Raw genomic sequence first — 100,880 nt, forward strand, 5'->3', positions numbered from 1 at the left:
TTGGGGATCGGGGTTTTGATGGTTGGCGCGTTGTTGCTGGCCGGGTTGAGCCGCCTGGTGTCGACACCTCGGCAGGCTCTGCAACGGAGCGTAGATTAGAAGGACACAACCGCCGGCTGCGACAACCGCAACACCGACAAATCCCCCGTAATCCGCTTATAAGCCAAACGAATCGCCTCAATGTCACTCTCACGTTTCGCGCTGCTTTCGTGCAGGATCACAATCACCTTGGTCGCCAGTCGCTCGGGCACTTTCGCGTCGTGGTCCTTCCACTGCCCATACGCATCGAACACGCTGAACCCGTCCGGGAACCGCGTCGTTACTTCCTGATCGAGAAACTCGCGCCAGCGCGCCGGGCTCACCACGCCTTCCTTGCCTTCCAGCGGCCCCACCGAGAAGTACAACTCGGTGCGCACCCACTGCGCCTGCGCCGGTCGCGTGGCATCGCCTTGCAGTGTGGAACTTGCGGGATCCTTGGTATGCACGGAAACCGGAGGAGGGCTGGCACACCCGGCGACCGCCAGGAACAGTGCTGCCAGTAGTAAACGTTGCGGCATGGAACTTCCTTATTGTTAAGAACTGTCCCGAATTATAGAGGGGACGGTTAATAGCCATAAAAGATTAAAAAGTGGATCGTCGGTGAACTAATGGAATAAGCAAGCAAAGTGAAAATAATGCCCTCCGGTTAGAACGATTATTTCTTTAAGTTATTTGCTTGGTGTTAGATCGCATATCCATGACATTTAAAAACCTGCTCCCGCATTTGCCGGATCTGTCATGGCGTCTACTCTGCTGCTGCAACGGTTCAAGTCGCACGGAACGCTGCACTTGAAGCGTTTGAACAGCAGTTTTTGCTGCTCGATGGACAGCTTGTTGCGGACTTCCCAATCCTTAGAATCCGCTCCATCAACTTCTCATCCAGTTCTTAATCCTCAGGGAGCTACACCATGATGAACGCCATGCAGATGCAAATGCCGATGAACGCCAACATGCCGATGATGCCGATGACGGGCATGCCGATGATGATGGCGACCATGAGCTGCGACATGATGGACGACGGCATGATGTGCAAGATGATGCCGGCCGCTGGCATGGACATGGCCATGTTCAAGAACAGCGCTGAAATGATGCAGATGATGATGGACTGCGGCATGCCGATGATGATGCATTGCGGCAACATGAGCATGATGTGCATGTCCCCGGCGGCCATGGCCATGCCGATGATGAACATGATGATGCCGATGCCGATGATGGGCATGCCGATGCCATCGATGAAGTGCGTGATGGAATGCACCATGATGGCCGACTGCATGATGTGCAAAATCATGCCGATGCCGGGCATGAACATGGACATGATGAAGAACTGCTGCGCCCTGATGATGAAAATGATGAACGACTGCAGCATGCCGATGATGATGAGCTGCAACGGCATGCCGATGATGTGCTGCACCTGCTAAGTCTTCAGGCATGAAAAAGCCCGACCGGGAAATTCCCGGTCGGGCTTTTTGTTGTCTGTCTGTCAGTCCAGGCGTTCGGGGTAGGTCACCACCAGATACGCCACCGCTTCACTGTCGGCGGGGTTGCGGTATCGATGGGGCTGGTCGGCGTAAAACAGAATCGAGTCGCCCGTCGACAGCAGATAGCGCTCGTCGTTGACGCTGATCTCCAGCACGCCCTGAGCCACCACCAGGTTTTCCTGCACGCCCGGGCCATGGCCCTCGGATTGATCTTCGCCCAGCGGGCTCAGGCGCAGTTCATAGAATTCCGACTGGCGCGCCACATCAAAGGGAAACAGCGCGCGGCTGACAAAGGCACCGCTGGCACTGACCAGCCGCTTGCTCTGGCTCGCCGACAACACGGCTACGCCTTCAAACGCGCGGTGCTCCAGAAATGCCGCCACCGACACCTTCAAACCCTTGGCGATTTTGCACAGCACCTTGATCGACGGCACGCTGCGCCCGGACTCGATCTGCGCCAGCATCGCCCGACTCACGCCACACTGGCGGGCAAGGGCATCGAGCGACAGGTGCCGCTTGCCGCGCAGGCGTTGCAGGTTCTGCGCGACGCGTTCACAGATCGGGTCTTCTTCCAGGGATTCGAGGTTGTTCAGATCCAGCACAGGTTCATCGGCGCTCGCCAGAAAGCGCGAGGGTTCACGCGCGTTCACGCTTGACGCGTCTCGCTGGAACGAGCGGCCTGCACCCACTGGTAAGCCTGATAACCGGCATTGCGCGCATACATCTCCCACATCAGCCGGGCCTGTTGCTGGGCGTGGCGGCGTTTGCGGTAGACGGCGAAGTCGATCAGGTTGTCAGTCGGTTTCATGGCGCACTTCACTGTGTTCAATGACGGGATGAGGTGAGAGTACGCCGAGATTTTTATAACGATAAATAATGATTGTTTATTTATTAATTCAATTGAGTTCTATATGAAATGATTGGCGCGCCGATGGCAACCGGCGCGCCGATCCTTCATTTGCTGGCGTTCAGCACAATCCTGTACCGCGCCTTGCCGCTGCGCAGATGGTCGACTGCTTCATTGACCTTGCTCATCGGAAATTCCTCCACCTGCGGCAGGATCTGATGCCGCGCGCAGAACTCCAGCATGGTCGCTGCCGTGGCGGGCGAGCCGACTGGGGAGGCTGACAGGGACTTTTGTTGAGGGATGAGATTGAACACATGCACCGGAATCGCGTCGGGCACGATGCCGACGAAGTGCAGCCGGCCCTTGCCGCGAAGGGTGGCGAGCATGGCCGTCCAGTCGAGGTTGGCGTTGGCGGTGATCAGCAAAAAGTCGAGGGTGCCGGCAATCGCTTTCAGCGCCTCGCTGTCGGTCGAGGCGACGACCTTGTGGGCACCGAGGCGTTTGGCTTCGTCCTGTTTGCTCAGGGAAGAGGTGAAGGCTGTGACGTCGCAACCCCAGGCATTGAGAAACCGCAGCGCCAGGTGACCGAGGCCGCCGATGCCCACCACGCCGACCCGATCGGTCGGCTTGATGTCGAATTCCACCAGCGGATTGAAGACCGTGGAGCCGGCGCAGAACAACGGGCCGGCGAGGGCCGGGTCGAGGTTGTCCGGAAGTTTCAGCGCCCAGGCCCAATGGGTGCGCAGCCGATCGGCGAACCCGCCATGGCTGCCGATGATCGTCGGTTTGGCGGTGGCGCAAAGGTGATGGGAACCACCGATGCAGGACGAGCAATGCATGCAGCTGCCCTTGTACCAGCCGATCCCCACACGCTGGCCGACTTCCAGGCCGCGCACCTGCGGGCCTGTGCGCACGATGCGGCCGACCACTTCATGGCCGGGAATGAACGGGTATTGGCTGATGCCCCAGTCGTTGTCGATCAGCGACTGGTCGGAGTGACAGACGCCGCAATATTCCACGGCGACTTCGACTTCTTCATATCCCAGCGGGCCGGGGTCGTAACTGAAGCGCTCCAGCGGCGCGCCGGCCGAGGTGGCGGCCCAGCCGGTGAATGTCGTGGGTTCGGTGTTATTGCTCATGGCACACCTCCAGGTCTGGCGCTGCGGGCGCAGCCTGAAGAGTCTAGCGTGTCATCGAGCGGGCGCTAGCCAAGTGTTCAGCACGCGCCGGTCGAGTTCTTCCCAGTCCGCCATACCCAGCACTCGGGTGGTATTGAGGCCGCGCAAATAGCCGCGCAGTTGATTGGCCGCGGCCCGCACCGACTCCGAATTGTCCGCTGACTGGCCCAGCACGGTTTCGTATTCGACCAGGTATTCGGCCACCCGGTCGCGGAATTCGGGCAGGACGGCATCGCGGATCAGATCAAAGGTTCGCACGGGTAATCCTCATCTGTTTTCGTTGTGATTGAGTGTGCAGCAGTCTGCACGCCGCGCAACTATTGGTTCAAGTAATAGTGACCATCAAGAAACGCAAGTTCTGCTTTGGCGCCGATGGGCGGAAAATCGCCTCCATCGAACACACCGCTGAAGGAATTGCGCGATGAAGACTTTGACCCGACTGGCTGTAGTCGCCCTGCTGATGGGCGGGGTGGCCGCTTCCGTAGCCCCAGCCTACGCAGACGACGCCCGGTCGTGCCATTTTCTGCCCGTCGCCGGCAGCAGCGCCGCGCTGCAGCACTCGCAAACCGTCGGTGTGCTGTACAGCGAAAACACCCTGGACAACCTGCAATACCTCGAGCGTTACCACGATGTAGCGGTGAACGGTGCCAAGGATGCGCTCGATGCGCGAATCCGTGACGCCTTCGTCGACAGCTCCGATCCGGAACTGGCCATCGACTGGCTGATGAGTTCGCTGCAACAACAGTTTCTCTCGGTGACCGTCTACGACAGCCTCGATGCGCTGGTGCAGGCCCATCCGGACGTGGTGGTGATGCTCGACACCCACAACCGGCTGCTGACCCAGCGCAACAGTCAGGTCGAAGCGCGGTTTGCCGCACGCTTCTACGACGCCAACCTGCAATACATCGGCAAGGCCGAAGGCGCGGTGGAGAAGCAACTGCCTTCGGTGTGGGTACACAACAAGGCAGCGCCCGAAATCGCTGCCGGGATTGAACAGCAGCGCGACCTGCAACTGAGTGCCTTGAAGCAGTTCGATGACTCGCTCAAAGCCCTGGTGAGTGCAGGCTGAGCACCTAAAGCAGAAACGGCAACGGCAGTGCCCGTGACACTGAACGTTGCCGAAGAACCGAACCTTTTATTTTCAGGATTTTATCCATGCGTGCCTTTTTTATCCCTGCCATGGCTTCTGCCAGTTTGTTGCTGACCGCTTGCGCCTCTGCGCCGAACGATCCGACGCTGACCCTGCAGACGCACAAGACGCCTGCCCAGTACGCCGAATGCGTGGTGCCGAAACTGCAGGGCAGCGCGCTGAACCCGACGGTTTCGCAGACCCAGCGCAGCTACCGGATCGTGGTGCCGAGCAAGGTGGCGGCGGACAACGTCCTGGAAGCCTACAAGGCACAGGACGGCGGCAAGGTCTTTTTATATGAGCGCCACTTGCTGGCGTCGAGTTTCATGCCGTCGAGTTTTGAACGGGCTGCCCAGGAGTGCCTGTAACGCCTGACGATTAACGCTTTTTGACGATGCTCCTTTGGTTGGCCGCAACCAACCAATTCCTTTGCCCCGCACCTTGCGGGGCTTTTTTTGCCCGGCGTTTGGCGCAGTCGGCGCTACGCTGGATAGCGGAAAAGGTTTTCGGGAGAACAAGGATATGAAGAAGGACAGCAGCGGTGCGGCGACCGAGAATCCCTCTGTGCTGATCGACGCAAGAATCAAGGAACTGAACGACTGGCGCGGCCAGAAGCTGGCCGAGATCCGCGCGATCATTCATGAGGCGGATCCGGAGGTCGTCGAGGAGTGGAAGTGGCGGGGTGTTCCGGTCTGGTCACACAACGGCATCATCTGCACCGGGGAAACCTACAAGGCTGTGGTGAAAATGACTTTTGCCAAAGGCGCGGCGCTGGAGGATCCATCAGGACTGTTCAACGCCAGTCTGGAGGGCAACACCCGGCGGGCGATTGATGTTCACGAAGACGACAAGATCGATGCCAAGGCTCTGAAAGCGCTGGTGCGTTCGGCGATTACGTTGAATACAAAGAAATGATTTGCCGTTGAGGCAGAGGTGAAGCGGAGGAGGGTGAAACGAGGGAGAAAATGGCAGGGGCGGCTGGATTCGAACCAACGCATGGCAGGATCAAAACCTGCTGCCTTACCGCTTGGCGACGCCCCTGTAGCTATTGGTTTCAGTCCCGGGAGGACCTCTGCAACAGTGGGCGGCACTTTACCAGCGCTCTTGCGTTCTGTGAACCCCTGAAGCCAATAAATTTCAGGGAAAACAGCTACTTATTTCCCGGACGGTATCGCCGGTCAGGTTTTTCGGGCTTTTCAGCGAACGCCATGCAAGCCGGCGCGACCGCTGTAGCCCGAAAACCTGGCAAAGACCTGCCTCGACGAACCGATCAGTTGCCGTCCGCAACCTTGCGTTCGATTTCGTCGACCTTGCGTTGCAACGCTTCAGCGTCCTGCTCCTTGGTGCGGTTCGACGAGGGCGTGATGACCTCATCCACGCCGCGGGTGTCGTCGTCCGGGTCCTCAAGATCGCGTTTCACCACATTGACCGGTTTGCCGGACGTATCGGTGGGTGGAGCTTTACTGTCGTTGTTCATGGCGCTGACCTCCGTTGGCTTAATCGTTGGATGCAGCGCCACTGAGCGAGTTCGAGATTTTTCGTGGCGAGCGGGCAAACGGCAGCCGTCACCGTCTCAGCTCAACGAACCCGGCACTCCCGCCAGCAAACCGGTCAGCGTCTTCATGATCGCCTGCTGCCGCGCCCGGTCGGTCAGGTGCCGGGCCTCGGCGGCGGCGACATCGGCGTGGCAGTGCGGGCAGATCGATTCGTGCGGCTGGATGTATTGCAGGCAGTCGCGGCAAAGGGCCAGTTGCGTCGGCAGGCGTCCTTCCTCGGGCGAGGACTGGCCCTGATTGATCCAGGCCAGTTTGATCACTTGGCCGCTGTCGCTGACGCTGCTGACTTTTTCGCCGGTGTCGATGCGTTCGGTGATCAGGTCAAAACGTCCGACGGCAAACGAGCGTTGGGCGGCGTCTTCGACTTTGACGATGCGCTCGCGCAGACCCTGTTTTTGTAATTCCAGGGTTCGGTAATGGCAGTAAGGATTGTTGCCGGGTTTGCCCAGCAGCGAATGCGACGTCCAGGTGCAGCCGCCCCGGCAGACGTCGTTGTAATAGCAGCTTCGGCAGTAGCCCCACAGGTCATCGACCGAGCGCAGGCGGCCGAAGTGCATGCCTTCGCTGTAATGCCAGATGTCGTGCAGGCTCATGTTGCGCACGTTGCCGCCGGAGAAACCGACGGTCGCCAGTGACGGGCAACCTTTCACCGTGCCGTCTGCTTCCAGCGCCAGCACGGTCTGGCCGGCCGCGCAGCCGCTCCAGTGCACGCGCTCGTCACCGAAGCCGCGCCACAGATGTTCGTAAGGGCCGTAATAACCGATGTTGTTGCCGACGTTCATCAGCAGGCCGCGATCCAGTCCTTCGCGATACAACCGGGCGAGCAGCGGCATCACTTCCAGCAGCTTATACGGCTGGAGCAACAGCTCCGGATGGTCGACGGCGTTGCCCATGGCCACCGTGATCTGGATCTGCCAATGGGTGGCGCCGAGTTCGATGATGGTGTCCATCAGCTCCGGCAAGTCGGGCAGCGTGGCCGCGCCGATCTGGGTGTTGACGCTCACCGCCAGCCCCGACGCCTTGGCCCGGCGCAGGGTGTCGACGGCCTTGTCGAACGAGCCGGGCACGTTGCGCACCTTGTCGTGCAGCGGCGCGAGTCCGTCCAGGGAAATGCCGACCCCGTTGAGCCCGGCATCGACCGCTGCCTGCATCTTCGCCGGCGTCAGATTGCGTCCGCCGGTCTGGATCGCGCAGTACATGCCGTGGTCGTGGATGGCGCGGATCAGTTGCGTCCAGTCCTTGCGCAAATAGGCTTCGCCGCCAATCAGGGTGATCTCGCGGGTGCCGAGGGCGGCGAGGGAATCGATCACGTCGAGGCATTCGCGGGTGTTGAGTTCATCGGGGCGTCGATGCCCCGCGCGGGAACCGCAATGCAGACACTTGAGGTCGCAGGCGAGGGTGATTTCCCAGACCACGTGCACCGGCACGTAGCGTTTGAGATCGGTGTCGCTGAGGTAGCGGGCAGGGCGGTTGTCTGTCATGGGAGATCCTTGCGCACGGGCCTGTGCGCGGCACGAGTGGACTGACCTCGATTGGCTGGAAGACCGGGCGCGGTCACCCATGACCGCGCCCGGGCCGTATCGCTTAGCGCGCTTCCAGTCGCGCGATTTCCGCATTCAGCTGCGCAAGGGCACCGCGCAAGGCGTCCTCGTGAGCCAGCTGTTGTTCGCCCTGCTGCACGGCGACTTTCAACTGCGCCAGATCACCGCTGGCCTGAGCCGTTTGCATGGCCACCGCATACAGCGGCTGGACATGATGCTCGGGCGGCAGTGGCTCGAGGCTCGGCGCCTGATGCACGGCGACGTGCCGCACGTCCTGCCACTGGCCGCCTTCGTTGTAGCGGTAATCGACAAAACCGCTGGTCCAGTCGTTCAGAATGCCCTTGAGGTGGAAGGTCTGGGCGATCTGGCTCAGCGGGCCGCTCGGGCTGCCGTCGAGGGTGAGAATGAGGTAGGTCTCGGTCGATGGCGTGAGCCTGGCCTCGGAATAGTCGCCCCAGACCCGGGCATGGAAATTCACCGGTGGCCAGGTGCTTTGAAACACGCTCGCGGTTCCGCTGACTTTTTTGCGGACGGTATCGACCACGATATCGAGGGTCAGAACCGGTGCGCCCAACAGTGAGTTACTGGCGATGAGGCGGGTGTGAAAAAGTCCGATCGACATGATGCTGCTCCCTTGTGAAAGTGATGGTTCCAATTGCCGATCAGCGACTTTGCACGCGGCTGATTTCTTTGTTGGCGTCGTCCACGGCTTTGCGCAGCAGCGGTAATTGCTCCAGCTGCTGTCTGGCCTGTGCGGACAGGCTTTTCATCTGGGCCAGATCACCGCTGGCGATGGCGCCCTGAATCGGCGCGGCATACAGCGGCAGAACCGGTTTGTGCGGCTCGATCACCGGGCCGGGATTGAACGGCTGAAGGACGTTCGACGGCACCTCCACCAGATGCGCCGGCACGTTGTTCAGTTCGTGCCAGCGCTGGCCGTCGAAGTACTCATAGTTGGCCACGCCTTCGCGCCAGTCGGTGCCGACCACCAGATGAATCTTGAAGTTGATGATCGAGTTGGAACCGGGGCCGCCGTGGTTGCCCTGAGCGGTGATCAGGATCTTGCTGACACCGGGCTTCATCACCGTCATGTAGGTGTATTCGCCCCAGACGTCCGAGTCGATGTCGAGCGGCGGATTGGTTGCCTGAGTCACGGCGGCGTTGCCGGTGACATGCTGCTGTGGTGTGGACACCAGCAGGTTCAGCGCAAGATTCTGCGCCCCTGGCTGGCCCGTACCGATCCGGTAGCTCACCGGGAACAAGCCGACATTTTGCTGAGTTGCTGACATGTTGATTGCCTCCATTGCAATGTGGGAAATGGCCTTAAGGTTTTTCCAGTCGAGAAACTTCTTTGGCCAGTTTTTCGTACGCGGTTTGTAGCTCCTTCGCTTCCGGCTTCGTTGAATCGCGCTGCTTCAACAAAGTCTTCATCTGCTGCAGATCGCCGCCAGTGATCGCGCTCTGGATGGCGACGCCGTAGGGCGGGATGTTGTGGTTTGAACCGGTCATATCGAGGCCTTCCTCGTGGGTGTGTGCCGCTCGACCCCTTGCGCAGAAGGGGCGCCTTTCCTGACAGGCAGGCGAACGACATCGGCCAGAATTCCGGCAACCGGGATTCTCGGTGACGTGACAGCCTGATCCGTCGGGATCTGATCAATCCGTAAATCGGGTTCGCGCAGGGGCGACGCCGCAGCGCCGGCTCACGCGCAAGCGTCGTCAGCCAAAACCGTCGGGCCTGGCCTCGGGCGTCAATGAAGGGGTTTGCCGAAAGGGCAACCGGGGGAATCTCACCTGTACGTTGTTCATCTTTCTGTCCTTGATAGAAAGCAACGAAACACAGGGATAGGTCGTTCACTCTTCAAGAGTGCAATACCCGCGCAAGCACAAAAACCATCCCTGATTTTTCTTCCAGTGCCGCTGATGGCGCTCGTCGAGCGACGTTTGCCAAGTGGCCAGCATTTTGCCAGCCACGCAACCCTAGACCCGTTTGTGCGGGGCTGCCAGAAAAAGCGCCGAACGGTCATGTCTGTCCAATGCAGGGATTTTGGCGCACGCACAACCGACCTTTCGGCAGCGTTTTCAAGCGATTGAATCGAGATCGCCATGGGTGCTGAGGAGCGTTCGAAAATGAAAAATGTACGCCGATGTACATTGCGTGTACGCCCCGTGTAAAGTCCGGTCAAAGTCTCAAAGACAGGTGCATTGCAATGACGCAGGCAGGACGGACAAAAAACAAGGCTCAGGATTCAGGATGGCGCGGTTCTGTGGACGTCTGGCTGGACGCCGCGTATGAGGCTTTGAAGGAATCCGGAGTCGATGCGGTCAGGGTAATGCCGCTGGCCAAGCGCCTTAACCTGTCGCGCACCAGCTTCTACTGGTTCTACGAAGATCGGGAGCAACTGCTCGCGGCGCTGCTGGCCCGCTGGCGGGACAAGAACACCGGTGGGCTGGTGGGGCAGTGCGAGCGTTATGCCGAAAGCGTGTCCGAGGCGATCCTCAATGTTTTCGAATGCTGGCTGAACCCTGCGTTGTTCGATTCGCAGTTTGAATTCGCCGTGCGCAGCTGGGCGTTGCAATCGGATGAAGTCGCCGGGCAAATCGCGCTGGCCGACGATGCGCGGATCAATGCGCTGGCCGCTATGTTTCGCCGTTTCGGTTACGAGCCGGGGGCGGCCGATGCCCGTGCCCGGACGATCTATCTCACGCAGATCGGCTACATCTCGATGAAAACCACCGAAGACGTGATCGTGCGGTTCCGGCGAATCCCGCAGTACGTCACCGTGTTCACCGGAAAGTCACCCAAGCGGCGCGAGCTGGACCGGTTTTTCGGTCAGTTCGGTTATGCCGAGACGGAGCCGGGGGTGTTTGTTCCACTGGTGGAAACCTTCGAAGAGGCGCTGCCCGATGACCAATAGAACGCTGGGGATTATCGGCGGCACGGGCTGGCTGGGAAAGGCGATTGCCGAATCGTTGCTGGACCTGGGATTTATCAGGCCGAGTGATCTGCTGATCTCGAACCGCTCGGGCAGTGCTGATGTTGCGCCGGGAGTGCGCGTGTTGAAGGACAACCAGTCGCTGGTCGACAGCAGCGATATTGTAATGCTCTCGGTCCGGCCCGAGCAGTTTCGGGCGTTGCAGATCGATGCCCGAGGCAAAACGCTGGTATCGCTGATGGCCGGCATTTCAGCGTCCACCCTCGGTGCCGCGACAGGCGCGCGAGTGGTGGTGCGGGCCATGCCGAACGCGGCGGTGGAGATCCGCCAATCCTATACGCCGTGGTTCGTGGCCGGCTCCTTGACCGATGAAGAGCGCGACTGGCTGCAGCGATTGTTCGAATGCGTGGGCACGGCGGACGAGGTGCCCGATGAAGACTGCATCGATTATCTGAGCGCGTTGTCCGGTACCGGGCCGGCGTTTCCGGCGCTGTTGTGCGCTGCGCTCGCCAGTCAGGCCGAAGCGGCCGGCATCCCCGCGCGGATTGCGCAGCGGGCGGCACGGGCGGTGGTGGTGGGCGGCGGTCAACTGCTGGCGGGGCGGGAACCGCAAGCTCTGCTGGATGCCTTGATGGCTTATCGCGGGGTCACGGCGGCTGCGTTGCAGTCGATGACCGGGCAGAACCTCGAAGACATCGTGGGTCGGGCCGTACAGGCCGGCGCCCAGGTTGCCCGGCGCGGCCTGTAGTGGGCAGATACGGCGACTTCCCTCCCGACACAGAAGGGAGGGCCACGTTCAGAGGTCTTTCATCAGCCGTAACGCATCGTAAATGGCCGCATGGGTGTTGCGTGCGGCCACGGCGTCACCAATCCTGAACAGCTGAAAACGTCCGTGCGGGTCGGTGACGATGTCCTGCGTCTTGCCGGCAATCAGGTTGTGTTGTTCCACCGCGCCGCCGTTGCTCGAATGCGCGCGCAGGTCGAAATACAAGTCATCCAGCGGGATCGTGCCGTGATTGACCACCACCTGATCCACCACCCGCTGCTTGTGCACCGTACCGTAGTCACTGCCGAGCGTTGCCACCAGTCGCCCGTCGCGGCGCTCGACCGAATCGACGCGATAGGTGACGGTAAAGGTGACATCCAGATCCTGCAGGCTGCGCATGTAGGGCACCAGATTCATCGCCATGACCTCCGGAGCAAAACTGCGGTCGGGGGTGACGATTTCGACACTCGCGCCGCTGGCGGCGATGACCTCGGCAGCCTGTAGCGCGGCGTGGTCGCCGGCATCGTCATAGATCAGGACATGCCGGCCTGGCTTGATGTCACCGGCAATGATGTCCCAGGTCGAAACCACCAGCTCGTTGCCTGCACTGAGCACGTCCGTGTGGGGCAGGCCGCCGGTGGCGACAATCACCACATCCGGTTCATGCTGCAGCACCGTGTCGGTTTCGGCCCAGGTGTTGAAATGAAACTTCACGCCCAGACGTTCGCACTGCGCCATGCGCCAGTCGATGATGCTGATCATCTCGCGCCGACGTTCGCTGAGGGCGGTCAGACGGATCTGCCCGCCGGGGCGATCCGCCGCTTCCAGCACGGTAACGTCATGACCGCGTTCGCCCGCTACCCGCGCAGCCTCGAGCCCCGCAGGACCGGTGCCGATCACCAGCACTTTGCGTTTGCGTGCTGCCTTGGGAATGTCGTGGGGCATGGTGGTTTCCCGGCCGGTTGCCGGGTTGTGGATGCAGTAAGCGGCGCCGCCCTGGTAGATACGGTCCAGACAATAGTTGGCGCCGACGCAGGGACGGATATCTTCCTCACGTTTTTCGATGATCTTGCGCACGATATGCGGATCGGTCATGTGCGCCCGGGTCATGCCGACCATATCGACCTTGCCTGAGGCGATGGCATGGCGAGCAGTGGCGACGTCAGGGATTTTGGCCGCATGGAACGTCGGAAAACCGGTGGCTGCACGGATTTCTCCGGCGAAATCCAGATGCGGCGAATTGCGCATGCCCTGGATCGGAATGACATCGGTCAGACCCGCATCGGTGTCGATGTGGCCGCGTACGACATTGAGAAAATCCACCAGCCCGCTGTCTTTCAGCAGGTGGGAAATCTGTAAGCCTTCGCTGGCATCGAAGCCACCGGGCAAGCCTTCATCGCCGGTGTAGCGCACGCCCAGCAGGAAGTCCTCGCCGACCCGCTGACGGATCCCGCGCAGAATGTCGAAGGTGAAGCGCATGCGGTTTTCCAGCGAGCCGCCGTATGGCCCGTCGAGTTCGTTGGTCAACGGTGACCAGAACTGGTCCATCAAGTGCCCGTAGGCTTGCAACTCCAGACCGTCCATGCCGGCGGCGTGCATCCGTTCGGCGGCGTCCACATAGTCCTTGATGATGCGCTGGATATCCCAGTCTTCCATTTTTTTCGGGAAGGAGCGGTGCGCCGCTTCGCGATGGTGCGACGGCGAGACCACCGGCAACCAGTCGGCCTTGTCCCAGCGGGTGCGGCGACCCAGATGCGTCAACTGGATCATCACTGCCGCGCCATGCTCGTGACATTCGTCGGTCAGGTCCTTCAGCCACTTCACCACCTCATCCTGGTAGGCGAGCACATTGTTGAACACCGGCGGGCTGTCTCTGGAAACGGCGGCGGAACCGGCCGTCATGGTCAGCGCGACGCCGGCTTTGGCGCGTTCGACGTGGTAGGCGCGATACAAATCCTTGGGCATGCCGTCAACCGGGTAGGCCGGTTCGTGAGCGGTGGTCATGATCCGGTTTCTGAGCGTCAGGTTCTTGATTTTGTAAGGCTGCAACAGGGGATCGCTGGACATGGTGGTGCGCTCCGGGGTGGGCTTCATCAGGCTCGGCGACTTGAAATTAGGTCAACTGTACAGGCGTGTCAATCATCGCTGACACAGGTGTACATTTTGCTTGCGCGGTGCTTCGCCCAGGCATAGGATTGCGCCAGACGCCTCAACCGCAAGGCCGTCCAGATTGAGACATACCTGCCGATCCCACCTCCCCAGGAAGACGCTTGATGAACGCTCATTCGCCTTATCGAAATACGCTTTTCGCCCTGATTCTGGCCACGCTCGCTGCACAGGCCCAGGCCGCCGAACCTGCACCCGTGCGCATTGGCTGGGTCAACTGGTCGGACACCGAAATCACCGTCAAACTCGCCAGCGCGGCGCTCCAGGATCACCTCAAACAACCGGTGAAACTGGTGATGGCCGATATCGGCATTCAGTTCCAGGCCCTGGCCAACGGCAACATCGACCTGATCCCGATGGTCTGGCTGCCGAGTACCCACAAAGCGTTCTACGACAAATACAAGGATCGCCTCGAAGACCTCGGCGTGCTGTACGAAGGGCGGATCGGCATGGCCGTCCCGACATCGGTGCCGATCAGCGAAGTGGCCAGTGTCGAGGATCTGAACAAGCCGCAAGTGAAGGAAAAACTCGAAGGCAAGATCCTCACCTCGGAGGTGGGCAACGGCCAGTACAAACTCACGGTCAAGGCGATCGAGGAATACAGGCTTGATGGCTACAAACTGGTGGCGTCTTCGGAAAGCGGCATGCTCAATGAACTGGATCGCAACCTGAAACGGGACAAATGGTCACTGGTCAATGCCTGGAGCCCGCACTGGATGTTCTCCAAATGGTCGCTGCGTTACCTGGATGATCCGAAGCAGATTTTCGGTGGCGCCGAGCAGATCCATGCGATGGCGCGCAAGGGGTTCAGTCAGGAGTATCCGCAGGTGGCGTACTTTTTCGCCCACTACTCGATCCCGCAGGCAGATCTGGAAAGCTTGATGATGCAGGCGCGCCAGACCTCATCGGACCAGGCGGTCGCGGCCTATTACGCGGCCAACAAATCGCGGTTCGAGGCGATGTTCGAACCGGGCACGCAAACCGCCAGCAATCGACAACCCTGATCACGGCGCCGGGGTTCCAGCAAGCACCGGGCCCCGGCTGGCGAGGTGTTGATTCGATGTTATCCTTCGCAGAATGTGTGACAAATAGCGAAGGCGCGCGGCCTATGAACACGAATCGTGACCAATTTCCCTTGCCTGAAGACCTCAAGGTTTTCCTCACCGTCATCCGCAAGAACAGCTTTGCCAGCGCCGCTGACGAGCTGGGCTTCTCACCGGCCTACGTCAGCAAACGCATCTCGGTACTGGAAACCACGCTGGCGACCAAGCTGCTGCACCGCACCACCCGGCGCATCGCGCTGACCGACGATGGAGAGCGGGTGCGGATCTGGGCGGAGAAACTGCTGGGGGATTTCGATCAGTTTCTCGGCGAGATTTCCCAGGCCCGGCACCAGCCGGCGGGCTCGCTGCACATTTGCAGCAGCTTCGGTTTCGGCCGCAATCATGTGGCGCCGGCGATCAGCCAGCTGTCCCGGGCGTGCCCGAAACTCGACATCCGGCTGGACGTGTTCGACCGGGTGGTCGATCTGGTGGGCGAGGGCTTCGATCTGGAAATCCTCGTCGGCGATGACCTGCCGGGCCAGCATCTCGCGCGCAAACTGGTGAGCAACCGGCGCGTGCTGTGCGCCACGCCGGAATACCTCGAACGCCGGGGCACGCCGCAATCTCTCGAAGACCTGAAAGACCACGATTGTCTGGTGCTCAAGGAGCGCAACAACGCATTCGGCATCTGGACCCTGAGCAAGGACGGACAAGAGGAAACGGTGCGAGTGAATGGCCCGTTGTCCTCCAACAGCGGCGAGATCGTGCTGGAGTGGGCCTTGAGCGGTGGCGGAATTCTGTTGCGCTCGATGTGGGACGTCAAACCGATGCTCGAGCAGGGCAGGCTGGTGCAGGTGCTGGACGGCTACACCCAGAGCGCCAACGTCTGGGCGGTCTATCCGACCCGGCTCAGCGAGTCGGCGAAATTGCGGGTGTGCGTGGAGTTTCTGGAAGAGTACTTCCGCGATTTGTCTGTGGAATGAAAACGGGCGGTTCAATGAACCGCCCGTTTTTTTGCCATCAACCCAGCCAAGGATTGTCCGCCAGATGCCGTGCCTCGAAGGCGCGGATCTGCTCGGTGCGTTGCAGCGTGGTGCCGATGGCGTCCAGTCCCAGCAGCAACGACTGTTTGCGCAGCTGATCGATCTCGAATCCGATCTGCGTGCTGTCCCCCAGCTCGATGGTTTGCTGCGCCAGGTTCACGCTGATCCGCGCGGTCTTCGGGACGCTGATCGCCTCGGCCACGCGCTTGAACTGCGCGTCGTCCAGTTGAATCGCCAACACGCCATTACGCTGGCAGTTGTCGTAGAAAATCCCCGCGAACGTGGTGCCGATCAAGGCCCGGATCCCCACTTGCTTCAAGCCCCACACCGCGTGTTCACGGCTGGAGCCGCAGCCGAAATTGGGGCCGGTCACCAGAAACGCCGCGTCCTGCCAGGCCGGCTGGTTGAGCACGAATTCAGGGTTGGGTTCGCCGGAGGGAAGAAAGCGCAGATCGAAGAACAGCCCGCGATCCAGCCCCTGACGATCGATGCCCTTGAGAAACTGTTTGGGCATGATCACGTCGGTGTCGATGTTGGACGCGAGAAACGGCGCGGCGCTGCCGCTGACAGTGTCGAAAGGTTGCATGGTTCAAGCCTCCAGCGCGACGGTGCGCACGTCAGTCAAATGGCCGCTGATGGCGGCGGCGGCGACCATCGCCGGGCTCATCAGGTGGGTGCGCGCACCGGCGCCCTGACGGCCTTCGAAGTTTCGATTGGTGCTGGACGCACAGCGATCACCCGGCGCGAGCACGTCATCGTTCATCGCCAGGCACATCGAACAACCCGATTGACGCCACTCGAAACCCGCGTCGAGAAAAATCTGCGCCAGGCCTTCGTCCTCGGCCTGATTGCGCACCAACGTCGAGCCGGGAACGATCATCGCCCGCACATGGGCCGCCACACGCTTGCCGCGCACCACGCGGGCGACATCACGCAAATCTTCGATCCGCGCATTGGTGCAGGAACCGATGAAGGCATGGCTGATCGTCACTTCGTTCAGCGGCATGCCGGGTGTCAGGCCCATGTAGTCGAGGGCGCGCTGCAGGCCCTGACGCAGGATCGGATCGGGCTGGGCGGCCGGGTCCGGCACGTGCCCTTTGATCGGTGCGGCCTGATCGGGACTGGTGCCCCAGGTCACCATCGGCTCCAGCGCGGCGACATCGAGGATGACTTCGCGATCGAACACCGCGCCCTCGTCGCTGTGCAGGGTTTTCCAGCGCTCTATTGCCTGCTCCCAGACCTTGCCCTTGGGCGCACGCGGCTTGCGTTGCAGATAGGCGAAAACCTTGTCGTCCGGCGCCATGAACGCACCCCGGGCACCGGCCTCGACGGCCATGTTGCAGATGGTCATGCGCGCCTCGACGCTGAGGGCGCTGATGGCCGGGCCGGTGAATTCGATGGCGTAACCGGTGGCGCCGGACGCACCGATTTTTTCGATCAGCGCCATGATGATGTCCTTGGAGGTGACGCCTGCGCCGAGCTCACCGTTGACCGTCACCCTCAGGGTTTTCAGGCGTTTGTAGACCAGCGTCTGGGTTGCCAGCAGGTGCTCGATTTCCGAAGTGCCGATGCCGAAACCGAAGGCGCCCAGTGCGCCGTAAGTGGTGGTGTGGCTATCACCGGCCGCCACCACCATGCCCGGCAGAATGAAACCCTGTTCCGGCGCCACGACGTGTTCGATGCCCTGGCGTTTGTCCAGCACATCGAACAGCTCGATGCCGAAGTCGCGGCAGTTTTCTTCGAAGTACGACACCTGACGCGCACCCCCGGCGTCGGGCATGGTCGCGATGCGTTTCGGTGCGGTGGGGTTCACATGATCGACCACCGCCAGCGTCGCCGCAGGCCGCCACACCGTGCGCCCGGCATCACGCAGGCCGCTGAAGGCTTGTGGACTGGTGTATTCGTTGGCGACCTGGCGGTCGATGTAAAGCAGCATGTGGCCCTGATCGTCGAGGGTGCAGACGGTGTGACTATCGATGTGCTTCTGATACAGCGTTCTCGGGCTGGGCATGGCTTGCGCTCTTTTCTGTCCGGGGCAAAAACAACATGAGGACAGAATATTGATCGCAGAAATGGCATCAAGAGCGCATTGGTGATGCCATAGGACACGAAGTGTGAATAGTTGCCCGCGTGTTACCTGAAGCTTTTCATCGATGGTTTTTCTCCTGCGCATTCTCTAAGGGGAATGAATGCTCGGGCCCCGGAAACTTCGACATTTGCACGTCGTCAATGAAGTTGCGAGCTGCTCCGAGCAATACGCCACGAAGGTCGGCGTATTGTTTGACGAATCTGGGCAGATGCCCGGTTCGCAACCCCGCCATGTCCTGCCAGACCAACACCTGTGCATCGCAACCCACGCCGGCGCCGATGCCAACCGTGGGGATGGAAACGGCGGCGCTGATTTGCGTCGCGACTTCGTCAGGCACCATTTCGATCAATAAAGCAAAGGCACCCGCTGCTTCGAAGGCGCGGGCGCTTTCGATCAGCCGTTGGGCATCATGCCCCCGTCCCTGAACACGATAGCCGCCGAGTTGATGTTCAGCCTGCGGTGTAAAACCGATGTGGGCCATCACGGGAATGCCTGATCCTGCGAGTTTTTCAACCTGCGGCAGCATTTCAACGCCGCCTTCGATCTTGACCGCGTGTGCACCTGCTTCTTTCATGAAACGCACGGCGGTATGGAAGCACTGCTCTGGCGACGCCTGATACGAGCCGAACGGGAGATCCGCAATCACCAGTGGTCTGCGGGTTGTCCGGCTGACGGCACGCACCAGTGGAATCAGCTCGTCAACTGTCACTGGCAACGTTGATTCGTGGCCGAAAACGTTGTTTGAAGCCGAGTCGCCCACCAGCAAAACGGGAATCCCGGCCTCTTCAAAAATACTTGCGGCGTACATGTCGTAGGCTGTGAGCATTGCCCATTTCTGCCCAAGCGCCTTCAATCGCTGAAGATGGGGAATACGGATACGGGGCTGCTTTTCCGGGCTTTGGTTACTGCCGTACAGCGAAGTTGTGTCACTCATGGTGGTTCCTTTGGCGAGCGCCAGGTTTCAGTTCGGGAGCTGTTCAGCCAACAGAATCGCGGCGATAAGAATCATGATTGCGCCCGACAGGCGACTGACGAATCGCGCCGCCACCGGCCGTGCCTGTAAAACAGAACGCGAGCCGAACCCCACCAGCAGATAAATCACCCCACAGCTGAGCGCATGCAACAGACCCAGCGCCATGATCTGCATCGGCACCGGCCATGCCGCTGTCGGGTCAGTGAATTGCGGCAGCAGTGCCAGGAACAACAGAAAAACCTTGGGATTGAGGCCGCTGACGCAGGCGCCTTTGAGCGTCCAGCGCGACCAGGATCCGGATGCCTGGGTCTCTGCCGCTTCGGGCGTGGAGGGGTTTCGCAACATGTTGATGCCCAGCCACAGCAGATAAAGGCTGCCACCAATCGTCAGCACCGAGAGGGCAAGGGGATTGCTCGCCACCAGACCGCCGACGCCGGCGGCAACCACCAGCGTTGCGAGCAAATGGCCGATCAGCAAACCGGCCACGGCGGGCAGCACCACGCGACCAAACAGCCCTGCCGAGATGGCATAGGCCCAATCCGCGCCGGGGGTGATGACGAACAAAAACGAAACCGCCCAGAAGGCGGCAAAAACACTCAGGGACATTTTGATCTCGCAAACAATCGGCTCAAGGCGTGCAACGTTCACGAAAAAGAATAGAGATATCGGGCTAGAATCTTTTCTCAAATATTCCAGTCGAGAGAGCCTGAAGTGGGAGAAAAATGCTGATGGACAGGATTGACCAGAAGATTCTTGCGGAGCTGCAAGCCGACGGTCGTCTTTCGATCACCGAGCTCGCCGATCGGGTCGGGCTCAGCCTGTCTCCCTGCCATCGTCGAGTTCGGGCGCTTGAAGAGAGCGGGGTGATCGTCGGCTATCGCGCGCAACTGGCCCCGGCAGCGCTGGGGCTGAATTTTTCGGCGATGGTGTTTGTGACGCTGCGCGAGGGCAATCGCCAGGCGGTGGAGGCTTTCGAAGACTCGGTGACGCAGATTCCGCAAGTCGTCGAGGCGCAGCGACTGTTCGGCGAACCCGATTATCTGCTGCACGTCGTTGCGCGGGATCTGCCGGCGTTTCAGCAGCTTTACGACGAGCGCCTGTCCAGCCTGCCCAACGTCCAGCGACTGACGTCCACGCTGGTGATGAAACGGGTGATTCAGGATCGTTCGCTGCCGCTTTGAATGGCAGCGAACGGTTACGCGGTGGCGTCAAACGCCTCGTGGTAGCTGACGACGCCGACCGGCAGCTCACCTTCAAACGCCAACGCCTGAAAATACTCCGCCGGAATCCCCGGTAACTCCAGACCCGCATGGGCCTTGAAGCCAAAACGCCCGTAGTAGCCCGGATCGCCAAGCACCACGCAACCAACCCCGCCAATGCGCTGCAATTGCGCCAGCGAGGCTTTCATCAGCGCCGAGCCGATGCCTTGCTGCTGGCGGGTCGGGCACACGGAGATCGGGCCGAGGCCGTACCAGCCTTGGGCGCCGGAGGAAATCGTCACGGGGGAAATGGCGACATGGCCGACCACCGTGTCGTTCTCCACTGCAACCAGCGAAATGCTGAGCTGGCCGGCGCGGCGCAGGGCGTTGACGATGAATTGTTCGGTGTGGCTTGAGTGTTCTTCGTGCTGGAACGCGGCCTCGGTGATTCGGGTGATGGCGTCGATGTCTTCGGGGCGTTCGTTGCGGATTGTGAGGGTCATGTGCATTCGTTCTCGGGAGTACCCGCCAAAGTCTGGCGGATTGCGCTCCCGAGTGTGTTGCAAAAGTGTGAGCGCTCCCTGCGCACCGCCTTACGCCTCTGGCAATCTGGCAATCACCTTGATCTCGAACTGAAAGCCATACAGCCACGTCACGCCGACCGCCGTAATCGTCGGATGCGGCGCCTCGCCCCAGAACTCCGGCACCACTTCCCAGATGGTTTCGAAGGTCGATTGCGGATCGACCATGAACACCGTCACGTCCACCACGTCATCGAAGCTGCCGCCAGCCGCGCCGAGGATCGCATTGAGGTTGGTGAAGGCCAGTCGCACCTGTTGCTTGAGATCCGGTTCCGGCGAGCCGTCCTCAAGGCTGCCGACCTGGCCTGAGACAAACAGAAAACCATTGGAACGAACTGCCGGGGAATAACGATTGCGCTCGTAGAGGGCATGGCGTCCGGGCGGGAAAACCACGTCGCGTTTTGGCTGGGCACGGGTCATGGGGTGTCTCCTTCAATGGGTTGAAAACCGGTGATGGAGCAACTTTATGGGCTTGCCTCGGCGCGATAAACGCGCAACCTTGGCGATCACTGTTTGCAAATCCCAAACAATCGAGCCGCTATCAGAGGTGGGATATGGACCGTTTTGACGCGATGCAAGCCTTCGCCCGAGTGGTGGAGGCCGGCAGTTTCACCAAGGCCGCCGAAACCCTGCACATGAGCAAGACCACCGTGACCCAGCTCGTCCAGCAACTGGAGGCGCGGCTGCGAGTGAAGTTGCTCAACCGCACCACGCGCAAGGTCAACGCCACGGCGGACGGCGCGGCCTATTACGAGCGGGTGATCAAGTTGCTGGCAGACATGGACGATGCCGAAACCAGCCTGCCTGGCGCGGCAGCGCAGCCCAAGGGACGCTTGCGGGTCGACGTGCCCAGTCCACTGGCCAATCTGATTCTGGTGCCGGCGCTGCCCGAGTTTTACGCGCGCTACCCGGAGATCCAGATCGACATGGGCGTCAGTGACCGGATCGTCGACATCATCGATGAAAACGTTGACTGCGTGGTGCGTGGCGGCGAGCTGCGGGATCAGTCGCTGATGGCCCGGAAGGTGGCGGATCTTCAACTTGGCGTGTACGCCGCGCCAAGTTATCTGGCCCGCGCCGGGACCCCGATGCATCCCCGGGAGCTCGAAGACAGCCATCATCGGGTAGTCGGTTTCCTTTGGGCGCGCACCGGCAAACCGGTGCCGTACGCCCTGCACAATGAACACGAAGATTTGCAGATCAAGGGCCGCCATATGCTGGCGGTCGATGACGGCAATGCCTATTTGTCGGCGGGCCTCGCGGGGTTGGGCGTGTTGTGGCTGCCCAGGTACATGTCCAAAGCACACGAGGCGAGCGGTGATCTGGTGCCGCTGTTTGAAGACTGGCGCCTCGATCCCATGCCGCTCTACGTCGCCTACCCGCCGAACCGCCACATCAGTCGCAAGTTGCGAGTGTTCATCGACTGGATCGCCGAAGTGATGGCCCGCCACGCACCGGTCATGGATCGCTCAGGTTCGCCAGCAACCACTCGGTAAAACTGCGGGCCATCGGATCGTTTTCACTGTCGCGGTGGGTCAGCAGCGCCCAGTTCGGGCCGCGAATGGTCTCGTCCACCAAGGGCTGCAACAGCCCGTCGGCCCGAGCCTTGCGGCTGAGCAACTGGCTGACCAGCGCGATGCCGAGCCCGCCGCAGGCTGCGTCCAGCAACAGGCCCGGATCGGAAAAGTTCAGGCCCTGATCCTGCTGGCCGACGTCGATTCCCGATTCCACCGCCCAATGGCTCCAGTCCATTTCCCGCTCGCCGTGCAGCGTTGTCCGCTGCGCGCTCGGCACATTTAACAAGCTCGGATGACACGCCGGATAGAGCCGATCTGCGTGCAGTACTTTGAAGCTGCATTCAGCCTGCGAACTGATGTCGTCGCGCACCGCCAGATCGATGGTCTGGGTCGCCATGTCCGGCACTTCATCGGTGCTGAAAATCCACAGATCCACATTCGGATGCTGACGGCGGAAATCCCCCAGACGCGGCAGCAACCAGTGCCGGGCAAACGCCGGCGTGGTGTTGAGCACCAGTTGATTGGGTTTCTGGTATTGCCCCAGCCGCCGAATTCCCACCGACAGTTGCTGCAGCATCGCCTGGGTGGTGCTGAGCAAATCGTGGCCGGCGTCGGTCAGGCTGACGCTGCGCCCGCTGCGGAAAAACAGAGGCTGTTCCAGATACGCCTCAAGGCTGCGGATCTGCTGGCTGATGGCCGACTGCGTGAGGCTCAGCTCCTCCGCGGCCTTGTGAAAACTGCCCAGCCTTGCGGCGGCTTCGAAGCCGCGCAACGAGCTGAGGGGTGGCCAGTGTTTCAGCATGATCGATAAGTTCCTCTAATCAGTTTTCCGCTAAATCCATCGTTTGTTTGCCCTGAAGGCCGCCATTAGCATGCACGTCAACGCCGCCAAGGCTGTTTTCATTGAACACAATGGCTTAACTCAAAGGGCTTTTTACCATGCAGCAGAACAAAAACAACAACAGCGGTTGGATGATGCCGGCAGAGTGGGTGACGCACGCGGCGACCTGGATGGTCTGGCCACACAATCAGGCCCTGTGGGAATCGGGTTGGGGCGTCACCTTGCCGTTGGTGCAGGAAGATTTCGCCCGCGTCGCCAATGCCATCGCCCGTTTCGAACCGGTGAAAATGGTTGTCGATCCGTCGGCCATCGCCCGTGCCAAAGCCTTGTGCGGACCGAACATCGAACTGATTCCACTGGCCGTCAACGACAGCTGGTGCCGCGACTCGGGCCCAAGCTTCGTCGTGCATCCGGAGCAAGGCCTGGCTGGCGTGAGCTGGCGCTTCAACGCCTGGGGCGGCAAGTCCGCGCATGATCTGGACGAAAGCCTGGCCCGTCGCGTGCTCAATCACCTGGGCGGCGAGTGCTTCGGCACGGCGCTGAGCAACGAGGGCGGCGCGATCCACGTGGACGGCGAGGGCACGTTGATCACCACCGAATCGGTGCTGCTCAATCCCAACCGCAACTCCGGCGTGAGCAAGGCCGAGATGGAAGAAATCTTCAGCCGCCTGCTCGGCGTGAAGAAAACCATCTGGCTGCCGGGCGATCCGGATTACGTCACCGGCGACATGACCGACGGCCACGTCGATGGCGTCTGCGCCTTCGCCCGCCCTGGCGTGTTGCTGGTGGACGCGACTCATGATCGCAGTTCGGTGTATGCCGAAGTCGTGCGGGAAAACCGTCGTGCGCTGGAACTGGCCACCGATGCTCAGGGCCGCAAATTCGAGCTGATCGAGCTGTACGAAGCCACCGATGCGGTGGATACCGAAGCCGAAGTGTTCTGCGCCTCGTACACCAATTTCTACATCGCCAACGGCGCGATCATCATGCCGGCGTACGGCATCGAGGCCGACCATGTCGCGGCAGAAACCCTGGCCAAGGCGTTCCCGGGCCGCGAAGTAGTGCCGGTGCAGATCAATCACCTGGCCCATGGGGGCGGCGGTGTGCACTGCATCACCCAGCAACAGCCAGCCTGGCCGGTGGAGGGTTGATCGATGACGTTGCTGACAGTCGCCACCACCCAGATGCCGTGCACCTGGGACCTGAAAAGCAACCTCGACCGCGCCGAGCAGTTGGTGCGTGAAGCGGCCGCGCAGGGCGCGCAAGTGATCCTGTTGCAGGAGCTGTTCGCCACGCCGTATTTCTGCATCGAGCAGAGCCACCAGCACATGGCGCTGGCCGAGGAGTACCGCGACAGTCAGGTGCTGTCGCGCTTCGCCGCGCTGGCCCGTGAACTGGGCGTTGTGTTGCCGTTGAGCTGGTACGAGAAGGCCGGCAACGCCTACTTCAACTCCCTGAGCGTGGCCGATGCCGACGGGCGCCTGTTGGGCGTGTACCGCAAGACCCACATCCCCAACGCCATCGGTTATCAGGAGAAGGAATACTTCAGCCCCGGCGATACCGGTTTCAAAGTCTGGGACACCGCGTTCGGCCGCCTCGGCGTGGGCATCTGCTGGGATCAGTGGTTTCCGGAAACCGCCCGTTGCCTGGCCTTGATGGGCGCTGAGGTGCTGCTGTTCCCGACGGCCATCGGCTCGGAACCGGGCTGCGCGGATCTGGATTCGCGCGACCACTGGCAGATGACCATGCGTGGCCACGCGGCTGCCAACCTGCTGCCGGTGATCGCGTCCAACCGCGTTGGCCGTGAAGTGGCGGGCAGCGATGCGGCGCTGCAAATGAATTTCTACGGCTCGTCGTTCATCTGCAACCACAAGGGAAAAATGCTCGCCGAAGCCGACCGCGCCAGCACCGGCGTGTTGGTGCAAAGCCTGGATCTGGCAGCCATGCGTGAAGATCGCCTGAGCTGGGGCATCTACCGCGACCGTCGCCCGGAAATGTATGGCGCATTGTTGAGCCAGGACGGCCGTCACCTTAACGCCCGCTGGAATCCTCAAGGAGTCTGATATGCCTACTTCACACAAGTGGTTGCTGGGCGCTCTGGGCCTGGCGCTGGCCGGTTTGATGCCCGCCGTACACGCCGAAGACAAGACCCTGCGGCTGTACAACTGGGCGGATTATTTCGCTGAAGACACGTTGAGCAAATTCACCGCCGAAACCGGGATCAAGGTGATCTACGACGTGATGGATGGCAGCGAAACCCTGGAAGCCAAGATGCTTTCCGGCGGCAGCGGCTACGACCTGATCTTCCCCGGCGACACCGTGGCCGAACGCCTGATGCGCGCCGGCAGCCTGTTGCCGCTGGATCCTTCGAAAGTCACGGCGATGAACGACATTGAGCCGGGCCTGCAAAAACTGCGCAGCCATTACGAGCATTCGAACAAGGCCACCGTGCCGTACACCTGGGGCACCATCGGTCTGACCTACAACGCCGAGCAGATCAAACAGCGTATGGCCGATGCGCCGGTCAATAGTCTCGACATGCTGTTCAAACCGGAACTGGCCGCGAAGTTTGCCGATTGCGGGATTTCGATGATCGATTCGCCGGACGAAGTGCTGGCCGTGGTGCTCAACTATCTGGGCCGCGACCCGCGCAGCGCCAAGCCCGCGGATCTGGCAGCGGCCAGTGATCTGCTGATGAAGTTGCGGCCGTATATCCGCAAGTTCCAGTCGCAACCGGTGACCGATCTGGTCAACGGCAACCTGTGCCTGTCCCTCGGCTACAGCGGCGACATGACCCAGGCCCAGCGCACTTCGGACAGCGCCGGCAAGCAGACCCGCTTCCAGTACCGCGTGCCGCGCGAAGGCACCACGGTGTGGATGGACACCATGGCCATTCCGGTCGATGCCAAACATCCAGAATACGCCTACGAATTCATCAACTTCGTGATGCGCCCGGAGAACATGGCCGCGATCAGCAATTTCACCGGTTACCCGACCTCCAACGCCAAGGCCCGGCCAAACGTGGATGAGGCGATGCGCAACAACCCGGACATCTACCTCGACGAAGCGACCTATGCTCGTTTGATACCGGGCAAGGATATTCCCCAGGCCGACATGCGCGCCCGCATGCGCACCTGGACCAAGTTCAAGACCGCCACTGCAAAGTGATTTTTCCGGGCTGCTTCGGCTACCCCTTACACATCAGGAAGTTACACATGCCAACTCGTCGCGAGTTCATCAAACAGGTTTCAGTTGCCGCCGGCGTAGGCGCTGCCGTCATGGGCCTCGGCCTGTCACCGGCGCGGGTACTGGCGGCCAGCGAAGGTCGCTGGTTCATGCCCGACGAGGGCGACAAGCACGAGCGCGCCTACATGGCCTTCGGCGCGCAGGACGCGATCTGGGAAGACTTCACCGAAGACGTTCAGGAAGCGCTGGGCCGGATCGCCCGCGCCATCGCCCGCTACGAACCGCTGACCATCTATTGCCGCAGCGGCGAACGTAGCCTGGCCGAAGAGATTTGTGGCACCTCCAACATCACCTACCAGATCGCCAACCTCGACGACATCTGGATGCGTGACATCAGCGCCAACTTCGTCATCGACGACAAAAACGGACTCGGCGCCGTGGACTTCAATTTCAGCGGCTGGGGCAACAAGCAACAGCACTCGAAAGACGCGAAAATCGCCAAACGCGTGGCGGCCGATGCGCAGGCGACCTACCAGCGCAGCGAACTGGTGGGCGAGGGCGGCGGCATCGAAGTCGACGGCCACGGCACCGCGATCATGACCGAAAGCTGCTGGATCAACGAAAACCGCAACCCTGGCTGGAGCAAGGCCGATGTTGAGGCCGAGTTGAAAGCACGTTTGGGCCTGCGCAAGATCATCTGGCTGCCGGGCATCAAGGGCAAGGACATCACCGATGCCCACGTCGATTTCTACGCGCGCTTCGTCACGCCCGGCGTGGTCATCGCCAACCTCGACACCGACCCGCGCTCCTACGACAACAAGGTCACCCTGGCGCACCTGGAAATCCTGAAAAAGGCCACCGACGCCGACGGTCGCCCGTTGCAGATCCACACCGTGTCGCCACCGCTGAAACCGCGCAAGACCAAGTTCAACAGGGATAACGACGATTTCGCGGCCGGTTACATCAACTATTTCGTGATCAACGGCGCGGTGATCGCTCCGGAGTTTGGCGACAAGGACGCCGACAAGAAGGCCTTCGACCTGCTGAAAAAGCTCTACCCGAACCGCGACGTGGTGCAGATAAACATCGACGCCATCGCGGCCGGTGGTGGCGGGATTCACTGCGTGACCAGTCACCAGCCGGCGTGAGCCTGAGCCTCAGCGGAAACGTTGGGGCAGGGCCTCGGCAAAGGGATAGAAGTCGAACCACGGTTTGGCTTCTTCGATCACCCGACTGAACGACGGGCGCTGCACCAGCCGTTCGAAATAGGCGCTCAGGCGCGGTTGTTCGGCGGCAAACGGCACCAGCGTGCTGGCGTAGAACAGGGCCGGCGCGGCGGAGCAATCGGCCAGGCTGAAATCCGCGCTGGCGATCCATTCGCGGTCCGCCAGTTGTTGTTCAAGCATGCCGTACGCCGTGGCCAGCAGCGCCCGCTGACTGCTCAGGTCGCCATTGGCGGACTGGATGCGGTCGGCGACGATCTGCTGCATCGGCGTCATCACGTAATGGTCGAAAAACCGGTCCCAAAGACGCACGTCCAGCGCGGTCTCCCAGTCTTCGGGAATCAGTCGCTGCGACTGCCCCGGTTGATGATCCAGGTACTCGATGATCACGCTCGATTCCGGCACCGTGCGCTGGCGCACGTGATCGCGCAACACCGGGAATTTGACCAGCGGCCACAGCGCCTGAAGCTCGGCCCGCTCGGCTTCGCTGGACAGATCGATCAGGCGTTTCTCGAAGGCGACGCCGTGTTCGTAGAGGGCGATCAGCGCTTTGTGGCAGTAGGACGACAACGGGTGGTAATAGAGGGTCAAGTCCATCGTTCAACACCTCGATGAGGGGGAATGGCGTTACTCAGGTATAGCGCGCCTGCGCACCGCCACGCATTTGATTTCCACCAGCAACCCCGGGTGAGCCAGTTCGCTGACGCCGATGCAGGTCCAGGCACAGAAGCCTTTGGGGAATACGCGGTTTTTCACTTCGCGAAACACCGGCATGTGTTGGCTCATGTCGACGTGATAGGTGGTCATCTCCACCACATCGTCGAAGGTGCAGCCACCGGCCTTCAGCACTTCGGCGAGGTTTTCCCAGGCACGGATGAACTGTTGCTCGGGGTCTTCGATGACTTTCAAATCAACCGTCCGGCCTACCTGACCGGCGCAGTAAAGCGTATCGCCGACCATAACCGCCGGCGCGTAACCGGCGCGTTCGACGATGGGTTTCATGGAGTCGGGGATGATGATTTTGCGATCGGGCATCGTGTTTACCTTCAATGACGGATTTCAACGACCGTGCGCGGCCGCTGCCAACTGCTCGGTATCCACTCGCACAAATACTGAATCGCCCACCGCCGTCAGCACACCCCCGGCGTAGACCTCGCAGATCACCCGGGTCTTGCGCCCGACTTCGCCGTCGACTCGGGCCTTCAGCGTCAACGGCAGACCCATTGGCGTCGGTTTGATGAACTTGATGCCGAGGTTGCCGGTGACGCAGTTGATGCGCGGCAGGCTTTCGGCTTCACGTTGCTCGGCCCGGTAGTGATAAGCCATCGCGGTCCAGTTGGAGTGGCAGTCCACCAGCATCGCGATCAGGCCGCCGTAGACCAGCTCCGGCCAGCCGCAGTATTTGGCTTCGGGCACGTGCTCGGCCATGACGTGCACGCCGTCCTCGTGCCAGAAACTCTTGATGTGCAAACCGTGCGGGTTGCTGCTGCCGCAGCCAAAGCAGACGCCCTCGGGGGCGGCGGTATCTTGCAGGGAGGTGTCGTGGGACATGCCGGGGTCATCCTTAAACTGTTAGCCGAACCGGGCGGATTCTAACCCTGAATAAAGGACGCAGCTCGAGCAATGCGATTGTTCGCTCAGGCGGTACGGGTCTGGGCGAGCCGTCAGATCAACAACCCCAGCGTATCGCGGCGCACTAGGTGCGCTGCGCCAGGTTGCGTTGAAACTCTTCGAAGCTACAGGGCAGCGTCGTGGCTTTGCGTTTTTTCGACTTGTCGCGCTCGTCCGGCAGTTGATCGCTCAGTTCCCAGACCTCGAGCATCTTGGCGTATTCGAAGGCGTGGCGCGGGTCGATCTGAATCCACTGCTGGAACGCCTGGCGTTCGTCGGGCGTGCAGGTTTCGTCTTGCAGGCGCAGGCACCAGTGCGCCGCTTGCGTCAGGATTTCATCATCTGCGTCGTTCATTGACGGGTTCCAGAAGGGGCGAAGACTGCAGTTTACGTGGGTGCTTGCAAAAAAAACGTCAAAGCACCGAAAGGATTTAGTCGGCAGTCACGGACAGAACGCGCGCGTGCCGGACAGATCGCGCCGCCATTTACGCTTTTCGAAGAATTGCCATATTCAGTCACATTTCATTGTAGATAGTGGGCAGCCCAACCGGTTTCCAATGAGGCTGCATCGTGTTTCCACGTCTTCTGTGTTCGCTGTCCGTATTGAGTCTGTCCATCGCCGCCGCCCACGCGGCCGACCTTGATACCCCGCGCCTGAAAGGCATCGACAACTTCCGCGATATCGCCGGTATCACCACCGCTTATTCCACGGCCCATGACGGAACGATGCGCGCTGGTGTGTTCTACCGCTCCAACGCGCTGACGCCGACAGCGTCGGACCTGGCGACCCTCAACGGTCTGGGGATCAAGGCCGTATACGACCTGCGCACCCCCAGCGAAATCGCCGGCACGCCGGACACGATGATCAGCGGGGCGACCTATCAGAACATCGACATCATCGGCGCCACCACGTCGGGCGCGAACATCACCACGGTCTCGTTCAAAAGCGCGGCCGATGCGATTGCGATGATGCAGGAAACCAACCGCGCGTTTGTCAGCGACGCCGGCATGCGCGGGCAGCTGGGTGTGCTGTTCAACGAATTGGCCGGTGTCGACGGCGCCGCGCTGTTCCATTGCACCGCCGGCAAGGACCGCACCGGCTGGACGGCCGCCGTGCTGCAAAGCATCGCCGGGGTCGACAACGCGACGATCATGAGCAACTACCTGGCGACCAACGACTACACCGCCGAACGGGTCGCCAAGACCCTGGCGATGATGCCGCCGAGCATGGCCGCGATCTATGCGCCGCTGCTGGGCGTCGAGGCGAGTTATCTGCAAGCGGGCCTGGATCAGGTGACCGCGCAATACGGCAGCATGGACAACTACCTCAAGCAGGGGCTGGGTCTGTCCCAGGAAACCATCTATGTGCTGCGCGGCAAAATGGTCGAGTACAACAGCCTGCCCGGTCAGACAGGGCTGATCGGCAACGCCGCCGCTGGCGCGCAACTGTTGCAGGAATTGCAGAACAGCAAACTCTCGGGCACTTACAGCGCCTACAACTACTACCTGCAATCGGCCATCGACGCCGGCACTCTGGGCGGTGTCGAGTCCACGGTCGGCGGTCAGGTGCACGCCGATGCTGCGAGTTACCTGCTGCGTCAGAACTCGATGATCGAGCAGGCCGCCGCGCCATTCGCCAGCGGTACTGACCTCAAGGTCGGCCAATATCGTTTGTGGAGCACCGCGCTCGCCGGTTACCTCGGCACCGACGGCTCGGCCCATATGCAAAGCAGCAACGAACACAGTCAGGGCCTGATGATTGGCGTCACTCAGCGCTTCTCCGAACAACTCAGTGCGCGCGGCGGCATCGGTTACAGCAAAGGCTCGGTGGGTGGCGCGGGTGGCGAGGTCGATACCGATTTCACGTTCTTTAACCTTGGCGCCCGTTATGGTTTCACCAGCCTGGAACGTGGCCTGTTTGTCGACGCCAACCTCAGCGCCGGTTATGTCGACTACGACAGCAAACGCGACCTCGGCGGCGGCCTCGGTTCGGCGAAGGGCGACACCCACGGCAACCTCAGCGGCGCCACGTTGGCACTCGGTTATCGGATGCCGCTGAACACTGTGATTCTGGAACCGAGCCTCGGCGTGCGGGTCAGCCGTCTGGACCTGTCGGGATTCCAGGAGAAGGGCAGCGAATTGGCCCTTAATGTCGATGACATTCAAGAAACCCGCCGCAGCGCGGTGGCCAATCTCGACGTCTCGTTCGCCCCGATGCCGATGGGCGCGTGGCAACTGGTGCCGGGCGTGCGGGTCGGTTATGAGCATGTGCTGGGCGATCATCAGGTCGACAGCGAAGGGCACCTGCTGGGGCTGGATATCGAACAACGCGCGGCGTTCGACAACCGCGACCAGTTCAGCGGCGGCGTCAACCTCATGGCCAACCTGGGCGCCCTCAGTCTGGGCGCTGAAGCCGGTGCCAGCGGTGGCGGTGACAGCCACGGTTTCAGCGGCGGGCTCAAGGCCAGTTATCAGTTCTGACCAACCTGAAGGTGAAGAAAAAGGACTGCCTCAGCGCAGTCCTTTTCGCATTTCTGCAGGGCTCACGCCGTAGGCATCCTGAAAGTACTGGCAGAACCGGCCGACGTTGCTGAACCCGAATTGCAGGGCCACGTCGGTCACCGATGATGATGGGCCTTGCTTCAATGCATCACAGGCACGCTCCAGCCTGACCTGTCGCTGGTACGCGACAATCGAGGTGCCGACGAACCGCCGGAAGCCTTCCTGCAACGCCCGCAGGCTGACGTTTACCAGCCCCGCCAGATCCGTTCCGCTGACCATCTGCTCGGGATGCGCCTGAATGTATTCGATGGCCTGTTTCACATGCCGTGGCGTGATCTGCGCCTCGGGGCGGCGCAAGGCCTCGCTGAAGTTGTGCGGCCAGGCTTCCAGTACCGCGTCCACCAGCATCTCCCGCAGCCGCGACGGCATCAGCGAACCAGCGTTCAACAACAGATCGAATTCAGTGCCGGTGGCCAGATCGATCAGCGCACGAATGCCCTGAAACGCCGGGCTGTTCAGATCCACCCTCGGCTCGAAATGCAGCTTGTGCACGATCGGTCGGCCCAGCAGTGACGAAAGCCGTTCGGTGAACGCCGCACGGCTGATCGACATGCCGTGCTGGGCGTGATTGTCGACGAAACGCATCGAACGCAGATCCGCCTTGTCGATGGCCAGCCCGATGTGCGGCAGACCCAGGGATTCGGCCGAGTCGTTGAAGATGATCCGGCCGGCGGTGGGAATCACGAAGGTAATTTCGTCGTAGGGCTCGGGGAACGCCACGGTGAAATCGCCCCGGTAATGCATGCGCCGGAAACTCACCCCATCGTGCCGCCCGTAGACGCCGCCGATGATGATGTCCTTGGGCGGCGGCGGGGTGTCGCCATAACGATTGCCGAACATGCGGGAGAACAGCGCGCCGAAGTCGTCGCAGGACATATCGGCGGATCTGAGGATGATGGTCTGGCGCGTCGGGCTTGAGTACACCGGGAAGGTCACCTTGGCAGTCGGGGCAAAGAGGCGCGAAGACGTTAGCAACCAAGAGTGACAGCGACATGACACAAACGGATTACGTGGCTTGCCAGTGAGCCTTCAAGAAGTCGATGAACACCTTCACCTTGCGCGTATTGCGCCGATGCGCCTGATACAGCACGTAGATCCACGGGCCGAAGGCGCTGGGTTCGCGCCAGTATTCGGGCATCAACTCCACCAGTTCGCCCCGGGCGAGATACGGCGCGGCGCTCCACTGCGGGAGAAATTGCAGGCCTTGCCCGTCCAGCAGGCAGGCCAGCAGGAAATCGTAATTGTCACTGGCAATGCGCGGGATTGGTTGGGTCATGCGCAGGCGTCGTTCGCCTTGCTTGACCCACCAGAAGTGCCGGTTGAGCAGCGGGTGGCGGAAGATCAGCCAGTCGTGCTGGTGATAGTTGTCCAGTGACACATCGCTGCCCTTGCGCGCCAGATAGGCCGGGCTGGCGCAGAGCTGCACGCGGTTCTCCACCAGCGGCTGAGCGATCACCCCCGGCAGATCGATCGGCCCGTCACGCAGCGCCAGGTCGTAGCTGCCATCGACCGGGTCGTCGTAGTTGTCGCTCAGATCCACTTCCAGATTGACCTGCGGGTGTTCGTTCAGAAAGCGGCAGCACACCTGATTGAGAAAGGCCGGGGCAAAGGAGGGCGGGGCGATGATGCGCAACTCGCCGCGCAATTCGTGTTTGAGCTGTTCGACGCCTTCGCTGGCCAGTTGCAGTTGCAACAGCGCCTGACGCGCGCCTTCCAGATAGATCCGCCCGGCTTCGGTCAGTGCCATGCGTCGAGTGGTGCGGTCGAACAGGCGGCTGCCGAGTTCCTCTTCCAGTTGCGCCACGGCTTTGGTCAGGGCAGACGGCGTGTTGCCGAGCACCTCGGCGGCACGGCTGAAGTTACCGTGCTCGGCGGTGGCGACGAACATGGTCAGGGCGCTCATTTTGTCCATTGATCTATTCCTGATGGGCACAGAAGTTGTGCGTGAGACGGCATTCAGTTATCCGGCGGGCTTGGCTAATCTGGCCTCAGCCTAACAAAAATAACGAGAACGCTCATGAAGCAGCTTCTGACCCTGATGGTGTCGTCCGCACTGGCCTGTGCCTCGCTGGAAAGTCTGGCGGCAACCGATCTGATCCTGCACAACGCAAAGATCTACACCGCCGAACCCGGGCAGCCGTTGCAGCAGGCCGTCGCCATCGACGGTGACAAGATGGTGGCGGTCGGCTCGGATGCGCAGGTGCTGCGCCTCAAGACTTCTGGCACTCGATTGATCGATCTGGGCGGCAAAGTGGTGATGCCCGGTTTCATCGACTCCCATTCCCACACCATCAAGGGCGGCCTGCAGATGCTTCAGGCCAATCTCGACGGGCAGATGCTGCCGCTCGATAAACTGGAATCGCGCTTGCGCCAATGGCGTGAGGACGGCAAGGCCTGGCGCGGCGAATTCCTCAGCGTCGGCGGATTACCCTCGACCTACTGGAGCCAGACTGGCGCACTGGAGCAGCGTTTCAATCAGGGCGAGTGGGCTGATCAGCCGCTGTTGCTGCTGGGCTGGGACCTGCACACCGGGTGGGCCAATCGGGCGATGCTTAAACGCGCCGGCATCGACGCGGCGCGCATCCAGGCGCTCAAACCCGAAGAGAAAGACACCCTCGGTCATCATCCCAACGGACAGCCGAACGGTTTTATGGTGGATGCCGGGCTCTACCCGGTGCAGGCCCTGTTGCCACCGCCGACCGATGAAGCGCTGCTGGCGGGTGGGCGCGCCGCGCTGAATTACTACAAAAGCCTCGGAATTACCGGGTGGATGGATCCGCTGGCCAACGAACTGCCCGGCGCCGACGTGAAAAACGACTCGCTCGGCGTGCTGCCGACGTACAAGAAGCTTTCGGAAAACGGCGAACTCACCGCTCACGTCGCCGCATTGCTGATGGCCGATTCGAAGGCTACACCCGCCGATCTCGATGAACTGGACAAGGTCCGCCAACAGTTCCTCGGCGTGCACAACCTGACGTTGCCGGGCATCAAGGTGTTCGCCGACGGCGTGGCCGAATCGCCTGCGCAAAGCGCAGCGATGCTTGAACCTTACAAGAACTCGAAAAAATCCGGCGAGCTGCTGATCGACCCGGCGCACTTTGGTGAACTGGTCAGCGCCGCCGACGCCCGTGGCTGGCTCGTCCACATCCACGCCATCGGCGACCGCGCGGTGCGCGAATCACTCAATGGCATCGAGCAGGCGCGCAAGGATCGCCAGAGCGGCATTGCCCATTCGATCACCCACCTGCAGATGGTCAACCCGAAAGAATTCGCCCGGTTCAAGGCGCTGAACGTCATCGCGTCGATGCAGATGTATTGGGCCAGCGCTGATGAATCGAGCATGGATCTGGTCAAACCGTACGTCAGCGCCATGGCCTTCATGTACACCTATCCGGCGCGTTCGCTGCTCAAGCAGGGCGCGACCATCGCCGGCGCCAGCGACTGGCCGATCACCACGCCCGAACCGTGGAAAGCGATTTACCAGGCCGTCAGCCGCAAGGGCCCGAAAGGCGTGCTCAACGCCGCCGAAGACATCGATCGTCAGGTCATGTTCCAGGCCTACACCCTGAACGCGGCAAAGGTTCTGCGTCTGGAAGACAGCATCGGCTCGCTCAAACCCGGCAAACAGGCCGACCTGATCGTCCTCGACCGGGACGTGTTCACGGTCGCCCCCGAAGCCTTGCGCGACACCCAGGTCCTCAGCACCTGGTTCGCCGGCCGTGAAATCTATCGCCGCCAGCCGTAAGCCGCACTCCGATTACAACGCCAAAAAAAGGAAGACTTTTCGTGAACCTTCATTGCTTCGTCACCGACACCCGCAACCCGCAAACTCGTGGGCACCAGATCGGTGACGCCTTCAGCGCACAGATTCGCCAGACCGTTGCGCTGTATCTCGACTTCTTCAACCAGCTCGACATCCCGCCACAGCAAGTGCGCGCCATCGGCGACGCCAGCCTCAAAGCTCTGGAAGACTGGAGCCCGGCGCTGGCCGAGGAGATCATCGCCACGGCCGAAGGCGCGGATTTGCCGCTGTGGCAACTCGCGGCCCTGAATGCCCGCACCGAAATCCTCGCCGTAATGCCGTCCACTGAAGGCGAATGCTCGACCGCCGTCTTCGCCCCTCATGGCCCGCAAGCACCGAAAACCATCCAGACCTGGGACTGGCACGACACGCTGGTGCCTAACGGCCTGATCCTGCAACTGACCACCGACGCCGGGATGACCGTCAAGCTGTTCACCGAGTTCGGCATGCTCGGCAAGATCGGCGTGAACAGCGCCGGCCTCGGGCTGCACTTCAACATTCTTCACCACGCCAGTGACAACGGCACCGTCGGTGTGCCGGTGCATGCAATTGCGCGGCGGATTCTGGAGCAGGCGCACAGTGTGGAAGAGGCCATCGAGTTGGCGCGTTCGGCGCGGGTCAGTGCGTCTACGGTGCTGACCGTGTTCTCTCGCGAAGACTCGAAAATCCGCGCCTGCAGCATCGAAATGTCGCCTGCCGCCACTGCCGTGGTGCTGCCGAACGCCGAAGGCTGGATCACCCACACCAACCATTTCCTCGACCCGGACCTGAGCGCTGGCGAACGCACGCCGGACGCCTCGACCACCTACGCCCGTATCGACCACGTGAACGCTTTGCTGAGCGGTATGACCGAGGGCGACCTGATTCGCCGGGCCGATGCCATGTGCGGCGCCGCCGGCGAAGAGGCACCGATCTGCTTCCACCCCGACCTGAGCATGCCGGCCACCGAGCGCTGGGAAACCTTGCTGACCATCGGCATCGACACCGAGCAGTGCGTGCTCGAATACGCCGCCGGCAACCCGAAACAGCTGGCCCGCAACGGTTACCAGCGTTTCTGAAACCCTGAAGCAACGCCCCGAAAAACAACAACAAGAGGAGCACCCCACATGGCCAGTCACCCAGCACGCACGGCGGGTTCACCGTCGGCGCTGAGAACCTTCTTCGTCTCCGGCATGGGCACCGCCCTGGAGTTTTATGACTTCGTGATTTACGGGATCGCCGCCGCGCTGGTGTTCCCGAAGGTGTTTTTTCCGCAGATGGACCCGCTCACCGCCACCCTCGTAGCCTTCGGTGCGTTCGGCGCAGGGTTCTTCGCCCGGCCGTTGGGTGGCGTGGTGTTCGGGCATTACGGCGACAAACTCGGGCGCCAGAAAATGCTGGTCATCACCTTGTTGTTGATGGGGCTCAGCACCTTTCTGATCGGCTGCTTGCCGGGTTACGCCACCCTCGGCGCGGGTGCGCCAGCGTTGCTGGTGCTATTGCGACTGGTGCAGGGTTTTGCCGCCGGGGGCGAGTGGGGCGGGGCCGCGTTGTTCGGCATCGAATCCGCGCCCGTGGGTCGTCGAGGGTTGTGGGGCAGTTTCACCAGCATGGGCATCGGCATCGGCGGGATTCTCGGCTCGGCGGTGTTTGCGGTGGTCAGCGTGGCGGCCAACGATGACCTCGCCGGTTTTGCCTGGCGGATTCCGTTCTGGCTGGGCGGCGTGCTGGTGCTGATCGGGCTCTATGCGCGGTTGCAGAAACCGCCGCAGTTGCTCAAAGAACCAAACGTCCACGGGCGCATGCCGTTGATTGAAGCGTTGCGTGCGCGACCTCGGGCCATGCTGCTGTGCACCGGCATTGCGTTTGGCTACGTGACCATCGCCTACATCGGCAGCACGTTCTTTCTGTCCTACGCCACACAACTGGGCTATGGCAGCACCGATGCATTGATTTTCGACATCGCGCTGTCCGTCGCCATCGTCATCACCGCGCCGCTGTTTGCCTTGCTTTCCGACCGGATTGGTCGGCGCAAAGTGATGATCCTCGGGGCGTTCATCATGGCGGTCGGATTCTTTGTTTTCTTCCCGCTGGTGGGTTTGAAAAGTTTGCTGGTGTCCACATTCGCTTACATCGTGATCGGTGCTTTCATGGGCGCGACACAAGGGCCGATTCCGGCGTTTCTCGCCGAGCAGTTCCCACGGGACATGCGTTATTCAGGGATGTCGGCGGCGTACCAGATCGGTGCTGCGCTGGGTGGCGGGACGGCGTCGAGTGCGGCCACGGCCATTCTGATCGCCAACAACCACGATGCGTTTGGCGTTGCCGTTTACGGGGCGGTGGCACTGGGGATCGTGGCGGTCTGCTCGTTCTTCCTCAAGGAGACCGCGCATTTGAGCCTGGAGGAAATCGACGCGCCGGTGACGGTTGCTCCAACCATCCCGCCTGCGGTGCAACGCTGGGAAACGCGGTGAGGCGTGCGCCGCCCGCTTCCTTGCAGAAGCGGGCGACGCTCAATCCTCAGGTGTGATGGATGTCCCGATCCTTGGTTTCAGGCATGAAGAAGATCCCGAGAATCGCCGTCATCACCGCGATGACAATCGGGTACCACAAGCCGTAGTAGATATCCCCGGTCGCCGCGACCATCGCGAACGCCACGGTCGGCAGGAACCCGCCGAACCAGCCGTTGCCGATGTGGTACGGCAGCGACATCGAGGTGTAGCGGATGCGCGCCGGGAACAGCTCGACCAGCCATGCCGCAATCGGGCCGTAGACCATGGTCACGTAGATCACGAGGATGGTCAGCAGCAGCAAGACCATCGGGTAATTGGTCTTGGCCGGGTCGGCTTTTTCCGGGTAACCGGCTTCTTTCAGCGCGGTCGTGAGGCTGGCGGTGAAGGCGTCGTTGCGGGTCTTGAAGTCAGCGGCCGGCAGGGTCGTGCCTTCAAAACTTTCGATGACCTTGTCGCCGATGCGCACCTGCGCGACGGTGCCCGGTTCCGCCACCACGTTTTCGTACGGGATCGCCCGTTTGGCCAGGATGGTTTTCGCCAGGTCGCAGGAACTGGTGAATTTGGCCTTGCCCACCGGATCGAACTGGAACGAGCACTGGTCGGGGTTGGCGATCACCTTGACCGGGTTCTTCTCCTGGGCAATGAACACGTCGGGGTTACCGTACTGCGTCAGCGCGTGGAAGATCGGGAAGTAGGTCACCGCCGCCAGAATGCACCCGGCCATGATGATGCCCTTGCGCCCGATGCGGTCGGACAGGCTGCCGAAAATCACGAAGAACGGCGTACCGATCAGCAGTGAACCTGCGATCAGCAGGTTGGCGGTCTGCGGGTCGATCTTCAGGGTTTGCAGCAGGAAAAACAGCGCGTAGAACTGCCCGGTGTACCAGACCACCGCTTGCCCTGCGGTGCCGCCGAGCAGGGCCATGATCACGATTTTCAGGTTGTCCCAACGGGCGAAGGACTCGGTCAGCGGCGCTTTCGACGCTTTGCCTTCAGCCTTCATTTTCATGAACACCGGCGACTCGCTTAGTTGCAGGCGGATGTACACCGACACGATCAGCAGCAGGATCGACAGCAGAAACGGAATCCGCCAGCCCCAGGCCTCGAACGCCTCGGTGCCCAGCGCCGTGCGGCAGGCCAGAATCACCAGCAGCGAGAGAAACAGCCCCAGCGTCGCGGTGGTCTGAATCCACGAAGTGAAGAACCCGCGTTTGCCCTTCGGCGCATGCTCGGCCACATACGTCGCCGCGCCGCCGTACTCACCACCCAGCGCCAGACCTTGCAGCAGCCGCAGGGTAATCAGAATGATCGGCGCCGCGACCCCGATGGTCGCGTAACCCGGAAGGAACCCCACAATCGCCGTCGACACACCCATGATCACGATCGTGATCAGAAACGTGTGCTTGCGCCCGATCATGTCGCCCAATCGCCCGAACACAATCGCCCCGAACGGCCGCACCGCAAAGCCTGCGGCGAAGGCGAGCAGGGCGAAGATGAACGCCGTGGTCTCGTTCACCCCGGCAAAGAAGTGCTTGGCGATGATCGCGGCGAGTGAGCCGTACAGGTAAAAGTCGTACCACTCGAACACCGTGCCGAGGGACGACGCAAAAATCACCTTGCGCTCCTCGCGGCTGATGCTGTGGTTGGTGGGCGGCGCGCTGCCGGTGGACATGCTGTCGAGTACTGCCATGGGTGTTCTCCGTCGTGCTTGTTTTTGTAGGCCGGAGCACTTCATCAACGTCGCGTACCCGAGGCCTGTGGCGGATGCCGTATCAGGTGTTTCGTGGAGCGTGCACAGAATCACCGCCCCGCGCGGGAGAGCGGGGTTTCATTGAGCATAATTGGGATTGGGGGGATATCCAGTGGCGGGGATTGATCGACTGATGCAGGGGCGGCAGGAGAGACCCGCCGCCAAGGGTTTTATTCCGTCGGCACAACGTTATCCAGCACCTGATTCACCGCCAGTTCCGCCAGCATCACGATCTGCGCGATGCCTTGCGCGGTTTTGCGGTGGGGGCCTTCGAGGAGGTCGACGAAGTTGTTGAGCATGACGTTGGCCGAGCCCAGGGTTTCGACGGCGTCGGCGAGCAGGGATTCGGTGTTGCTGGCCGGGTTGGCCTGGTAGAGGCGGTTGGGGTAGTAGGGAGCGGCCATCATGTGGGCTGATATTGGGCCGAGGTGGTAGTCGAGGGCGCGGTTGGCGGCTTCGTTGAATCTCTTGGAGTCAGGACATTCGTAGGGGGAGGTTGGGTCGGTGATGCTGGCCGGTTCGGTGACCGGAGGGTTTGGAGTCGGTTTGATCATTTTCAGGTTCCGAAATGATGCTGAAACCGCTTCTCTGCTAAAAGAAGGGTGGCAGCTGGACGCAGGTTAGCAGACCGGGGAACCTAAGGAAGCCGGCGCGCCGAAGCGCCCTGCGTACAGCCGCCATCAAGTGCAGGCATGGAACCTGATTGATAGTGCACGTACGACCTTAGGTTGACCACGGGCTGCTAAACCCGATCACTGGAAATCAGTGACCCGATCCAAGTTACCGGCCGACCCCAAGGCGCACAAGCCGGCGGATTCTGGCGTAGCGGTAGGCTCTGGCGCAAGGATTTGTAGGCATCCGGACGCATTCCGACATGTCTTTAAACGGCGCGATCCAAACCTGTTTATCGACCATCACCCAACGAGGAGAAGCCTGACGCTTTACGCCTCCAGCCCATTCGTCGCCAGCCTCGCACTCATCACGCCGACGCTCGCTCAAAAGCTGCATGACCAAAACCATCAGCGCCGAAGACTTGCATATCACCCTCCACCCGTTGAGCGAATCAGCCCTGTTCAAATGGCTACTCGCCAGTTTCCTGATGGGCAAACGAATCCAGGCCGAGATTGCCGCCGAAGCCTACCGAGTAATAGTCGACCAACACCAACGCGATACACCGCGCAAACTCGGCCATTGCACTCACCGTGAACTGGTGCGGATGCTCGGCCAGGCGCATTACGTGCGTTACGACGAAACCACCGCCGAGCGCCTGCTCGCGCTGGCTACCAAATTGAATGACGAGTATGCCGGGCGCGTAATGAACATGGTCGAGGCGAGCGCCGACCTCCAGGATTTCGAAAAGCGTTTGCAAGCCTTCGACGGCATCGGCCCGAAAACCGTTGAAATCTTCATGCGCGAAGCGGGCAAGGTGCTGTTTTGAGTGCGTCGGCGATCTTCATCGGCTGCGCGGGTTGGAGCCTGCCCCGCGAATACTGGCCGTCATTCCCGGAGCAGGGCACCCACCTGCAACGCTATGCCGCACACCTCAATGGCGTGGAAATCAACAGTTCCTTCTACCGTCCGCACAAACCCCAAACCTACACCCGATGGGCCGAGTCGGTGCCGGACGGATTTCGCTTTTGCGTGAAGCTGCCCAAGTCGATCAGCCATGAGCGGCGCCTGCGGGACTGCGAGCGTGAGCTCGATGCATTTCTTGAACAGTGCGCGGGGCTGGGCGATCACCTGGGTTGCCTGCTGCTGCAGTTGCCGCCGTCGCTGGCGTTCGACGAAGCACTTGCAGAGGCCTTTTTAGTCGCATTGCGCCAACGTTATTCCGGGGCTCTGGTGGTTGAGCCGCGCCACGAGTCCTGGGCCGCCGCCGAACTGTTGTTGATGGCGTATCGCATCGCGCAAGCGGTGGTCGATCCTTCGCGAATCAGCACCGATGCGGCTCCGCGCGGCTGGCCCAGCGTGCGTTATTGGCGGCTGCACGGTTCGCCACGCATTTATTACAGCCCCTATGACTCGGCGTATCTGGAAAAGCTCGCCAGCGATTTGCGGGTGGCGGCTGTCGATGGCGTCGACACCTGGTGCATCTTCGACAACACCGCCAGCGGCGCGGCAATCGGCAATGCGCTGGAACTGCGGCGGATACTGGCGCACGGCTGACACTCGATGTCTGGTCTTCCAACCGGCGAGTGTGTCTGTAAACTGGCCGCCCGAAACGGCGCGCGATGGCGCCGTCCTCACTGCCAGCGAAGGACTTTCCCATGGCCAACCAAGACATCACCTACACCCCGGATCCGGATGCAGACTCGATCTCTTCGGACGTCACCGAATTCAACGGCATTCTGATGTCGACCCAGATTCCGACCCGTGCCGACGGCAGTCTGGAACTGGGCGACGTCACCGCCCAAAGCGAATGCACGTTGCAGGCGCTGAAAGTCGCGTTGGAAAAGGCCGGCAGTTCGATGGATCGCGTGTTGCACCTGACCATTTACCTGACCGACATGGCTGATCGCGCTGCGTTCAACGAGGTGTACAAGCGCTACTTCGCCAAGCCTTGGCCGGTGCGTGCGGCGGTTGGTGTGGCGGCGCTGGCGGTTGAAGGGATGAAGGTGGAAGTGACTGCGATGGCCGCCAAGGCCTGACCCACGTAATGATCGTTCCCACGCTCCGCGTGGGAATGCCTCAAGGGACGCTCCGCGTTCCAGCTCTGGAAGGGACGCGGAGCGTCCCGGGCTGCATTCCCACGCGGAGCGTGGGAACGATCTGCGAACGGGCGGGTTGAAAACAGCCACCCGGCAGCACAGGCGTGCCGGCCACGCGTTTCGCGGCTACAATGCGCGCCTCGACCGTGACAGCCTGACTAAAAAAACATATGTCCTTGCCCAAACATCACCTGGAACTGCTCAGCCCCGCCCGTGACGTGGCCATCGCCCGCGAGGCCATCCTGCATGGCGCCGACGCGGTGTACATCGGCGGCCCGAGCTTCGGTGCGCGCCATAACGCGTGCAACGAGGTGAGCGAAATCGCCGAACTGGTGGAATTTGCCCGTCGCTATCACGCGCGCATCTTCACCACCATCAACACCATCCTGCACGACAACGAACTGGAGCCGGCGCGCAAGCTGATCCATCAGTTGTACGACGCCGGCGTCGATGCGCTGATCGTCCAGGACCTGGGCGTGATGGAGCTGGACATTCCACCCATCGAGCTGCACGCCAGCACCCAGACCGACATTCGCACCCTTGAGCGGGCGAAGTTCCTCGATCAGGCCGGTTTCTCGCAACTGGTTCTGGCCCGTGAACTGAATCTCAAGGAAATCCGCGCGATCGCCGATGAAACCGATGCCGCCATTGAGTTCTTCATCCATGGCGCGTTGTGCGTGGCGTTCTCCGGTCAGTGCAACATTTCCCACGCGCAGACCGGGCGCAGTGCCAACCGGGGCGACTGCTCCCAGGCCTGCCGTCTGCCGTACACCCTGAAAGACGAAAAGGGTGGCGTGATCGCCTACGAAAAACACCTGCTGTCGATGAAGGACAACAACCAGAGCGCCAACATCCGCGCACTGGTCGAGGCCGGTGTGCGTTCGTTCAAGATCGAAGGTCGCTACAAGGACATGGGCTATGTGAAGAACATCACCGCCTATTACCGCCAGCGCCTCGACGACGTGCTCAACGACCGTCCGGACCTGGCCCGCGCTTCCAGCGGCCGCACCGCGCATTTCTTCATGCCGGACCCGGAAAAAACCTTCCACCGTGGCAGCACCGACTACTTCGTCAGCGAGCGCAAGATCGACATCGGGGCGTTCGATTCGCCGACCTTCACCGGTCTGGCAGTGGGCACGGTCGAGAAAGTCGGCAAGCGTGACATGCAGGTCATCACCCACGAGCCGCTGTCGAACGGCGACGGCCTCAACGTGCTGGTCAAGCGCGAAGTGGTGGGGTTCCGCGCCAACATCGCCGAAGCCAAGGGCGAGTTCGAGGAAGAAGGCGAGAAGCGCTACCGCTACCGCGTCGAGCCGAACGAAATGCCGGAAGGCCTGTACAAGCTGCGCCCAAACCACCCACTGAACCGCAACCTCGACCACAACTGGCAGCAGGCCTTGCTCAAGACCTCTGCCGAGCGTCGTATCGGCGTGAGCTGGTTGGCGAAGCTGCGTGAAGAGCGTCTGGAACTGACCGTGACCAGCGAAGAGGGCATCAGCGCCAGCGTTGTGCTGGAAGGCCCGTTCGGCGTCGCCAACAAACCGGAACAGGCGCTGGACACCTTGCACGACCTGCTCGGCCAACTCGGCACCACCGAGTACCACGCGACCTCGATCAAGCTGGATGCGCCGCAAGCGTTCTTCATCCCGAACTCGCAGCTCAAGTCGTTGCGCCGTGAAGTGATCGAAGCGCTGACCGCCGCCCGCGTTGCCGCCCACCCGCGCGGTTCGCGCAAGGCCGAGACCACGCCACCGCCGGTGTACCCGGAGGCGCATCTGTCGTTCCTGGCCAACGTCTACAACCAGAAGGCCCGCGACTTCTACCACCGTCACGGCGTGAAGCTGATCGACGCGGCGTACGAGGCCCACGAAGAGGCGGGCGAAGTGCCGGTGATGATCACCAAGCACTGCCTGCGGTTCTCCTTCAACCTGTGCCCGAAACAGGCCAAAGGCGTGACCGGTGTGAAAACCAAAGTCGCGCCGATGCAGTTGATCCACGGCGACGAAGTGCTGACCCTGAAGTTCGACTGCAAACCGTGCGAGATGCACGTGATCGGTAAGATGAAGGGCCACATCCTGAATCTGCCGCAGCCGGGCAGTGTGGTGGGGCATATCAGCCCTGAGGATCTGATGAAGACCATTCCTCGGGCTCCGCACTGATTAGCAGGCAATAAAAAACCGGTGACGAACGTCACCGGTTTTTTTATGCCTGCCAGAAACTCAACTGGCTTCGTAGCGCGATCCCGTTGGCGGCGCCGCTTCGCCACTCAACGCGTCGACCATCGGCGGATGCTCCTGCGCTGCCTGACGCAGATCCTCGGTCACCCGCAGTTCGGCGCCGGTTGGTGAGAAGGTCGCTGCCGCCGCAAACGGCGCCGGGTTTGCCGGCACCGGACGCTTGCCCCGGCGCCAGAAGAAGAACGTCACCATGCTCAGGTTGACCAGCGCGAAGGCCCAGAACAGGCCGGTTTCGCCATGGGCATTCATCGCCGGCGAGATCAGCAGCGGGCTCATCGCCGAGCCCAGCGAGTTGATCAGCAGCATGCCCTGAATCATCGGCACCAGGGTTTCGACCGGCGCACGGTCAGCGGCGTGGCTGACGGCAACCGGATACAACGCGAACACGCCGCCACCCAACAGGAACAGCATCGCCGCAAGCATGGCCGAGGACAGCGGCACCAGCACGATCACCAGCGACAGCACGGTGCACGCGGCGCACAGCACGGTCAGCACTTGCAGGCGATCCTTGCGGTCGGACCAGCGCCCGACCGGGTATTGCAGCAGCATCGCGCCGAGGATCGTCCAGGCCATCATGCTGCCGACTTCGCCGACGTTCAGGCCGATGCGTTGCAGGTATAGCGGCAGCAGGGTGTAGATGGCGGCGATGGTCACGCCGGAGCCGAAGCAGCCGACCAGACCGGTAGGCGATACGCCCAGCAGCGCTCGTGGCTTGAGCGGTTCGACCTGTTCCAGCAACGGCGAAACGCGCGGCAGGATCACGATCGGCAACACCGACAAGGTCGCGAGCATGCCGGCGACCATGAACGGCGCCGTGTCGCCCAGCCCGGTGATTTTCCCCAAAAATGCCTGACCCAGCACGCCGGCGCCGTAGAGGACGATCATGTACAGCGCCAGCAGACGCCCGCGAATCTTCGCGTCACCGGCCAGCAGCAGCCAGCTCTCGATCACCAGAAACACACCGACCGTGGCCCAGCCGTTGATCAGGCGCAGGACGACCCAGCCCCAGGTGTCATAAAACAGGCCTTGCAGCAGGATGGTCGCGGCGATCAGCGAGGCGAAGCTGCTGTAGGCGCGGATATGGCCGATGCGCAGGATCAGCCGGTCGTTGAAGATCGCGCCCAGGGTCAGGCCGATGAAATAGGCCGAGGACACGATGCCGATCATCGTCGCCGATTCGCCGGCCGCGCCCAGGCGCAGGGTGGTCAAAGAAGACAGAAAGCCGTTGCCCAGGGCAACAATGAATAGCCCGAGCAGGGGCGCCAGCGCCATGGCCAGCAAACGCGGTGTCATAAAAACCTCAAGTGATCGAACAGCGGAACGTGCGCCTCTGCGCATGCGAGTGCCAAGCCGAAGTGTGTTGAAGACAAACGACCGCCGAACGGGCAGGACGATTGAGCCTGGCGCACTTCGTGAAAGTGGTCGGCTGTTCAAACCTGAGGGTTGTCATGGCTGCGGGCAGGCGCCGTTCGGGCGACTGCAAGAGGAGGCGCGATTTTAAGCCTTGTGTGGCGTTTGCCAAGGTGCCGGGCCTGCGACGTTGGGACGCAGGCTCGTCCGTTTCAGCACTGATCACGCCGATCGTTCCCACGCTCTGCGTGGGAACGCCTCCATGGACGCTCTGCGTCCGCCGTTGGAAGGGACGCGGAGCGTCCCGGGCTGCATTCCCACGCGGAGCGTGGGAACGATCTCCCCTGCGGTACTCACCGTTCGCGAGTAATTTGCTGCGGCGCCAGTTAGCATGGCGCCATAACAACGAAACGATGGACCACACCTTGATCGAACGACGCCAATTCAGCGGTGGCATGAAGGGCAAGAACCTTCGCTACCTGAACGAGCCCGCCAGCGGGCCGGGACGCATGACCCGCACCGGGTTTGTGCTGCTGGAGCATTTTTCCCTGCCGGCCTTCACCCAGGCGCTGGACACCCTTGTCACCGCCAATCTGCTGCGCCCCGGTCTGTTTTCCACGCGCACTTTCGGCTTGAGCGACGGCGAAGTGATCAGCGATCTGGGGCTGGTGATTCGCCCGGACTTGGGTCTGGAAACCAGCGCGTTGCAGGAACTGGATCTGCTGGTGATCTGCGGCGGCTACCGCACGGAATTGAAGGCGAGCGACGAGTTCATCAACCTGCTGAAAATGGCCGCCGAGGCCGGCGTGATCCTGGCCGGGTTGTGGAACGGCGCGTGGTTCCTGGGCCGGGCAGGGGTGCTGGAAGGCTACCGCTGTGCGATTCACCCGGAGCATCGGCCGGCGCTGGCGGAGATTTCCAAGGCGACTCAGGTCAGCAGCGAACCCTACGTGATCGACCGCGACCGGCTGACCGCGTCCAGTCCGTCCGGTGCATTCCACATGGCGCTGGACTGGATCAAGGGCCTGCACGACAAGGCGCTGGTCGAAGGCATCGAAGACATTCTGGCGTTCGAGGAATCGCGCTATCGGCGGATCAAACCGACCGAGAACATCTGCGTCAGCGCGCCGTTGCGTGAAGTGGTGAAGCTGATGGATGCCAATCTGGAGGAACCGCTAGAGCTGGAGCAACTGGCGGTGTATGCCGGCCGATCCCGACGTCAGCTGGAGCGGCTGTTCAAGGAGCAACTGGGCACCACGCCACAACGCTATTACATGGAACTGCGCATCACCGAGGCCCGGCGTCTGCTGCAACACACCGAGCTGTCCCAGGTGGACGTGCTGGTGGCGTGCGGATTCGTGTCGCCGAGTCATTTCAGCAAGTGCTACAGCGCCTATTTCGGTTATCGACCTTCCAAAGAAAAACGGCTCGTCAAATGACGAGCCGTTTGGCGTGCTCCTTCAGAGGTGATCGGCGTCGATGATCGCCTGAGCGAAGGCTTTCGGGTCTTCCTGCGGCAGGTTGTGACCGATGCCGCCGTTGATCAGGCGGAACTGGTACTTGCCGGTGAAGCGTTTGGCGTAGTCCTCCGGCGCCGGGTGCGGCGCGCCGTTGGCATCGCCTTCCATAGTGATGGTCGGCACGCTGATCGACGGCGCGGTGGCGAGTTTCTGTTCCAGCGCATCGTACTGGCTTTCACCCTGCACCAGGCCCAGACGCCAGCGGTAGTTGAACACGGTGATCGCGACGTGATCCGGGTTCTGCAATGCCTTGGCGCTGCGGTCGAAGGTGGCGTCGTCGAAGGCCCATTTCGGTGACGCCAGTTGCCAGATCAGCTTGGCGAAGTCATGGGTGTTCATGGTGTAACCGGCCTCACCACGGTCGGTGGCGAAGTAGAACTGATACCACCATTGCAGCTCGGCCTTGGGCGGCAGCGGATTCTTGCCGGCGGCCTGATTGCCGATCAGGTAACCGCTGACCGACACCAGCGCCTTGACCCGCTCCGGCCACAGCGCCGAAACGATGTCCGCCGAACGCGCGCCCCAGTCGTAGCCGCCGAGCACGGCTTGTTTGATTTTCAGGGCATCCATGAAATCGATCACGTCACTGGCCAGCGCCGCCGGCTGACCGTTGCGCACGGTCTTTTCAGACAGGAAATGCGTGTCGCCATAACCCCGGGCATACGGCATCAACACCCGATAACCCTTGGCCGCCAGCAGCGGCGCGACGTCGTCGTAGCTGTGAATGTCGTAGGGCCAGCCGTGCAGGAGAATCACCACCGGGCCATTGGCCGGGCCGGTTTCGGCGTAGGCCACGTCCAGCAGGCCAGCCTTCACATGCTTGAGCGGGCCGAAGGGCAGGTCGGCTTTGACGCTGGCGGCTTCGGTCTTGACCGGCTCGGGTGCTGCGGTTTGCGCCTGAGCGAAGGCGCCAAACTGCAACAGCGCGGTGGCAAGAATCGACAGACCCAGCAGGCGGCGACGGTTTTTCCCGGTGGGGACGGTGGCGTGTGGTGCGTGCTTCATGGCAAGTCTCCTTATGATCGGCGAGGGCCGGGTTCTGGCTGAACCCTTCGTATCTGGCGTTCATTAAAGACTGGCCACGTATCTGCGCTGTTTCCGTTTTCGTGGGCTGATGCGCGGGCATGTATCCGGGGGGCGTTCGTACACACTGGGATACAAACCTGCGGCCAACAAAAAGCCCCGAATGTTCGGGGCTCTTGCTGACCTTGGGCTTCAGGCCTGAGTGATGTGCTTGGGCCCGGCCAGCGCCCAGGCGATCAGCCCGAACAGCGGCACAAACACGATCAATACGATCCAGACGCCTTTGTTGCTGGCTTTCCCCTCACTCTTGCGCACCCTGTTGATCGCCCACAATTCGATGAGCAAAAGAACGACGGCCAGTACGATCCACGTGGTTTCAAGTTGCATGGGCTACCTCCTGATGGTCATTGGTTTAGGCGGGGCATGCCACTCAGGGTTCATTTAATTTGCCTGGTGACTTGCTTCGCCCACGTGCACAAATGTTCTAAACGCCTCGGCAAAGTCGCGGTAACGTAGACGTCCTCAACGAACAACCACTGCCTTCGGAGCCTTGCGTGGACAAACGCAACTGGATCGAGCTGTCCCAGGATGCCGACACCGGGATCGAGTCGATTCGTGCCCATTTCCAGGGCCATGCCTACGATCCGCACTGGCATGACAGCTTTCTGGTGGGCGTCACCGAGCAGGGCGTGCAGCAGTTTCATTGCCGGCGGGTGCGGCATCTGAGTACGCCGGGCAAGATTTTCATGCTGGAACCGGGTGAGATCCACGACGGGCACGCGCCGACGGAGGAGGGCTTCACCTATTCCATGCTCTACCTCGACCCGCACTGGCTGGAGCGCGAATTGCGCGTGCTGTTCGAGCATGCGCCGGACAACAGCCAACTCGGGTTCACCGATACCCTGAGTCAGGATTCGCGCCTGTCCACCGCCATCAATCAGGCCTTCAACGCCCTGCATCAAGGCGACTTGCGCATCGTGCGCCAGACCGCCATCGACACCTTGCTCGGTTCGCTGACGTCGCACCTCGACTGGCGTAAACGGCAACCGTTCGATCCGCGCCTGCCACGGGTGGCCCAAGTGGCGCGGGACTATCTGCATGCTCATGCCTTTGAGGACATCGGGCTGGACGATGTGGCCCAGGCCTGCGGGGTCGATCGCTTTCGCCTGACCCGGGCCTTCAAGGCCGCTTTCGGACTGGCGCCGCATGCCTACCTGATTCAGCTGCGCCTGGCCCGCGCCCGCCAGTTGCTGGCGCGCGGCGAAACACCCGCCACCGTCGCCAGCGCACTCGGTTTTGCCGATCAGAGCCATCTCGGACGCTGGTTCCGCCGTGCCTATCACCTGACGCCGGCGGATTACCGCAAGCGCTGCTCAAACCTTCCAGACTGAACCCCGCACAACCGCGACCATGACTTCCTGTTCTGATTCGGGAGTCCTGTCATGGAATCGTTGCTGCCATTTCTGCTGTTTTCCTTCGTCGCCTCGATCACCCCGGGGCCGACCAATATTCTGGTGATGAGCCACAGCTCGCGGCGCGGTCTGACGGCCACCGTGCCGATCATCTTCGGCGCGTGTGTGTCGGCGGCGCTGGTGGTGCTGGTGGTCGGGCTCGGCGTGGGGGAAACCTTGCTGCGCTATCCCCGCGTGCAGCAGGCGATGGCCTGGGTCGGGGTGTTGTGGTTGAGCTGGCTGGCGTGGCAGATCTTTCGCAGCACACCGCCATCGTTGGAGTCCTCGACGTCGAATGATGACGGCTTCAACGTGTTCGGCGCCGCCGGCCTGCAATTGATCAATCCCAAGGTATGGATGATGGCCGTGGCGGTGGTGAGCGTGTTTGGCGGCAACGGCGACGACAGCTCGCGGATGCTGCTGTTGTCGGCGGTTTTTCTAATGGTCTGCCTGCCGTGCATGACGGCGTGGGCGCTGCTGGGCGTGGGCAGTGCGCGGTTCTTTGGCTCGCCACGGGCGTTTCGGCGGATGAATGCCGGGCTGGCGTTTTTGTTGTTGCTGTCGGCTTGGTTGACGGTGTTGGTCTAGGCATCGGCATCTGCCGCATTCCTGACAGGAATGCACCGCATAAAATCAATGAATTTCTATTATCAATCTTCGTGACGTAGGGTGATTCAAGGACACGGAGAAACGCCCTTGAACACTTCATCTACTGAGAAATTCGACACCTCCCGCGCCAATGAATATGGCAAGCAAAGCCGCATTGCGCTGGCGGGCTATGACGCTTGCCATGACCTAGCCGCGTGCATGCTGGCCGCCAGTCTCGGTAACGCAGGTTCGGCGCGGATTCTGGCGGTTGGCGCAGGCGGGACAGCCCAGGAAATCATCGCGATGGGGCGTCTGGAGCCAGGCTGGCGTTTCATGGCGGTTGACCCTTCAGAGCCGATGCTGGCGGCGGCGACCGAGCAGTTGCGGTCGCATGACTTGCTTGAGCGAACGGATCTGCATCTCGGGCCGGTCGATGACTTGCCTGCCGATGAGTCTTACGACGCCGCAACGGTGATCGGCGTTCTGCATCATCTGGAAGGCGATGAGGCCAAACGAGCGCTTCTGCAATCCATTCGGGCGCGTTTGAAACCGGGTGCTCCGCTGATTGTGGCCGGCAATCACTACGCGTATGCCAGCCAGCCGTTGCTGCTGGAAGCGTGGGGACAACGCTGGCGCCAGAACGGGGCCAGCGCCGATGAGGTGAAGGCCAAACTGGGGAAAATCCTTCAGGGTGCCGATCCTCCCCATTCCGAGGCGGCGGTTCAAAAGCTGTTACATGAAGCCGGCTTCGGCGAGGCCACCCGGTTTTTCAGCAGCCTGTTCTGGGGCGCGTGGTTGACGCGTAAAACGAGTTGACCGGTGCCTTAGCGACGAATCCGACCACGCGCATTTGAAATCCCCGCCGTTGCCCCCCAGAATCGCGCCCCGTTCCGGCCACCAGTGCCGGACGTTCAGAGTGAAAGGGGTTGCGGTTGAACGAACAGACATTGTCCATGCGCCTGGAACGGGTGGCGGCGCACGTGCCCGCCGGTGCGCGGCTGGCCGATATCGGCTCGGATCACGGCTACCTGCCGGTGGCCCTGATACGCCGTGGCGCGATCGCGGCGGCGGTGGCGGGCGAGATGGCCGAGACGCCGTTCCGTTCGGCGCAACGCACCGTGCGCGAAAACGATCTTGAGCAGCAGGTCACCGTGCGCCTGGCCAATGGCTTGATGGCCGTCGAGCCGGCCGACGGGATCACGGCAATTACCGTGTGCGGCATGGGCGGCGAGACCATCCGCGACATTCTCGAAGGCGGCAAGGCGCGCTTGAGCGGCCGCGAACGTCTGATCCTGCAACCCAACGGCGGCGAACAACCGCTGCGCCAATGGCTGATGGACAACGGCTATCGAATCCTCTGCGAAGAAATCCTGCGGGAGAACCGCTTCGACTACGAAATAATCGTGGCCGAGCGGGGCGAGCCGGTGGCGTATACACCCGAGGAACTGTACTTCGGGCCGCTGCAATTGCAGACGCGCAGTCCTGCGTTTGTCAGCAAGTGGCAGCATCGGTTGCGGCACAAGCAGCAGACGCTGAGCCACTTCGCTCGGGCTCGGCATGGGGTATGCGAGCAAAAGGTGCAGGATCTGAAGCAGCAGGTGCGCTGGATCACTGACGTGCTGGGGTGAAACTCTCGGAGATGCTAATGAGGGCGATCCTGTCCGAAGTCGGGTTTGCCCGGTGCTGCACCTGCCAGCGCCACACCGGGCAATGAATCCAGAGCTATCAGCTACCAAAAGACTCCATCAACACCTGCACCAATTCACCACCCTCAGGCGTCGCCCAGCTACCGGCCAGTTCGGCAATCAACTGGTTGGTGCTGGTCAGCGTGACACCGGCCTTGTCCATGCGGCGCAACGCGATGTCATCGGCTGCTTTGGTTGGTGACGCACCGGCATCGGCGACGACCTGGACTTCGTAACCATCACGCACCAGCGAGAGCGCCGGGTAAACGGTGCAGACGTCGTTGGTGACGCCGGCGATGATCAGTTTACGGCGACCGGTCGCCTTCACTGCGGCGGCGAAGTGTTCGTCGTCCATGGCGTTGACGATGCCAAGGCGTTTGATGCGGCTCGCAAACTCAGCCGGCAGGATCTGCTCAAGCTCACTCAGGAGCGGACCTTGTGCGTGCTCTTCCATGCTGGAGGTCAACACGACGGGCATTTTCAGAATGCGCGCGGCCTTGGCGAGCATCAGGGCGTTGCGTTTGAGTTCTTCGAAAGCCATCGATTTGGCCCAGCCCATGGTCCCGACCTGGTGATCGATCAGCAGAAGGGCAGCATTGTCGGCACTGAAGTTTTCGTACGTCATGGTGGTTCTCCTGGCATTTGAAAGGGGGGGAATGCCCCCGGTGGTGGAGTCAGCGAAGATTCAGATTTCCAAAATCACCCCGTTGATAGCGGGCCACGGCGGCGGTCAGGGCTTCTGAAGAAGCGAGCGCCATCGGGCCCTGCCAATGCACCGGCTGGTTCAAGGGCATGCCTGAGAAAACGACGGCCTTGGCGTTGCCGGTCGGCGCACTCAAGGTGACTCTACGATCCGCCCCTTGCGGGAGATTGACCGGTACTTTCGGATCGGACAGATCGAAGGGGTGGCCATCGACAGACACTTCGCCGTCTATGGGCATGACGAACGCCACATGACCTTCGGGAATCGACACACTCAGTTCGCGCCCGGCCTCCAGTGATATGTCCAGCAGTCGCACGTCGGTTGGCAGCGATAGAGGAGACACAACGTTGTGGAAGCTGCCCAGAGGCACTCGAACCTTCACGCCCGGCGAATGAACGACCGGCACCTCCTGAGATTCAACGCTGAAGGCAAACGGTGCTTGCGACTGTTTGTCCTCCGGCAGATTGATAAAAATCTGCAGCATGTGAACGGTCTTGCCGGGCTCGGCCGGAACTTCTTCGTGCACGACGCCATTGCCCGCCGCCGTCCAGTGCAGACCACCGGGCTGGATCAGGTTGCGATTGCCCAGTGAGTCCTGGTTATCGATACCGGTTTGCGAATCCATAAACAGGTAAGACACCGCCGAGAACCCTGCATGAGGGTGGGCCGGAAACGTCGGTCCGCTGATCCAGGCGTGATCGACGCCCAAAAACGGGTCGATCGGTTTCGCATGCCGATCGCCTCGCAGGGTGAACGCCCTGAATCGGCTGCCGTGGTTCATGCGCTGCAAACGTGCGGTGGTGAGCATGGCGGCGTTCCTCAAGCCTCTACGGACAGGGTCGGGTAGTCGATGTAGCCTTCTGGGCCCGGGGCGTAAAAGGTGTTTTTGTCCGCAGTATTCAGCTCGGCACCACTGCGCAAACGCTCGGGCAAGTCAGGGTTAGCGATAAACGCACTGCCAAACACCACCGCATCGGCCTGGCCACTGGAAATCAGGGATTCGGCGGTATTTTTGTCGAGAGCGCTGCCGATCAGGTAGCGCCCGGTAAAGAGAGGTCGCAGCGCTGCGTGGTAGTCGAACGTGGCGCCGAACAGCGCGACATGCAGGTAAGCGAGATTGAAAGCGCGCAGTTGTTCGACCAGGTGCGTGTAGGTTTCCTGCGGGTTGGCATCGACGATGTCGTTGAAGTTCATTTCGGGCGAAATCTTGATGCCGACGCGGTCACCGCCAATCTCATCCGCCATGGCGGCGAGCACTTCCAGCACGAAGCGGACGCGGTTTTCAACCGGGCCGCCATATTCGTCATCTCGCTGGTTACTGCCAGTGGACAAGAATTGCTCCGGCAGATAACCGGATGCCGCATGCAACTCGACACCATCGAAACCCGCCTCGATCGCGCGGCGTGCAGCCTGGCGATAGCCCTCAACGACGGCAGCGATTTCGACGATGGTCAAGGCGTGCGGGACGACGAAATCCTGCAAACCGTTGGCGGTGTAGGTCTGCCCCTCTACCTTGATGGCAGAAGGTGCCTGCGGCTGAGCGCCATTGGCGAGCAATGAAGGGTGGGAAACCCGTCCGCAGTGCATCAGTTGCATGAAGATGCGACCGCCACGGGCATGCACGGCGTCCGTGACCTGCTTCCAGGCCGCCATCTGTTCGGCAGTTGCGATACCCGGCGTTCGGACGTAGCCCTTGCCGAGAGCAACGGGAAACACGCCTTCGGAAATGATCAGCCCGGCACTGGCGCGCTGACCGTAGTAAGTCGCGACCAGATCCGTCGGTACACCGTCATCATCGGCGCGCGAACGCGTCATGGGTGCCATGACGATACGGTTGGAGAGGGTGTGACGGCCGATCTGGATTTCAGAAAAAAGTGGGTTCATCGCGGTGCTCCTCAGTAGTGATGGAGCTATCATCAGTCAATTCAAATTCGGGATAAATCCGTCAAAATTGAAATGACTGATCCACTGATGGAGCAATCTTTTTGGAATACCTGAACGACATGGCGTTGTTTGTGGAAGTTGTGAAAATGCGCGGCTTTCGTGGGGCGGCGGAGTCGCTGGGCATGCCCAACTCAACGCTTTCCCGGCGCATCAGTGGCCTGGAGAAGGCCATCGGCTTGCGTCTGTTGCACCGCACGACACGCCGGATCGAGTTGACGGAGGCCGGGCAACTTTATTTCGAGCGCTGCAAGCGGATCGTGGAAGAGGCGAGACTGGCCCATGAGCAATTGGGCGAAATGCTTGCCCGGCCCAGTGGTTTGCTGCGGGTTTCGATGCCGGTGGACTTCGCCACTATCTATCTGGCGCCGCTGATTGCCGAGTTTGCCCGTGAGTATCCGGGTATCCGCTTCGATCTTGAACTCACACCACGGCAGGTGGATCTGGTCAGCGACCCGGTCGACATCGTCATTCGGATGGGAGAACCGCCGAACTCAAACCTGATTGCCCGCAAGTTGGCGAGTATGAAGCGTGCTTTTTACGCATCGCCCAGGTATCTCGAACTGTTCGGGGAACCGGAGCAACCTGCCCAACTCATCAATCATGAATGCCTCAGAATGCGTGGCTCCGGTTCTGACCACTGGACACTCATCAGTGAAACAGGGAGCGAACAGGTGGAGGTCGGAGGACGTTTTGAACTCAACAGTGTGGGCATGCTCCGGCGCATGGCGTCTCTGGATCTGGGGATCGCGCTGTTACCGGAGGGTATCGCCGTCCAGGATGTGGCGAGCGGAACATTGCGCAGAGTGCTGGCGCAATGGCAGGCACCACCGGTTTCGGTCTACGCATTGACAGAGACGCGACTGCTCCCGGCCAAGACGCAACGTTTCATCGAGTTTCTGCGTGACAGACTCGATTGCGCGTAAGGGGCACTCCGGGATCAGTAACGGATTGAAGCTGATATCATCCAACAACTTTCAAGCAGGCCAAAAAACACCATGAACCGTCAGAAAAAACTGCAACAGCTCTTCAAGGAAAAATCCAGAAAGGCCAACGCCAAACTGGCACCCAAGAGCAACAAGCCGAAATACATCAGTAAGGCGGATCGTCTGAAAATGGCGGCTGAAGCGACCCCCGAAGCAAGTGCTGTCACCGAGGACTGATTGAGCGGGGTTCAACCGTTTCGGGTTTCCCCAAGTATCCGCGCCGCGTCCCGCGACGGTGGTAAACCGAACACCCGTGCATAGTCACGGCTGAACTGTGTAGCGCTTTCATACCCCACTTCGAACGCCGCCTGGGTGACATTCCTGGTACTCGCCACCATCAGCGTCCGGGCCTGTAGCAGACGAACCCGCTTTTGATACTGCAATGGACTCAGCGCCGTAACGGCTTTGAAGTGTCGGTGGAAGGCGGACACGCTCATTGACGCAAGCCGGGCCAGGTCGTCTACCCGGATCGGTTCGGCAAAGTCCTGCCGTATGTGCGCAATGGCCAGGTTGACGCGCGCCATGGCGCTGTCGGGGGCAGCGATGTCCCGCAGCATCCAGCCATGGGGGCCTTGCAGGACACGGTACAGAATCTCCCGCTCATAGACCGGCGCCAGTGCCGCGATCTCTTCAGGCTGGCCCATCAGACGCAGCATCCGCACCCAGGCATCCATCAAGGGCGGGGTGACAGCCGCCACCGAAAAACCGGCGTCCTGCTCGTGTTGGCCGAGAGGTTTGGGCAGGTCGGCCAGCAGCGTCGTCAAGACAACCGGATCAAGCGTCAGACTCACTGCCAGGTACGGCTCGCCAGCGGGAGAGGGGTGAACCTGGCCGACGGCCGGCAGATCGATGGACATGACAAAGTAGGTCGCCGGGTCGTAATGCAGCGTACGGTCGGCGATGGTCATGGATTTGCTGCCTTGCAGGATCAGGTTGATCATCGGTTGGTAAACCGCCGCCAGCAAGTGTTCAGGGATTTCACCCTGAACCATGGCAACCCGTGGAATGCCTGTTTCCGTGCGGCGGTTCTGCGCGTTTCGGGCCAGGGCGCGAAGTTCTGTCAGTTGGCTGTTCATGCCGTGCATCTGACCCCACACGGATACACCCGCGCAAGCAAAAAGCAGAAACAGGCAGGTTTCGAAGAGGAACCGCTGCGCTCGCCGCCCGGCCGATGGCTACTGTGGTGCTTCAACTCAAATGACAGTGGAGCAGCGCATGAGCGTTATCGTTATTACCGGCGGCAGCCGTGGCATCGGCGCCAGTGCGGCCGAGGAGTGTGCACGACTCGGTATGGGCGTCATCCTGACTTATCAGCGCAATGCCGAGGCGGCAGCTTCGGTCGTCCAGCGCATTCAAGTCTCGGGTGGCACCGCCGTGGCGCTTCAACTGGACGTTGCCGACGTCAGTCAGTTCGACGATTTCCGCCAGAAGGTCGTTCACGCACTCCAGGCTACTTGGGGCGAAAAAAGGCTATCCGGGCTGGTCAACAACGCCGGCCACGGCCTGTTCAATTCGCTGGAAACAGTAACCGAGGCACAGTTCGACGGCCTGTTGAACACCCACCTCAAAGGCCCGTTTTTTCTCACGCAGACCCTGCTGCCCCTGATGAGCGAGGGCGCCAGTATCGTCAATCTGACCAGCGCCACCACCCGCGTCGCCATGCCCGGAGTCGCGCCCTACGCTGCTGCCAAGGGCGGACTGGAAGTGCTGACGCGTTACATGGCCAAGGAGTTCGCGGATCGTCGCATTCGGGCCAACGCAGTTTCGCCGGGTGCGATCCGCACTGAATTGGGCGGCGGTCTGAATGATGAGTTCGAGGCCTTGCTCGCTTCGCAAACGGCGCTCGGTCGGGTGGGCGAGCCGCAGGACGTCGCTCGGGTGATTGCCCTGTTGCTGTCTGATGAGAGCGGCTGGATCAATGCTCAATCCATTGAGGTCGCGGGCGGTTACTTCATCTGAATCAATACCCGAATGCGAGGTTGCATCATGCTTGATCATATTTTTCTGTCGGTCAGCGACATTGAACGCTCGATTGTTTTCTACACGGCAGCGTTGACCCCGCTGGGCATCACCGCAAGGCTCGATTACGACGGCAAGGACGGCCCGCCAGGGCATCCAGACCTGAAGGGATTCGGTGCCAACGGCCGGATGTTTTTCTGGTTGCGTGAGGGCGTAGTAGAGGGGCGGGCCGTGCATGTTGGCTTCGTCGCGAGCAACACGGCGCAGGTCGACGCTGCCTACGCAGCGGCCATCGAAAGCGGTGCTGTCGACAACGGCGCCCCGGGCGCACGCCTGCACTACGACCCCGATTACTACGCGGCCAACGTCCTCGATTCGGACGGCTACAGCCTCGAATTCGTCTACAAAAAATGGCAGCACGGCCAATGAGCACATTAATGATCTATGGGGCGACGGGGTACACCGGGCGCATGGCGGCGGAGCATGCCCGGTCGCTGGGCCTGGACGTCGTCATTGCCGGTCGTACGGCAAAAAAAATCGAATCCCTCGCGGCGCAACTGGATGTGCCTTATCGAGTATTCGCACCTGAGACCCTTGCAGCGGAGTCTCTGGAGGGCATTGCGGTATTGCTGAACTTTGCAGGGCCGTTCGCGCAGACGGCGGACGTGTTGATGCAGGCGTGTATCAGGGCCGGGGTGGACTATCTGGACATCACCGCAGAGATCAATGTCTATCGACGGGCCGAGCAGCTGGGCGTCGAGGCCGCGAAGGCCGGTGTCATGTTGTTGCCCGGCGTCGGCTGGGATGTGGTGCCGACCGATTGTCTGGCGATGCATGTCGCTCGACGCGTGCAGGCACCACATTCGCTGAAAATTGCGCTGCAGGTAGCAGGCTCCATGTCGCGCGGATCGGCTCTGAGTGTCGGCGAGATTATTGACGCAGGTTTGCTGGCCCGGGTTGACGGACAACTCATCGCCACGCCCGACGCACAGCCCCGGTCTTTCGATTTTGGTGACGGGCCCGTGCTGTGCGCGCCGTTGTCGTTTGGTGATCTGGTCACGGGCTGGCATTCCACCGGCATTCCCGATATCGCCATGTACGTGCACATCAGTGGCGATGCGTTTCCCGAGGGCGATTTGTCGCTGTTGCCGGACGGCCCCAGCGCCGAACAGCGTGCGGCTCACCGCGCCCGTGCGGTGGCAGAAGTCTCGGGCGCCAATGGCAGCGCCGCGCGGTCGGTCATTGAAACGGTCAATGGCTATACCTACACCCCGTTGGCGGCAGTGGCGGCCGCGCGTCGAGTGATGGAGGGGGAGCGGCGACCGGGTTTTGAAACGCCGGCCCGCGTGTTCGGTGCCGGCTTTGCCGAGAGCATTGCAGGTACAACCGTGACTGACTTCTGAAACCATCGGGCGATGAACCGCAACCCCCTCAGGTACTCGGCGGCTTCGCCAGCTCAATCCCCGCAGCCCCCAGCCGCTTGAGAATCTCGAACAGCAAATCACTCTTGGTCGTCCCGACAATCCTCGGGCTGGCGACATACCCGGTCACCGTCAACGTAATCCCGTCCGGCGTCAGCTTGCTGAAGCGCACGAACGGCGCCGGTTTTTCGAGGATGGTTTCGTGTTCCTTGTAGGTGTCGAACAGCAGGTTCTGCACCTGTTCGGGGTCGATATCCAGCGGGAACATCAGCTCCAGCGTCGCCACGCCCTGGGCGCTGCCGCCGAGGGTGACGTTGCGCAGGTTCTGCGAGATCAACTGCGAGTTGGGCACGATCACGATCGAGCGGTCGCTGAGCTGGATTTCGGTGGCGCGCACGTTGATCCGACGGATGTCGCCCTCGACGCCGCTGATGCTGATCAGGTCGCCGACCTTGACCGGGCGTTCGGTGAGCAGGATCAGCCCGGAGACGAAGTTCTTCACGATCTCCTGCAAGCCGAAGCCGATGCCCACCGACAGGGCGCTGACGATCCACGCCAGGTTGGTCCATTGCACGCCCAGCGATGACAGGGTCAGCAGAATCACCACCGCATAACCGATGTTGGAAAACAGCGTGCTGAGCGAGGCGCACATGCCCGGGTCCATGTCGGTCTTGGGCAGAAACTCGTTGTCGAGCCAGCGGCGCAGGGCGCGGATCAGGTAGATGCCGATCAGCAGCGCCAGCATCGCGTTGAGCAAATGGCCGGGAACGATGTTCAGTTTGCGCAGGCCGGCGCCGCCGAGGATCGTGCCGATGTTGTTGGCCAACTGGCCCAGCGTGGTGCCGATCCCGCCGACAAACAGCGTGATAACCGCCAACAGCAACAGAGCAGCCCGACCGAAACCGGCCAGCAGGGTCGAGGCCTGTTCGAGACGTCGATCCCCCACGCCGAGCAGTTGCTTCAGCGCCTTGCCGCTGGAGTGGCGGGGCGAGAAGAAATACTCGCAGCTGTCCTTGAGCAACTGCATCAGCAGGTAAAACCCGGAAAACACGATAAACGCCCACACCAGTTCGTAGGTGATGAACCGTGCGAGCGACACATACCCCGTCAGCAGGGCGCCGAACGACAGCACCATCGCCAGGGTGGCGACGGTGTAAATCACACCGGCGAAGGTGTTGCCCGCGACCTGCGTATCCCCGGCAGCCACCAAGACTTTGCGCACTCTGCCGACGCGCATCAGCAACGTCGTGACGATGCCCAGCACCACTATCGCAATCACCCCGCGCCCGGCGATAACGATCTGGCTGCTCATCCCGGAGGCGTTGCTGACCTGCACCGCCGTCACCAGCACCAACAGCGTCGCAGCCAGAATCCGCGCGAACGGCTGGAGCGTGTGTGCGACCTCGTCGGCCACCGCCGGCAACCGCCACGACGGGTGCTCGGTGGACAGCAACGCGCGGCTAAGGCCGGTGATCAGCACGCAGGCGTAAACGACCTTCTCGAACTCATCGGAAAACGTCGCCAGCATCGGCGGCAACGGCACGTGACGGGTGCAGGCGTAGTACAACAATTGCAGGGCGATGGCGGTGGTCGCGAGTGTCGCCAGTGCCGAGGCGAACGCCAGCGAACTGCGGCGCAGCCGACCCTCCGGCATGCGATGAATGCACACCCACGCCAGCCAGCGGTCGGCCAGTCGCCGACCCAGCGTCCAGACGACGAAGGCCAGCACAACCAGCAGGCCGGTGTAAAAACGCTGGCCGGGTTGCCAGGCTTCGGCGCCGGTCTGTTGCACCTGTTCGACGAAAAACCGCAGACGCTGGCGGTCATCAGGAGAAGGATTGACAAGGGGCGTCCAGAAACCGGGATTCAGAATGCTGTGGGTGCTGAGCGTCAGTTCGCTTTCGAGCAACGTGCGGCGGATGCCGGCGATCTGGGTGATCAGGTCCGTGGCGCTTTGCTTGAGGGTGGCGAGGTTCTTCAGCGCGGTATCGACTTTGGTTTTCTGCTCGATCAACGTCGCCCGTTGCGCAGCGATATCGGCTTGTTCGGCGGCGACTGCTTCGGCCGGCGCGGCACCGAGCACGCCCAGCTGTACGGTGAGTTGTGCCTGCTGCGGCAACAACGAGGCCGACAGCCGATCGATGTCCAGAATGAACGTCTGCACCCGGTCCTGCGGGCCTTCGAGCTGGTTGTAATTGTTGGCGGACGAGATCTGCTGCTTGAGGCCGTCGAGGCGCAGTTGCAAGGCTTGCAGATCGCTTTGCGTGACGCCGGGGAGCGGGGCGCCGGTGCTGACATCGGGTGTGCCAGGCAAGTCGGCGGCCGACACCGCCAGGAACCCCGAACCGAGCACGAGCAGGACGACGAACATCAATGACTTCAATGCATTACGCATGGGACTGGCCGATTCCGGTTGATCACACAAACATTGAGGTTAGGTGATCGGGCGCCTGCTGCATCATTTTCTGCTGCTAATCCTGGCTTAATGCGTGTCCGGTGAGATCGCCGGGCTGCCGATTGTAGGCGCCCGTTTTCACGACTAGACTCCCGGCCATGAAACGCTATCTGCGGTTTTGTCTCGTTTTCCTGATCAGCCTGGCGCTTCCCCTCAGCGGGATGGCGGGCGTGCAGGCACCGACAGAACCCTGCCCGATGCAAGCCATGGGCATGGCGATGATGGACGGCATGAACATGGATTGCTGCCAGGACATGAAGAGTCCTGCCGACCATGGCTCCCCCTGCAAACCCGGGCAGGAGTGCAAGACCGGCGGCCTGCTGCAAGTCGCGATCCTCAAGCCGCCCGTTACCGTGTTCAGCCCTGTCACGCATTCGTTCTTCAGTGATTCCCTGCCCGTAGCGGCCCCGTCCGGGGTCTGGCGACCGCCCCGCACCTGATTCCTGTCTTCCCTTGAAGCTCATTCCGCCCAGGCGGAGTGATTTGGCTGTGCGCGTGTTTTACGCCGCGCGCAGTGGACGATCACAGGAATCGTAAACATGACATTCAAGTGCAATTGCACGGGTTGGCCTTTGTTGGCCGGCCTTGCGGCAAGCGTGCTCGCGTGGCCGGGTTTCGCCGTCGCGCTGACACTCGATGAAGCGCTGCGGCTGGCCGAAAACAATGCGCCGTCGCTGACCGCACAAGACCAGAAAATCCAGGCCGCCAGCAGCGCGGCCATTCCGGCGGGCGAGTTGCCCGATCCCAAGCTTGTGCTCGGTTTGCAGAACTACCCCGTGGGCGGCCCGGATCGCTGGAGCCTCGATCAGGACTTCATGACCATGCAAATGGTCGGTTACCGGCAGGAAATGCCCAACGCAGACAAGCGCAAGGCGCGCGTTGAGGTTGCCGACGCAGCCATCGAACGCGCGGCGGCCGAGCGACGTGTCGAGCGTTTAAAGGTCCGCCAGGCGACGGCGTTGGCGTGGATCAGCGGCTATTCGGTCGAGCGCAAAGAGGCTTTATTCCAGGACCTCTTCAAGGAAAACCGTCTGCTGAGCGAGACCGTCCGGGCGCAGATTGCCGGTGGCCGCGCGCAACCTGCTGACGCGGTGACGCCGAAGCAGGAAGCGGCCCGACTCGCCGAGCAACAGGACAATCTGACCCTTGAACGCACCCAGGCCCGAGCCGCGCTCAAACGCTGGATCGGCACCGCAGCCAACGACAAGCCCGAGGGCGGTTTGCCCGCGTGGCCGGTCGATGCCTCGACCTTCAATCATCAGCTGCAACACCATCCTGAACTGGCCGCTTTCGCCCCCATGACCCGCGAAGCCGAGGCCAAGGTGCAAGAGGCAATGTCCGAGAAAAAGTCCGATTGGAGCTGGGAAGTGGATTACCAGCACCGGGGCCGTGAGTTTGGCGACATGGTCAGCGTGCAGTTTTCCTGGGATCTGCCGCTGTTTCCCGAGACGCGGCAGAACCCGAAAATCGCCGCCAGACAGGCCGAGGTCAGCCAGCTGCAAGCCGAGCGCGAGGCCTTGTCCCGCGAGCACACCGAACAGCTTGAGAACCAGTTGGCCGACTACCAGCGCCTCGATCGGGCCGTGCGCCGCACCGAGGAAAGCCTGGTGCCGCTGGCCAGAGAGAAAGTCGATCTGAGCCTGGCCAGTTATCGCGCCGGCCAGGGCGATTTGAACGCGGTAGTCAGCGCCCGCCGCGAACTCATCGAGGCCCGCCTCAAACAGATCGACATGGAAGAACAGCGCGCACTGACTGCTGCGCGCCTGCATTTCGCTTATGGGGAGACCAGCCTGTGAACCTTAAACAATGGAACGGTGTGTGGCTGGCCGGCCTCGCGCTGGCGGTGGGCGTGGGTGGCGGTTACGGATTGGCCTATCAACGAATGAATGGTGGAACGGCTGCAGCTCCGGCGCCGAGCACTGAGCCTAAGGCCTTGTACTGGTATGACCCGATGTTCCCGCAGCAGAAGTTCGACAAACCGGGCAAGTCTCCCTTCATGGACATGCAACTGGTGCCGCGATACGCCAGCGGCGCGGAGGACAGTGCGACCGTCAGCATCGATCCGGGGTTGAGTCAGAACCTCGGTCTGCGTGTGGCGCCGGTCAGTCGCGGCGCCTTCACCTCGAGCCTCGATGTGAGCGGCGTGCTGGCGTTCAACGAGCGCGATGTCGCGGTGATCCAGGCGCGTACCAACGGGTTTGTCGAGCGGGTCTACGCCCGTGCTCCGGGGGATGTGCTCACGGCTGGCGCGGCGTTGGCCGACATCCTCGTGCCGGAATGGACGGCGGCCCAGAGCGAGTTTCTGGCGCTCAGGCGCAGCGGCGATGCCGACTTGATCGCTGCGGGGCGCCAGCGGTTGCGCCTGACCGGGATGCCGTCGAGCCTGATCGCTCAGGTGGAACGCAGCGGCAAGGTGCAGTCCGAACTGACGGTCACCAGCCCTTTGGGTGGCGTACTGCAAGAACTCGACGTGCGGGCGGGCATGACCGTGGCGAGCGGTGAAACCCTGGCGCGGGTCAACGGGCTGAACAGTGTCTGGCTCGCGGTGGCGGTGCCGGAATCGCAGACCGGTTCGGTTGCCGTGGGGCAGGCCGTCGAAGCGCATCTGTCGGCCTTTCCTGGCTGCGTGTTCAACGGAATGGTCAGCGCGATTCTGCCGGACACCAACCCGGACAGTCGTACCCTGCGCGTGCGGATCGAGCTGTCCAATGCCGATGGCCGCTTGCGGCCGGGGATGACGGCGCAAGTGCGGCTGAACCGTTCGACCGGGCAGAGTCAATTGTGGGTGCCGAGTGAAGCCGTGATCCGCACCGGCAAGCGCGACTTGGTCATGCTCGCGGAAGACGCGGGGCACTATCGCCCGGTGGAGGTGCGGCTCGGCCAGGAAAGCGCCGGCAGAACGGTGATCCTAGAAGGCCTGGCAGAAGGGCAGAACGTCGTGACGTCCGGCCAGTTCCTGCTCGATTCCGAGGCCAGTCTCAAGGGCATCGTCGCCGAGCCGCTTGAAACAGACGGGAACGTTTCGGGGAGTCAGCCATGATCGCTGCGCTGATTCGCTGGTCCGTCGCCAACCGTTTTCTGGTGCTGCTGGCGACGCTGTTTGTCACGGGGTGGGGCGTGTGGTCGGTGCAGAGCACGCCGATCGATGCGCTGCCGGATCTGTCCGATGTGCAGGTGATCATCCGCACGCCGTACCCCGGACAGGCGCCGCAGATTGTCGAGAACCAGGTGACCTATCCGCTGACCACCACCATGCTCTCGGTGCCGGGGGCGAAAACCGTACGCGGTTATTCGTTCTTCGGTGACAGCTTCGTGTACGTGCTGTTCGAGGACGGCACCGATCAATACTGGGCGCGCTCGCGGGTGCTGGAGTATCTGAGCCAGATCCAGAGTCGCCTGCCGGCCAGCGCCAAACCGGCACTGGGTCCGGATGCCACCGGGGTGGGCTGGATCTATCAGTACGCGCTGGTGGATCGCAGCGGTGGACATGATCTGGCGCAGCTTCGGGCGTTGCAGGACTGGTTCCTCAAGTTCGAGCTCAAGACCCTGCCCAACGTCGCCGAGGTCGCCACCGTCGGCGGCATGGTCAAGCAGTATCAGGTGCAGCCCGATCCGGTGCGGCTGGCCAGCCTCGGCATCACCCTGGCGCAGGTGCGCGAAGCCATCGGCAAGGCCAATCAGGAAACCGGTGGCGCCGTGCTGGAAATGGCCGAAACCGAATTCATCGTGCGCGCTTCCGGCTACCTGAAGACGCTTGATGACTTTCGGGCGATCCCGCTCAAACTCGGTGCTGGCGGGGTGCCGGTGACTCTCGGCGATGTCGCAGCGGTTCAGACCGGGCCGGACATGCGCCGGGGCATCACCGAACTGGATGGCCAAGGCGAAACCGTTGGCGGCGTGGTGATCCTGCGCAGCGGCAAGAACGCCCGCGAGACCATCGCGGCGGTCAAGGCCAAACTCGATGACATGAAAAGCAGCCTGCCGCCCGGCGTGGAGATCGTCACCACCTACGATCGCAGCAAGCTGATTGATCGCGCCGTGGAAAATCTCAGCCACAAACTGCTCGAAGAGTTCATCGTCGTCGCGCTGGTGTGCGGGATCTTCCTCTGGCATTTGCGCTCGTCGCTGGTAGCGATCATTTCGTTGCCGGTGGGTGTGTTGATCGCCTTCATCGTGATGCGTTATCAGGGCTTGAACGCCAACATCATGTCGTTGGGCGGGATCGCCATCGCCATTGGTGCGATGGTCGATGCGGCGGTGGTGATGATCGAGAACGCCCACAAGAAAATCGAGGCGTGGCACGCGGCCAATCCGGGGCAGGCGCTCAAGGGCGAGCGCCATTGGCAGGTGATGACCGACGCGGCGGCGGAGGTGGGGCCGGCGCTGTTTTTCTGTTTGCTGATCATCACGCTGTCGTTCATTCCGGTGTTTACCTTGCAGGCCCAGGAGGGGCGGCTGTTCGGTCCGTTGGCGTTCACCAAGACTTACGCCATGGCGGCAGCAGCGGGATTGTCGGTGACGCTGGTGCCGGTGCTGATGGGCTACTGGATTCGCGGGCGGATTCCGGATGAACGCCACAACCCGCTCAACCGCTGGCTGATCCGGATCTATCAGCCGGCGCTGGACGTGGTACTGCGCCGGCCGAAATTCACTTTGCTGGTGGCGCTGTTGGTATTCGTCAGCGCGGCCTGGCCGATTTCGCGGCTCGGTGGCGAGTTCCTCCCGCCGCTGGACGAGGGTGATCTGCTGTACATGCCTTCGGCCTTGCCGGGTTTGTCGGCGCAAAAAGCCGCGCAGCTGTTGCAGCAGACCGATCGGCTGATAAAGACCGTGCCCGAAGTCGAGCATGTGTTCGGCAAGGCCGGCCGCGCGGAAACTGCGACCGACCCGGCACCTCTGGAAATGTTCGAAACCACGATCCAGTTCAAGCCCCACGATCAATGGCGTCCGGGTATGACTCCGGAAAAACTCGTGGAAGAACTGGATCGAGTGGTGCGCGTGCCGGGCCTGACCAACATCTGGATTCCGCCGATCCGCAATCGCATCGACATGCTCGCCACCGGGATCAAAAGCCCCATCGGCGTGAAGGTCGCCGGCAACGATCTGGCCCAGATCGACGCTGCGACCCAGGCTGTCGAGCGGGTGGCCAAAGGTGTGCCCGGTGTCAGTTCGGCACTGGCCGAGCGCCTGACCGGTGGCCGCTACATCGACGTGGATATCGACCGCAACGCCGCTGGCCGCTACGGGCTGAACATCAGCGATGTGCAATCCATCATCGCCGGTGCCATTGGCGGGGAAAACGTCGGGGAAACCATCGAGGGGCTGGCGCGGTTTCCGATCAACATCCGCTACCCGCGAGAGTGGCGTGATTCGCCCGGCGCGCTGGAGCAATTGCCGATCTACACACCTTCGGGCAGCCAGATCACCCTCGGCATGCTAGCGAAGATCAAGGTCACGGACGGCCCGCCGATGCTTAAGAGCGAGAATGCCCGGCCGTCCGGCTGGGTGTACATCGACGTGCGGGGGCGGGACATCGCTTCGGTGGTGGCTGATCTGCGTCACGCCGTCAGCGAACAGGTGAAATTGCAGCCCGGAATGAGCCTGACCTATTCGGGGCAGTTCGAGTTTCTGGAGCGGGCCAATGCGCGGCTGAAACTGGTGGTGCCGGCCACGCTGCTGATCATCTTCGTGCTGCTCTACCTGACGTTCGCTCGCTTCGATGAAGCGCTGCTGATCATGGCCACGTTGCCGTTCGCGTTGAGCGGCGGTGCATGGTTCCTGTATCTGCTGGGCTACAACCTGTCGGTCGCGACCGGGGTTGGCTTTATTGCACTGGCCGGGGTTTCGGCCGAGTTCGGCGTGATCATGCTGCTCTACCTGAAGAACGCCTGGGCCGAACGCGAAGACCTCGGCGATCACACCGAGCGCGGGTTGATCGCGGCGATTCGCGAAGGCGCCGTGCAACGTGTGCGCCCCAAGGCGATGACCGTAGCGGTAATCATCGCTGGCCTGTTGCCGATTCTGTTGGGCAGCGGCACTGGCAGCGAAGTCATGAGCCGCATTGCCGCGCCCATGGTGGGCGGTATGGTCACGGCGCCGTTGTTGTCGCTGTTTGTCATACCGGCGGCGTATCGCCTGATGCGCCGTCGGCAGTTGTCCGTTGAAACCCTCCAATCTGAAGGAAAAACCTCATGAAACTGATCCCGATCACTGTTGCGGGCACGCTGGTTGCGTTTGCACTGACTGCCCACGCCGAGGACATGCCCGGCATGAAGATGGACGACATGCAGGGCATGCAGATGCAACCCGCCACTCAACAGGCTCCGACCGCGAATGCTGAGGGCACGATCAAGTCCATCGATGTCGAGAAGCGCACCGTGACCATCGCCCATGGCGCCGTTGCGGCGTTGCAGTGGCCGCCGATGACCATGGGCTTCGCGGCAACTCAGGAACAACTGGCCGGGTTGGCGGTGGGCGATCGGGTGAAGTTTTCGTTCCAGATGGAGGGCAGCAAAGCGACCATCGTGTCGATCAACAAGTAAGCGTGTGATGTAAAAAAAACCGGCGGGAATCATCGCGCCGGTTTTTATTCAATCTTTCAGATCGACCGCTGATTGACCCGCTGCATCAACTCTTCCGCCGATTCCTTGCGCTCGGAATAACGATCCACCAGGTCCGGGCGATCACGCAGCAACAGCGTGAACTTCACCAACTCTTCCATCACGTCCACCACCCGGTCGTACAGCGCCGAAGGTTTCATGCGGTTGCCTTCGTCGAATTCCAGATAAGCCTTGGGCACCGACGACTGATTGGGGATGGTGAACATGCGCATCCAGCGCCCCAGCACGCGCAGTTGATTGACCACGTTGAAGGACTGCGAACCGCCGCAGACCTGCATCACCGCCAGGGTCTTGCCCTGAGTCGGACGCACCGCGCCGAGGGCCAATGGCACCCAGTCGATCTGCGCCTTGAACACCGCCGACATTGCACCGTGACGTTCGGGCGAGCACCAGACCTGGCCTTCTGACCATTGCATCAGCTCGAGCAGTTCCTGGACTTTCGGGTGATCGCCCGGTGCATCGTCCGGCAGCGGGAGACCCGAAGGATTGAAGATTCGCGTCTCGGCTCCGAAGTGTTCCAGCAGGCGGGCGGCTTCTTCGACCAGCAAACGGCTGAAGGAGCGCGGGCGGGTCGAGCCGTACAGCAACAGGATGCGCGGCTTGTGGGCGCCTTCGTCACGCGTGGTTGTTTGAACCAGTGAGGGATCGAGGTTGGGCAGGTCAGTCATGTCGGCTCCGGTTACAGCGTACTGATGCGGTCGAGCTCGCGCTTGAGGGCATCACGGTCAAGTTCGGCGAAGGGCAGGGCGAGAAAGGCCCGGCAGCGGTTTTCGATTTGGGCGAGGGTGGCGCGGAAAGCGGCGTCGATGGTGCGCTCATCGCCGTGCACATCCGACGGATCCTCCAGTCCCCAATGGGCTTTCAGGGCCGGGCCGAAGTACACCGGACAGGTTTCACCGGCGGCCTTGTCGCACACGGTGATGACGATGTCCGGCGGGTTGTCTTCGAAGGCCTCGTTGCCCTTGCTGCTCAACCCGGCGACGGAAATGCCGGCCGCCTGCAACGTGGTCAGGCTGCGCGGCAGCACCTGGCCTTTGGGGAAACTGCCGGCGCTTACGGCGTCGAAACCGGGTGGTGCCAGATGGTTGAACATCGCCTCCGAGAGAATGCTGCGGCAGCTGTTGGCGGTGCACATGAATAGAACGCGCATGATCGTTCCTCAGCAGCAGGCAGATGTGTTGAGCGGGCGATCGCCCATCACCGCCAGCCGCGCGCTGTTTTCTTCCAGCCAGGCGGTGTTGGCGGCGAGCGTGGTTTCAAGCAGCGTGCGAATCCATGCCGGCAAATCAGGGTTGAGCCGGTAATAAACCCACTGGCCCTGACGGCGATCCAGCAACAGACCGCAGGTGCGCAGCTGCGCGAGATGGCGGGAGATTTTCGGCTGACTGTCGTCCAGCGCGCAGACCAGCTCGCAGACACACAACTCACCTTCACGGGTGATCAGCAGCGTGGCCCGGACGCGGGTTTCGTCGGCGAGGCATTTGAAAACGGAGGCGGGGTTGAGCATGTGGATGTCTTCAGTACATATGGTTGTCCGAATATACGGATGTCCATATGTATTGGGCAAGTCTTGAGTTTGATGAAGTGGCAGCTCTCGACCGAAGGTGTGTTTAACGCAGGCGCCTCAACGCTTGCTGAACGCCAACCGCGCGGCAAACAGTACGAAAATCATCCCGGTGGTGCGATCCATCCAGCGAACCACCTTCTCGCGCCGAAGGAACCCGGACAGCGGCTGCGTCGCCCCAATCAACACCAGCGACCAGATCAGCCCGAGCACCACATGAATGCTCACCAGCCCGAATGTCCACGGCACCAGCGGCTGACCTTGCGGAATGAACTGCGGCAGAAACGACACGTAGAAAATCCCGATCTTCGGATTCAGCACATTCCCCAACATGCCCTTGAAAAACCAGTTCGCCCCCGGCTTGCCGTCGGCCTCGGCCGGTGACAGCGAGCGGCGAGGGCGCAGCAGCATGTTCAACCCCAGCCACGCCAGATACGCCGCGCCGCAATACTTCAACAGGTTGTAGGCCAGCTCCGACACCGCAATCAACGCCCCCAACCCAAACGCCACCGCCGCGCCCCACAACAGACAACCGGCATTGATCCCCAACGCCGCACGCAACGCCTGCTGCTTGCCTTCAACGGTGGCGGTGCGCAGCACCAGCGCGGTGTCGAGGCCGGGTGTCAGGGTCAGCAACGTGGCGGCGAGGGTGAAGGCGAGAAGGTTGTCGGCGATGGACATGGTGCGTGGGTTCCCTGTTCTGGATGGGGGAACGGTAGCGGTTTCAGGCGGGGGGATCCAGCAGGGAGATCAGGCGCGGTTCGATGCGGTCGGGTTGTATCTCGAGGATCGCCAGCGTGACCGGCAACTTGAAACGCCGAGGGCCGGCACTGCCGGGATTCACGTAGAGACGCTCACCGCGCCATTCGATGCGGGGTTTGTGGGAGTGGCCGGTGATGATGAGCCTGATGCCCGGATCGAGATCGGCGGGAACGTCGGCGATGTCGTGAACGAGGAGTGCTGCCCAGCCGTTGAGGGAGAAGGTCAGGAGGTCGGGGAGGTTTTCGGCCCATGGGCTGTTGAGATCGTTGTTGCCGCGCACGGCGTGGACGGGGGCGATTTTGGCCAGTTGGGTGAGAATGTCCGGGTTGCCGATGTCGCCGGCGTGGATGATCTGGTCACAGCCCTGGAGCGCGGTGAGGGCTTCGGGGCGGAGGAGGTTGTGGGTGTCGGAGATCAGGGCGGTTTTCATGGATATCTCCGATGATGTTTTGAAAGACGAATTGTTGGTTCGGTTATATATGAAGCCATTTAACGGTATCAAATAATTTGAACCGCTTCAGGGCGCTCTCGCCTAATGATCAGCTTGTGGAAAATTTCATAGGCAATGTGCCAATACCGGCACTTCGTGAGGTGGTCGACGTGGCTAAAGAAGAAAAGAAAAATAAAGGTGAGTCCTCGAAAAATGCCAAGGAATTGAAAGACAAAAAATCGTCCCCGGCGAAAAAGTCAGCGGCGGCCTCGGCTCTTGCCAAATCGCCCGAAAAGAAAGACAAGAAAAAAGATGCCGAACAAAAAAAATCTGCGAAAAAATCTGATAGCAAGTCAACCAAGGCTAAAAAATCAGAAAAAGCAGAAAAACCGGCGAACAAGAAAAAGTGATATCAGCTAGGGCTACTGGCCCTAGCGTCCTCCGTCTGTATCCAATCGCTATTACCTCTCGCAGCAATTGCCGATTACTGGCGCGCTTCCGCTATTTGCAAGAATCTCAGCCTCTACTCATGCAGAGTGCATGCTTTTATTTGGCCATCATCCTGCACAAACCGTTGATGTTTAATGACATTTAGAATTTGAAGTGCTGGCACAAAATATGCGATGTCTGTTTGGAATGACGCGAGAATTGCCGACTTGGATCGGCGAACAATAATCCGTGATAGAGGCCTCAAATGAACGCCATCGACCTTCTGAAAACTGACCACGAAAAAGTTAAAGGCATTCTGAATCAACTCAGTGAATCCACCGATCGCGCATTAAAAAAACGTGCGGAGTTGCTGGACAAGCTTGAACTGGAAATCACCATTCATACCCAGCTCGAGGAGCAGATTCTGTATCCGGCTTTCAAGGAAGCAGGCGGTAAGGAACAGGATGAGATGTACTACGAGGCGAAAGAAGAACACCGCACGGTAGATTCATTGGTATTGCCAGACCTGAAGTCCACCGATCCTTCTACACCCGAGTTCGCCGGTCGCGTGAAGGTGGTCAAGGAGCTTCTGGAACACCATATCGAGGAAGAGGAAACCGAGATGTTTCCCCAAGCCAAAAAGCTGCTGGGCAATGCCAAGCTCGAAGAGTTGGGCAAGGAAATGGAAGTGATGAAGGCTTCACTGAAGAAAAGTCTCAGCGGGTCGAATATGGCGGCCTGAACAAATAGATAGATGGACCTGCGGAGCAAGCAAAAGCCCGGCTTAATGCCGGGCTTTTCATTTGGCTACGCCTGGCACATCCATGTTTATCTTGCGCCAACACGCTTCAGAGAAACTGTAAACCGAGAAGGCAATCAGCCCCAGAGCCATCACCATCAAGACAAGCCATCCAGCGGGTAGATTCTGGAGTGCGTCCAGCGCTTCCTTCATGCCGGGTGGGTCCATGGCTTGATAAGCGGAACCGCTGACTGCCAGCAGCAAAGCGATTTCCATAAACACGACTCCGCGGGCGATCAGGCCGAATCGTGACACTGGACGGACGTAACGCATGACCTCGTCGTCGGCCTCAAAATACTTTTCGAACGAAGCCTTCCATCCCTTGATGATGTGAGCCACTCCAACGCCCAGTGGTATGAGCGCGATCAGATACAACAATAAATTCGAGTGTTCCCACGACAGAAGATGCGCCAGCCAGTCTTTGGTCTGCTCTCCTGAATGGCTCGAGCTTCGGGTGCCGCTCACGAGCAGGCCCAATGCGAAAAACGCCAGAGCACCGTTGACCAAACCTCCTGCAAACAGGCCTGCACGAATCACCAGCCCCTTGAGTTGCACGCCGTGATGATCGACATCGCGTACGGCTTGCAGGACACGCCAAGCCGAAAATGCAAGCAGACCCGCGACCACAAGTCCCACCAGAAAATAGCCGAACGGTTGGCTCAGCAAGGCCTCCAGGCTCTTGTGACTGTCCTTTGGTTTTGTCGAGTCATGGGCTGCCATCAAGGCAAATATACCGATGATCAAATAGAGCATTCCGCGGGAGGCGTATCCACCCCGAGCGAGTATTACTAGGTTGCGCTGCGCGGACATTGGATTTGCTTCCGAGAGGTCATAAAAGAGCAGACCGTCCTTTCTGGAGGGGGTTCTATTACAAGTCGTAGATGATCGCGCAACCTGTGGTCCCAACGGCGATGTGAGGTGTGGTTGCGGGCTGAACGATCCTGACCCATCATTTAGATTCATATTGATGCAGTGGTGCAGATGGACAAGCAACTGGCTGGCTATTCGATTGTGTTGACCATCATTTGGGTTTCAGCAGTTATCGCTGTCGTGTATTGGATGTCGAATTGAGGGTATTGGGTGGCGATGTGGAAGGCTTGGTGTTGGGCGAGAAAATTCAGCGAGAGGCGGATCGGCTACTGGCGCAGATTGTCCGGGCAGATTCGATGATCATTGCTGTCAAGGCAGGGGCGCGAGCGGATGGCTTCGTGCTGGGACTGGAAACCGGCGGGGCGTTGCGTGCCGGCGATGCCGAGCGGCTGTACATCATTTTTGAAGCCGCACTGGTGGAGCGTCTGAAGTCCTTGTCGCGAGGCTGATCAGATCAGGTCACTGGATCGAAATTCATGAACAGTCATCTGCTTGAACTATAAGCTGACCACTCAGTCGGGATAGGTGCCGATTACTATTCTGAGGGTGTCATCCATGCGCAATTACACGATCACGTACCTGTTCAACGACCAACCCCGTACCCATCAGCTCGAACTGAAGCAGCCTGAGTTGGCCATTCAGGACGCGGCCATACACTTGTTGCAGTTACATTTCGGGGATGGCGAGAACAGCCTGATCATGCCTGATGCAGACTCCACACCCGAGGAGATTATCAAGCAGGCGAGTCTGGTCGGAATCACCCGAATCGAAGTGGCGGACGCCCAAGGCGAGTAGGGCGATCCACTTCGACTGAGCGGATGTTCCTACAAAGCCGGAAGAGAAAAGGGGACTGATTTATTTTCTGAGAAATAAATCAGTCCCCTTTTTTATGTAACTTTTGCTCAAGCGTGCTTTCAATTGCGGTAACCAGTATTCAGGTGGCGGTGGCTCATTGTTGATTGCACTTGTTGCGGAGCAGTCGCTGTGTGGCGCCCAGACGCGAGGTGTTGGGAGCGCAACGGCCTCGCGCATGGCAATGGAAGCCTCTGGCCATACAGCCTCATAAGTGAAGTGGTTCAACAACAGCGGAATTCCGTCAGCTGTCACTGAGGGGTGCCATGTTCTGCTAACAATCTGACAAGGGGTGCGTGCCTCAAAAATGGCATACGCAGAACATTCTTCGTCGTCAGGTGCAGCAATCCATAGAAGTCGATCTCCAGAAACCAGGCGCTCACGTCCGGTAATCATGCCGTTAGTAGCTGTTTGATCACGATTTAGGTAGGGAACTGGATCCTCGGAACTACCAGGGTCATCGTCGCTGAAGCCGGCGACTTGACTTGATGTGTGGGCAGCAGAAATCTCTAGGATGTCTCCCTCAGAATGCACCTGCCACAAATCGAGTATCTCAGCGCGACCAGATATAAGCTGTGCGGTATCAGCGAAGCAAATCAGCGCGAAAATCTGCCCCTCTTTGAGCGCCAAGCTTAAGCGGTCGTCTTCGACTAAGAGATGCGGCTTCTTATTCTTCCAACTTCCAATACCAGCGATGTCGATTAAGGCAAAACGAACAGCCTCGATCGCCTGATGGACGTCAACTTGAAAAAATTCGCGAGCCTCATCAAAGCGATGCTTTTCCAAATTTTTGTGAATTCTAGTTTCTAAGTCACGCGGACGAGATGTTGCAGCGCGAAACGCCACTTCAAAGCCAGTTGGGACACCCGTTGTATATAGCTTTTTTGCCCTGTCTTCAGGAAGGCTTTCTGTAAAACCAATCTTTACTAGGCCTGGCATCCCGCGATTCGTGAGAACGTAGACGAAGCCCACGCTGTGTGTTTGAGCCATCATGTTTATTCTGTCCGGTGATGTAGATCTGTAAGGTGGCTTGAATACATCGGTCAATAAGGTTCTATGTTCTCTCAGTCTTCTTACAGCAAGAAGGATACGGGAGAACAAAATATTGCCTCAACTACTACTGTTCGGATTGACCGGTTTTGGCCGAAAGCTGCCAGTCACCCAAGCAGCTTCGGTCAGCACTCATTCCCTCTGTCGCTCCGAACTAGCCGGTCGCCACAAAGGGCAAACGCTTAGCTCTTCACCTCAACATGATCCAAAGCCTGATTCACCGCCAATTCACTCAACATCACCAACTGCGCAATCCCGATCGCGGTCTTGCGATGAGCAGGCTCCAGCGTGGCAGCAAAGTTATTGAGCATCTCGCTCGCCGATCCCAATGATTCACTGGCGTTGGCTAGCAGGGATTCAGTGTCGTACGCCGGGTTAGCCAGGTACATGGGGTCGTGTTTGTGGTGGCTACCCATGATCCGTTGCTGCGGTGTGAGGTAGTGATCGAGCGCGCGTTCGGCGGCTTCGTTGAGGGTTCGGGAATCGGGGAATTTGTAGGGCGAAACCGGATCGGTTTCCGGAGGATTCGGTGTTGGTTTGATCATGGTGAAACTCCTAATTATTGATAAGGAGCCTTCACCCTCGCTACCAAACGAAGGGTGGCGGCCAATACGCGGGTTGGTAGACCGGTAACTAGGAACCCGGCGCACTCGAAAGTGCCCTGCGCATGGCCACCATCAAGTACAGACCTGCGGAGGTCTGCGAATGGCGCGCTATGCGACTAGTTAACTCGGGCTACCAAACCCCATCACTGTTTTCCAGTGACCCGGAAACGATAAAACCCGCGTCCCAGACGCACAAGCCGGCGGATTCTGGCGTAGTCGTAGGCAATGACGCAAGGCGTTGTAGCCTTGAGGAAGTAACGCTGAGTGTCCTTAAACAGCAAAGGCCGAAACCCTTAAACAACCTCCGATGGCTCCTTCAATAACCGTCGTATTGGATCTTTCCCCGGCGCTCTGCTGCCCTAGACTGGCTGCATCCCCAAGCCCTCCGGAAAGGACACCACCACCGTGCACGACTTCAACTGGCAACCCGTTCTGTCCGGCAGCACATTAAAGCTCCGACCGCTGACCGACAGTGATTTCGAGAACATGTTTCTGGCCGCGAGTGATCCAGGCATCTGGGCCGGTCATCCCGCCAATGATCGCCATGAACGGCCAGTATTTGAGGCGTATTTCGCCGCTCGATTGGCCACCGCCAAAGCGCTCACCATCATCGATAGCGAGTCCGGGCAGATTGTCGGGATGTCGAGCTACTACGTACCGCCCGACCTGCCGGAGAGTATCGCCATCGGGTACACCTTTCTGGTGCGGGCGAAGTGGGGCGGTGATGCCAATCGCGAGTTGAAGGATCTGATGCTGGCGCATGCTTTCAAGGTGTATGACACGGTCTATTTCCATATCGCGCCGACAAACATTCGCTCACAAAAAGCTGCGCTGAAGATCGGTGCGACGCACTTGTATGACGCCGAGTTGAAGCTCTCCGCTGTACCCGCCTGGTGCCAGTGTTACGGACTCACGAGGGCTCAATGGGCCGGGTCAACCGATTGAATCCATGGCAGCCATAACGCTCATTCAGCCCTTATAGAGCAGCGCATCCACCACAACCCCAAACGCCGACGACTGCTCCCGGCGATTCGGATAGTAAAGATGGTAGCCCGCAAAGGGTTGGCACCAATCCTCAAGCACCCGCACCAGACTGCCGTCAGCCATTTCCCCGGCAACCATGTCTTCCGGCAGAAATCCCAAACCGCATCCGGCCACCGCCGCGCGCAGGATCGGCACACTGCTGTTGAACGTCCATTGCCCCTCGACCCGGGCCTTCAGTTCGCGGCCGTCCTTTTCAAAATCCCATTGCATCAGGCTGCCGTGGGTGGGCAGGCGCAGGTTGATGCAGTTGTGCGCAGCCAGATCGCCCGGCGTCATGGGAATTGGTCGGTCTTTGAAGTACTGCGGCGAGCCCACGACGGCGATGCGCAACGATGGGCCGATGGGTACGGCGATCATGTCTTTGGCCACCTGTTCACCCAGGCGAACACCGGCGTCAAAGCGCTGTGCAACGATGTCGGTGAGGGCGTAGTCGACGATGATCTCGACCTTGATGTCGGGGTAGTCAGGCAACACCTTCGACAGCTTGGGCCAGAGAATATTGTTCGCCGCATGTTCGGACGCCGAGATCCGCACATTGCCGGCCGGGGTGTCGCGAAACTCGCTGACCGCGGCCAGTTCCAGTTCGATTTCATCGAAGCGTGGCGCCATCGATTGATACAGGCGTTGACCTGCTTCGGTCGGCGAAACGCTGCGGGTGGTTCGCGTCAGCAGGCGCACGCCCAGCCGTGTTTCCAGCGTGCGCATGGTGTGGCTCAGCGCCGATTGCGAGACGCCCAGTTGTGCGGCCGCGCGGGTGAAGCTGCCTTCGCGGGCGATGACCACGAAGGCTTGCAGATCGTTGAGATTGGCGCGGGACATTGATGAGAACCTCTCATGAGGGGCGCGGGATTGATCCATGAAAGCAGGTTGCGCACGGATGCGCGACCCCCACAGAGTTCATTACAAGGTACGGGCGTAAAACCCGCTCAGCTTGCCGATGGCGGCGTCTACATAGCGCGGCACCCAATAGGTTTCGATGTGGGTGGCGCCCTCGAGGATGAACACTTCCTTGTCCGTGGTGCCAGTGGCTTTGGGGAAGGCGTCCTGAGTCATGTACAGGCTGTCGGCCTTGCTGCCGGCGATCATCAGCAACGGTTGATTGAACAGCTCGATCTGGTGGGTGGCGTCAAAACGCATCAGATCGAGGAGGCTGCTGGTGGTGTATTTGAAGGTCGAGTTCGGGTGCGCGTGGGTCTTCCAGTAATACTCGTAGCCCTGTCGATAGAGTTCGAACGGCAATTTGGCGATCTGCTCATCCGTCAGGTTGGCATCACCGGAATACAACACCGCGCCACCGGCGGCTTCCTGCGCGCGGGCCGCCGATGCCTGTTGCAGACGTTGCTGAATGCTGTCCATCTGCGAGTCGTTGTAGCCGTTGCGGCGCACCCGGCCCGAGTTGAACATGCTGACGGTCGCCAGCGATTTGAAGCGCTTGTCGGTTTGTGCCGCCGCCAGCGAATAACCGCCACCGCCACAGATGCCGAGCAGGCCCAGGCGTTTGTTATCGACGCCGGCAAACTGGCTGATGAAGTCGGCCATGCCGTGGATGTCTTCGATGCGATACGCGGGTTTATCGATGCTGCGCGGCTGACCACCGCTGGCGCCCTGATACGCCGCGTCGGCGGTGATGGTGATGTAGCCCTGTTCAGCCAGGCGCTGGGCGTACAAACCGGCGACTTGCTCTTTAACGCCGCCATTCGGGTGCGCGACGACCACGGTCGGGTAGGTTCTTTTCGCGTCGTAGTTGGCCGGGGTGTAAACGTTGGCGGCGATGTCCAGTCCATTGAGCTTGTAGCTGACCGGATGAATGTTGACCTTGCCCGGTTCGTTCTTGGTGATCGCGCCGTCATAGGCGAGGGTGAACGGGTTCTTTTTGTAGTCGGCGGCCAGGGATTCGCCGGCAGAGAGGCCGACCAATGCCGACATGAACGTGGCTTTGAGAGTGTTTTTCACGTGGAGCTCCTGAGCAATCAAAAGGGCGGCAGTCGAAAGAGGGGAGCGGGTCAGTCCAGCTGTTTTTCTTTGAGGAATTGCGCCACCAGATCGGCGATCTGCACGTTGTTCAGATCCGACATGGGGAAGTGGGTATTGCCGTGGATACCGATCTCCGGCAGGTGAATCAGGCGTACATCGCCGCCGTGCCGATTGACCGCGTCACGCCAAAGCCGGGCCATCATCAGGCGGGCGCGCCAGCTGTCCTGAGCAGGCAGGTCGACGGCCTGTTCGGGGATGTTGTCGCCGTAGAGGATCAGAATCGGGATACGCGTCAGCGCCATGAATTGCTCGATTGGCACGGCTGCGCCTTGCACCGTGTCGAACGCGCTGGGAATCGGCGCCGGCACTTCACCTTCGGCAAACACAAAGCTGCTGCCAGGCTCGAACGCCACGATGGCCTTGACCTTGTCGTTCTTGATCGCCGTCAACCAGCCCGGTCCGCCACCCTGGGAATGGGTGAACAAGATGCCCGGGCCGATTCGATCAAAAACGGCTGATACACCATCGGAGACCACGCCCATGTCGAAAGGCCCGGTGTTCGGCGTCATCGCACGAAAAAATTGCTCGCGGCTCTGCGCGTCCCGCGCCACTTGTACGCCGTTGAAGTAGTTCGGCCACAGGCCAATGCGGAACTGGTTGAACCACAGTTGCTCGTCCGGCACAGGCTTGATGGTCGTCTCGACACTGCTGCGACCCGCATCACCGCGACGAGGCTGATCAATCAGATAGACACCGTAGTGGCGGCGCAGAAACAGGTTCTGAAACCCCTCGCGGCCATCGGCGGTGGTTTCCCAGGTCTTGGAAAACTGACCGGCGCCGTGCCACATGACGATGGGCAGTTTTCGTGCATCGACCGGGATCTGGTAGAACGCGTAGGCGTGGTCGCCGTGGTAGGTCTGGCCGTCGGGCGTCAGCGGTTTGCGCGGATTGAAGGTGCCCGGTGCGGTGGTCATGGTTCCGCCAGCGGCGAAGCTGCCTTGTTTCTGAATCACTAACGGGCTTTCGGGCTGGTTCGCGCAGGCGCTCAACAGGCTTAACAGAGTGAGAACCGGCAGGGTTTTGGCAGGCATCATGTCATTTCACCGAAGCCGCGAGGGCTTGGGTCAGCGCCGTGTTGGCCCGTTCGACGGTCTGTGCATCGCTGTGCTTTTTCAATTGCTCGGTGACTTGGCGCAACTGCGTTGCGCTGAGCCCCACGCGCAGACTCGCCAGCATGTGCGAGCGCAATTGCGGTTCCACGCCCGGAGTCGCCGCCAGCGCGCCGACGGTCGCCAGTTCACGGCTTTGCCAGTCGAGGTTGTCACGCTCGAAGATGTCGCCGAACAGGTGGGTTTGCAGGAACCGGTTGATCACCGGAGCAAACTCGAACACCGGGCCTTTGACCAGGGCGCCGGAAATCTTCGTTTGATTGGCGGTGCCAGCTTTAAGCAGTTCTTCGCCGGTTGGAATTGCCCGGCTTGGCTCACGTCCCGGCGCATCCTCGATGCCGCGTTGCTTGCGCGCTTGGACGACGGACATCAACTCATTCAACGCATTGAGGCTGCGCGGGAAGCCGACGTAGGCGTAGAGCTGCACGAGAATTTCCCGTGCTTCGCTGACGGTCAGACCCGCGTCGAGCCCCTGGTTGAGCGCCACGTTGAGATTGGGCATGTCGCTGGTCGCCATGAACGCGGCGATCAGGGGAATGGCTTGCTGTTTTTTCGACAGTGTGTCGATGCTGGCTTGTGTGCTGGAAATGTCTTGCGGTGTCGCTGGATCGTATTGCGCCTGCGAGACTTGCTCGGCCCAGGTGACCGTCTTGCCGTCCTCGGCTTCAGCAATCGCAATGTGCGTCATGCCGGTGCTCGCTGTGGCGCCATGCCAGTGACGGGTGAGCGGGGGGATCCAGACAATGTCGCCCGGGCGGATTTCCTGACGCGGCCCGCCTTCTTGCTGCACGTAGCCAACCCCGGCCGTGATGATCAGCGTCTGCCCCAACGGATGGGTATGCCACGCGGTGCGTGCGCCAGGCTCGAAGGTCACCGTGCCGCCACCGACACGTGCCGGCAGCTCGCCCTTGAACAGGCCGTCCACGCGCACTGTGCCGGTGAAGTTTTCGGGTGCGCCCTGGATAGAAGGTTGGGCGCCTTTCGGGGTAATGCGTATTTCACTGGCGGCTGGGGCTTCTGCGCTGATGAGCGATAAGGCAACGAATGGTGCGATCAAACGGTTCATCGGCCGACCCGCCCCTTGAGCGCTTCGGGATAGCGCTCGCCTTCGATGTGGATCTGCGCCAGTGCCGTATCAATCGCCTTGAGTTCGCTCGTGTCGAGCGTGATGTCAGCGCCACCGAGGTTTTCTTCCAGACGATGCAGTTTGGTTGTGCCGGGAATCGGCACAATCCACGGTGCCTGCGCGAGCAGCCAGGCCAATGCGATTTGCGCCGGTGTTGCTTGTTTCTGCGCGGCGATCTGCCGGATCAACACCACCAGCCCCTGATTGGCCTGCAACGCTGACTGGCTGAAGCGCGGGACGATGCTGCGAAAGTCGTCACTGCCGTAAGTGGTTTCGGCAGACACGGTGCCAGTGAGGAAACCCTTGCCCAGCGGACTGAACGGCACGAAGCCGATGCCCAGCTCCCAAAGCGTCGGCAGAATTTCCTGCTCCGGCTCGCGCCACCACAACGAATATTCGCTTTGCAGCGCCGTGACCGGTTGCACCGCATGGGCGCGTCGGATGGTTTGCGCACCGGCCTCCGACAGGCCGAAGTGTTTGACCTTGCCTTCGCCAATCAGCGCTTTCACCACACCGGCCACGTCCTCGATCGGCACGTCCGGATCGACCCGGTGCTGGTAGAGCAAATCGATGTAATCGGTCTTCAACCGACGCAACGAACCCTCGACGGCGATCCGGATGTGCTCGGGGCGGCTGTTGAGGATCTGCTGTTTATTGTCGTCGCCGAAGGTAAAGCCGAACTTGGTGGCGATGACCACTTGATCGCGGACCGGCGCCAGCGCTTCGCCCACCACTTGTTCATTCAGGTAAGGGCCATAGACCTCGGCGGTATCGAAGAACGTCACACCTTGATCAACCGCTGAGCGGATCACGGAAATGGTTTGTCGAGTATCGGTGGCGGGGCCGTAGCCATGGCTCAAACCCATGCAGCCAAAGCCCAGGGCCGAGACTTCGAGTGAACTGTTGCCGAGTGTGCGCTTATGCATTCTGATCTCCCGTCGTTTGGCGTTGGGAGAACAGTAAGCGAGCGCGGGAGAGGGGACTAGACGGGTAAATCGGCAAGGGTTTATGAGTTGCGCTCATCAATCCGACAGGACCGGTGAGCGCCAGGTGATTTCAGCGGCTCACGAGGTTTTCTCGAGCCCATTGCTCCGCGCTGGTCACTTGAATGGATTGCTGTTCGTTGAACGTGCCAGCTTTCGGCCAGGCCACGCCTCTGCCTTGTGCGAACACGGCGCGATACTTTTTGATGTGGTGGGTGGGATCTTTTTCAAGTTCCTGGATCAGGTGCTCAACAGTCCAGACGTTGCGTTTGAACGGACGTTCAAGCACCCGTTCAAGGATGCTCGCCACTTGTCCGTAGGTCACGGTGTCGCCGGAAAGGTAGACGATCTGATTGCGAAAACGAGGTTCGAAGAAGACGATTTCGGCGGTCAACCTGCCGATGTCTTGCGGTGTGGTGAGCGTCACGCTGTTGTCGAGACTGCCGAGGGCGTTCACGGCGTCGTTTTCGAAGTCCACCACCTCAAACACCGGCTCGAACAGGAAGCTGGTGAACATGCCCGTCGAGATGATGACCCACTCGGTTTTATCCTGGGCGCGGAGCAATTCGCGCACATCGAGTTGAGCATCAAACAAATCCTGAGGACTGCCTCGCCCGATGACCTCGAAATCCACGCCAAACTGCCAGGGAAAGTAGCGCTTCACACCGGCCTTGAGCGCTGCGGTGGCAAGCTTCATCGGCGTTTCCCGACCCGCCACCATGCCTGCGCAGCCGATGACGGTATCGAATCGGGCGAAGACTTCAGCCAGCTGATCGATCGAATCACTCACCAGGTCGGCGGCGACCATTTGGATCCCCAGACTCCGCAGCTCATCGATTTCTGCCTTTTTCTCCGGCATCTGGGTGCTGATGGTCGAGGACCGAAGGAGGACACTTACTGTAGAGCCCGGGGCGCGTTTTGCCACATTTGCGAGATTGCGCAAAACCGGCAGGCCGAGTTCGCCGGCACCGAGTACGAGAATCGATTGGGGGGAAGGCTGTGTTGTTTCGGTCATGATGTCTCCTGAAACCTGCTGTCTGTAAGATGGGCAGATATTTGCACCATTCGACAGCACCAGTAAGAAGGCACACGTGTGATACCGGGAGGAGAAATGACCGACCACGAGACTCTTGGCCAGGCAGAGAGGATCTGCCAGACGCTCAGAGACGATGATGATGGAGTGCGGCGAGAAGTCCTCACGCATGCCGGCAGTCGCTGGTCGTTGGGCATCCTGCACGCCTTGGGTGTGTACGGCACGATGCGCCATGCTGAGATCAAGCGACAGATGAGGGGCGTGACTCAGCGCATGTTGACCAAGACGCTGCGCTCACTGGAGCGTGATGGTCTTCTGATTCGGCGGGAGTTCGGTGAAATTCCGCCGCGTGTCGAATACGAGCTGACGCCACTGGGCATGGGGCTTTTGGTCCGTATGTCGCCTGTGTGGACGTGGGTGGTCGAAAACGTCGACGACATTCGCAAGGCACGTCGTGCTTTCGACACTCAGGTTGACCAAAAACCTTCTTGGCAAGTCCCCACGCCCATGGCAGTGGATTCAGAGGTGCCTTAGTGAATCGGCACGGGCGCGTTGCTTCAGAGAAAAGGGGACATCAGTCCCCTTTTTGATTTTTTGCCATTTTCTGTCTTGGCATTGAGCACTCGGGTCAGCCTTTACAAAACTAGCTAAGCAAGTTAGCTATATGCTAGTGTCGCTCGCCTCGAACCGAATCCCTCGATCTCCGAACAAGACCTGCGCATGTCATCACCCACATCTCCGCCCAATCCCGCCGAAGATCCACGCACGCTGCAGATCGCCAGCGATGCCGTGGGCCAGCAGTTGCAACAGATCGCCATCCTGACCCGTGCTGCGGCCGGCCAGTTGGGCGTGATGCTGGGCATCAATCAGACCGACGTGGCGGCGCTGGAGCATCTGATTACCGACGGTCCGTTGCCGCCGACCGAGCTTGCTTCGCGTCTGTCCGTGACCACGGCGGGCATCACCCAGGTCATCGACCGGCTGGAGCGTGCCGGGCACGTGGTGCGCGAGCGACAGCTCAACGACAAGCGCCGGGTACTGGTGTGCCCGGTGCCGGAGTCGGTGGCACAGGCCTATCGGCATATCGCGCCGATGCTCAATGGGTTGAGCGCGGTGCTGGGTGCGCTGGACGAGCGGGATCGTGCAGTCATCGAGACCTTTCTGGGCCGGGTGATCGAGGTCTACCGCAACACGTTGCCGGGCAGCACGACAGCCACGTCTGAAACGCAGGACGCAGAATGAAGCCACAGAAAATACTCGTCACCGGTGCAAGTATCGCCGGCCCCGCGTTGGCGTATTGGCTGTCGCGTCAGGGTATGGACGTCACGGTGGTCGAGCGGGCGCCGGCGTTTCGTGATGGCGGGCAAACTATCGATGTGCGCGGCGCCGGGCGTGAAGTGGTGCGGCGCATGGGGCTGGAGGAGCTGATTCGTGCGAACACGACGCACGAGCAGGGTATCGCTTTCGTTGACCGGGACAACCAGACCAAGGCGTTCATCGGGGTCGATGCGTTTGACGGTGACGGGCCGATTGCGGAACTGGAGATCCTGCGCGGTGAGCTCGCCAAGCTGTTGATCCAGCACAGCGAGGACCGGGTCACGTACCGGTTCGGTGACAGCATCGAAAGCATCGAGGACGATGGCGAGCAGGTTCACGTGCGTTTCGAGCAGGGCGGGGAGCAGGTTTACGATCTGGTGATCGTGGCCGAAGGGATGGGTTCGACGACCCGCAATCAGGTGTTCGGCGATGAAGTGAAGCGGCGCCCGCTCGATCTCTACACGGCTTATTTCACCGTGCCTCGACAGCCGAGCGACGGCCAGGTGATGCGCTGGCACAACTTGCCGGGCGGTCGCTGCGTTTGTTTGCGTCCTGACAACCTCGGCACCACGCGCGCGTTTTTGTCTTTTCAGCAGGCGCCGAGCGGATACGAAAAGCTTGCGCAGGACGAACAGAAATCCTTGCTCAAAAAACTGTTTGCCGACGCGGGTTGGGAGACGCCTCGCGTGCTCGCCGCGCTGGATGACACGACTGACCTTTATCTGGAAGCGGTGGGTCAGGTCAAAATGCCCCATTGGTCCAAGGGGCGCATCGCGCTGCTCGGGGACGCGGCGTATTGTGCGTCGCCCATCAGCGGCATGGGCACCAGCCTGGGACTGTGCGGCGCCTACGTGTTGGCCGGAGAACTCGGGCGCCACGCTGATCACCGTCAGGCCTTCGCCGCTTATGAAGCGCTGATGCGTCCATTCGTGGCTCAGGCGCAAAGCGTGCCCAAGTTCGCCCCGAGACTGGCGTCGCCGCATTCGCGTCTGGGCATTGCACTCGGCCATGCCGTGCTGCGGATGGCTACTGCGCCGGGGCTCAAGAAACTGTTCGGCAAAATCCTTTCGCCGAAAGCCGACGCCATCGTCCTGCCTGACTACGACGACTCACCGCGGGCATAAACCTCACAACTCGATCGCCCACGTCTGACTCACCAGCTCCTTGCCGAAGCTGTGAATCGGCTCTTCCTCGACCAGCTCAAACCCCGCCCGCTGATACAACCGGCGGGCATCCACCAGATTGCTGGTGGTCCACAGAATCATCTTTTTGTAGCCGACATCACGGGCAAACCGCAGGCATTCCTCGACCAGCCGATTGCCGATTCCCAGGCCCCGCGCGCTGGCATCCACGTAGAGCATGCGCAGTTTCGCGGTGGTTTCGTCGTGACGGATGACGAACACCGAACCCACCACCTTGCCGTCCTTCTCCGCAATCCAGCAGCGCTCGCCGGTGGGGTCGAATTCGCGCAGGTATTTGGCGACAACCTCTGCCACGAGCGCTTCGAACTCTGAATTCCAGCCGTACTCACGGCTGTAGATCGCCGTCTGCTGATGCACCACCAGGCCCATGTCACCGGGTTGCGGATCGCGCAGCAGATAGGTCGTCGGTTGGCCACCTTCGAGCAAGGTTTGAATCTGCTTCATCGAGGCGATCAGTTGCAGTTGCTGCGGTTCGGCCAGGCGTTCGAGCAGGGTGATGACCTCTTGCCGCGAGGCTTGCTCCAGCGGCGCGAGGATCTCGCGGCCGAGGTCGGTGATGTGCAATTGACTGGCGCGGGCGTCGGTGGCGGAGGGGACTTTCTGGATCAGGCCCTTTTTGTCGAAACCGCTGATGAGGCGGCTCATGTAGCCCGCGTCGAGGCCGAGCATCTGGCGCAGGTCGGCGCTGGTCAGGTCGCCGCCGGAAGCGAGTTCGTAGAGGATGCGCAGTTCTGTCAGCGAGTAATCGCTTTGCAGCAGATGCTCCTGCAACACGCCGATCTGATGGGTGTAGAAGCGGTTGAATTGCCGAACGATGTCGGCGCGGTCGGTGATTGCGGACATGGTGGGATGCTCAAATGATTGCCTTAGGCAACTATATAGTTGCCTAAGGCAATCAAGTCAAATGAATGATTTCCTGATCCCGAACGCAAAGTCCTCCGGATCGAACCGCTCAGTCGTGTCCATTTGTATGTTTCTGAGCCTCACCGTTTCCAGGTGTGTGGCGTAGAGCGATTCGGAAAAACAGGTGATCAACAGGGTGCGCCGGCGTGCGCCGCTGGCGTTCAGGCTACCGGCGTGGATCAGGTCGGCATCGAAGATCAGGATGTCGCCCGCGCTGCCCGTCAGTTGCACGGATCGGGACTCGTCAGTGGAGTCGAACGGGGGCTCGCTCAGAGCAGGGCGATGGCTGCCGGGAACGATGCGGGTTGCACCGTTTTCCGGGCCGTAATCGTCGAGGTACACCAGCGCGTTGACGGTGTCGCCGGGGCGTTGCGCCGACAAGTCGCGGTGCAACTGTTGGTGGCCGCCATTGGCGAGCGGTTCGCGGCCCTCGACCTGAGAGAGGAAGAAGCGCTCGCCGATCAACTCGCCCACCACCGCCAGCAATTGTGGCAATCGGCACACGGCCTGAACGGTCGGGTCAGTGTCCAGCTGCGAATGGCGCCAGTCGATGCCACGGGGCACGGGCCATTCGTTTGAGGGTTTGATGCCGGTATCGAAAGCGAGGCGAAGGGCGGGCAGCCACGTGTTCGGAACCGCTCCAAAGAGCAGTGTGTAGCCTTTGTCATGGAGTAGTTCGCGGCTCGTCATGGCTTCATCAGTCTCCCTTTTTACAATCAGGACGAGTATTGCCGATCGTGATCATGCCGACGCGAACCTCGGTATCGCTGCCGTAACCCCAAGACAATCGGTCTCCGTAACTCACCAGATCGTAGATCTCGCTTTCGCCAAGTAACTGACCATCGCGATTATCGTACAAACGGAAAAAGGCAGGAGACTCCCAGCTGACAAACCACTGAGTTTCGAAGGCGTCGTCCGGCGGTGCTTGAGGGTGAAGGAAGTTGGGCAGTAGCCAGAAAGGTCTGAACGTTTGCACCCTGAAGCAGCCATCAGGGCTGATATCAGCGGCATAGGCTGGCTTCGCCAACGCCTTCTCCCACCACTCGGAAACACTCCACAGCCCGACACAAAACAATAGCCCGGCAAGGACGATCTTCAGCCGCCGAGAAAAGGGCGAACGCCGACTATCTGAGCGCGTAGACATACGCATCCATTGCCGTCCCGTCATCCAGCGTGACCTTGGTCAACACCCGCTGATACTCCGCCCCTTCAAACTCATCCAGCGCCGCCCAGTGCAGGTGGAAATTCTCGGAGGAGAAGACGTAGCCTTCGATCACATCGCCATCCTCGGCAATCACCAGCCCGGGAAAGCCCATCGCCGCGCCCCATCCGGCCTGCGACAGGCGCCCCTTCAGCGAAGCGGCCTGCCACGTGCCGCCGATGTTCAGCATTACATGCTCATTTGGCCGGCCAGGGCCCAGGGTTCCATAAACGAAGAGACGTTCCACGATTGCTCCTGCCAGTCAAAAAAGGGAGGGATCCTGACGTATCAACGATGTGCAGGCAACACCGCGATCAGTTCTGCACCGACCGACTCAGAAACCCGTCGATCAACGCCACCACCTGTTGCTGGATCACCTCACGCGAACGCGCGCCGCCGTCCGCGCAAATGATGCCGTCGCCGGGCGAATCCTCTTCGAGCAGTGCCACGGCGCCGGGCTTGCACAAGGACATGAAGCTGAAATGGCTGGCGTCGCTGATCTCGACATACTGCGAGGTAGCCGAAGGCAGGCGCGTGGCGAGATTCGCCGATTCCAGTTGGGCGGGAAGGTCTTCGGACGGCACGCCCGCGCCGATCACCAGTGTCGGAACCGGCAGCGCGGCGAGGCTGGCGTCGGTCATCCCGCGTGACAGGCCCAGGTCCAGTGACACGATGGCGCGGACGCGTTTGTCGCTCAAGTCTGAGCTGATCTGGCTCTTCGCATCCGGCGTGTCGGCGACGCTGATCGTCTTGTAAACCGAGCAACTGGCGAGTTTTTGATGGGCTGCGCAGTCCTCGGCAAAGCGCTCGGGGTCGAAGCGTGTGCCGGCGATTTCCAGAGCGGTCCAGCCGCCAAGCGAATGGCCGGCGACTGCAATTCGGCCCTTCGAGACTGCGCCAAATTGCTCCGGTTGAGCGGTGACCGCATCGATCACACGGCTGATGTCGGCAGGCCGTTGCCACAACTGTGCAGCGGCTTTCGGACTGCGGTCATGCGTCGTGGTGCCAGGGTGATTGACCGCCGCGACGATGTAACCCTGACGGGCCAGCGCGCTGGCCAGCCACGCCTGATTGCTCCAGTTACCCCTGAACCCGTGCGAGAGCACCAGCAATGGATGATCGCCGGCTGTTGGCGGCGCCTCGCGCACCGCCGAAGTCCCGACGAACACTGCGTCGTCGGCAATCAATTGCGCGGGCGCGGTGGTCTTGGCGGGATACCAGACAACCATGTCCAGCGGGCGCTCGTTGTGCGCGTCCGCCAGCGTGGCGGAGCGGAAACCGATGGGGTTTTCGTCAGCGTTTGCACTGGCTGAAAGGCAGATCAGAAACAACAGGCCAAAAACGTTTTTCATTGTTTTTATCTTCCTTGATCAAATCGGGCAAACGGGACGTTCGCCCAGACGTTCTACCAGTCTTATGGCGCTCTCTCCATACCTGTAAAAAAAACTGACTAGAATCCACAGACACCCATTCATTCAAGGAACGGCCGATGTCCGGTTTACGCACATTGATTGCGACCACGACCTGTATTGCGCTGCTGAGCAGTTCGTTGACAGCGCTGGCCGATCCGGGCAACGGAAAGGGGCAGGGCAAAGGCAATCCGCATAACACCCAGGATCATGGCAATCAGGGGAAAAAAGGCGGGGGCGGCTATCAGGGGCATGGCCCGAGTATCGACCACGCCGGAGTGATCGGGATTGTGGACGGCTATCGCGGCTACTGGACCCCGGGCCCGGCGCTGCCGCCCGGCATCCAGAAGAACCTGGCGCGGGGCAAGCCGCTGCCGCCAGGGATTGCGAAGAAGCTCGATGGTCGACTGGTCGGCAGGCTGCCGCACTACGACGGCTACGAATGGCAGCAGGTCGGCACCGATCTGATCCTGGTCGCGCTGGCCACCGGGCTGATATATGAAGTGCTCAATGGCGCCTTCGATTGAATCATCCGCGCAGCGGACGACTCGATGAACTGATCATTTGAAGGCGCTGCGCAGTTCCTCAATCACCTCTTCAACAGAGCGCCCCTGAATCGCCGGCGGTGTGGGGTTCTCGGCAAATTCTCGCCAAACGAACAGCGTCAGCTCTGCGCCATCGGTCGATGGCAAGGGATTCTCGGCGTAGGCAAAAGATTCGAGCAGGCGATAGCGGGAGTCTCTCCAGAACAAGTCTTCGACCCAGTCATAGACCGGAATGAAATGGAAGTGGAAAGGTAGACCCGGCTCATGGCCGAAGCGACCGATATAAAGACGCTTGGGCTTCAGATGATGCTCAATGATCTGCTGGGTTCTTGCGAGCAGCCCTCCGAGCTCCGCCAATGCCTCTGTCGACAGCTCGGCCAGTGAATTGGTTTTGATCCTGGTTCCCAGCATCAGATAGCCGGGAAGTGCACTGGCCAGATGGTGGTTGACGATCCAGTGCTCGGTTTCATGAAGAATGAAGTGCGGGGCAACTTCCATGTGCCATTGGTCCTGGGGCAAGCGGTGCGCCAGCGTAGCAAAAGTGCAGGTCTTTCAGCTGAAGACAGAAAAATAGATCTGTCCCCTTTCTAGTCCCGACTTTGATGCGGCGTTGCTATCTCTTCTTAAGAAAGTGCTCGCAGTGACGATAACTACCGCAGTCCTGAAATAGGTAAAACCGCTCAAGGTTCAAGGAAAAAGATTCATGGTCACTGAAGGATCCGGGCGCTCACGGATGACATCCGCTTCGGGCGTGCAGTACTTTACAAAACAACTTCCGTTTCTGGCATTGGCCAGCCTGCTGGTCGCAGGCTGTTCCAGCCATGAACCGACTCGGTTCCCGGTCGCGCCCGATCAATGCCTGATTGCAGGCCCGGTCAACAGCACCGAGTACGACAGGTGCGTAAAAGATCGGGAGATCAGAAAAGCGGAAGCGCTTGAACAGCTTCTCGATAACGACGCGGTAAGGATGCAAGCACGCACCGATATCCAAAGTAAGTTCCAGGAATCTGATTTTCCAGCTACGCCTCTTCCCGGGACTTTCGCCGTAGTGGACTCCATCTCGGCAACTGAAAAACAGGCGTTGCCATTCAAAGCCCGAATCACCTGGAAATATTCCTCCCCGACTCACGCGCCGGGATATCGGGTCGGCAAGCGCATGGCCGAAATGGAGAAGCTGATACTGCCGGCCTTACAGGATAAAGGCCTGGCCAAATGGATATGCACGGTGACGGGAGGAGGGCAACGTGAATGGATCTTCTACACACAAAGCGACGAAGCATTCATTGCCAGGACACAGGCAGTTCTGGCGCAGACCGGTCCATACCCGATCGAACTGACGGCGAAAAAAGAAGCGGTGTCGGGAACTGAGCTACAGAGCGCTGAAAATCTGACTCAAGACATCCGCATGACCCCCAAGAAATGCGTGGAATAACCCGCATGAAAAAGCCCGGCGGTTAAGGCCGGGCTTTTGTCGAGTACTGCGGTAAAACCCTGCATTCAGACGTTACGACGTTCGATCAGACGGTCAGAGCCACCTTCGGCAACCGCATCGCTGAACAGCGGATCAGTTTCGGTCGCGGCCACTGCATCGCTGAACAGCGGATCAGTTCCGGTCGCGGCCACTGCATCGCTGAACAGCGGATCGGTTTCGGTCGCGGCAACGGCATCGCTGAACAGTGGATCAGTCTGGGTCGCAGCAGCAACGGCATCACTGAACAGTGGATCAGTCTGAGTCGCAGAGGCAACAGCATCGCTGAACAGTGGATCGGTTTCAGTCGCCGCAAAAGCATTCAGGGCGAAGAGCGAGAAGGCGATACCGAGGAGGGTTTGGCGTTTCATGGTTCTGTACTCCGTGTGCAGTGGGTTGGTATGGAGCAGATCCTACGCTTTGGATTCGATATGAGAACTTCATTGAATTAATGGTTGTTATTGATGCAGTCAATGATTGGGCTCGGTCGTCCGAAGTGCTCTGAACTGCTGCGCCAATTCCGGCGGAATCGGCCAGCAAGGGAGTGATGAACCCCGTCGGCGCTTCACACCTGAAAAAAACGCTCAGGACGGCATGCGCTCAAGTCACGGGAGGCTTGGTCATGGATCAACTCTTCACTGACCAGGCGCCCCACAATGGCTGCCAGAGTCACGCCCGGGTGTATCGTGCAAACGTACACTCCGTCGATTCCTGGCAGATAACCGATGATGGGCGTGCCATCCGCCGCAATGGGCCTGAGCCCGATACAAGCCTGTTCTGGCTCGATGGAAATGATCCCGGCCAACTCGTTCTGAATCGCCACTGCGGTTCTTCGTGCGATGGCCTCCGGGCGATTCTCCAGCGTATCGTCCAGATAATCTTCTGCCGCCAGCAAGATTCCTTCCGGACCTTGTCTGACTTCCATTTCCGGGCTGGAGATAAGGGTGTTCACCCGATCGGGTTGCATTCTGTAGCGGATAAAAATGGCCGGCGAGGCCTCGATGGGAAGGGGCAGGTTTAGAGTCTCGGTCAGTTGTGTGATGCCGGTCCCCGCGGCGAGTACGACCACATCGGCCTCAATGGTGCCCGATGCAGTCTGGATGCCGGTCACGGCGGTTTTGTGGGTGGTGAGGCCGAGCACTTGAGTCTGCTCAAGAATGTGTGCCCCATGAGCCTGAGCCCCGGCGATCAACACGTGGGTAGCTTGTACAGCGTCCAGCGCACCTTGGGTTGCATCGTAAACAGCCTGCTGGGGAGGGTTTTTTAGGTGGGGCTCAATGTCGAGTACCTGTGGGCGAGAGAGCAGGGGTGTTGCCGGTCGCCGATCGGTGCCGGGTGGATACGTCAGGGCGCCTGTCCAGCGTATCTTCAAATCCGGCAGCTCTGTTTCGAGCCGGTGATATTCCCTGATCGCCGCAGCGCGCAGTTGCGCAACGGGATCGGGCCCACTGTGCGACGTGTTGATCCACGCAAACGAACGCCCGGTAACGCCGCTCGCGATCTCTGCGGCATCGACCACGGTGACCTTCGCGCCTTTGCCGGCCAGGTGATAAGCAATCGACGCGCCGACGATGCCGGCACCGATCACAACAACTCGCTTGCCATTCACTGTGCAATAAACCTGCGAATCGCTTGAGTGGTTTCCACTGGCGCTTCCTCCATCAGCCAATGCCCCGCGCCGGCGATCACCAGTTCGGTGACGTTGTCGGCGGCATTGCGCATCACGATGGCTTCGTTGTTGCCGAAGGATTTTTCGCCGCCGACCGCCAGTACCGGCATTTTCAGTTTGGTTTTTATCGACGTTTCGTTGTCCACCGCGTCCTGGCGGATCGCGCGGAACTGGGCGAACGCCGCGTGCATGGCGCCGGGCCGGGCGTAGAGTTTGGCGTAGTGCTGGCGGGTGGCTTCGTCGACTTTTTTCGGGTCGCCGGCGAACTCGTTCCAGAAGCGGTCGAGGTAGATGCGCTCACGCCCGGCCACCAGTCGTTCTGCATCCGGACCGCCGAAGTCGAAGTGCCAGAGCATCGGCGAGCGAACGATTTCGTTCCACGGCGGGATCCCCGGAACGGGCGCGTCCATCACCACCAGGCGATCGGTTTGCTGCGGATACCGCGAGGCGTAGGCGAAGGCGACCATGGTACCGATGTCATGGCCGACCACCACCGAATGCTCGATGCCCAGCGAAGCCAGTACCGCGCGGATATCACCGGCCTGAGTCTTCTTGTCATAGCCATCGGCCGGGATCGACGACAGGCCCATGCCCCGCAAATCCGGCACTACCACGGTGTGATCCTTCGCCAGATCCGCCGCCAGCGGCGCCCACATATCGCCGGTGTCGCCAAAACCGTGCAACAGCACCACCGCCGGGCCTTTGCCGCCAATGCGTGTGTGAATTTTTGCACCGTCCACGGCGATGTCCTGAGTGCGGAACGAAGCGGGGAAGGGCGTCACGTCGGCATGGGCCGGAACACTCAGGGCCAGCAGCAGGGAAGCGGTGAGCAGGGCACGGATCATGGCGTTCACTCCAGAGGGGGTGGCTGGAGCGTAGACGGCTTTGTCCTGTTCCGACGTGCGTTTTCAGCCTGGTTCCGGCGCCGCAGCTTGTTGAACGAAGCGCTCGATCAACCACCGCGCTGCCGGTCCCGGTGGCAGGTCCGAGCGGTAGATGATGCTGAAAGGGTATTTGCCACTGGTGTACTCCGGCAGGTTCAGTGGCACGAGTCGGCCGCTGTCCAGATCTTCCTGGATCATCGGCGTCGGCATGTTGCCCCAGCCAATGCCCTCGCGCAGCAACATGTGCTTGGCGCCCAGATCCGCCAGCCGCCAGGTGCGGTTGCTGAGCACCGCAAACTCCTTGCCCTTGGTCAGTTCCGAGCGATCGGACAGCACCAGTTGCGTGAACTCGCGCCCGGCCCCCGGCGGATTTAGCATGGCCAAGGCCAGCGGATGATTCGGCGCGGCGACGGGGATCAGCTCGACGTTGCCGGCGCCGATTCTTTCAAGACCATCGATGCTTTCATTCATCGGGCCGCTCACGCCGATGACAGCGTTTCGGTTGATTACCCGCTCGGTCACGGCGCCGAGGGCCTCCATGTGCAAGTGCAGGGCGACCGTTGGGAATTCCTCCTGAAAGGCTTTGAGCGCGTCCACGATCCGTTCGGCGGGAAGCATCACGTCGGGTACCACGTGAACCTCGGCTTCGAGCCCCTGAAGCAGGCCTTTGACCTTGGCGCGCAGGCCATGCACGCCGTTGGCGATGGTCCGGGCTTCGGCCAGCACGGTGCGCCCGGCTTCGGTGAGTTGCGGTTTGCGGGTGGTCTGGCGATCAAAAAGTGTCACGCCCAGCTGCATTTCAAGGTTGGCAATCGAATAGCTGATCACCGAAGTGGCCCGGTGAAGCTTGCGCGCAGCTCCTGCAAAACTGCCGATTTCCACGACGGTGAGGAAGACGCGCAATTGATCGAGCGTCGGTGTGCCTGGGTCGGAGATCATGCCGGGTTCCTCGAATCACGATTGAAGTCTTTCGTCAGAGGTAAGCAGCTTATCTATTTTATCGACACTAATGATCTAAATTAGTCGGCTATTCAGATGAGCAGGCCGAGCGCAACATTTCTTCACCCGGGCGATTCAGGTCGAATCGCACCCTCATTGAAGGAAATGCCCTGATGACGTCTTCTGCAAACCTCGCTACCTCCACCGCTCACCAAAACCGTTCCGACGCGAAACAGGCTTCGGCCGCGCTGATCGGTCGTGTATTGCTCAGCGTGATTTTCATCCTCTCCGGTTTTTCCAAACTGGCCGCGCCGGCGATGATGATCGGCTACATCGGCTCGGTCGGGCTGCCGCTTCCACACGTGGCGCTGGCGTTGGCGATCATTGTCGAAATCGGTGGTGGCCTGGCACTGATCGCCGGATACCGCACCCGCACCGTCGCTGCCGTCCTGGCGTTGTTCAGCGTGTTCACCGCGCTGGCCTTCCACAGCGTACTGGCCGATCAGAACCAGTTCATCCACTTCTTCAAGAACATCGCGATGGCCGGAGGCCTGTTGCAGGTCGTGGCCTTCGGCGCCGGCCGCTTCAGCCTCGACGCTCGCCGCGGTTGATCTTCGGGCGCGGTGACGGACAGCTTCCTTCACCGCGCTTCAGGCTGTTTGTTGACCGCCCCCGCAACAGAACCGAGTAATCATCATGACCGTCCAGCAACAACTCTCTGGCTACACCCGCGAACCCGATAACCTTCGCGCCATCCGCTACCGCACCAGCGGCAACGGGCATGGCTCGATTGTCCGGTTGATGAGCCCTTCGGATATGGGCCAGTTGATCAAGCCGTTCGTGTTTCTCGATCTGTTTGAAGGTGAAGCCTCGTTCATCAACCGCATGCCCATGCACCCGCATTCCGGGATCGCCACGGTCACGCTGATTACCGAAGGCAACTTGCGTTTCGAGGATGCCGATTCGGGCAAGGGCATGATCGACTACGGCGGCGTCGAGTGGATGCGCGCGGGTGGCGGGGTCTGGCACGGCAAGGAAATGTCGGTCGGGACTTCGCAGCGGATCCAGGGTTTTCAACTGTGGGTGGCGCTGCCGCCGGAACTGGAAAACGGCAGTGTAGACAGCCAGTACCTGGAGTCCGGCGCGATGCCCGAAGTGGGGCCGGCGCGGGTGATTCTCGGCCTGTACCAAGGTGTCCAGAGCCCGGTTCGGGCGCCGGCGGGAATGAATTATCTGTTGGTCACACTGGGCCTCGGCGAGACCTGGACTTACACGCCACCCGAAGGCCACGAATCGTTATGGTTGAGCGTCAGCCGTGGATTGCTCGCGGCACCGGATCTGGTCAGCGCCGGTGAAATGGCGGTCTTCGAACCCGGCAACGGCGCCGTGACGCTGAAGGCCCTGCGCGAAGACACTGTGTTCGTGATTGGCTCGGCGCAGCCTCATCCCTATGAACTGGCGCTTGGGAATTACTCCGTACACACCAATCCGCAAGCCCTGCGAGAGGGCGAGGCGAAGATTGCGGAAATCGGTGGGCGGTTGCGTGAGTATCTCCAGCAGTCGGATGGGGCGGCTGTGCCGGTGTTCAAATAACCTGGATCCGGCTTGAAACGCCCATATCTCTCGACACTGTTTGGATCGAATGTGGGCCTTGGGATAGGTGTGGTATGGGGAAAGAGGCGCACATGGGGCTTGAAGACATCCTGACAGAAGACCTTTGCGTGGTGTTCCTGCAATTCCACTGCGGTCTGACCGCTGTGGTCGAGCGGCCGACGGCGAGTGGTGACGGCGTATCAGCAGCTTCAGCGGGCGTCGAGCGCCACCACGTAAGCGCTGAACATGTCCGCCATCCCCTCGGCACGGGCGGTGATTTCCGCGTCGGTGCGCGAGGTGAGTGAAAAATCCTTCCCCACCGAACTGAGCGTGGCCAGGATCAGATCGCAGGCCTGCGTGCGCACGGCTTCGCTGGCCCCGGGCAGCAACTCCTCCATGAACGTCGCAAAAATTCGCTTGCCCGCCGCCCGCACTTCATGGGCCTCCGGCGCATCACGATAAAGCGGCGCCGCATCACTCAACGCGCCACGCATCTGCGCCTCCTCGCACTCCGAACGAATGAACGCATGCACCAGCGTGCGCAGGCGTTCCAGCGGCGGCTCGTCATGATTTTCCAGAATCCGCTGCAGCATTCCGGTTGTCTGCAACCACTCATCACTCTGCAAGCGAAACAGAATCGCCGCCTTGTTCGGGAAGTACTGATACAGCGACCCGACACTCACGCCAGCCTTCTCCGCAACCCGCGCCGTGGTGAAACGCGCCGCGCCTTCCTTGGCCAAAACCTGAATAGCCGCCTGCAGAATCGCCGCCACCAGCTCGGCGGAGCGTGCCTGCTGCGGCAGTTTGCGTGAGGAAATACGGGCGGTCTGGCGATCGGTCATGGGCAGCTCGGGCGTCGGGGCGGAATGCGAATAGCGGACTGGGCCGTTCGCTCGCATCATTTAAATGCGACGAATCATTCGCATATTAGCTCTCAACCCACGGAAAACCATCATGACAACCCTGACCACCGAACCGCTGGCGACCCTGATCGAACGCCTCTACACCCAGGCCAGCGCCGCCACCAGCCCGGCGCTGAACAACGTGTCCGGCGAAGAACGCGAACGCCTGATGCACAGCAAAACCGAATACCGCGAACTCTACGCCATGCTCAAAGACCTGTGGCTACCCGTCTCCCGCGAGACCGGCAAACTGCTGTACATGCTGGCGCGCAGCACCCGCGCCAAAGCTATCGTCGAATTCGGCACCTCGTTTGGCCTGTCGACCCTGCACCTGGCGGCAGCGCTGCGGGACAACGGTGGCGGTGTGCTGATTGGCAGCGAGTTTGAACCGTCGAAGATTGAACTGGCTCGGCATCATTTTGTTGAGGGCGGGGTGAGTGATTTGATTGAAATTCGCGAAGGGGATGCGCTTGTCACCCTGGCTCGCGACCTGCCATCGACTGTGGATTTACTTCTGCTCGATGGTGCTAAAGCGCTGTATGGCGACGTGCTGAAACTCGTGGAGAAACACCTGCGACCGCGTGCGCTGGTTGTCGCGGATAACACCGATTACTGCCCGGAATATCTGGCGCATGTGCGCTCGCCGGTGAATGGTTACGTGAGCGTGCCGTTTGCAGATGATATTGAGGTGTCGATGCGGTTGGGGTGACAGCCGTTGCTGTCCATCTTTCAAAAAAGAAGGAGACTGTTCCACGGATTAATGGATCAGTCCCCATTTTTCGCTACGATCAAGTGATGACGCGCAAGGAGCGGCCCTTGATGGATTACCTGATTCGAAACGCTACGAATGCAGATGCGCCAGCGATCAGTCGAACGATCCTCAGTGCTTTGCGCGAGTCGAACGTTAAGGACTACTCCGCCGACATCATCGAGCAAGTGGCGCAAAGCTTTTCTCCCCCGGCGATCCTTCATCTGTTGACTGAGCGTCAAGTCCTCGTGGCTACAGCCGGCAGTCATATCGTTGCAACCGCGAGTCTGGATCACGACATTGTCCGAAGTGTGTTTGTCGACCCGCGCCATCAAGGAAAGGGTATCGGAAGACGGCTCATGGAGAGGATTCAATCACTTGCCATCAATGCAGATCTGAAACGGCTGCATGTGCCTTCTTCAATCACTGCGGAAGGCTTCTATGCTTCGCTCGGGTTTGAAAAGGTACGAGACGAGTTTCACGGGGCGGAGCGCACGGTCATCATGACGAAGGCATTGGAGCTGTAGCGCCCCAGAGTGCAGAGAGGCACGAGGCCTAATTGATGGGGACAGATCTATTTTCACGTTTGGGATTAGTAGATCGGTCCCCATTTTTCCTAAATTCGAGATCGTTTCAGCTTGATCCACTCTTGTACGGTCGGACGCTGCCATTGGCGTTGAGCGTAATCCTCCAGCTGAGCCGGCACCGTGTCCCCGTTGAGTATCAATCGGTTCAGCATCAAGGCGAGATCAACATCGGCGATCGACCATTCACCAAAAAGGTTGTCCGGATTGTCGGTCAGCAGCCATTGAGCGACCTCAATCAACTTTTGCCTGGCAGCCTCAGCCGACGCTGACAGCGGTCCGAATTTCTGACCATAGAACACGACGAGGGTAGAGCGCTCCTGTCGGATCGGGAGCAAATCACTGCGCAGCCACGCCTGAACTTGCCTCGCCGCGGCGCGCTTCTGTGGGTGTCGTGGGTAAACAGGTGTCTGGGGGAACACATCTTCCAGGTATTCCGTGATCGCCGATGACTCCGACAACGCAAAGTCGCCATGCACGAGGGTGGGCACTCTTTGAGTCAGTGAAAGACGGGCGTAATCGCTCGCCTGGTTCTCCAGTTTGTCCAGGTCCAAGGTACTCATTTCGAACTCGATCCCCTTTTCTCGAAGGGCGACAAAGCAGGACATTGCGTAGGGACTGGTGAATTGAGTATCGACGTAAAGGCGCAGGCTTGAGTCATTCATAGCGTCATCTCCATATGCTGAGTGGACGACGCTAAAAGATTCGACGCTTTAAATAAAATTCATGTTTTTTATGGGGGCATTCCTGTCAGGAATGCAGTACCACAGGAATGGGGACGGATCTATTTTTTCACCACCGGATAAATAGATCTGTCCCCATTTTTATCTGTTCGTATGTGAAATCACACCGCTCATATATTGGTGCAAGTCGCGAAAGTCGTTAACGCTCCAGGCGTGCGGCGGGATCTTCACGCCATTCTCTCGCAGGGTCTTTGGAATCAAGTCCCCGTTGGGGCGGAGTATTACCGAGGACACGATCACGCCCGGGTAATCACTCAGTCGCTTCTTGAAGGCGGCCGTCGTCAGGTCAGGGGTAGGCGGATTGCTTTTCCTGGCCAACGGCCCGGTGCCCTTGATGTCGGCTCCGTGGCATACGGCGCATCGCTGTGAATAGAGGGCTTTTCCATTGGCAGTATCCGCGAGGGATATGGCTGTTTGGGGGAGTGCGAAGAACCCTAGCAAGGCGATGAGTAGTGTTTTGGTTTTCAGGCGTCCCTGTTGGACACCGAGCTGAATCGCGAAATTTTGACTCCGGGGGGACACGCCCGCACACGACGTTCCTGAGATGTAAATCCGCACTGTTTCCTCCATGAATGCACGTCGATACCGTAGAAATGGGACCTGATTCATTACACGGAAATCAATCAGGCCCCACTTACACGTTAAGCAGATTGCGCCCCGAACAGAACGGGAACCGCGTCCAGAAAATGAAACATCTCAGGCGTCCTGGTGTTCAAGCTTCGCGAGCCATCATCTTCCTCCTCGATCATGAAGTTACCGCTTTCGAGTTGATCGACCAGCCACTCCATAAACGCGGCAACGGAAGTGGCCACGACGTATTTGTCGTCTTCGTCACTGCCAAAGTTGATGACCTGACCCACGGTGCCACGCGCTCCCGGGTCCAGATCGACGCCGAGATGGTTACCACCGTAGTCGTAGGCGAAGGGAATCCAGTATTTGCTGGCGTACAGCTTCTGGACAGCATCGGGAGTTCCTGACGTGCAGAAGGCACTCGCCTCGGTCATTTCTTCGGACGACCATCCATCGATAATGCTTTTCCAGGATTCCCAATTGTCCCTGGCTTTTGCCAGCGACAGAAATTCAAGACCATAGAAGGGACCTGAATTCGCAGCGCCGCGTTGTCCGTCACGCCACTTGTAGAGTGCCTTCAAGCTCTCCGGAAAAGGCTTGCCCACAAGGCTTTCGAACTCGGCGATTGCAGCGTCCGAACATCCCGGCGCCAGATCCTCAAGTGTTTCAGGGATGTTGGCTTCCAACCATTTTTCGAGTCGTTCCGTCACTGCTTTCATTAACGCTTTCCCAGCATGAAAAGCCTGCACGCTAACGTAGCTTGAGGTTTTGTGGAAGGTGCGTTGAAGCTTGAGCCAGAGCGGCTTACGGCAATCGATTCGGCCATCCTTTCACTTGAACGCAAACAGCCCGGGCCGACACCCTCGTTAACTACGAAGGGTGTCGACCCGGGCTGTTTTGCATTCCATTACCTCTTGAGCCGCGCTTTTTCCTGCAGCAGCGGGAGGCTCAACAAATCGCGTTGTAGAAGCCGCCACAAACGGCTACTACAGCCATCGACGAGTTACGCGACCTCGACGTGATCCAGCGCCTGATTCACCGCCAGCTCGGCGATCATCACCACCTGCGCAATACCGATCGCCGTCTTGCGATGCGACGGATCGAGCGTTGCCGCGAAATTGCTGAGCATCTCACTGGCCGACCCGAGGTTTTCGCTGGCGTTGGCCAGCAAACATTCGGTGTTGTACTTCGGATTGGCCAGGTACATCCGCTCGGGCTCGTTCAAGGAAGACATGATCCCGGCGGCGGGGAAGAGATAGTGATCCAGCGCGCGCTCGGCGGCGTCGTGGAGTTTTTTGGAGTTTGGGGATTCGTAGGGGGA

Annotated in this window: 114 protein-coding genes and 1 tRNA gene; 51 read left to right on the forward strand and 64 right to left on the reverse strand. The window is 60.6% G+C overall.

What is annotated here, in order from left to right:
* Nucleotides 1-95: 95 nt before the first annotated feature.
* Entirely contained in the window at nucleotides 96-557 is a 462-nt protein-coding gene (locus K5E37_RS22200; RefSeq protein ID WP_127797851.1) for a DUF3574 domain-containing protein, read from the reverse strand.
* A gap of 390 nt (nucleotides 558-947) precedes the next feature.
* Between K5E37_RS22200 and K5E37_RS29505 the strand changes: the two genes are divergently transcribed.
* Entirely contained in the window at nucleotides 948-1,457 is a 510-nt protein-coding gene (locus K5E37_RS29505) for a hypothetical protein (protein WP_007955499.1), read from the forward strand.
* A 62-nt stretch (nucleotides 1,458-1,519) separates the two neighbouring features.
* Here the strand turns inward: K5E37_RS29505 and K5E37_RS22210 are convergent, their stop codons facing one another.
* The 4 genes from K5E37_RS22210 to K5E37_RS22225 form a co-directional block, all read right to left on the reverse strand.
* Nucleotides 1,520-2,110: a helix-turn-helix domain-containing protein gene (locus K5E37_RS22210; RefSeq protein ID WP_165369529.1), complete on the reverse strand. Its 591-nt coding sequence runs from the start codon at nucleotides 2,108-2,110 to the stop codon at nucleotides 1,520-1,522.
* A 53-nt stretch (nucleotides 2,111-2,163) separates the two neighbouring features.
* Nucleotides 2,164-2,325, reverse strand: coding sequence for a hypothetical protein (locus tag K5E37_RS22215; protein ID WP_007955494.1), 162 nt, complete (start codon nucleotides 2,323-2,325; stop codon nucleotides 2,164-2,166).
* Nucleotides 2,326-2,471: 146 nt separating this feature from the next.
* Nucleotides 2,472-3,503, reverse strand: coding sequence for an NAD(P)-dependent alcohol dehydrogenase (locus tag K5E37_RS22220; RefSeq protein ID WP_221535154.1), 1,032 nt, complete (start codon nucleotides 3,501-3,503; stop codon nucleotides 2,472-2,474).
* Between the two features lie 51 nt (nucleotides 3,504-3,554).
* Nucleotides 3,555-3,800: a hypothetical protein gene (locus tag K5E37_RS22225; RefSeq protein WP_085604716.1), complete on the reverse strand. Its 246-nt coding sequence runs from the start codon at nucleotides 3,798-3,800 to the stop codon at nucleotides 3,555-3,557.
* A gap of 163 nt (nucleotides 3,801-3,963) precedes the next feature.
* Between K5E37_RS22225 and K5E37_RS22230 the strand changes: the two genes are divergently transcribed.
* The 3 genes from K5E37_RS22230 to K5E37_RS22240 all read left to right on the forward strand — a co-directional run bounded on the left by K5E37_RS22230 (nucleotide 3,964) and on the right by K5E37_RS22240 (nucleotide 5,586).
* Entirely contained in the window at nucleotides 3,964-4,611 is a 648-nt protein-coding gene (locus K5E37_RS22230; protein ID WP_085604713.1) for an ATPase, read from the forward strand.
* A gap of 86 nt (nucleotides 4,612-4,697) precedes the next feature.
* On the forward strand, nucleotides 4,698-5,039 hold the full coding sequence (locus tag K5E37_RS22235; protein WP_007955484.1) for a hypothetical protein: 342 nt from the start codon (nucleotides 4,698-4,700) through the stop codon (nucleotides 5,037-5,039).
* 154 nt (nucleotides 5,040-5,193) lie between these two features.
* Entirely contained in the window at nucleotides 5,194-5,586 is a 393-nt protein-coding gene (locus K5E37_RS22240) for a DUF1801 domain-containing protein (RefSeq protein WP_221535228.1), read from the forward strand.
* Between the two features lie 51 nt (nucleotides 5,587-5,637).
* Here the strand turns inward: K5E37_RS22240 and K5E37_RS22245 are convergent.
* The 6 genes from K5E37_RS22245 to K5E37_RS22270 all read right to left on the reverse strand — a co-directional run bounded on the left by K5E37_RS22245 (nucleotide 5,638) and on the right by K5E37_RS22270 (nucleotide 9,277).
* Nucleotides 5,638-5,712 (reverse strand) — tRNA-Gln (locus tag K5E37_RS22245).
* 229 nt (nucleotides 5,713-5,941) lie between these two features.
* A complete protein-coding gene (locus tag K5E37_RS22250; RefSeq protein WP_221535155.1) occupies nucleotides 5,942-6,148 on the reverse strand; it encodes a hypothetical protein in 207 nt (68 codons plus the stop codon).
* Nucleotides 6,149-6,244: 96 nt separating this feature from the next.
* Nucleotides 6,245-7,708, reverse strand: a complete 1,464-nt coding sequence (locus K5E37_RS22255; RefSeq protein ID WP_221535156.1) for a GDL motif peptide-associated radical SAM/SPASM maturase — start codon at nucleotides 7,706-7,708, stop codon at nucleotides 6,245-6,247.
* 103 nt (nucleotides 7,709-7,811) lie between these two features.
* On the reverse strand, nucleotides 7,812-8,390 hold the full coding sequence (locus K5E37_RS22260; protein WP_221535157.1) for a DUF1842 domain-containing protein: 579 nt from the start codon (nucleotides 8,388-8,390) through the stop codon (nucleotides 7,812-7,814).
* A 40-nt stretch (nucleotides 8,391-8,430) separates the two neighbouring features.
* A complete protein-coding gene (locus K5E37_RS22265) occupies nucleotides 8,431-9,057 on the reverse strand; it encodes a DUF1842 domain-containing protein (RefSeq protein ID WP_221535158.1) in 627 nt (208 codons plus the stop codon).
* A gap of 34 nt (nucleotides 9,058-9,091) precedes the next feature.
* Entirely contained in the window at nucleotides 9,092-9,277 is a 186-nt protein-coding gene (locus tag K5E37_RS22270; RefSeq protein ID WP_041475227.1) for a DUF1843 domain-containing protein, read from the reverse strand.
* Between the two features lie 698 nt (nucleotides 9,278-9,975).
* Here K5E37_RS22270 and K5E37_RS22275 point away from each other — a divergent pair.
* The gene (locus tag K5E37_RS22275; RefSeq protein WP_085604695.1) at nucleotides 9,976-10,683 is read left to right on the forward strand and encodes a TetR/AcrR family transcriptional regulator; all 708 of its coding nucleotides are present in this window, start codon (nucleotides 9,976-9,978) and stop codon (nucleotides 10,681-10,683) included.
* Nucleotides 10,673-11,449, forward strand: a complete 777-nt coding sequence (locus K5E37_RS22280) for a pyrroline-5-carboxylate reductase (RefSeq protein WP_085604692.1) — start codon at nucleotides 10,673-10,675, stop codon at nucleotides 11,447-11,449. Before K5E37_RS22275 ends, K5E37_RS22280 begins: the two co-directional genes overlap by 11 nt.
* 48 nt (nucleotides 11,450-11,497) lie before the next feature.
* Here the strand turns inward: K5E37_RS22280 and K5E37_RS22285 are convergent, their stop codons facing one another.
* Entirely contained in the window at nucleotides 11,498-13,534 is a 2,037-nt protein-coding gene (locus K5E37_RS22285; RefSeq protein WP_221535159.1) for an NADH:flavin oxidoreductase, read from the reverse strand.
* Between the two features lie 206 nt (nucleotides 13,535-13,740).
* Between K5E37_RS22285 and K5E37_RS22290 the strand changes: the two genes are divergently transcribed.
* Nucleotides 13,741-14,637: a glycine betaine ABC transporter substrate-binding protein gene (locus tag K5E37_RS22290; protein ID WP_085604684.1), complete on the forward strand. Its 897-nt coding sequence runs from the start codon at nucleotides 13,741-13,743 to the stop codon at nucleotides 14,635-14,637.
* Nucleotides 14,638-14,741: 104 nt separating this feature from the next.
* Nucleotides 14,742-15,659 (forward strand): LysR substrate-binding domain-containing protein, encoded by a 918-nt coding sequence (locus K5E37_RS22295; protein WP_039773187.1) that lies wholly within the window; start codon nucleotides 14,742-14,744, stop codon nucleotides 15,657-15,659.
* A gap of 37 nt (nucleotides 15,660-15,696) precedes the next feature.
* Here K5E37_RS22295 and leuD read toward each other — a convergent pair whose 3' ends face one another.
* The 4 genes from leuD to K5E37_RS22315 form a co-directional block, all read right to left on the reverse strand.
* Entirely contained in the window at nucleotides 15,697-16,305 is a 609-nt protein-coding gene (leuD, locus tag K5E37_RS22300; RefSeq protein ID WP_221535160.1) for a 3-isopropylmalate dehydratase small subunit, read from the reverse strand.
* Nucleotides 16,306-16,308: 3 nt separating this feature from the next.
* A complete protein-coding gene (gene leuC, locus K5E37_RS22305; RefSeq protein WP_221535161.1) occupies nucleotides 16,309-17,730 on the reverse strand; it encodes a 3-isopropylmalate dehydratase large subunit in 1,422 nt (473 codons plus the stop codon).
* 136 nt (nucleotides 17,731-17,866) lie between these two features.
* Nucleotides 17,867-18,742: a 3-methyl-2-oxobutanoate hydroxymethyltransferase gene (gene panB, locus K5E37_RS22310; protein WP_221535162.1), complete on the reverse strand. Its 876-nt coding sequence runs from the start codon at nucleotides 18,740-18,742 to the stop codon at nucleotides 17,867-17,869.
* A 27-nt stretch (nucleotides 18,743-18,769) separates the two neighbouring features.
* Nucleotides 18,770-19,387: a LysE family translocator gene (locus K5E37_RS22315; RefSeq protein WP_221535163.1), complete on the reverse strand. Its 618-nt coding sequence runs from the start codon at nucleotides 19,385-19,387 to the stop codon at nucleotides 18,770-18,772.
* Nucleotides 19,388-19,509: 122 nt separating this feature from the next.
* On the opposite strand from K5E37_RS22315, the gene K5E37_RS22320 reads away from it, so the two are divergent.
* Complete coding sequence (locus K5E37_RS22320; RefSeq protein ID WP_221535164.1) at nucleotides 19,510-19,962, forward strand: Lrp/AsnC family transcriptional regulator; 453 nt, start codon at nucleotides 19,510-19,512, stop codon at nucleotides 19,960-19,962.
* Between the two features lie 14 nt (nucleotides 19,963-19,976).
* Here K5E37_RS22320 and K5E37_RS22325 read toward each other — a convergent pair whose 3' ends face one another.
* Both K5E37_RS22325 and K5E37_RS22330 read right to left on the reverse strand, forming a co-directional pair.
* A complete protein-coding gene (locus K5E37_RS22325; protein ID WP_221535165.1) occupies nucleotides 19,977-20,483 on the reverse strand; it encodes a GNAT family N-acetyltransferase in 507 nt (168 codons plus the stop codon).
* A 90-nt stretch (nucleotides 20,484-20,573) separates the two neighbouring features.
* Nucleotides 20,574-20,981 carry a RidA family protein gene (locus K5E37_RS22330; RefSeq protein ID WP_127797862.1) on the reverse strand — a complete coding sequence of 136 codons (408 nt, stop codon included), beginning with the start codon at nucleotides 20,979-20,981 and terminating at the stop codon, nucleotides 20,574-20,576.
* A gap of 134 nt (nucleotides 20,982-21,115) precedes the next feature.
* Here K5E37_RS22330 and K5E37_RS22335 point away from each other — a divergent pair, with 134 nt between their 5' ends.
* Nucleotides 21,116-22,057 (forward strand): LysR family transcriptional regulator, encoded by a 942-nt coding sequence (locus K5E37_RS22335; protein WP_221535166.1) that lies wholly within the window; start codon nucleotides 21,116-21,118, stop codon nucleotides 22,055-22,057.
* On the opposite strand, the gene K5E37_RS22340 is transcribed toward K5E37_RS22335, so the two are convergent.
* Nucleotides 22,020-22,880, reverse strand: coding sequence for a LysR substrate-binding domain-containing protein (locus K5E37_RS22340; RefSeq protein ID WP_221535167.1), 861 nt, complete (start codon nucleotides 22,878-22,880; stop codon nucleotides 22,020-22,022). The two genes, K5E37_RS22335 and K5E37_RS22340, sit on opposite strands and share 38 nt — an antisense overlap.
* 137 nt (nucleotides 22,881-23,017) lie before the next feature.
* Between K5E37_RS22340 and K5E37_RS22345 the strand changes: the two genes are divergently transcribed.
* Genes K5E37_RS22345 through K5E37_RS22360 form a run of 4 tightly spaced genes read left to right on the forward strand, consistent with a single transcriptional unit; the run spans nucleotide 23,018 to nucleotide 27,253 of the window.
* Nucleotides 23,018-24,070 carry an agmatine/peptidylarginine deiminase gene (locus K5E37_RS22345; RefSeq protein ID WP_221535168.1) on the forward strand — a complete coding sequence of 351 codons (1,053 nt, stop codon included), beginning with the start codon at nucleotides 23,018-23,020 and terminating at the stop codon, nucleotides 24,068-24,070.
* A gap of 3 nt (nucleotides 24,071-24,073) precedes the next feature.
* Entirely contained in the window at nucleotides 24,074-24,982 is a 909-nt protein-coding gene (gene aguB / locus K5E37_RS22350) for an N-carbamoylputrescine amidase (RefSeq protein ID WP_221535169.1), read from the forward strand.
* A 1-nt stretch (nucleotide 24,983) separates the two neighbouring features.
* Nucleotides 24,984-26,087, forward strand: coding sequence for an extracellular solute-binding protein (locus K5E37_RS22355; RefSeq protein WP_221535170.1), 1,104 nt, complete (start codon nucleotides 24,984-24,986; stop codon nucleotides 26,085-26,087).
* Between the two features lie 47 nt (nucleotides 26,088-26,134).
* Nucleotides 26,135-27,253 (forward strand): agmatine/peptidylarginine deiminase, encoded by a 1,119-nt coding sequence (locus K5E37_RS22360; protein ID WP_221535171.1) that lies wholly within the window; start codon nucleotides 26,135-26,137, stop codon nucleotides 27,251-27,253.
* Nucleotides 27,254-27,262: 9 nt separating this feature from the next.
* On the opposite strand, the gene K5E37_RS22365 is transcribed toward K5E37_RS22360, so the two are convergent.
* From K5E37_RS22365 to K5E37_RS22380, 4 genes are all read right to left on the reverse strand, one after another.
* Entirely contained in the window at nucleotides 27,263-27,925 is a 663-nt protein-coding gene (locus K5E37_RS22365) for a glutathione S-transferase family protein (protein WP_221535172.1), read from the reverse strand.
* Nucleotides 27,926-27,955: 30 nt separating this feature from the next.
* Nucleotides 27,956-28,363 (reverse strand): RidA family protein, encoded by a 408-nt coding sequence (locus tag K5E37_RS22370; RefSeq protein WP_221535173.1) that lies wholly within the window; start codon nucleotides 28,361-28,363, stop codon nucleotides 27,956-27,958.
* A gap of 24 nt (nucleotides 28,364-28,387) precedes the next feature.
* Complete coding sequence (locus tag K5E37_RS22375; RefSeq protein ID WP_221535174.1) at nucleotides 28,388-28,879, reverse strand: PaaI family thioesterase; 492 nt, start codon at nucleotides 28,877-28,879, stop codon at nucleotides 28,388-28,390.
* Between the two features lie 145 nt (nucleotides 28,880-29,024).
* A complete protein-coding gene (locus K5E37_RS22380) occupies nucleotides 29,025-29,294 on the reverse strand; it encodes a DUF4880 domain-containing protein (RefSeq protein ID WP_085604639.1) in 270 nt (89 codons plus the stop codon).
* A 215-nt stretch (nucleotides 29,295-29,509) separates the two neighbouring features.
* Between K5E37_RS22380 and K5E37_RS22385 the strand changes: the two genes are divergently transcribed.
* Entirely contained in the window at nucleotides 29,510-31,420 is a 1,911-nt protein-coding gene (locus tag K5E37_RS22385) for a tyrosine-protein phosphatase (RefSeq protein ID WP_221535175.1), read from the forward strand.
* A 30-nt stretch (nucleotides 31,421-31,450) separates the two neighbouring features.
* Here K5E37_RS22385 and K5E37_RS22390 read toward each other — a convergent pair whose 3' ends face one another.
* Both K5E37_RS22390 and K5E37_RS22395 read right to left on the reverse strand, forming a co-directional pair.
* A complete protein-coding gene (locus K5E37_RS22390) occupies nucleotides 31,451-32,425 on the reverse strand; it encodes an AraC family transcriptional regulator (RefSeq protein WP_221535176.1) in 975 nt (324 codons plus the stop codon).
* 82 nt (nucleotides 32,426-32,507) lie between these two features.
* Nucleotides 32,508-33,413 carry a LysR family transcriptional regulator gene (locus K5E37_RS22395; RefSeq protein ID WP_221535177.1) on the reverse strand — a complete coding sequence of 302 codons (906 nt, stop codon included), beginning with the start codon at nucleotides 33,411-33,413 and terminating at the stop codon, nucleotides 32,508-32,510.
* A gap of 105 nt (nucleotides 33,414-33,518) precedes the next feature.
* Here K5E37_RS22395 and K5E37_RS22400 point away from each other — a divergent pair, with 105 nt between their 5' ends.
* The 3 genes from K5E37_RS22400 to K5E37_RS22410 are packed head-to-tail and all read left to right on the forward strand — an operon-like array spanning nucleotide 33,519 to nucleotide 37,756.
* Entirely contained in the window at nucleotides 33,519-35,246 is a 1,728-nt protein-coding gene (locus K5E37_RS22400) for an amidohydrolase (protein WP_221535178.1), read from the forward strand.
* A 41-nt stretch (nucleotides 35,247-35,287) separates the two neighbouring features.
* Complete coding sequence (locus K5E37_RS22405; protein WP_221535179.1) at nucleotides 35,288-36,361, forward strand: C45 family peptidase; 1,074 nt, start codon at nucleotides 35,288-35,290, stop codon at nucleotides 36,359-36,361.
* A 48-nt stretch (nucleotides 36,362-36,409) separates the two neighbouring features.
* Nucleotides 36,410-37,756 carry an MFS transporter gene (locus K5E37_RS22410; protein ID WP_221535180.1) on the forward strand — a complete coding sequence of 449 codons (1,347 nt, stop codon included), beginning with the start codon at nucleotides 36,410-36,412 and terminating at the stop codon, nucleotides 37,754-37,756.
* A gap of 46 nt (nucleotides 37,757-37,802) precedes the next feature.
* On the opposite strand, the gene K5E37_RS22415 is transcribed toward K5E37_RS22410, so the two are convergent.
* Both K5E37_RS22415 and K5E37_RS22420 read right to left on the reverse strand, forming a co-directional pair.
* Nucleotides 37,803-39,485 carry an MFS transporter gene (locus K5E37_RS22415; protein WP_127797875.1) on the reverse strand — a complete coding sequence of 561 codons (1,683 nt, stop codon included), beginning with the start codon at nucleotides 39,483-39,485 and terminating at the stop codon, nucleotides 37,803-37,805.
* A gap of 230 nt (nucleotides 39,486-39,715) precedes the next feature.
* Complete coding sequence (locus tag K5E37_RS22420) at nucleotides 39,716-40,099, reverse strand: DUF6124 family protein (protein ID WP_085604627.1); 384 nt, start codon at nucleotides 40,097-40,099, stop codon at nucleotides 39,716-39,718.
* 452 nt (nucleotides 40,100-40,551) lie between these two features.
* Here K5E37_RS22420 and K5E37_RS22425 point away from each other — a divergent pair, with 452 nt between their 5' ends.
* The 4 genes from K5E37_RS22425 (at nucleotide 40,552) to K5E37_RS22440 (ending at nucleotide 44,412) form a co-directional block, all read left to right on the forward strand.
* On the forward strand, nucleotides 40,552-40,983 hold the full coding sequence (locus K5E37_RS22425) for a DNA methylase (protein ID WP_221535181.1): 432 nt from the start codon (nucleotides 40,552-40,554) through the stop codon (nucleotides 40,981-40,983).
* Complete coding sequence (locus tag K5E37_RS22430) at nucleotides 40,980-41,711, forward strand: DUF72 domain-containing protein (RefSeq protein WP_221535182.1); 732 nt, start codon at nucleotides 40,980-40,982, stop codon at nucleotides 41,709-41,711. The genes K5E37_RS22425 and K5E37_RS22430 overlap by 4 nt, the downstream gene beginning before the upstream one ends.
* A 101-nt stretch (nucleotides 41,712-41,812) precedes the next feature.
* Complete coding sequence (locus K5E37_RS22435) at nucleotides 41,813-42,193, forward strand: RidA family protein (protein WP_007955413.1); 381 nt, start codon at nucleotides 41,813-41,815, stop codon at nucleotides 42,191-42,193.
* A 230-nt stretch (nucleotides 42,194-42,423) separates the two neighbouring features.
* Nucleotides 42,424-44,412 carry a U32 family peptidase gene (locus K5E37_RS22440; protein ID WP_221535183.1) on the forward strand — a complete coding sequence of 663 codons (1,989 nt, stop codon included), beginning with the start codon at nucleotides 42,424-42,426 and terminating at the stop codon, nucleotides 44,410-44,412.
* Nucleotides 44,413-44,472: 60 nt separating this feature from the next.
* Here K5E37_RS22440 and K5E37_RS22445 read toward each other — a convergent pair whose 3' ends face one another.
* Nucleotides 44,473-45,783 (reverse strand): MFS transporter, encoded by a 1,311-nt coding sequence (locus K5E37_RS22445; RefSeq protein ID WP_221535184.1) that lies wholly within the window; start codon nucleotides 45,781-45,783, stop codon nucleotides 44,473-44,475.
* 470 nt (nucleotides 45,784-46,253) lie between these two features.
* On the opposite strand from K5E37_RS22445, the gene K5E37_RS22450 reads away from it, so the two are divergent.
* A complete protein-coding gene (locus K5E37_RS22450) occupies nucleotides 46,254-47,279 on the forward strand; it encodes a GlxA family transcriptional regulator (protein ID WP_221535185.1) in 1,026 nt (341 codons plus the stop codon).
* Nucleotides 47,280-47,300: 21 nt separating this feature from the next.
* Here K5E37_RS22450 and K5E37_RS22455 read toward each other — a convergent pair whose 3' ends face one another.
* Both K5E37_RS22455 and K5E37_RS22460 read right to left on the reverse strand, forming a co-directional pair.
* Nucleotides 47,301-48,365, reverse strand: a complete 1,065-nt coding sequence (locus K5E37_RS22455) for an alpha/beta fold hydrolase (protein ID WP_085604585.1) — start codon at nucleotides 48,363-48,365, stop codon at nucleotides 47,301-47,303.
* 210 nt (nucleotides 48,366-48,575) lie between these two features.
* On the reverse strand, nucleotides 48,576-48,770 hold the full coding sequence (locus tag K5E37_RS22460) for a PLDc N-terminal domain-containing protein (protein ID WP_221535186.1): 195 nt from the start codon (nucleotides 48,768-48,770) through the stop codon (nucleotides 48,576-48,578).
* A gap of 167 nt (nucleotides 48,771-48,937) precedes the next feature.
* Between K5E37_RS22460 and K5E37_RS22465 the strand changes: the two genes are divergently transcribed.
* The 4 genes from K5E37_RS22465 (at nucleotide 48,938) to K5E37_RS22480 (ending at nucleotide 52,050) form a co-directional block, all read left to right on the forward strand.
* The gene (locus tag K5E37_RS22465; RefSeq protein WP_085604582.1) at nucleotides 48,938-49,774 is read left to right on the forward strand and encodes an AraC family transcriptional regulator; all 837 of its coding nucleotides are present in this window, start codon (nucleotides 48,938-48,940) and stop codon (nucleotides 49,772-49,774) included.
* A gap of 51 nt (nucleotides 49,775-49,825) precedes the next feature.
* Entirely contained in the window at nucleotides 49,826-50,422 is a 597-nt protein-coding gene (locus K5E37_RS22470) for a LysE family translocator (RefSeq protein ID WP_221535187.1), read from the forward strand.
* Between the two features lie 81 nt (nucleotides 50,423-50,503).
* Complete coding sequence (locus K5E37_RS22475) at nucleotides 50,504-51,238, forward strand: class I SAM-dependent methyltransferase (protein WP_409348070.1); 735 nt, start codon at nucleotides 50,504-50,506, stop codon at nucleotides 51,236-51,238.
* 116 nt (nucleotides 51,239-51,354) lie between these two features.
* Nucleotides 51,355-52,050 (forward strand): tRNA (adenine(22)-N(1))-methyltransferase TrmK, encoded by a 696-nt coding sequence (locus tag K5E37_RS22480; RefSeq protein WP_221535188.1) that lies wholly within the window; start codon nucleotides 51,355-51,357, stop codon nucleotides 52,048-52,050.
* 97 nt (nucleotides 52,051-52,147) lie between these two features.
* Here K5E37_RS22480 and K5E37_RS22485 read toward each other — a convergent pair whose 3' ends face one another.
* From K5E37_RS22485 to K5E37_RS22495, 3 genes are read right to left on the reverse strand one after another with little or no spacing between them, the layout of a single operon-like run.
* Nucleotides 52,148-52,732 (reverse strand): isochorismatase family protein, encoded by a 585-nt coding sequence (locus K5E37_RS22485; RefSeq protein WP_221535189.1) that lies wholly within the window; start codon nucleotides 52,730-52,732, stop codon nucleotides 52,148-52,150.
* A 49-nt stretch (nucleotides 52,733-52,781) separates the two neighbouring features.
* The gene (locus tag K5E37_RS22490) at nucleotides 52,782-53,618 is read right to left on the reverse strand and encodes a pirin family protein (RefSeq protein WP_221535190.1); all 837 of its coding nucleotides are present in this window, start codon (nucleotides 53,616-53,618) and stop codon (nucleotides 52,782-52,784) included.
* Between the two features lie 11 nt (nucleotides 53,619-53,629).
* The gene (locus tag K5E37_RS22495; RefSeq protein ID WP_221535191.1) at nucleotides 53,630-54,694 is read right to left on the reverse strand and encodes an alkene reductase; all 1,065 of its coding nucleotides are present in this window, start codon (nucleotides 54,692-54,694) and stop codon (nucleotides 53,630-53,632) included.
* 101 nt (nucleotides 54,695-54,795) lie between these two features.
* On the opposite strand from K5E37_RS22495, the gene K5E37_RS22500 reads away from it, so the two are divergent.
* On the forward strand, nucleotides 54,796-55,677 hold the full coding sequence (locus K5E37_RS22500) for a LysR family transcriptional regulator (RefSeq protein ID WP_085604562.1): 882 nt from the start codon (nucleotides 54,796-54,798) through the stop codon (nucleotides 55,675-55,677).
* 72 nt (nucleotides 55,678-55,749) lie between these two features.
* On the forward strand, nucleotides 55,750-55,914 hold the full coding sequence (locus K5E37_RS22505) for a DUF2986 domain-containing protein (RefSeq protein ID WP_085605168.1): 165 nt from the start codon (nucleotides 55,750-55,752) through the stop codon (nucleotides 55,912-55,914).
* 11 nt (nucleotides 55,915-55,925) lie between these two features.
* Here the strand turns inward: K5E37_RS22505 and K5E37_RS22510 are convergent, their stop codons facing one another.
* Nucleotides 55,926-56,813 carry an AraC family transcriptional regulator gene (locus K5E37_RS22510; protein ID WP_170929352.1) on the reverse strand — a complete coding sequence of 296 codons (888 nt, stop codon included), beginning with the start codon at nucleotides 56,811-56,813 and terminating at the stop codon, nucleotides 55,926-55,928.
* A 139-nt stretch (nucleotides 56,814-56,952) separates the two neighbouring features.
* Between K5E37_RS22510 and K5E37_RS22515 the strand changes: the two genes are divergently transcribed.
* From K5E37_RS22515 to K5E37_RS22525, 3 genes are read left to right on the forward strand one after another with little or no spacing between them, the layout of a single operon-like run.
* Nucleotides 56,953-57,696 carry an SDR family NAD(P)-dependent oxidoreductase gene (locus K5E37_RS22515; RefSeq protein ID WP_085604559.1) on the forward strand — a complete coding sequence of 248 codons (744 nt, stop codon included), beginning with the start codon at nucleotides 56,953-56,955 and terminating at the stop codon, nucleotides 57,694-57,696.
* Nucleotides 57,697-57,723: 27 nt separating this feature from the next.
* The gene (locus K5E37_RS22520; protein ID WP_221535192.1) at nucleotides 57,724-58,125 is read left to right on the forward strand and encodes a VOC family protein; all 402 of its coding nucleotides are present in this window, start codon (nucleotides 57,724-57,726) and stop codon (nucleotides 58,123-58,125) included.
* On the forward strand, nucleotides 58,122-59,099 hold the full coding sequence (locus tag K5E37_RS22525) for a trans-acting enoyl reductase family protein (RefSeq protein ID WP_221535193.1): 978 nt from the start codon (nucleotides 58,122-58,124) through the stop codon (nucleotides 59,097-59,099). The genes K5E37_RS22520 and K5E37_RS22525 overlap by 4 nt, the downstream gene beginning before the upstream one ends.
* A gap of 28 nt (nucleotides 59,100-59,127) precedes the next feature.
* Here K5E37_RS22525 and K5E37_RS22530 read toward each other — a convergent pair whose 3' ends face one another.
* A complete protein-coding gene (locus tag K5E37_RS22530) occupies nucleotides 59,128-61,512 on the reverse strand; it encodes a DUF3772 domain-containing protein (protein ID WP_221535194.1) in 2,385 nt (794 codons plus the stop codon).
* A 158-nt stretch (nucleotides 61,513-61,670) separates the two neighbouring features.
* Between K5E37_RS22530 and K5E37_RS22535 the strand changes: the two genes are divergently transcribed.
* From K5E37_RS22535 to K5E37_RS22555, 5 genes are all read left to right on the forward strand, one after another.
* On the forward strand, nucleotides 61,671-62,012 hold the full coding sequence (locus K5E37_RS22535) for a hypothetical protein (protein WP_221535195.1): 342 nt from the start codon (nucleotides 61,671-61,673) through the stop codon (nucleotides 62,010-62,012).
* A 99-nt stretch (nucleotides 62,013-62,111) separates the two neighbouring features.
* Entirely contained in the window at nucleotides 62,112-63,368 is a 1,257-nt protein-coding gene (locus K5E37_RS22540; protein WP_085604546.1) for a TolC family protein, read from the forward strand.
* On the forward strand, nucleotides 63,365-64,612 hold the full coding sequence (locus tag K5E37_RS22545) for an efflux RND transporter periplasmic adaptor subunit (RefSeq protein ID WP_221535196.1): 1,248 nt from the start codon (nucleotides 63,365-63,367) through the stop codon (nucleotides 64,610-64,612). The genes K5E37_RS22540 and K5E37_RS22545 overlap by 4 nt, the downstream gene beginning before the upstream one ends.
* Entirely contained in the window at nucleotides 64,609-67,767 is a 3,159-nt protein-coding gene (locus K5E37_RS22550; RefSeq protein ID WP_221535197.1) for an efflux RND transporter permease subunit, read from the forward strand. The genes K5E37_RS22545 and K5E37_RS22550 overlap by 4 nt, the downstream gene beginning before the upstream one ends.
* On the forward strand, nucleotides 67,764-68,114 hold the full coding sequence (locus K5E37_RS22555; RefSeq protein WP_221535198.1) for a copper-binding protein: 351 nt from the start codon (nucleotides 67,764-67,766) through the stop codon (nucleotides 68,112-68,114). Before K5E37_RS22550 ends, K5E37_RS22555 begins: the two co-directional genes overlap by 4 nt.
* A 56-nt stretch (nucleotides 68,115-68,170) precedes the next feature.
* On the opposite strand, the gene arsH is transcribed toward K5E37_RS22555, so the two are convergent.
* The 5 genes from arsH to K5E37_RS22580 all read right to left on the reverse strand — a co-directional run bounded on the left by arsH (nucleotide 68,171) and on the right by K5E37_RS22580 (nucleotide 70,948).
* Nucleotides 68,171-68,860, reverse strand: a complete 690-nt coding sequence (gene arsH / locus K5E37_RS22560) for an arsenical resistance protein ArsH (RefSeq protein ID WP_064595868.1) — start codon at nucleotides 68,858-68,860, stop codon at nucleotides 68,171-68,173.
* A gap of 11 nt (nucleotides 68,861-68,871) precedes the next feature.
* Entirely contained in the window at nucleotides 68,872-69,342 is a 471-nt protein-coding gene (locus tag K5E37_RS22565) for an arsenate reductase ArsC (RefSeq protein WP_221535199.1), read from the reverse strand.
* Nucleotides 69,343-69,351: 9 nt separating this feature from the next.
* Nucleotides 69,352-69,699 (reverse strand): metalloregulator ArsR/SmtB family transcription factor, encoded by a 348-nt coding sequence (locus K5E37_RS22570; protein ID WP_221535200.1) that lies wholly within the window; start codon nucleotides 69,697-69,699, stop codon nucleotides 69,352-69,354.
* Nucleotides 69,700-69,816: 117 nt separating this feature from the next.
* Nucleotides 69,817-70,437 (reverse strand): LysE family translocator, encoded by a 621-nt coding sequence (locus K5E37_RS22575; RefSeq protein WP_221535201.1) that lies wholly within the window; start codon nucleotides 70,435-70,437, stop codon nucleotides 69,817-69,819.
* Nucleotides 70,438-70,480: 43 nt separating this feature from the next.
* Nucleotides 70,481-70,948 carry a metallophosphoesterase family protein gene (locus tag K5E37_RS22580; protein ID WP_085604522.1) on the reverse strand — a complete coding sequence of 156 codons (468 nt, stop codon included), beginning with the start codon at nucleotides 70,946-70,948 and terminating at the stop codon, nucleotides 70,481-70,483.
* A gap of 161 nt (nucleotides 70,949-71,109) precedes the next feature.
* Between K5E37_RS22580 and K5E37_RS22585 the strand changes: the two genes are divergently transcribed.
* Together K5E37_RS22585 and K5E37_RS22590 are read left to right on the forward strand one after the other, a co-directional pair.
* Entirely contained in the window at nucleotides 71,110-71,358 is a 249-nt protein-coding gene (locus K5E37_RS22585) for a hypothetical protein (protein WP_221535230.1), read from the forward strand.
* Nucleotides 71,359-71,642: 284 nt separating this feature from the next.
* A complete protein-coding gene (locus tag K5E37_RS22590) occupies nucleotides 71,643-72,119 on the forward strand; it encodes a hemerythrin domain-containing protein (protein WP_007955324.1) in 477 nt (158 codons plus the stop codon).
* Between the two features lie 57 nt (nucleotides 72,120-72,176).
* On the opposite strand, the gene K5E37_RS22595 is transcribed toward K5E37_RS22590, so the two are convergent.
* Complete coding sequence (locus K5E37_RS22595) at nucleotides 72,177-72,986, reverse strand: DUF1206 domain-containing protein (protein WP_085604519.1); 810 nt, start codon at nucleotides 72,984-72,986, stop codon at nucleotides 72,177-72,179.
* Between the two features lie 278 nt (nucleotides 72,987-73,264).
* On the opposite strand from K5E37_RS22595, the gene K5E37_RS22600 reads away from it, so the two are divergent.
* Both K5E37_RS22600 and K5E37_RS22605 read left to right on the forward strand, forming a co-directional pair.
* Nucleotides 73,265-73,495, forward strand: coding sequence for a hypothetical protein (locus K5E37_RS22600; RefSeq protein ID WP_221535231.1), 231 nt, complete (start codon nucleotides 73,265-73,267; stop codon nucleotides 73,493-73,495).
* 106 nt (nucleotides 73,496-73,601) lie between these two features.
* Nucleotides 73,602-73,841, forward strand: a complete 240-nt coding sequence (locus K5E37_RS22605; RefSeq protein WP_221535202.1) for a hypothetical protein — start codon at nucleotides 73,602-73,604, stop codon at nucleotides 73,839-73,841.
* Between the two features lie 60 nt (nucleotides 73,842-73,901).
* On the opposite strand, the gene K5E37_RS22610 is transcribed toward K5E37_RS22605, so the two are convergent.
* Nucleotides 73,902-74,891, reverse strand: coding sequence for a GIY-YIG nuclease family protein (locus K5E37_RS22610; protein WP_260404408.1), 990 nt, complete (start codon nucleotides 74,889-74,891; stop codon nucleotides 73,902-73,904).
* Nucleotides 74,892-75,130: 239 nt separating this feature from the next.
* On the reverse strand, nucleotides 75,131-75,493 hold the full coding sequence (locus K5E37_RS22615; RefSeq protein WP_192564712.1) for a DUF6124 family protein: 363 nt from the start codon (nucleotides 75,491-75,493) through the stop codon (nucleotides 75,131-75,133).
* A gap of 465 nt (nucleotides 75,494-75,958) precedes the next feature.
* On the opposite strand from K5E37_RS22615, the gene K5E37_RS22620 reads away from it, so the two are divergent.
* The gene (locus tag K5E37_RS22620) at nucleotides 75,959-76,498 is read left to right on the forward strand and encodes a GNAT family N-acetyltransferase (protein WP_311776192.1); all 540 of its coding nucleotides are present in this window, start codon (nucleotides 75,959-75,961) and stop codon (nucleotides 76,496-76,498) included.
* A gap of 24 nt (nucleotides 76,499-76,522) precedes the next feature.
* Here K5E37_RS22620 and K5E37_RS22625 read toward each other — a convergent pair whose 3' ends face one another.
* The 6 genes from K5E37_RS22625 to K5E37_RS22650 all read right to left on the reverse strand — a co-directional run bounded on the left by K5E37_RS22625 (nucleotide 76,523) and on the right by K5E37_RS22650 (nucleotide 82,864).
* Complete coding sequence (locus K5E37_RS22625) at nucleotides 76,523-77,416, reverse strand: LysR family transcriptional regulator (protein ID WP_221535203.1); 894 nt, start codon at nucleotides 77,414-77,416, stop codon at nucleotides 76,523-76,525.
* A gap of 81 nt (nucleotides 77,417-77,497) precedes the next feature.
* The gene (locus K5E37_RS22630) at nucleotides 77,498-78,550 is read right to left on the reverse strand and encodes an alpha/beta hydrolase (protein WP_221535204.1); all 1,053 of its coding nucleotides are present in this window, start codon (nucleotides 78,548-78,550) and stop codon (nucleotides 77,498-77,500) included.
* Nucleotides 78,551-78,600: 50 nt separating this feature from the next.
* Complete coding sequence (locus K5E37_RS22635) at nucleotides 78,601-79,545, reverse strand: alpha/beta fold hydrolase (protein ID WP_221535234.1); 945 nt, start codon at nucleotides 79,543-79,545, stop codon at nucleotides 78,601-78,603.
* A gap of 121 nt (nucleotides 79,546-79,666) precedes the next feature.
* A complete protein-coding gene (locus K5E37_RS22640; protein WP_221535205.1) occupies nucleotides 79,667-80,806 on the reverse strand; it encodes a carboxymuconolactone decarboxylase family protein in 1,140 nt (379 codons plus the stop codon).
* On the reverse strand, nucleotides 80,803-81,792 hold the full coding sequence (locus tag K5E37_RS22645) for an aldo/keto reductase (protein WP_221535206.1): 990 nt from the start codon (nucleotides 81,790-81,792) through the stop codon (nucleotides 80,803-80,805). Before K5E37_RS22645 ends, K5E37_RS22640 begins: the two co-directional genes overlap by 4 nt.
* A 130-nt stretch (nucleotides 81,793-81,922) precedes the next feature.
* Nucleotides 81,923-82,864 (reverse strand): aromatic alcohol reductase, encoded by a 942-nt coding sequence (locus K5E37_RS22650; protein WP_221535207.1) that lies wholly within the window; start codon nucleotides 82,862-82,864, stop codon nucleotides 81,923-81,925.
* 96 nt (nucleotides 82,865-82,960) lie between these two features.
* Here K5E37_RS22650 and K5E37_RS22655 point away from each other — a divergent pair, with 96 nt between their 5' ends.
* From K5E37_RS22655 to K5E37_RS22665, 3 genes are all read left to right on the forward strand, one after another.
* A complete protein-coding gene (locus K5E37_RS22655; RefSeq protein WP_221535208.1) occupies nucleotides 82,961-83,416 on the forward strand; it encodes a helix-turn-helix domain-containing protein in 456 nt (151 codons plus the stop codon).
* Nucleotides 83,417-83,602: 186 nt separating this feature from the next.
* Nucleotides 83,603-84,124, forward strand: a complete 522-nt coding sequence (locus tag K5E37_RS22660; RefSeq protein ID WP_085604480.1) for a MarR family winged helix-turn-helix transcriptional regulator — start codon at nucleotides 83,603-83,605, stop codon at nucleotides 84,122-84,124.
* On the forward strand, nucleotides 84,121-85,323 hold the full coding sequence (locus tag K5E37_RS22665; RefSeq protein ID WP_221535209.1) for an FAD-dependent monooxygenase: 1,203 nt from the start codon (nucleotides 84,121-84,123) through the stop codon (nucleotides 85,321-85,323). The genes K5E37_RS22660 and K5E37_RS22665 overlap by 4 nt, the downstream gene beginning before the upstream one ends.
* A gap of 3 nt (nucleotides 85,324-85,326) precedes the next feature.
* Here the strand turns inward: K5E37_RS22665 and K5E37_RS22670 are convergent, their stop codons facing one another.
* From K5E37_RS22670 to K5E37_RS22690, 5 genes are all read right to left on the reverse strand, one after another.
* Nucleotides 85,327-86,244: a helix-turn-helix domain-containing GNAT family N-acetyltransferase gene (locus K5E37_RS22670; RefSeq protein ID WP_221535210.1), complete on the reverse strand. Its 918-nt coding sequence runs from the start codon at nucleotides 86,242-86,244 to the stop codon at nucleotides 85,327-85,329.
* Nucleotides 86,245-86,301: 57 nt separating this feature from the next.
* A complete protein-coding gene (locus tag K5E37_RS22675; protein WP_221535211.1) occupies nucleotides 86,302-86,994 on the reverse strand; it encodes a phytanoyl-CoA dioxygenase family protein in 693 nt (230 codons plus the stop codon).
* A gap of 7 nt (nucleotides 86,995-87,001) precedes the next feature.
* A complete protein-coding gene (locus K5E37_RS22680) occupies nucleotides 87,002-87,448 on the reverse strand; it encodes a hypothetical protein (protein ID WP_258713435.1) in 447 nt (148 codons plus the stop codon).
* Nucleotides 87,429-87,752, reverse strand: a complete 324-nt coding sequence (locus tag K5E37_RS22685) for a gamma-glutamylcyclotransferase (RefSeq protein ID WP_085604468.1) — start codon at nucleotides 87,750-87,752, stop codon at nucleotides 87,429-87,431. The genes K5E37_RS22680 and K5E37_RS22685 overlap by 20 nt, the downstream gene beginning before the upstream one ends.
* A 67-nt stretch (nucleotides 87,753-87,819) precedes the next feature.
* Complete coding sequence (locus tag K5E37_RS22690) at nucleotides 87,820-88,857, reverse strand: alpha/beta fold hydrolase (RefSeq protein ID WP_221535212.1); 1,038 nt, start codon at nucleotides 88,855-88,857, stop codon at nucleotides 87,820-87,822.
* Between the two features lie 137 nt (nucleotides 88,858-88,994).
* Between K5E37_RS22690 and K5E37_RS22695 the strand changes: the two genes are divergently transcribed.
* Nucleotides 88,995-89,441: an anti-virulence regulator CigR family protein gene (locus K5E37_RS22695; RefSeq protein ID WP_085604462.1), complete on the forward strand. Its 447-nt coding sequence runs from the start codon at nucleotides 88,995-88,997 to the stop codon at nucleotides 89,439-89,441.
* 33 nt (nucleotides 89,442-89,474) lie between these two features.
* On the opposite strand, the gene K5E37_RS22700 is transcribed toward K5E37_RS22695, so the two are convergent.
* Nucleotides 89,475-89,957 carry an HIT family protein gene (locus K5E37_RS22700; protein ID WP_221535213.1) on the reverse strand — a complete coding sequence of 161 codons (483 nt, stop codon included), beginning with the start codon at nucleotides 89,955-89,957 and terminating at the stop codon, nucleotides 89,475-89,477.
* A 205-nt stretch (nucleotides 89,958-90,162) separates the two neighbouring features.
* Here K5E37_RS22700 and K5E37_RS22705 point away from each other — a divergent pair, with 205 nt between their 5' ends.
* A complete protein-coding gene (locus K5E37_RS22705; RefSeq protein WP_221535214.1) occupies nucleotides 90,163-90,891 on the forward strand; it encodes a DUF695 domain-containing protein in 729 nt (242 codons plus the stop codon).
* Between the two features lie 65 nt (nucleotides 90,892-90,956).
* Here K5E37_RS22705 and K5E37_RS22710 read toward each other — a convergent pair whose 3' ends face one another.
* The 4 genes from K5E37_RS22710 to K5E37_RS22725 all read right to left on the reverse strand — a co-directional run bounded on the left by K5E37_RS22710 (nucleotide 90,957) and on the right by K5E37_RS22725 (nucleotide 94,419).
* Nucleotides 90,957-91,298, reverse strand: a complete 342-nt coding sequence (locus K5E37_RS22710) for a hypothetical protein (protein WP_221535215.1) — start codon at nucleotides 91,296-91,298, stop codon at nucleotides 90,957-90,959.
* A gap of 194 nt (nucleotides 91,299-91,492) precedes the next feature.
* Nucleotides 91,493-92,536, reverse strand: a complete 1,044-nt coding sequence (locus K5E37_RS22715; RefSeq protein ID WP_221535216.1) for an FAD-binding oxidoreductase — start codon at nucleotides 92,534-92,536, stop codon at nucleotides 91,493-91,495.
* A complete protein-coding gene (locus tag K5E37_RS22720; RefSeq protein WP_221535217.1) occupies nucleotides 92,533-93,441 on the reverse strand; it encodes an alpha/beta fold hydrolase in 909 nt (302 codons plus the stop codon). The genes K5E37_RS22715 and K5E37_RS22720 overlap by 4 nt, the downstream gene beginning before the upstream one ends.
* A 63-nt stretch (nucleotides 93,442-93,504) precedes the next feature.
* Nucleotides 93,505-94,419 (reverse strand): LysR family transcriptional regulator, encoded by a 915-nt coding sequence (locus tag K5E37_RS22725; RefSeq protein ID WP_221535218.1) that lies wholly within the window; start codon nucleotides 94,417-94,419, stop codon nucleotides 93,505-93,507.
* A 173-nt stretch (nucleotides 94,420-94,592) separates the two neighbouring features.
* Here K5E37_RS22725 and K5E37_RS22730 point away from each other — a divergent pair, with 173 nt between their 5' ends.
* Nucleotides 94,593-95,030, forward strand: a complete 438-nt coding sequence (locus K5E37_RS22730) for a DoxX family protein (protein ID WP_221535219.1) — start codon at nucleotides 94,593-94,595, stop codon at nucleotides 95,028-95,030.
* An 85-nt stretch (nucleotides 95,031-95,115) separates the two neighbouring features.
* The gene (locus tag K5E37_RS22735; protein WP_221535220.1) at nucleotides 95,116-96,012 is read left to right on the forward strand and encodes a pirin family protein; all 897 of its coding nucleotides are present in this window, start codon (nucleotides 95,116-95,118) and stop codon (nucleotides 96,010-96,012) included.
* Between the two features lie 209 nt (nucleotides 96,013-96,221).
* Here K5E37_RS22735 and K5E37_RS22740 read toward each other — a convergent pair whose 3' ends face one another.
* Entirely contained in the window at nucleotides 96,222-96,854 is a 633-nt protein-coding gene (locus K5E37_RS22740; protein WP_221535221.1) for a TetR family transcriptional regulator, read from the reverse strand.
* Nucleotides 96,855-96,966: 112 nt separating this feature from the next.
* Between K5E37_RS22740 and K5E37_RS22745 the strand changes: the two genes are divergently transcribed.
* Both K5E37_RS22745 and K5E37_RS22750 read left to right on the forward strand, forming a co-directional pair.
* Nucleotides 96,967-97,623, forward strand: coding sequence for an O-methyltransferase (locus K5E37_RS22745; protein ID WP_221535222.1), 657 nt, complete (start codon nucleotides 96,967-96,969; stop codon nucleotides 97,621-97,623).
* A 110-nt stretch (nucleotides 97,624-97,733) separates the two neighbouring features.
* Entirely contained in the window at nucleotides 97,734-98,189 is a 456-nt protein-coding gene (locus K5E37_RS22750; RefSeq protein ID WP_221535223.1) for a GNAT family N-acetyltransferase, read from the forward strand.
* Nucleotides 98,190-98,278: 89 nt separating this feature from the next.
* On the opposite strand, the gene yfcF is transcribed toward K5E37_RS22750, so the two are convergent.
* From yfcF to K5E37_RS22770, 4 genes are all read right to left on the reverse strand, one after another.
* Complete coding sequence (yfcF, locus tag K5E37_RS22755) at nucleotides 98,279-98,911, reverse strand: glutathione transferase (protein ID WP_221535224.1); 633 nt, start codon at nucleotides 98,909-98,911, stop codon at nucleotides 98,279-98,281.
* 159 nt (nucleotides 98,912-99,070) lie between these two features.
* Nucleotides 99,071-99,547, reverse strand: coding sequence for a c-type cytochrome (locus K5E37_RS22760; RefSeq protein ID WP_409348071.1), 477 nt, complete (start codon nucleotides 99,545-99,547; stop codon nucleotides 99,071-99,073).
* A gap of 83 nt (nucleotides 99,548-99,630) precedes the next feature.
* Nucleotides 99,631-100,278 (reverse strand): SMI1/KNR4 family protein, encoded by a 648-nt coding sequence (locus tag K5E37_RS22765; protein WP_221535226.1) that lies wholly within the window; start codon nucleotides 100,276-100,278, stop codon nucleotides 99,631-99,633.
* A 284-nt stretch (nucleotides 100,279-100,562) separates the two neighbouring features.
* On the reverse strand, nucleotides 100,563-100,880 hold a 318-nt coding region (locus K5E37_RS22770; RefSeq protein ID WP_221535227.1), incomplete at its 5' end, for a DUF6124 family protein.

The sequence above is a fragment of the Pseudomonas sp. RIT778 genome, assembly GCF_019718735.1.
Classification (GTDB): Bacteria; Pseudomonadota; Gammaproteobacteria; order Pseudomonadales; family Pseudomonadaceae; genus Aquipseudomonas; species Aquipseudomonas aphyarum.

What these genes read in the sequence shown, in the direction of transcription:
- K5E37_RS22200 (WP_127797851.1), bottom strand. Translation starts at nt 557, where the DNA reads ATGCCGCAACGTTTACTACTGGCAGCACTGTTCCTGGCGGTCGCCGGG.
- K5E37_RS29505 (WP_007955499.1), top strand. Translation starts at nt 948, where the DNA reads ATGATGAACGCCATGCAGATGCAAATGCCGATGAACGCCAACATGCCG.
- K5E37_RS22215 (WP_007955494.1), bottom strand. Translation starts at nt 2,325, where the DNA reads ATGAAACCGACTGACAACCTGATCGACTTCGCCGTCTACCGCAAACGC.
- K5E37_RS22220 (WP_221535154.1), bottom strand. Translation starts at nt 3,503, where the DNA reads ATGAGCAATAACACCGAACCCACGACATTCACCGGCTGGGCCGCCACC.
- K5E37_RS22230 (WP_085604713.1), top strand. Translation starts at nt 3,964, where the DNA reads ATGAAGACTTTGACCCGACTGGCTGTAGTCGCCCTGCTGATGGGCGGG.
- K5E37_RS22235 (WP_007955484.1), top strand. Translation starts at nt 4,698, where the DNA reads ATGCGTGCCTTTTTTATCCCTGCCATGGCTTCTGCCAGTTTGTTGCTG.
- K5E37_RS22240 (WP_221535228.1), top strand. Translation starts at nt 5,194, where the DNA reads ATGAAGAAGGACAGCAGCGGTGCGGCGACCGAGAATCCCTCTGTGCTG.
- K5E37_RS22250 (WP_221535155.1), bottom strand. Translation starts at nt 6,148, where the DNA reads ATGAACAACGACAGTAAAGCTCCACCCACCGATACGTCCGGCAAACCG.
- K5E37_RS22255 (WP_221535156.1), bottom strand. Translation starts at nt 7,708, where the DNA reads ATGACAGACAACCGCCCTGCCCGCTACCTCAGCGACACCGATCTCAAA.
- K5E37_RS22260 (WP_221535157.1), bottom strand. Translation starts at nt 8,390, where the DNA reads ATGTCGATCGGACTTTTTCACACCCGCCTCATCGCCAGTAACTCACTG.
- K5E37_RS22265 (WP_221535158.1), bottom strand. Translation starts at nt 9,057, where the DNA reads ATGTCAGCAACTCAGCAAAATGTCGGCTTGTTCCCGGTGAGCTACCGG.
- K5E37_RS22270 (WP_041475227.1), bottom strand. Translation starts at nt 9,277, where the DNA reads ATGACCGGTTCAAACCACAACATCCCGCCCTACGGCGTCGCCATCCAG.
- K5E37_RS22275 (WP_085604695.1), top strand. Translation starts at nt 9,976, where the DNA reads ATGACGCAGGCAGGACGGACAAAAAACAAGGCTCAGGATTCAGGATGG.
- K5E37_RS22280 (WP_085604692.1), top strand. Translation starts at nt 10,673, where the DNA reads ATGACCAATAGAACGCTGGGGATTATCGGCGGCACGGGCTGGCTGGGA.
- K5E37_RS22285 (WP_221535159.1), bottom strand. Translation starts at nt 13,534, where the DNA reads ATGTCCAGCGATCCCCTGTTGCAGCCTTACAAAATCAAGAACCTGACG.
- K5E37_RS22290 (WP_085604684.1), top strand. Translation starts at nt 13,741, where the DNA reads ATGAACGCTCATTCGCCTTATCGAAATACGCTTTTCGCCCTGATTCTG.
- K5E37_RS22295 (WP_039773187.1), top strand. Translation starts at nt 14,742, where the DNA reads ATGAACACGAATCGTGACCAATTTCCCTTGCCTGAAGACCTCAAGGTT.
- leuD (WP_221535160.1), bottom strand. Translation starts at nt 16,305, where the DNA reads ATGCAACCTTTCGACACTGTCAGCGGCAGCGCCGCGCCGTTTCTCGCG.
- leuC (WP_221535161.1), bottom strand. Translation starts at nt 17,730, where the DNA reads ATGCCCAGCCCGAGAACGCTGTATCAGAAGCACATCGATAGTCACACC.
- panB (WP_221535162.1), bottom strand. Translation starts at nt 18,742, where the DNA reads ATGAGTGACACAACTTCGCTGTACGGCAGTAACCAAAGCCCGGAAAAG.
- K5E37_RS22315 (WP_221535163.1), bottom strand. Translation starts at nt 19,387, where the DNA reads ATGTCCCTGAGTGTTTTTGCCGCCTTCTGGGCGGTTTCGTTTTTGTTC.
- K5E37_RS22320 (WP_221535164.1), top strand. Translation starts at nt 19,510, where the DNA reads ATGGACAGGATTGACCAGAAGATTCTTGCGGAGCTGCAAGCCGACGGT.
- K5E37_RS22325 (WP_221535165.1), bottom strand. Translation starts at nt 20,483, where the DNA reads ATGACCCTCACAATCCGCAACGAACGCCCCGAAGACATCGACGCCATC.
- K5E37_RS22330 (WP_127797862.1), bottom strand. Translation starts at nt 20,981, where the DNA reads ATGACCCGTGCCCAGCCAAAACGCGACGTGGTTTTCCCGCCCGGACGC.
- K5E37_RS22335 (WP_221535166.1), top strand. Translation starts at nt 21,116, where the DNA reads ATGGACCGTTTTGACGCGATGCAAGCCTTCGCCCGAGTGGTGGAGGCC.
- K5E37_RS22340 (WP_221535167.1), bottom strand. Translation starts at nt 22,880, where the DNA reads ATGCTGAAACACTGGCCACCCCTCAGCTCGTTGCGCGGCTTCGAAGCC.
- K5E37_RS22345 (WP_221535168.1), top strand. Translation starts at nt 23,018, where the DNA reads ATGCAGCAGAACAAAAACAACAACAGCGGTTGGATGATGCCGGCAGAG.
- aguB (WP_221535169.1), top strand. Translation starts at nt 24,074, where the DNA reads ATGACGTTGCTGACAGTCGCCACCACCCAGATGCCGTGCACCTGGGAC.
- K5E37_RS22355 (WP_221535170.1), top strand. Translation starts at nt 24,984, where the DNA reads ATGCCTACTTCACACAAGTGGTTGCTGGGCGCTCTGGGCCTGGCGCTG.
- K5E37_RS22360 (WP_221535171.1), top strand. Translation starts at nt 26,135, where the DNA reads ATGCCAACTCGTCGCGAGTTCATCAAACAGGTTTCAGTTGCCGCCGGC.
- K5E37_RS22365 (WP_221535172.1), bottom strand. Translation starts at nt 27,925, where the DNA reads ATGGACTTGACCCTCTATTACCACCCGTTGTCGTCCTACTGCCACAAA.
- K5E37_RS22370 (WP_221535173.1), bottom strand. Translation starts at nt 28,363, where the DNA reads ATGCCCGATCGCAAAATCATCATCCCCGACTCCATGAAACCCATCGTC.
- K5E37_RS22375 (WP_221535174.1), bottom strand. Translation starts at nt 28,879, where the DNA reads ATGTCCCACGACACCTCCCTGCAAGATACCGCCGCCCCCGAGGGCGTC.
- K5E37_RS22380 (WP_085604639.1), bottom strand. Translation starts at nt 29,294, where the DNA reads ATGAACGACGCAGATGATGAAATCCTGACGCAAGCGGCGCACTGGTGC.
- K5E37_RS22395 (WP_221535177.1), bottom strand. Translation starts at nt 33,413, where the DNA reads ATGGACAAAATGAGCGCCCTGACCATGTTCGTCGCCACCGCCGAGCAC.
- K5E37_RS22400 (WP_221535178.1), top strand. Translation starts at nt 33,519, where the DNA reads ATGAAGCAGCTTCTGACCCTGATGGTGTCGTCCGCACTGGCCTGTGCC.
- K5E37_RS22410 (WP_221535180.1), top strand. Translation starts at nt 36,410, where the DNA reads ATGGCCAGTCACCCAGCACGCACGGCGGGTTCACCGTCGGCGCTGAGA.
- K5E37_RS22415 (WP_127797875.1), bottom strand. Translation starts at nt 39,485, where the DNA reads ATGGCAGTACTCGACAGCATGTCCACCGGCAGCGCGCCGCCCACCAAC.
- K5E37_RS22420 (WP_085604627.1), bottom strand. Translation starts at nt 40,099, where the DNA reads ATGATCAAACCGACTCCAAACCCTCCGGTCACCGAACCGGCCAGCATC.
- K5E37_RS22425 (WP_221535181.1), top strand. Translation starts at nt 40,552, where the DNA reads ATGACCAAAACCATCAGCGCCGAAGACTTGCATATCACCCTCCACCCG.
- K5E37_RS22435 (WP_007955413.1), top strand. Translation starts at nt 41,813, where the DNA reads ATGGCCAACCAAGACATCACCTACACCCCGGATCCGGATGCAGACTCG.
- K5E37_RS22440 (WP_221535183.1), top strand. Translation starts at nt 42,424, where the DNA reads ATGTCCTTGCCCAAACATCACCTGGAACTGCTCAGCCCCGCCCGTGAC.
- K5E37_RS22445 (WP_221535184.1), bottom strand. Translation starts at nt 45,783, where the DNA reads ATGACACCGCGTTTGCTGGCCATGGCGCTGGCGCCCCTGCTCGGGCTA.
- K5E37_RS22450 (WP_221535185.1), top strand. Translation starts at nt 46,254, where the DNA reads ATGGACCACACCTTGATCGAACGACGCCAATTCAGCGGTGGCATGAAG.
- K5E37_RS22455 (WP_085604585.1), bottom strand. Translation starts at nt 48,365, where the DNA reads ATGAAGCACGCACCACACGCCACCGTCCCCACCGGGAAAAACCGTCGC.
- K5E37_RS22460 (WP_221535186.1), bottom strand. Translation starts at nt 48,770, where the DNA reads ATGCAACTTGAAACCACGTGGATCGTACTGGCCGTCGTTCTTTTGCTC.
- K5E37_RS22470 (WP_221535187.1), top strand. Translation starts at nt 49,826, where the DNA reads ATGGAATCGTTGCTGCCATTTCTGCTGTTTTCCTTCGTCGCCTCGATC.
- K5E37_RS22485 (WP_221535189.1), bottom strand. Translation starts at nt 52,732, where the DNA reads ATGACGTACGAAAACTTCAGTGCCGACAATGCTGCCCTTCTGCTGATC.
- K5E37_RS22490 (WP_221535190.1), bottom strand. Translation starts at nt 53,618, where the DNA reads ATGCTCACCACCGCACGTTTGCAGCGCATGAACCACGGCAGCCGATTC.
- K5E37_RS22495 (WP_221535191.1), bottom strand. Translation starts at nt 54,694, where the DNA reads ATGAACCCACTTTTTTCTGAAATCCAGATCGGCCGTCACACCCTCTCC.
- K5E37_RS22505 (WP_085605168.1), top strand. Translation starts at nt 55,750, where the DNA reads ATGAACCGTCAGAAAAAACTGCAACAGCTCTTCAAGGAAAAATCCAGA.
- K5E37_RS22510 (WP_170929352.1), bottom strand. Translation starts at nt 56,813, where the DNA reads ATGAACAGCCAACTGACAGAACTTCGCGCCCTGGCCCGAAACGCGCAG.
- K5E37_RS22515 (WP_085604559.1), top strand. Translation starts at nt 56,953, where the DNA reads ATGAGCGTTATCGTTATTACCGGCGGCAGCCGTGGCATCGGCGCCAGT.
- K5E37_RS22520 (WP_221535192.1), top strand. Translation starts at nt 57,724, where the DNA reads ATGCTTGATCATATTTTTCTGTCGGTCAGCGACATTGAACGCTCGATT.
- K5E37_RS22525 (WP_221535193.1), top strand. Translation starts at nt 58,122, where the DNA reads ATGAGCACATTAATGATCTATGGGGCGACGGGGTACACCGGGCGCATG.
- K5E37_RS22530 (WP_221535194.1), bottom strand. Translation starts at nt 61,512, where the DNA reads ATGCGTAATGCATTGAAGTCATTGATGTTCGTCGTCCTGCTCGTGCTC.
- K5E37_RS22535 (WP_221535195.1), top strand. Translation starts at nt 61,671, where the DNA reads ATGAAACGCTATCTGCGGTTTTGTCTCGTTTTCCTGATCAGCCTGGCG.
- K5E37_RS22540 (WP_085604546.1), top strand. Translation starts at nt 62,112, where the DNA reads ATGACATTCAAGTGCAATTGCACGGGTTGGCCTTTGTTGGCCGGCCTT.
- K5E37_RS22550 (WP_221535197.1), top strand. Translation starts at nt 64,609, where the DNA reads ATGATCGCTGCGCTGATTCGCTGGTCCGTCGCCAACCGTTTTCTGGTG.
- K5E37_RS22555 (WP_221535198.1), top strand. Translation starts at nt 67,764, where the DNA reads ATGAAACTGATCCCGATCACTGTTGCGGGCACGCTGGTTGCGTTTGCA.
- arsH (WP_064595868.1), bottom strand. Translation starts at nt 68,860, where the DNA reads ATGACTGACCTGCCCAACCTCGATCCCTCACTGGTTCAAACAACCACG.
- K5E37_RS22565 (WP_221535199.1), bottom strand. Translation starts at nt 69,342, where the DNA reads ATGCGCGTTCTATTCATGTGCACCGCCAACAGCTGCCGCAGCATTCTC.
- K5E37_RS22570 (WP_221535200.1), bottom strand. Translation starts at nt 69,699, where the DNA reads ATGCTCAACCCCGCCTCCGTTTTCAAATGCCTCGCCGACGAAACCCGC.
- K5E37_RS22575 (WP_221535201.1), bottom strand. Translation starts at nt 70,437, where the DNA reads ATGTCCATCGCCGACAACCTTCTCGCCTTCACCCTCGCCGCCACGTTG.
- K5E37_RS22580 (WP_085604522.1), bottom strand. Translation starts at nt 70,948, where the DNA reads ATGAAAACCGCCCTGATCTCCGACACCCACAACCTCCTCCGCCCCGAA.
- K5E37_RS22590 (WP_007955324.1), top strand. Translation starts at nt 71,643, where the DNA reads ATGAACGCCATCGACCTTCTGAAAACTGACCACGAAAAAGTTAAAGGC.
- K5E37_RS22595 (WP_085604519.1), bottom strand. Translation starts at nt 72,986, where the DNA reads ATGTCCGCGCAGCGCAACCTAGTAATACTCGCTCGGGGTGGATACGCC.
- K5E37_RS22605 (WP_221535202.1), top strand. Translation starts at nt 73,602, where the DNA reads ATGCGCAATTACACGATCACGTACCTGTTCAACGACCAACCCCGTACC.
- K5E37_RS22610 (WP_260404408.1), bottom strand. Translation starts at nt 74,891, where the DNA reads ATGATGGCTCAAACACACAGCGTGGGCTTCGTCTACGTTCTCACGAAT.
- K5E37_RS22615 (WP_192564712.1), bottom strand. Translation starts at nt 75,493, where the DNA reads ATGATCAAACCAACACCGAATCCTCCGGAAACCGATCCGGTTTCGCCC.
- K5E37_RS22625 (WP_221535203.1), bottom strand. Translation starts at nt 77,416, where the DNA reads ATGTCCCGCGCCAATCTCAACGATCTGCAAGCCTTCGTGGTCATCGCC.
- K5E37_RS22635 (WP_221535234.1), bottom strand. Translation starts at nt 79,545, where the DNA reads ATGACCACCGCACCGGGCACCTTCAATCCGCGCAAACCGCTGACGCCC.
- K5E37_RS22640 (WP_221535205.1), bottom strand. Translation starts at nt 80,806, where the DNA reads ATGAACCGTTTGATCGCACCATTCGTTGCCTTATCGCTCATCAGCGCA.
- K5E37_RS22645 (WP_221535206.1), bottom strand. Translation starts at nt 81,792, where the DNA reads ATGCATAAGCGCACACTCGGCAACAGTTCACTCGAAGTCTCGGCCCTG.
- K5E37_RS22650 (WP_221535207.1), bottom strand. Translation starts at nt 82,864, where the DNA reads ATGACCGAAACAACACAGCCTTCCCCCCAATCGATTCTCGTACTCGGT.
- K5E37_RS22655 (WP_221535208.1), top strand. Translation starts at nt 82,961, where the DNA reads ATGACCGACCACGAGACTCTTGGCCAGGCAGAGAGGATCTGCCAGACG.
- K5E37_RS22660 (WP_085604480.1), top strand. Translation starts at nt 83,603, where the DNA reads ATGTCATCACCCACATCTCCGCCCAATCCCGCCGAAGATCCACGCACG.
- K5E37_RS22665 (WP_221535209.1), top strand. Translation starts at nt 84,121, where the DNA reads ATGAAGCCACAGAAAATACTCGTCACCGGTGCAAGTATCGCCGGCCCC.
- K5E37_RS22670 (WP_221535210.1), bottom strand. Translation starts at nt 86,244, where the DNA reads ATGTCCGCAATCACCGACCGCGCCGACATCGTTCGGCAATTCAACCGC.
- K5E37_RS22675 (WP_221535211.1), bottom strand. Translation starts at nt 86,994, where the DNA reads ATGACGAGCCGCGAACTACTCCATGACAAAGGCTACACACTGCTCTTT.
- K5E37_RS22680 (WP_258713435.1), bottom strand. Translation starts at nt 87,448, where the DNA reads ATGTCTACGCGCTCAGATAGTCGGCGTTCGCCCTTTTCTCGGCGGCTG.
- K5E37_RS22690 (WP_221535212.1), bottom strand. Translation starts at nt 88,857, where the DNA reads ATGAAAAACGTTTTTGGCCTGTTGTTTCTGATCTGCCTTTCAGCCAGT.
- K5E37_RS22695 (WP_085604462.1), top strand. Translation starts at nt 88,995, where the DNA reads ATGTCCGGTTTACGCACATTGATTGCGACCACGACCTGTATTGCGCTG.
- K5E37_RS22700 (WP_221535213.1), bottom strand. Translation starts at nt 89,957, where the DNA reads ATGGAAGTTGCCCCGCACTTCATTCTTCATGAAACCGAGCACTGGATC.
- K5E37_RS22705 (WP_221535214.1), top strand. Translation starts at nt 90,163, where the DNA reads ATGGTCACTGAAGGATCCGGGCGCTCACGGATGACATCCGCTTCGGGC.
- K5E37_RS22710 (WP_221535215.1), bottom strand. Translation starts at nt 91,298, where the DNA reads ATGAAACGCCAAACCCTCCTCGGTATCGCCTTCTCGCTCTTCGCCCTG.
- K5E37_RS22720 (WP_221535217.1), bottom strand. Translation starts at nt 93,441, where the DNA reads ATGATCCGTGCCCTGCTCACCGCTTCCCTGCTGCTGGCCCTGAGTGTT.
- K5E37_RS22725 (WP_221535218.1), bottom strand. Translation starts at nt 94,419, where the DNA reads ATGATCTCCGACCCAGGCACACCGACGCTCGATCAATTGCGCGTCTTC.
- K5E37_RS22730 (WP_221535219.1), top strand. Translation starts at nt 94,593, where the DNA reads ATGACGTCTTCTGCAAACCTCGCTACCTCCACCGCTCACCAAAACCGT.
- K5E37_RS22735 (WP_221535220.1), top strand. Translation starts at nt 95,116, where the DNA reads ATGACCGTCCAGCAACAACTCTCTGGCTACACCCGCGAACCCGATAAC.
- K5E37_RS22740 (WP_221535221.1), bottom strand. Translation starts at nt 96,854, where the DNA reads ATGACCGATCGCCAGACCGCCCGTATTTCCTCACGCAAACTGCCGCAG.
- K5E37_RS22745 (WP_221535222.1), top strand. Translation starts at nt 96,967, where the DNA reads ATGACAACCCTGACCACCGAACCGCTGGCGACCCTGATCGAACGCCTC.
- K5E37_RS22750 (WP_221535223.1), top strand. Translation starts at nt 97,734, where the DNA reads ATGGATTACCTGATTCGAAACGCTACGAATGCAGATGCGCCAGCGATC.
- yfcF (WP_221535224.1), bottom strand. Translation starts at nt 98,911, where the DNA reads ATGAATGACTCAAGCCTGCGCCTTTACGTCGATACTCAATTCACCAGT.
- K5E37_RS22765 (WP_221535226.1), bottom strand. Translation starts at nt 100,278, where the DNA reads ATGAAAGCAGTGACGGAACGACTCGAAAAATGGTTGGAAGCCAACATC.